At 31.5% G+C, this 115,343-nt stretch carries 92 protein-coding genes and 1 tRNA gene (2 of these 93 running past the window's edge); 51 read left to right on the plus strand and 42 right to left on the minus strand.

Annotated elements, in window-relative coordinates; all coding sequences use genetic code 11:
• Both ACY2IJ_RS03710 and ACY2IJ_RS03715 read left to right on the plus strand, forming a co-directional pair.
• Window positions 1–784, plus strand: the 3' portion of a protein-coding gene (locus tag ACY2IJ_RS03710; protein WP_476725818.1) for a DUF3095 family protein. The gene continues 371 nt to the left of window position 1, outside the view; only the last 784 of its 1,155 coding nucleotides appear in the window; its start codon lies beyond the left edge, outside the window; it ends in the stop codon at window positions 782–784.
• Window positions 785–878: 94 nt separating this feature from the next.
• A complete protein-coding gene (locus tag ACY2IJ_RS03715) occupies window positions 879–1,442 on the plus strand; it encodes a VIT1/CCC1 transporter family protein (protein WP_476725819.1) in 564 nt (187 codons plus the stop codon).
• Window positions 1,443–1,504: 62 nt separating this feature from the next.
• On the opposite strand, the gene ACY2IJ_RS03720 is transcribed toward ACY2IJ_RS03715, so the two are convergent.
• From ACY2IJ_RS03720 to lon, 4 genes are all read right to left on the minus strand, one after another.
• A complete protein-coding gene (locus ACY2IJ_RS03720; protein WP_476725820.1) occupies window positions 1,505–4,099 on the minus strand; it encodes a TonB-dependent receptor in 2,595 nt (864 codons plus the stop codon).
• A gap of 95 nt (window positions 4,100–4,194) precedes the next feature.
• On the minus strand, window positions 4,195–5,016 hold the full coding sequence (locus ACY2IJ_RS03725) for an AraC family transcriptional regulator (protein ID WP_476725821.1): 822 nt from the start codon (window positions 5,014–5,016) through the stop codon (window positions 4,195–4,197).
• Between the two features lie 116 nt (window positions 5,017–5,132).
• Window positions 5,133–6,224: a DUF748 domain-containing protein gene (locus ACY2IJ_RS03730; RefSeq protein WP_476725822.1), complete on the minus strand. Its 1,092-nt coding sequence runs from the start codon at window positions 6,222–6,224 to the stop codon at window positions 5,133–5,135.
• Window positions 6,225–6,365: 141 nt separating this feature from the next.
• Entirely contained in the window at window positions 6,366–8,825 is a 2,460-nt protein-coding gene (lon, locus tag ACY2IJ_RS03735; RefSeq protein ID WP_476725823.1) for an endopeptidase La, read from the minus strand.
• Between the two features lie 191 nt (window positions 8,826–9,016).
• Here lon and ACY2IJ_RS03740 point away from each other — a divergent pair, with 191 nt between their 5' ends.
• The 3 genes from ACY2IJ_RS03740 to ACY2IJ_RS03750 all read left to right on the plus strand — a co-directional run bounded on the left by ACY2IJ_RS03740 (window position 9,017) and on the right by ACY2IJ_RS03750 (window position 12,889).
• Window positions 9,017–10,150 (plus strand): cysteine desulfurase family protein, encoded by a 1,134-nt coding sequence (locus tag ACY2IJ_RS03740; RefSeq protein ID WP_476725824.1) that lies wholly within the window; start codon window positions 9,017–9,019, stop codon window positions 10,148–10,150.
• Window positions 10,151–10,397: 247 nt separating this feature from the next.
• Window positions 10,398–12,518, plus strand: coding sequence for an ATP-binding protein (locus ACY2IJ_RS03745; RefSeq protein WP_476725825.1), 2,121 nt, complete (start codon window positions 10,398–10,400; stop codon window positions 12,516–12,518).
• Window positions 12,515–12,889 carry a response regulator gene (locus ACY2IJ_RS03750; protein WP_476725826.1) on the plus strand — a complete coding sequence of 125 codons (375 nt, stop codon included), beginning with the start codon at window positions 12,515–12,517 and terminating at the stop codon, window positions 12,887–12,889. The genes ACY2IJ_RS03745 and ACY2IJ_RS03750 overlap by 4 nt, the downstream gene beginning before the upstream one ends.
• A 10-nt stretch (window positions 12,890–12,899) precedes the next feature.
• On the opposite strand, the gene ACY2IJ_RS03755 is transcribed toward ACY2IJ_RS03750, so the two are convergent.
• Window positions 12,900–15,803 (minus strand): FAD-binding and (Fe-S)-binding domain-containing protein, encoded by a 2,904-nt coding sequence (locus ACY2IJ_RS03755; protein ID WP_476726533.1) that lies wholly within the window; start codon window positions 15,801–15,803, stop codon window positions 12,900–12,902.
• A gap of 90 nt (window positions 15,804–15,893) precedes the next feature.
• On the opposite strand from ACY2IJ_RS03755, the gene ACY2IJ_RS03760 reads away from it, so the two are divergent.
• The gene (locus ACY2IJ_RS03760; protein ID WP_476725827.1) at window positions 15,894–17,291 is read left to right on the plus strand and encodes a sulfatase-like hydrolase/transferase; all 1,398 of its coding nucleotides are present in this window, start codon (window positions 15,894–15,896) and stop codon (window positions 17,289–17,291) included.
• A 4-nt stretch (window positions 17,292–17,295) separates the two neighbouring features.
• On the opposite strand, the gene ACY2IJ_RS03765 is transcribed toward ACY2IJ_RS03760, so the two are convergent.
• Entirely contained in the window at window positions 17,296–18,759 is a 1,464-nt protein-coding gene (locus ACY2IJ_RS03765) for a potassium/proton antiporter (protein WP_476725828.1), read from the minus strand.
• A 314-nt stretch (window positions 18,760–19,073) separates the two neighbouring features.
• Window positions 19,074–19,157 (minus strand) — tRNA-Ser (locus ACY2IJ_RS03770).
• Window positions 19,158–19,270: 113 nt separating this feature from the next.
• Here ACY2IJ_RS03770 and ACY2IJ_RS03775 point away from each other — a divergent pair.
• The 10 genes from ACY2IJ_RS03775 to ACY2IJ_RS03820 all read left to right on the plus strand — a co-directional run bounded on the left by ACY2IJ_RS03775 (window position 19,271) and on the right by ACY2IJ_RS03820 (window position 31,460).
• The gene (locus tag ACY2IJ_RS03775) at window positions 19,271–20,260 is read left to right on the plus strand and encodes a Gfo/Idh/MocA family protein (RefSeq protein WP_476725829.1); all 990 of its coding nucleotides are present in this window, start codon (window positions 19,271–19,273) and stop codon (window positions 20,258–20,260) included.
• Between the two features lie 33 nt (window positions 20,261–20,293).
• Window positions 20,294–20,998 (plus strand): hypothetical protein, encoded by a 705-nt coding sequence (locus ACY2IJ_RS03780; protein ID WP_476725830.1) that lies wholly within the window; start codon window positions 20,294–20,296, stop codon window positions 20,996–20,998.
• A 95-nt stretch (window positions 20,999–21,093) separates the two neighbouring features.
• Complete coding sequence (locus tag ACY2IJ_RS03785; protein ID WP_476725831.1) at window positions 21,094–22,224, plus strand: vWA domain-containing protein; 1,131 nt, start codon at window positions 21,094–21,096, stop codon at window positions 22,222–22,224.
• Window position 22,225: 1 nt separating this feature from the next.
• Complete coding sequence (locus tag ACY2IJ_RS03790; protein WP_476726534.1) at window positions 22,226–23,689, plus strand: magnesium chelatase; 1,464 nt, start codon at window positions 22,226–22,228, stop codon at window positions 23,687–23,689.
• A gap of 206 nt (window positions 23,690–23,895) precedes the next feature.
• A complete protein-coding gene (locus ACY2IJ_RS03795) occupies window positions 23,896–24,909 on the plus strand; it encodes an AraC family transcriptional regulator (RefSeq protein ID WP_476725832.1) in 1,014 nt (337 codons plus the stop codon).
• A gap of 151 nt (window positions 24,910–25,060) precedes the next feature.
• Complete coding sequence (locus ACY2IJ_RS03800) at window positions 25,061–26,224, plus strand: MFS transporter (RefSeq protein WP_476725833.1); 1,164 nt, start codon at window positions 25,061–25,063, stop codon at window positions 26,222–26,224.
• A gap of 8 nt (window positions 26,225–26,232) precedes the next feature.
• The gene (locus ACY2IJ_RS03805) at window positions 26,233–27,375 is read left to right on the plus strand and encodes a Gfo/Idh/MocA family protein (RefSeq protein ID WP_476725834.1); all 1,143 of its coding nucleotides are present in this window, start codon (window positions 26,233–26,235) and stop codon (window positions 27,373–27,375) included.
• Window positions 27,360–29,639 (plus strand): DUF7133 domain-containing protein, encoded by a 2,280-nt coding sequence (locus ACY2IJ_RS03810; protein WP_476725835.1) that lies wholly within the window; start codon window positions 27,360–27,362, stop codon window positions 29,637–29,639. Before ACY2IJ_RS03805 ends, ACY2IJ_RS03810 begins: the two co-directional genes overlap by 16 nt.
• A 25-nt stretch (window positions 29,640–29,664) precedes the next feature.
• Window positions 29,665–30,717: a sugar phosphate isomerase/epimerase family protein gene (locus ACY2IJ_RS03815; protein ID WP_476725836.1), complete on the plus strand. Its 1,053-nt coding sequence runs from the start codon at window positions 29,665–29,667 to the stop codon at window positions 30,715–30,717.
• A gap of 95 nt (window positions 30,718–30,812) precedes the next feature.
• A complete protein-coding gene (locus ACY2IJ_RS03820) occupies window positions 30,813–31,460 on the plus strand; it encodes a DsbA family protein (protein WP_476725837.1) in 648 nt (215 codons plus the stop codon).
• 31 nt (window positions 31,461–31,491) lie between these two features.
• On the opposite strand, the gene ACY2IJ_RS03825 is transcribed toward ACY2IJ_RS03820, so the two are convergent.
• Complete coding sequence (locus tag ACY2IJ_RS03825) at window positions 31,492–32,460, minus strand: succinylglutamate desuccinylase/aspartoacylase family protein (protein ID WP_476725838.1); 969 nt, start codon at window positions 32,458–32,460, stop codon at window positions 31,492–31,494.
• A gap of 242 nt (window positions 32,461–32,702) precedes the next feature.
• On the opposite strand from ACY2IJ_RS03825, the gene ACY2IJ_RS03830 reads away from it, so the two are divergent.
• Both ACY2IJ_RS03830 and ACY2IJ_RS03835 read left to right on the plus strand, forming a co-directional pair.
• Window positions 32,703–33,893, plus strand: a complete 1,191-nt coding sequence (locus ACY2IJ_RS03830) for a PAS domain-containing sensor histidine kinase (RefSeq protein ID WP_476725839.1) — start codon at window positions 32,703–32,705, stop codon at window positions 33,891–33,893.
• A 102-nt stretch (window positions 33,894–33,995) separates the two neighbouring features.
• Window positions 33,996–35,492 carry a sensor histidine kinase gene (locus ACY2IJ_RS03835; RefSeq protein ID WP_476725840.1) on the plus strand — a complete coding sequence of 499 codons (1,497 nt, stop codon included), beginning with the start codon at window positions 33,996–33,998 and terminating at the stop codon, window positions 35,490–35,492.
• Window positions 35,493–35,497: 5 nt separating this feature from the next.
• Here ACY2IJ_RS03835 and ACY2IJ_RS03840 read toward each other — a convergent pair whose 3' ends face one another.
• Window positions 35,498–36,814, minus strand: a complete 1,317-nt coding sequence (locus tag ACY2IJ_RS03840) for a D-arabinono-1,4-lactone oxidase (protein WP_476725841.1) — start codon at window positions 36,812–36,814, stop codon at window positions 35,498–35,500.
• Window positions 36,815–36,972: 158 nt separating this feature from the next.
• Here ACY2IJ_RS03840 and ACY2IJ_RS03845 point away from each other — a divergent pair, with 158 nt between their 5' ends.
• The 7 genes from ACY2IJ_RS03845 to ACY2IJ_RS03875 all read left to right on the plus strand — a co-directional run bounded on the left by ACY2IJ_RS03845 (window position 36,973) and on the right by ACY2IJ_RS03875 (window position 45,265).
• Window positions 36,973–38,370: a tetratricopeptide repeat protein gene (locus ACY2IJ_RS03845; protein WP_476725842.1), complete on the plus strand. Its 1,398-nt coding sequence runs from the start codon at window positions 36,973–36,975 to the stop codon at window positions 38,368–38,370.
• Window positions 38,371–38,389: 19 nt separating this feature from the next.
• A complete protein-coding gene (locus ACY2IJ_RS03850; protein ID WP_476725843.1) occupies window positions 38,390–38,965 on the plus strand; it encodes a Crp/Fnr family transcriptional regulator in 576 nt (191 codons plus the stop codon).
• A 299-nt stretch (window positions 38,966–39,264) separates the two neighbouring features.
• Window positions 39,265–39,747 carry a GlcG/HbpS family heme-binding protein gene (locus tag ACY2IJ_RS03855; protein ID WP_476725844.1) on the plus strand — a complete coding sequence of 161 codons (483 nt, stop codon included), beginning with the start codon at window positions 39,265–39,267 and terminating at the stop codon, window positions 39,745–39,747.
• Window positions 39,748–39,757: 10 nt separating this feature from the next.
• On the plus strand, window positions 39,758–41,281 hold the full coding sequence (locus ACY2IJ_RS03860) for a Dabb family protein (RefSeq protein ID WP_476725845.1): 1,524 nt from the start codon (window positions 39,758–39,760) through the stop codon (window positions 41,279–41,281).
• Between the two features lie 114 nt (window positions 41,282–41,395).
• Window positions 41,396–41,644 (plus strand): hypothetical protein, encoded by a 249-nt coding sequence (locus ACY2IJ_RS03865; RefSeq protein ID WP_476725846.1) that lies wholly within the window; start codon window positions 41,396–41,398, stop codon window positions 41,642–41,644.
• Between the two features lie 148 nt (window positions 41,645–41,792).
• Window positions 41,793–43,781, plus strand: coding sequence for an excinuclease ABC subunit UvrB (uvrB, locus tag ACY2IJ_RS03870; RefSeq protein WP_476725847.1), 1,989 nt, complete (start codon window positions 41,793–41,795; stop codon window positions 43,779–43,781).
• A 164-nt stretch (window positions 43,782–43,945) separates the two neighbouring features.
• Window positions 43,946–45,265, plus strand: coding sequence for a hypothetical protein (locus ACY2IJ_RS03875; RefSeq protein ID WP_476725848.1), 1,320 nt, complete (start codon window positions 43,946–43,948; stop codon window positions 45,263–45,265).
• A 19-nt stretch (window positions 45,266–45,284) separates the two neighbouring features.
• On the opposite strand, the gene ACY2IJ_RS03880 is transcribed toward ACY2IJ_RS03875, so the two are convergent.
• Window positions 45,285–46,229, minus strand: a complete 945-nt coding sequence (locus tag ACY2IJ_RS03880) for an alpha-E domain-containing protein (RefSeq protein WP_476725849.1) — start codon at window positions 46,227–46,229, stop codon at window positions 45,285–45,287.
• A gap of 6 nt (window positions 46,230–46,235) precedes the next feature.
• On the minus strand, window positions 46,236–47,702 hold the full coding sequence (locus tag ACY2IJ_RS03885) for a circularly permuted type 2 ATP-grasp protein (RefSeq protein ID WP_476725850.1): 1,467 nt from the start codon (window positions 47,700–47,702) through the stop codon (window positions 46,236–46,238).
• Between the two features lie 363 nt (window positions 47,703–48,065).
• On the opposite strand from ACY2IJ_RS03885, the gene ACY2IJ_RS03890 reads away from it, so the two are divergent.
• From ACY2IJ_RS03890 to murB, 10 genes are all read left to right on the plus strand, one after another.
• A complete protein-coding gene (locus ACY2IJ_RS03890; protein ID WP_476725851.1) occupies window positions 48,066–51,401 on the plus strand; it encodes a transglutaminase family protein in 3,336 nt (1,111 codons plus the stop codon).
• 10 nt (window positions 51,402–51,411) lie between these two features.
• On the plus strand, window positions 51,412–53,967 hold the full coding sequence (locus ACY2IJ_RS03895) for a circularly permuted type 2 ATP-grasp protein (RefSeq protein ID WP_476725852.1): 2,556 nt from the start codon (window positions 51,412–51,414) through the stop codon (window positions 53,965–53,967).
• Entirely contained in the window at window positions 53,967–54,935 is a 969-nt protein-coding gene (locus ACY2IJ_RS03900) for a transglutaminase family protein (protein WP_476725853.1), read from the plus strand. The genes ACY2IJ_RS03895 and ACY2IJ_RS03900 overlap by 1 nt, the downstream gene beginning before the upstream one ends.
• Before the next feature lie 80 nt (window positions 54,936–55,015).
• Window positions 55,016–55,585 carry a DUF4494 domain-containing protein gene (locus ACY2IJ_RS03905; protein WP_476725854.1) on the plus strand — a complete coding sequence of 190 codons (570 nt, stop codon included), beginning with the start codon at window positions 55,016–55,018 and terminating at the stop codon, window positions 55,583–55,585.
• Window positions 55,585–55,959 carry a DUF423 domain-containing protein gene (locus tag ACY2IJ_RS03910; RefSeq protein WP_476725855.1) on the plus strand — a complete coding sequence of 125 codons (375 nt, stop codon included), beginning with the start codon at window positions 55,585–55,587 and terminating at the stop codon, window positions 55,957–55,959. Before ACY2IJ_RS03905 ends, ACY2IJ_RS03910 begins: the two co-directional genes overlap by 1 nt.
• Before the next feature lie 4 nt (window positions 55,960–55,963).
• Window positions 55,964–56,317, plus strand: coding sequence for a hypothetical protein (locus tag ACY2IJ_RS03915; protein WP_476725856.1), 354 nt, complete (start codon window positions 55,964–55,966; stop codon window positions 56,315–56,317).
• A 79-nt stretch (window positions 56,318–56,396) separates the two neighbouring features.
• Window positions 56,397–56,843 (plus strand): hypothetical protein, encoded by a 447-nt coding sequence (locus ACY2IJ_RS03920; protein WP_476725857.1) that lies wholly within the window; start codon window positions 56,397–56,399, stop codon window positions 56,841–56,843.
• Window positions 56,844–56,923: 80 nt separating this feature from the next.
• Window positions 56,924–57,214, plus strand: coding sequence for a DUF3817 domain-containing protein (locus ACY2IJ_RS03925; RefSeq protein ID WP_476725858.1), 291 nt, complete (start codon window positions 56,924–56,926; stop codon window positions 57,212–57,214).
• 7 nt (window positions 57,215–57,221) lie between these two features.
• Window positions 57,222–57,998, plus strand: a complete 777-nt coding sequence (locus ACY2IJ_RS03930; protein WP_476725859.1) for a carbohydrate-binding family 9-like protein — start codon at window positions 57,222–57,224, stop codon at window positions 57,996–57,998.
• A 29-nt stretch (window positions 57,999–58,027) separates the two neighbouring features.
• On the plus strand, window positions 58,028–59,029 hold the full coding sequence (gene murB / locus ACY2IJ_RS03935) for a UDP-N-acetylmuramate dehydrogenase (RefSeq protein WP_476725860.1): 1,002 nt from the start codon (window positions 58,028–58,030) through the stop codon (window positions 59,027–59,029).
• An 8-nt stretch (window positions 59,030–59,037) separates the two neighbouring features.
• Here murB and proB read toward each other — a convergent pair whose 3' ends face one another.
• A complete protein-coding gene (gene proB / locus ACY2IJ_RS03940; protein ID WP_476725861.1) occupies window positions 59,038–59,817 on the minus strand; it encodes a glutamate 5-kinase in 780 nt (259 codons plus the stop codon).
• A gap of 302 nt (window positions 59,818–60,119) precedes the next feature.
• Here proB and ACY2IJ_RS03945 point away from each other — a divergent pair, with 302 nt between their 5' ends.
• The 4 genes from ACY2IJ_RS03945 (at window position 60,120) to lipA (ending at window position 63,087) form a co-directional block, all read left to right on the plus strand.
• Window positions 60,120–60,305, plus strand: coding sequence for a membrane or secreted protein (locus ACY2IJ_RS03945; protein ID WP_476725862.1), 186 nt, complete (start codon window positions 60,120–60,122; stop codon window positions 60,303–60,305).
• A 17-nt stretch (window positions 60,306–60,322) separates the two neighbouring features.
• Window positions 60,323–61,438, plus strand: a complete 1,116-nt coding sequence (locus ACY2IJ_RS03950; protein ID WP_476725863.1) for a glycosyltransferase — start codon at window positions 60,323–60,325, stop codon at window positions 61,436–61,438.
• Window positions 61,435–62,004: an RNA polymerase sigma factor gene (locus ACY2IJ_RS03955; RefSeq protein WP_476725864.1), complete on the plus strand. Its 570-nt coding sequence runs from the start codon at window positions 61,435–61,437 to the stop codon at window positions 62,002–62,004. Before ACY2IJ_RS03950 ends, ACY2IJ_RS03955 begins: the two co-directional genes overlap by 4 nt.
• A 171-nt stretch (window positions 62,005–62,175) precedes the next feature.
• Complete coding sequence (gene lipA / locus ACY2IJ_RS03960) at window positions 62,176–63,087, plus strand: lipoyl synthase (RefSeq protein WP_476725865.1); 912 nt, start codon at window positions 62,176–62,178, stop codon at window positions 63,085–63,087.
• Between the two features lie 254 nt (window positions 63,088–63,341).
• On the opposite strand, the gene ACY2IJ_RS03965 is transcribed toward lipA, so the two are convergent.
• Window positions 63,342–64,577, minus strand: coding sequence for an ABC transporter permease (locus ACY2IJ_RS03965; protein WP_476725866.1), 1,236 nt, complete (start codon window positions 64,575–64,577; stop codon window positions 63,342–63,344).
• On the opposite strand from ACY2IJ_RS03965, the gene ACY2IJ_RS03970 reads away from it, so the two are divergent.
• A complete protein-coding gene (locus ACY2IJ_RS03970; RefSeq protein WP_476725867.1) occupies window positions 64,577–65,773 on the plus strand; it encodes an exo-beta-N-acetylmuramidase NamZ family protein in 1,197 nt (398 codons plus the stop codon). The two genes, ACY2IJ_RS03965 and ACY2IJ_RS03970, sit on opposite strands and share 1 nt — an antisense overlap.
• On the opposite strand, the gene ACY2IJ_RS03975 is transcribed toward ACY2IJ_RS03970, so the two are convergent.
• Both ACY2IJ_RS03975 and ACY2IJ_RS03980 read right to left on the minus strand, forming a co-directional pair.
• A complete protein-coding gene (locus ACY2IJ_RS03975) occupies window positions 65,765–66,100 on the minus strand; it encodes a hypothetical protein (protein WP_476725868.1) in 336 nt (111 codons plus the stop codon). The genes ACY2IJ_RS03970 and ACY2IJ_RS03975 overlap by 9 nt on opposite strands.
• A 4-nt stretch (window positions 66,101–66,104) precedes the next feature.
• Window positions 66,105–66,638, minus strand: coding sequence for a YkgJ family cysteine cluster protein (locus tag ACY2IJ_RS03980; protein ID WP_476726535.1), 534 nt, complete (start codon window positions 66,636–66,638; stop codon window positions 66,105–66,107).
• Between the two features lie 251 nt (window positions 66,639–66,889).
• On the opposite strand from ACY2IJ_RS03980, the gene ACY2IJ_RS03985 reads away from it, so the two are divergent.
• The 3 genes from ACY2IJ_RS03985 to hemN all read left to right on the plus strand — a co-directional run bounded on the left by ACY2IJ_RS03985 (window position 66,890) and on the right by hemN (window position 70,948).
• On the plus strand, window positions 66,890–67,660 hold the full coding sequence (locus ACY2IJ_RS03985) for a hypothetical protein (RefSeq protein ID WP_476725869.1): 771 nt from the start codon (window positions 66,890–66,892) through the stop codon (window positions 67,658–67,660).
• Window positions 67,661–67,804: 144 nt separating this feature from the next.
• Complete coding sequence (locus ACY2IJ_RS03990; RefSeq protein WP_476725870.1) at window positions 67,805–69,580, plus strand: hypothetical protein; 1,776 nt, start codon at window positions 67,805–67,807, stop codon at window positions 69,578–69,580.
• 6 nt (window positions 69,581–69,586) lie between these two features.
• Window positions 69,587–70,948, plus strand: a complete 1,362-nt coding sequence (hemN, locus tag ACY2IJ_RS03995; protein WP_476725871.1) for an oxygen-independent coproporphyrinogen III oxidase — start codon at window positions 69,587–69,589, stop codon at window positions 70,946–70,948.
• A gap of 153 nt (window positions 70,949–71,101) precedes the next feature.
• Here the strand turns inward: hemN and ACY2IJ_RS04000 are convergent, their stop codons facing one another.
• The 6 genes from ACY2IJ_RS04000 to ccoS form a co-directional block, all read right to left on the minus strand.
• Window positions 71,102–71,803, minus strand: a complete 702-nt coding sequence (locus ACY2IJ_RS04000; RefSeq protein ID WP_476725872.1) for a sulfite exporter TauE/SafE family protein — start codon at window positions 71,801–71,803, stop codon at window positions 71,102–71,104.
• 117 nt (window positions 71,804–71,920) lie between these two features.
• Complete coding sequence (locus ACY2IJ_RS04005; RefSeq protein ID WP_476725873.1) at window positions 71,921–72,373, minus strand: FixH family protein; 453 nt, start codon at window positions 72,371–72,373, stop codon at window positions 71,921–71,923.
• A gap of 27 nt (window positions 72,374–72,400) precedes the next feature.
• Window positions 72,401–73,825 (minus strand): cytochrome c oxidase accessory protein CcoG, encoded by a 1,425-nt coding sequence (ccoG, locus tag ACY2IJ_RS04010; RefSeq protein WP_476725874.1) that lies wholly within the window; start codon window positions 73,823–73,825, stop codon window positions 72,401–72,403.
• Window positions 73,826–73,836: 11 nt separating this feature from the next.
• Window positions 73,837–74,697 (minus strand): cbb3-type cytochrome c oxidase N-terminal domain-containing protein, encoded by an 861-nt coding sequence (locus ACY2IJ_RS04015; protein WP_476725875.1) that lies wholly within the window; start codon window positions 74,695–74,697, stop codon window positions 73,837–73,839.
• Window positions 74,698–74,876: 179 nt separating this feature from the next.
• On the minus strand, window positions 74,877–77,048 hold the full coding sequence (ccoN, locus tag ACY2IJ_RS04020) for a cytochrome-c oxidase, cbb3-type subunit I (RefSeq protein ID WP_476725876.1): 2,172 nt from the start codon (window positions 77,046–77,048) through the stop codon (window positions 74,877–74,879).
• Window positions 77,049–77,082: 34 nt separating this feature from the next.
• Complete coding sequence (gene ccoS / locus ACY2IJ_RS04025; RefSeq protein WP_476725877.1) at window positions 77,083–77,241, minus strand: cbb3-type cytochrome oxidase assembly protein CcoS; 159 nt, start codon at window positions 77,239–77,241, stop codon at window positions 77,083–77,085.
• A gap of 337 nt (window positions 77,242–77,578) precedes the next feature.
• Between ccoS and ACY2IJ_RS04030 the strand changes: the two genes are divergently transcribed.
• The 4 genes from ACY2IJ_RS04030 to ACY2IJ_RS04045 all read left to right on the plus strand — a co-directional run bounded on the left by ACY2IJ_RS04030 (window position 77,579) and on the right by ACY2IJ_RS04045 (window position 80,075).
• The gene (locus ACY2IJ_RS04030; protein WP_476725878.1) at window positions 77,579–77,887 is read left to right on the plus strand and encodes a hypothetical protein; all 309 of its coding nucleotides are present in this window, start codon (window positions 77,579–77,581) and stop codon (window positions 77,885–77,887) included.
• A 49-nt stretch (window positions 77,888–77,936) separates the two neighbouring features.
• On the plus strand, window positions 77,937–78,245 hold the full coding sequence (locus ACY2IJ_RS04035; protein ID WP_476725879.1) for a hypothetical protein: 309 nt from the start codon (window positions 77,937–77,939) through the stop codon (window positions 78,243–78,245).
• 49 nt (window positions 78,246–78,294) lie between these two features.
• Complete coding sequence (locus ACY2IJ_RS04040; RefSeq protein ID WP_476725880.1) at window positions 78,295–78,603, plus strand: hypothetical protein; 309 nt, start codon at window positions 78,295–78,297, stop codon at window positions 78,601–78,603.
• A gap of 134 nt (window positions 78,604–78,737) precedes the next feature.
• Window positions 78,738–80,075 (plus strand): sigma-54-dependent transcriptional regulator, encoded by a 1,338-nt coding sequence (locus ACY2IJ_RS04045; protein WP_476725881.1) that lies wholly within the window; start codon window positions 78,738–78,740, stop codon window positions 80,073–80,075.
• Here ACY2IJ_RS04045 and ACY2IJ_RS04050 read toward each other — a convergent pair.
• Both ACY2IJ_RS04050 and ACY2IJ_RS04055 read right to left on the minus strand, forming a co-directional pair.
• Window positions 80,068–82,482, minus strand: coding sequence for an ATP-binding response regulator (locus tag ACY2IJ_RS04050; protein ID WP_476725882.1), 2,415 nt, complete (start codon window positions 82,480–82,482; stop codon window positions 80,068–80,070). The genes ACY2IJ_RS04045 and ACY2IJ_RS04050 overlap by 8 nt on opposite strands.
• 348 nt (window positions 82,483–82,830) lie before the next feature.
• Complete coding sequence (locus ACY2IJ_RS04055; protein ID WP_010136054.1) at window positions 82,831–83,034, minus strand: hypothetical protein; 204 nt, start codon at window positions 83,032–83,034, stop codon at window positions 82,831–82,833.
• Window positions 83,035–83,223: 189 nt separating this feature from the next.
• Here ACY2IJ_RS04055 and ACY2IJ_RS04060 point away from each other — a divergent pair, with 189 nt between their 5' ends.
• Genes ACY2IJ_RS04060 through ACY2IJ_RS04070 form a run of 3 tightly spaced genes read left to right on the plus strand, consistent with a single transcriptional unit; the run spans window position 83,224 to window position 84,378 of the window.
• The gene (locus tag ACY2IJ_RS04060; protein WP_476725304.1) at window positions 83,224–83,763 is read left to right on the plus strand and encodes a hypothetical protein; all 540 of its coding nucleotides are present in this window, start codon (window positions 83,224–83,226) and stop codon (window positions 83,761–83,763) included.
• Between the two features lie 4 nt (window positions 83,764–83,767).
• Window positions 83,768–84,163 carry a DUF5675 family protein gene (locus ACY2IJ_RS04065; RefSeq protein ID WP_476725883.1) on the plus strand — a complete coding sequence of 132 codons (396 nt, stop codon included), beginning with the start codon at window positions 83,768–83,770 and terminating at the stop codon, window positions 84,161–84,163.
• Between the two features lie 5 nt (window positions 84,164–84,168).
• Window positions 84,169–84,378 (plus strand): hypothetical protein, encoded by a 210-nt coding sequence (locus ACY2IJ_RS04070; RefSeq protein ID WP_476725884.1) that lies wholly within the window; start codon window positions 84,169–84,171, stop codon window positions 84,376–84,378.
• Between the two features lie 261 nt (window positions 84,379–84,639).
• Here the strand turns inward: ACY2IJ_RS04070 and ACY2IJ_RS04075 are convergent, their stop codons facing one another.
• Window positions 84,640–85,071, minus strand: coding sequence for a DUF6943 family protein (locus ACY2IJ_RS04075; RefSeq protein ID WP_476725885.1), 432 nt, complete (start codon window positions 85,069–85,071; stop codon window positions 84,640–84,642).
• A 47-nt stretch (window positions 85,072–85,118) separates the two neighbouring features.
• Between ACY2IJ_RS04075 and ACY2IJ_RS04080 the strand changes: the two genes are divergently transcribed.
• Window positions 85,119–85,370, plus strand: coding sequence for a hypothetical protein (locus ACY2IJ_RS04080; RefSeq protein WP_476725886.1), 252 nt, complete (start codon window positions 85,119–85,121; stop codon window positions 85,368–85,370).
• Between the two features lie 799 nt (window positions 85,371–86,169).
• Here ACY2IJ_RS04080 and ACY2IJ_RS04085 read toward each other — a convergent pair.
• The 18 genes from ACY2IJ_RS04085 to ACY2IJ_RS04170 form a co-directional block, all read right to left on the minus strand.
• A complete protein-coding gene (locus ACY2IJ_RS04085; RefSeq protein ID WP_476725887.1) occupies window positions 86,170–89,304 on the minus strand; it encodes a type I restriction endonuclease subunit R in 3,135 nt (1,044 codons plus the stop codon).
• Entirely contained in the window at window positions 89,301–89,576 is a 276-nt protein-coding gene (locus ACY2IJ_RS04090; RefSeq protein ID WP_476725888.1) for an HTH domain-containing protein, read from the minus strand. The genes ACY2IJ_RS04085 and ACY2IJ_RS04090 overlap by 4 nt, the downstream gene beginning before the upstream one ends.
• A 99-nt stretch (window positions 89,577–89,675) precedes the next feature.
• Entirely contained in the window at window positions 89,676–91,466 is a 1,791-nt protein-coding gene (locus ACY2IJ_RS04095) for a GmrSD restriction endonuclease domain-containing protein (RefSeq protein ID WP_476725889.1), read from the minus strand.
• A gap of 5 nt (window positions 91,467–91,471) precedes the next feature.
• Window positions 91,472–91,933 (minus strand): Panacea domain-containing protein, encoded by a 462-nt coding sequence (locus tag ACY2IJ_RS04100; protein ID WP_476725890.1) that lies wholly within the window; start codon window positions 91,931–91,933, stop codon window positions 91,472–91,474.
• A 2-nt stretch (window positions 91,934–91,935) separates the two neighbouring features.
• Window positions 91,936–92,835 (minus strand): hypothetical protein, encoded by a 900-nt coding sequence (locus ACY2IJ_RS04105; protein ID WP_476725891.1) that lies wholly within the window; start codon window positions 92,833–92,835, stop codon window positions 91,936–91,938.
• 14 nt (window positions 92,836–92,849) lie between these two features.
• A complete protein-coding gene (locus ACY2IJ_RS04110) occupies window positions 92,850–94,169 on the minus strand; it encodes a restriction endonuclease subunit S (protein ID WP_476725892.1) in 1,320 nt (439 codons plus the stop codon).
• On the minus strand, window positions 94,153–95,718 hold the full coding sequence (locus tag ACY2IJ_RS04115; RefSeq protein ID WP_476725893.1) for a type I restriction-modification system subunit M: 1,566 nt from the start codon (window positions 95,716–95,718) through the stop codon (window positions 94,153–94,155). The genes ACY2IJ_RS04110 and ACY2IJ_RS04115 overlap by 17 nt, the downstream gene beginning before the upstream one ends.
• Window positions 95,719–96,083: 365 nt before the next feature.
• Window positions 96,084–97,424 (minus strand): DUF2130 domain-containing protein, encoded by a 1,341-nt coding sequence (locus tag ACY2IJ_RS04120; protein WP_476725894.1) that lies wholly within the window; start codon window positions 97,422–97,424, stop codon window positions 96,084–96,086.
• Window positions 97,425–97,488: 64 nt separating this feature from the next.
• Window positions 97,489–103,389: a DEAD/DEAH box helicase gene (locus ACY2IJ_RS04125; protein WP_476725895.1), complete on the minus strand. Its 5,901-nt coding sequence runs from the start codon at window positions 103,387–103,389 to the stop codon at window positions 97,489–97,491.
• 1 nt (window position 103,390) lies between these two features.
• Window positions 103,391–106,399, minus strand: a complete 3,009-nt coding sequence (locus tag ACY2IJ_RS04130) for a hypothetical protein (protein WP_476725896.1) — start codon at window positions 106,397–106,399, stop codon at window positions 103,391–103,393.
• A 62-nt stretch (window positions 106,400–106,461) separates the two neighbouring features.
• Window positions 106,462–107,472 (minus strand): helix-turn-helix transcriptional regulator, encoded by a 1,011-nt coding sequence (locus tag ACY2IJ_RS04135; RefSeq protein ID WP_476725897.1) that lies wholly within the window; start codon window positions 107,470–107,472, stop codon window positions 106,462–106,464.
• Window positions 107,473–107,910: 438 nt separating this feature from the next.
• The gene (locus ACY2IJ_RS04140; protein ID WP_476725898.1) at window positions 107,911–108,837 is read right to left on the minus strand and encodes a HipA domain-containing protein; all 927 of its coding nucleotides are present in this window, start codon (window positions 108,835–108,837) and stop codon (window positions 107,911–107,913) included.
• Complete coding sequence (locus tag ACY2IJ_RS04145; protein ID WP_476725899.1) at window positions 108,830–109,165, minus strand: HipA N-terminal domain-containing protein; 336 nt, start codon at window positions 109,163–109,165, stop codon at window positions 108,830–108,832. Before ACY2IJ_RS04145 ends, ACY2IJ_RS04140 begins: the two co-directional genes overlap by 8 nt.
• Window positions 109,162–109,359 (minus strand): type II toxin-antitoxin system Y4mF family antitoxin, encoded by a 198-nt coding sequence (locus tag ACY2IJ_RS04150; protein WP_476725900.1) that lies wholly within the window; start codon window positions 109,357–109,359, stop codon window positions 109,162–109,164. The genes ACY2IJ_RS04145 and ACY2IJ_RS04150 overlap by 4 nt, the downstream gene beginning before the upstream one ends.
• A 137-nt stretch (window positions 109,360–109,496) precedes the next feature.
• Window positions 109,497–110,147, minus strand: coding sequence for a P-loop NTPase family protein (locus tag ACY2IJ_RS04155; protein WP_476725901.1), 651 nt, complete (start codon window positions 110,145–110,147; stop codon window positions 109,497–109,499).
• Window positions 110,102–110,506 carry a DUF6943 family protein gene (locus ACY2IJ_RS04160; RefSeq protein ID WP_476725902.1) on the minus strand — a complete coding sequence of 135 codons (405 nt, stop codon included), beginning with the start codon at window positions 110,504–110,506 and terminating at the stop codon, window positions 110,102–110,104. The genes ACY2IJ_RS04155 and ACY2IJ_RS04160 overlap by 46 nt, the downstream gene beginning before the upstream one ends.
• Window positions 110,507–111,413: 907 nt before the next feature.
• Entirely contained in the window at window positions 111,414–114,785 is a 3,372-nt protein-coding gene (locus tag ACY2IJ_RS04165; RefSeq protein ID WP_476725903.1) for a helicase-related protein, read from the minus strand.
• Between the two features lie 4 nt (window positions 114,786–114,789).
• Window positions 114,790–115,343, minus strand: partial view of a nucleotidyl transferase AbiEii/AbiGii toxin family protein gene (locus ACY2IJ_RS04170; protein ID WP_476725904.1) — the 3' portion only. 451 nt of this gene lie beyond the right edge of the window; the window shows 554 of its 1,005 coding nt (coding positions 452–1,005); its start codon lies off the right edge, out of view — the gene reads right to left on this strand; its stop codon occupies window positions 114,790–114,792.

Genomic DNA, 115,343 nt, shown 5'->3' on the forward strand with positions numbered 1-115,343 from the left:
AGGCTCTGTTCCTGTAAAACAACTGTATTTAGAAGGAAAACACATTCGCATAGCCAAACACAAATTAACAGCACAATTAACCATTCCTATTGTAATTGGAACAGGCTTGAATTATGCCGAAGACTTGGTAAAACAAACGTTTGCAGAACGCTTACACACTACTCAAACAACTCCTGTAGATTTGGACGGAATGGAATGTAGATGGCAAGAAGTATCGGCTCCTGATGAAGGTAAAAAAATTGTGTGTTTGCTTGCTCACTGCGCTATAGAAAACAAGCAACATGAAGTGTATGCAAATGTGTTACAAAAAATAAATGAGCTTTTTGGAGATTTTGAAAACAGAAAACCTATTACTTCTACCAATTTAAGATTGGACACAACCTTGCAAAAAATAAAAAAGGAGATGAAGATAAAACTAACTCGTTTTAACAAATTGTACCTTTTTATTAATTGGTTAGGTACTGTGTTTGTTAATTTTTATTTAGGCTTTTCTAAAAACGGACATAAATTTTACACAAAAATTAGCCAACTATCCCACACGTTAATGATAGATGGTACCATTAACACTGTATTTTCTGGCTCTGATGAAAACATAAGAAAACTCATCTTATTTTTAGATAGTTTAGAAAAAGAAAAGAAATTGATTTATGGAATTCATACAACTAAAGCCTCCATTTTATCTTGTTACGTAAAAGACAGAAGCGACAACCACAACCATTTTGTAGACGGTACAGAAGGTGGTTACACGGCTGCTGCAAAAATGTTTAAATCAAAACTTATCTAATCCTGTTTTAAACAATTCCTTAAGTCTATTTTAGTTAGTTTCTAAATGTTTATTCTCTTAATTTTAACATAATCAACAGTATAAACCAATAGAAATGACAACTGATAAATCTAAATTGTATCAAAAAACAGAAAAATATTTAGGCGAATTTGTGTACGGAGGTATTGATGGTTGCGTTACAACTTTTGCTGTAGTAGCTGGTTCTGTAGGAGCTAATTTAGATAGCTCCATTATTATTATTTTAGGATTTGCCAATTTATTAGCCGATGGTTTTGCAATGTCTATTGGTGCTTACTTATCCGCAAAATCTGAAAAAGACAATGCTTTAAAACATGCCAAAACAGAAAATAATCAAACTAAAATTAAAGAAAGCTACAATCCTATTGCCAAAGGTGTGGTTACTTATTTGTCTTTTTTAACCATAGGTATTTTTCCTTTATTGGCTTATGTAATTGATTATTTAGATTCTTTACATAGCAATGTTTTTATGTATTCTGCTATAGCTACTGGTTTTGGATTTGTTATTGTAGGATCTTTAAAATCTTACATCAATCACAAAGCTATTTGGAAAGGTGTTGCAGAAACTTTAGTATTAGGAATTCTTGCGGCTTTAGTATCTTATTATGTAGGAGATTGGATTGAAGGTTTTATCCATTAAAAAAGAGCACATGCTTTACAGCAATGTGCCCTTTCAATAAAAAAACTAACTAAACTATCTTTTTAAAATTCTTTTTTACCAAATTCACTTTCAATAAACTTAGATTTATTTTTAAACTTGTTGAATGTATAGGTTAAGTTTAACGATACAATATCTACTTCATACACATAATTGGTTGTAGTGTAAAACTCATTAGGTCTCCAAGTAGAAATACGTTGCTCGTTAGATTTTAACAAGCCCATATCTATATTTTGCCATTGTAAAGTTGCCGTTAAGCGGTCGTCCATAAACGTCTTTTTAAACGTTAGGTTGGGAGTGTAAAATCTTGAATCCTCACCCATGGCTGTATTTCTGTCTGAAATGTAATTTAAAGCAAACTGTAAAGAAGCATTTTTCCAGAAAGAATAGGTTGAATTTACGTTAAAAGAATAAATGGTAGACTCACTATTGATATCATAAATTCTTTCTCCTTTTCCGTTTCTGTGATTAAATTTTAAAGCCCCATCAATAGCATAATTATAAATGTTTGCTCCAATAAAGTTGGTCCAGTTTTTAGAAGCCTTAATAGTTGCTCCTAACTCAATACCCACAGCATTACTTTTTCCTACATTAGAATACACACGGTTTAAAATACTATCGTTTACAACAGGGTTTGGATTTGTTTGCGGATTCTTATCTCCATCTGTATTTCCATCTTCATATACCAAAGCATTCACACGATTAATTACGTTTTTGGTATGTCTATAATATGCTGTTGCGTATACAGAATGTCCTCCTTTGTATCTTTTGTTTACTCCTAATTCTACCAAATCAATAAACTCAGGTTTTAATTTGTTATCTCCTTGCTCATATACTTCTGAATGCTCACGTTCTGCAAAACTGTTCATTTTAAAAGTAGTTGTACGTTGTACTCTTTTACTATAAGCAGCCTTTATGTTTGTTTTGTCGTTTACTTTGTATTGTAAAGATGCAGATGGAAATAGCTTAACATAATCGTATTTATAAGTATTTTGTTCCGTAGCCGATGCTAATTTTTCTTTGTACTCTCTGTCCATAGATTCTAAACGCAAACCTGCATTGTAATCCCATTTGTTTTTACCCCCAGATACTTGTGCATATGCTGCGTGTATAATTCTTTTTAAAGCAATGTTACTAGAAAAGTCCGGCACTTGTGTAAATGCAGTTTCTCCTAAAAACACATTTTTACGTTGGTAATCAAAATCACCTGTATGATCTAAGTGTCTAAATTGATATCCTGTTTCAATAGTACCAATACTCATTGGTTTCCATTTATAATCTAAATTAAAACGTGTACCGTTTAAAGGGTTGTCGTTGGTGTTTTTTTCTTGTTGATACACAGTTGTGTAGTCAATATCACTTACGTTGTCATTCTCTGTAGGCCCTCCTAAGAAAGTATATTCGTATAAAACCGAAGCTGACAATTTAGATTTGTCTTCAAACTTATGAGCATAATCAAAACTAGCCAAAGCAAAATCTCCTTTACGAGTTCTTAAGTTGTGATTGTAGTACGCAAACTCATTTTCTCTGTTCGTACTTCCAATAGGGCTAATTGTATAGTTGTCATAATAAATGTCTGCCAATCTATCTTTTTGTTTTTTACCTCCGTAAACTCCTAAAGAAAATTCATTAGCATCATTTGGAGTATAATCTACGGTAAATCTTGCATTGTAACTTACATCATCAAAACTACGTTCTCCATCAGAAGGTAAAAATCTGTGAGTATCGTTAGCATCGTTAACAATATCTAAACCACCTTCTCTTCTACCCGAAATATCGTTGCGTTGGTAACTTGCTCCTACAGAAAAGTTCCAGTTATCTGTTCTTGTGTTATACGTAACATCTGCTCCATATCTGTGTGGATATTCTTTGGTGTTATAATCTTGAATTGGTGGAAAACCACCACGTACATTAACCTGTACATAATCTCCATTAATAGCTCCTTTTTTAGTGATGATATTTAAAATACCTCCTGCTCCTTCTGAATCATATTTTGCTGAAGGTGCTGTTATCAACTCTACTTTTTCTAAGGCATTGGCAGGCAACTGTGCTAAAATAGAAGCAGCATCTCCTTGCGTAGGTTTTCCGTTTAACAAAACTGCAAAGCTATTGCTACCTCTTACGTTAATATTCCCCTCTACTCCAACTGTTACCGAGGGTAAGTTTTTAATAACATCTACAGCATTCCCTCCTTGACTGTTTTGAAACTTATCAGCATCAAAAACTTGTCTGTCAATTTTATGAACCATGGTAGCTGCTTCTCCTTTTAAAACCACCGCATCTAATTCGTTACTATTAATGGCCAAGGCTACAGTTCCTAAATCTACAAATGCATTCTTTTTAGGAACCTCTATATTTGGAATGTTTTGAGTTTTATACCCCATAAAAGAAGCTTCTATTTTATAGGTTCCTGTTTTTATATTTTCTATTAAAAAAGCTCCGTTTTGGTCTGTAATAACTCCTGTTATTAATTTACCAGTTTCTGCATTGTAAATTGCAGCGGTAGCATACTCTAACGCATCTTTGCTATTTTTGTCAATGATTTTACCTGTAATTTGAGCAAAGGCAAAATTAGACGACATTGCAAATACAAAAAGCGTAAAAATACCTTTCATAAAATTCATTCTAGTCTGTTTCAATTTGTTTTCTTTTTAAGTGTTTCTAAAAAATTTACTACAATATTACAGTACAATAAGTTCTAAAACATGGTTTATTTGTAAAAGCTATGGTATAATTATATTGTAGATGTGTTTTTAAATTGTAATGGAGTTAAATTTGTATGTCTTTTAAAGTACTTTACAAAATGAGAAACGTCTTTAAATTGTAAATCATAAGCAATTTCACCTACAGATTTATCTGTATAAATTAACAATCGTTTAATTTCCTGAACCATATAATCTGCTATAATTTGCGAAGCGGTTTTCCCTTGCTTTTTTTTACATAGTTGATTTAAATTTTGAGAAGATACATTTAACAAATTAGCATAATAAGATACATTGTTCACCAACGTTTCGCTTAATAAATTAACAAACTGTGTAAACTTATCTTCTGTACCTAGCTCTTTTTTTTGTATAGATGTAGTATGTGTTAGAATTTTAGCAAATAAAGATTTTATCATTCCTTCAATTACCTCTATGGGTGTTGTAGGTTGTTTAATTTCTTTGGTTAATAGTTTAAAAAGATGATTGATTGTTTTGTCTTTTTGTAAAAGATCTATTTTTTGATGTTCTCCTAATTTGTACAACTGTGTATTAATGTGCTTGTCTAAAGTTTTTTCTAAAAACTCTTCTTTTATAATAATCACATAACCTTTAGGTTCTGTAGTAATTTCCCAATGATGCACTTCTTCTTTACTTACTAAAAAAACAACGGGTGGTTGAATGCTATAACTGTTTAAATCCATATGATGATACCCCGTTCCTTTGGTAAAATAAATCAACTCTAAGTATTTATTGTGTCTATGAGGCTTAGTGTATCTTTTACGAACATCAAAAGGTTCTATTTTAATATTCTCTATGGCTGTAATTTTGTTGTATGTAGTAATGGAAGAATTCAATAGCTGTTTGTTTTATGCAATATCTATTTATAAAATAAATAAAAGTTTTTTATAAAACTTTGAAAAATAAGACAGCACAAACGTATAAAGGTTTAATCTAACTATTCACTATATTCTTATCTAGTTTTACTACTTTCTTGAATCACTTCTTTATAATCAATCGTATTATCTACTTTATTTTTAAAAGCTTCTATCCAAGCATTGCGAATAATGTTTCCTACTGTTTGCCAAACTTGTGTGTTTACATTGCTTAAATCTCCCTCCAAAGGAATTTTAGAAGCCACTACTTTATTACTTTGATTTCTAAAAACAAATTGCACAAAGCCTACAAAACCTTCCCATATAGAATTTAAAAAGGAATCCTCTTCTCCAATCAATTTTGTTTGTTTGATTAAAGGTTTCATGTATCCTTTTAAATAACTATCTGCAATAACTATTTCGCTGTACAGGTTTAAATTTCCTTTTTCAAAATCAATATTTGCATAGTGTTGGGTAAAATCGTTAAAAGCTGTTAAATCTATATCGGTAAATTCCATAGCAATATCTACATCGGGAATTTCTTTAATCAAATCTAAACCTCCTTTTATTTTTAAGTTTCCGTTTCCGATAGAAGTTCCTGTAACTGTTAAGGTAGAAGGTAATTTACCGGTACCATTAACTACATTTCTTAGGTTGGTGGCTAACAACTCTATGTTATCTATATGCAAATCAATTGTAGGATTTGAAGTTAGTTCTGCAAAAGTAATGGTTCCTTTAGATATGTTTAATCGGTTAATGTCTATAGGAATAATACTTGTTAAAGCCTTGGTCCAATCCTCTTCATCAACTTCTGTTGCGGGTTGCTTTTCTTGATCTTCTTTTACAATGTTAATCTTAGGCTGATTTAAAATTACTTCGGCCACAATTTTACCATGCAGTAAAGCTTTCCAGTGAATAGAAATGTCGTTTTCTGGCAAATCTAAAAAAGGACGTTCCGAGTTTGATTTGGTACTTTTTAATACAAAACCATTTAATTGATAAGCTCCCCTGTATAGAGAAATTCCTACATTTTCTACAGAACCCGTATAACCAGGAATACTATTGGCTAAAACGTTATTGATATAATTTTTAGCTACATAAGGAAGTGCTATTCTTAAAGAAATTAACAACACTATAATTAAAATTGGAAAAACAATTCTTTTCTTTTTGTAAAAGGGTTGACTAGACATAAAGTATTTATTTAAAAGCTAAATTTACTCCTTAGCTCCTATTCTTTAAGCAAGCCTTATCAACTTCTGTTTTGATTTGCATCAACTCCACAAAAAAAGGTCAGCTACTTAGCTGACCTTTTTTATGAAAAATAATATTGTTTAAGCCTCTGCTTTTACAACTGTTTTTTTAACCTTTTGTTTGGTCAAAGCAATATCTATCACTTCTTTCATTTCTGTAACGTAATGAAACTTTAATCCTTTTAAATAAGATTCTTTTATTTCTTCAATATCTTTTCTATTAGCTTCACACAAAATAATTTCTTTAATATTGGCTCTTTTAGCAGCTAATATTTTTTCTTTAATTCCACCTACCGGCAATACTTTACCACGCAAGGTAATTTCCCCTGTCATGGCTATTTTAGCTTTTACTTTGCGTTGTGTAAATGTAGAAACTAAAGAAGTTAACATTGTAATACCTGCACTTGGTCCATCTTTAGGAGTTGCACCTTCGGGTACGTGAATGTGTACTTTGTGCTCATCTAACATTTTTTGTTTTACTCCAAAAACATCTGCATTGGCTTTAATATATTCCAAGGCAATGGTTGCAGATTCTTTCATTACATTTCCTAAATTCCCTGTAATAGACAATCCTTTTCCTTTAGACAAAATAGATTCTATAAACAAAATATCTCCACCAACACTTGTCCAAGCCAAACCTGTAACAACACCAGCTACATCATTATTTTCGTATTTGTCTCGCTCCATTCTGGCAGGACCTAGAATGGTTTTAATTTGATCGTTTGTTAACACAACTTCGTATTCCTCTTCCATGGCAATAGATTTTGCTGCAAAACGAACCAATTTGGCAATTACTTTTTCTAAATTACGAACTCCAGATTCTCTAGTATATCCTGTTACAATTAATTCTAATTGTGCCTTTCCTATTTTTAAGTGACTCGCTTTTAATCCGTGTTCTTTTAATTGCTTAGGTAACAAGTGTCTCTTGGCTATTTCCATTTTTTCTTCAATGGTGTAACCAGATACGTTAATCATTTCCATACGGTCTCTTAATGCCCACGGAATATCTCCCACATTATTTGCTGTAGCAATAAACATTACTTTAGACAAATCGTAACCAATTTCTAAAAAGTTATCGTAAAACTCAGAATTTTGCTCAGGATCCAAAACTTCTAACATAGCAGATGCAGGATCTCCTTGCATTCCTGCAGCCATTTTATCTATTTCATCTAACACAAAAACGGGATTGTTCGTTCCTGCTTTTTTAATATTCTGAATCAATCTACCTGGCATGGCACCAATGTATGTTTTACGGTGTCCTCTAATTTCAGACTCATCACGCAAACCACCCAAAGCCATTCTCACATATTTTCTATCCAATGCTTCTGCTATAGATTTTCCTAAAGAAGTTTTACCAACTCCTGGAGGTCCATACAAACAAATAATTGGAGATTTCATATCTCCTTTTAGCTTTAATACTGCCAAATGTTCTATGATTCTATCTTTTACTTTTTCCAACCCAAAATGATCTCGTTCTAAAACTTCTTGTGCTTGTTTTAAGTTGAATTTATCTTTGGTATAAGTATTCCATGGCAAATCTAATATCAACTCTAAATAGTTTCTTTGTATAGAGTATTCTGGCATTTGAGGATTCAGACGTTTCATTCTTGCCACTTCTTTCTCAAACGTTTCTTTTACCTCTTTAGACCACTTTTTCTTTTTAGATTTGTTAATCAATTCTTGAATTTCGGCTTCGTGTGAATTTCCTCCTAACTCTTCTTGAATGGTTTTTAACTGCTGATGCAAGTAATATTCACGTTGTTGCTGGTCTAAATCTATTCTAGTTTTATTTTGAATGTCGTTACGCAACTCTAAACGTTGCAACTCTACATTCAACTTTTTTAAGGTAGCAATAGCTCTATCTTTTAAACTATTAATTTCTAACAACTCTTGTTTTTCTTCAACAGACAAGTCTATGTTTGAAGAAATAAAATTGATTAAAAAAGAATTGCTCTGTATATTTTTTATTGCAAAAGTCCCCTCAGTAGGTATGTTAGGGTTTTCTTCTATTACGTTTAAAGCTGTGTCTTTAACTGTTTGTATTATTTCATTAAACTCCTCTGTATTTTCTACAAACAAATCATCTACTACCTCTATAGCTGTTGCCTTAATAAAGGGTTCTTCTTGAACAGCATTTTCTAATTTTATACGCTTTTTTCCTTGAATAATAACTGTGGTATTTCCATCGGGCATTTTTAAAACTCGTAATATTTGAGCAACAACTCCGGTATGGTACACCTCATCAAAACTAGGATTTTTATTTGATGGATCTTTTTGAGCTACAATTCCTAACGTTTTATCTCCTTTGTTTACTTCTTTTATCAAAGCAATAGCCCTGTCTCTTGTTGCGGTAATAGGAATAACTACTCCTGGAAATAAAACAGTATTTCTTAAAGGCAAAATTGGCAATGTTTCTGGCACCAATTCTTTGTTCATTTCCTCTTCGTCTTCTGGACTTAATAAAGGAATTAAATCAGAATCCTCATCAATCATACTATGCATAGACAATGTGTCTATTTTTATGTTTTTATATTTGCTCATAAGTTCTATATATTGTCAATATGACACTGTGTAAGTATTCTTTAAACTGCCATAAAATGCAAATGTAAAGAAAAACAAGTGTTTATAAATCACTAAGCATAAATAAGTCAAGTATAATGCCATAGCTACAAAACTGACAAATTGTAAATTGTAGTTAGTTATTTAAATTGATTAAGCTTATTTTTGCAACCATGAAACGAGTTTATTTAGACAACGCAGCCACTACCCCGTTACTTCCTGAAGTTGTAGATGCCATGGTTCATACCATGAATACTTCTTTTGGAAATCCGTCATCTACACATGCTTATGGTCGTAATGCCAAGGCAACTATAGAAAATGCTCGTAAACAAATTGCCAAACATTTACAATGTACTACTTCCGAAATTGTATTTACATCTGGAGGTACAGAAGCTGATAATTTGATTTTAAAAAACGCAGTAAATCATTTGGGTATAACCCATATTATTACTTCTAAAATAGAACATCATGCGGTATTGCATACTGTAGAATTTTTAGCTAAAAAAGGAATTGAAATTTCTTATGTTGCTACTTTAGCAAACGGAACTATTGATTACCAACATCTAGAAGAAATTTTAATTAAAAATTCTGACAATACATTAATTTCTTTAATGCATGTTAATAATGAAATTGGTACCATTCTAGATTTAGAAAAAGTGATTGCTTTGAAACAAAAATATAAAGTTTTATTTCATAGCGATACTGTACAATCTATTGGACATTTTAACATTGATTTGTCTTTGCTTGATATTGATTTTATAGCTGCTTCTGCTCATAAATTTCATGGTCCTAAAGGAATAGGATTTGCTTTTTTTAGAAAAGGAACTGCCATTCAACCCGAAATTTTAGGAGGAGAACAAGAGCGTGGTACTCGTGCCGGAACCGAAAACACTTCTGCTATAATTGGAATGCAAACTGCCTTAACCTTGTGTTTAAGAAATTTAGAAGATGATGTTGCTTATTTAAAAAACACCAAACAATACTTTATTCAACAATTAGAAACCAAAATTCCTAACGTTTGTTTTAATGGTGTGTCTAACCACCTAACGCTAAGTACACATACCGTTGTAAATGTTCGCTTTCACAAAGATTTTCCAATGCTTCTTTTCCAGCTAGATTTAAAAGGTGTGGCCGTTTCTGGTGGTTCTGCTTGCCAAAGTGGGGCACACAAAGGATCTCATGTATTGCAAAGTTTTTTAAACCAAACTGAACAACAAAACACCTCTGTTCGTTTTTCTTTTTCTAAGCTTACTACTCAAAAAGACATAGATTATGTCGTAACTATTTTATCGGAATTGATACAGTAATTTTTACTAAATACTTTGTATTTTATATTTTATTCTTAACCGTTGTTTAACAAAAAAAAGGGCTTTATTAAAACATTGTTTTTATTAATATTGTTTTTACCATTGTTATACCACTGTTTTTAGTAAATTTATTAGAAATTGTTTACCCCTAATGAAAGAGCTATTTCGTAAATTTTTTACGACTAAATTTATCAATAGATCCGTTTTTATTTTTTTTATCGTCAGCTTATTCTCTATAACTTTTTATTTGTTATATAATGATGTTAAAAAAAATACAATTCGTGAATTTAACAGAGAACAATTAATTTTAGCCAAAACAGCTTCAGAGGGTATTTCTTCATTTTGGAATAACTATCAATCCAACCTTTCTTACATTGCTACACAGAAAAATATCATCAACTTTTCTAATGAAGGTAAAACCTCTATGCGCTATTTTTATGAAACCCATAAAAACACCATAAAGGCAATTACAAGGGTAGATGCAACAGGAAACATTTTGTACACTCATCCTTATAACAAATCTGTAATAGGTCAAAATATTTCTAACCAAAAACACGTTAAAGAAGTTTTAACAACTAGCAAACCCACTATTAGTGATGTTTTTAAAAGTGTTCAAGGATATTATGCCATAGCCATGCACGTTCCTATTCTTGACAACAAAAAAACCGTAGGTAGCTTAGCCATTTTAATTCCTATAGATAAAATGGGAGATTTATTTTTAGACAATATTAAATCTAATAAAAAAGGACTTGCCTGGCTAATTACAGAAAACAATAAAGAAATATACTGCCCTATAGAAAGTCATCAAGGAAAATCTATTATAGAAACTACCAATAGTGATGAGAACACTCTAAAAATGCTTTCCGAAATAGAAAAATACAAAAGTGGAACAGGAAAAAGCACCCATCAAGGTTCTTTACATTTTAGCAACCAAAATGCAGAAGAAATGTATGTTGTATATTACCACGTTCCACAAGGAAATACATTTTGGACCATCTTAATTTCCTACCAAGAAAGCGAAGTTTATTCTGCTCTATCTGAATTTAGAAATAGATTGATTTTAATTCTTTTTCTGTTATTTGCTATTGTAGGTTACTACATTTATTCTTTAGTAAAGGTTAGAAATGTTTTAAAAGAAGAAAGTAAAAGAAAAAAAGCAGAAATATTACTAAAAGAAAGCAACGATAGGTTTCATAGTTTTATGGAAAACACTCCAATGTATGCTTATATTAAAGACCATTCTTTAAACTACTTATATCAAAATAGAAAAAATCAGGAGCTGCTATCTTCTACCAATATTTTTGATAAAAAAACAGCCACTATGATTAAGAATGCCGATAATGAAATATTATCGGGTAAAAAAGAATCTTTAGAATTGGTGTTTTCAACACATATTAATGGAGAAAAAAAATGGTTAAAAGACTTAAAGTTTAAAATAAACACTTCCTATAATAACAGCGCTATTGGAGGTGCTATGTTTGATATTACTGAAATAAAAAAATATGAAAAGCAACTAGAAAACAATAAATTAAACTTAGAAAACCTTGTAAACAAACGTACCGATGATTTAGAACTAGCAAACAACGAATTAAAAGAATTATACAAAGAGTTAAAACTTCAAAAAGAAGAAGTTGAGTCCACTTTATCAACCTTAAAAGAAACGCAATCTCGTTTGGTATCTTCAGAAAAAATGGCTTCTTTAGGTGTGTTAACCTCTGGGGTTTCTCACGAAATTAACAATCCTTTACAATACCTTACAGGAGTCCATTATGGACTTGAAAACTATTTTAACAAATATGGTAGTCAAGATGAAGAAACAACAACTTTATTCTTGCAAAGCACTAAAACTGCTATTAAAAGAATTTCTTTAATTGTAAAAGGATTGAATCAACTTAGTAGCGACAATGGTATTGTAGACCATCATTGTGATGTACACTCTATTCTAGACAATTGTTTAGCTATTCTAGCAAATCAAGCCAATTCCAATATTGTAGTAGAAAAAAAATATGATTCCCAAAAACTAATCATTCAAGGAAAATCTAACAAACTACACCAAGTATTTATAAATATTATTTCCAATGCAATACAAGCTATTTCTAAAAAAGGAAAAATTACTATTTTAACTAAAAAAAACAACCACTCTATTTCTATTGAGATTACAGATACTGGTTGTGGAATAAAAAAAGAAGATATCCCTAAAATTATTGAACCTTTCTTTACCACAAAAGACCCTGGAAAAGGTACAGGTCTAGGACTTTCTATTGCTTATACAATAATACAAAACCACAATGGTCACTTAAATTTTGAATCTAAATTAAATAAAGGAACCAAAACCACCATAATATTGCCCCTAAAAAATGAACTATGACTACAAAAAATAAAATTTTATATGTAGATGATGAAAAAATCAACTTATTACTTTTTGAAAAAAACTTTAGTGAACACTACCATGTATTAGTAGCTATAGATGGGTTTGAAGGACTAAAAGTTCTTGATGAAAACACAGATACCCTAGTTATAATTAGTGATATGAAAATGCCAGGAATGAATGGTATTGAATTTATAACCAAGGCCAAAGCTAAATACCCTAATAAAAAGTTTTTTATTCTTACTGGTTTTGAAATTACAGAAGAAATAAGAGAAGCTCTAAACTCTGGTTTGATTTTAGAATATTTTAGAAAACCTTTTGAAATAAAAAAAATACACGCAAAAATAGAAGAAGCTATTTGCTGTAAATAAAATGATTTTTCTACAGCAATGCATTTCTTAATACCGTTACAGCATGCAAACTGTCTTGTTGTGTTCCATCTTTAATTTGATGCCTGCAACTGGTTCCTGATGCTACAATTATGGTGTTTTGAGCTGCATTTCGTATTTTAGGAAACAATGTATCTTCTCCCATTTGCATACTTACCTTATAGTGTTCTTGCTCATAACCAAAAGAACCTGCCATACCACAACAACCGGTGTTTAAAATGGTAACGTTGTAATTGGGGATTACATTCAACATATCAAACGTATGTTTGCTGTTACTCAATGCCTTCTGATGACAATGAACATGTATTTTAACATCTCTTTTATTGGTATGAAACAGCTTTGAATCTATATTTTTTAAGGCTATTTCATTGGCAATAAACTCCTCTATGGTAAACGTGTTTTTTGCTAAGTTTTTAGCTTCTTGCTTATTGTTTGCTAATCGAATATACTCATCTCTAAAAGATAGAATAGCAGAAGGCTCTATACCCACCAACGGACTTTCTGCCGAAACTATAGGAGCAAATACCGTTATGTTTCTTTGAGCTACTTTTTTAGCTTCTTTTAAAAAACCTTTAGAAATGTAACTTCTTCCACTTTGTTCATGCTCTAAAAACACACATTGATACTGCAAACGAGTTAACAACTCTAAAGCATCAACCCCAATTTGCACATCGTAGAAATTGGTAAATTCATCTTTAAAAAAGTAGATTTTTTTAATAGGATTCTTCACCTGCAAAGCTGCTAGATTGTTTTCTATCCACTCCGCTAACGTTTCTCGTTGCAAACTAGGTAAACTACGTTCTAAACTCACTCCTAATAGTTTTTTAGCCAATACCGTATTGCTAAACATATTAACCAAACCTGCAAAAACAGCCAGTTTTTGGTTCACATCTATAATTTTAGCAAACAATTTATTTCGGAACGAATACTGATTTGCTTCTTGGTATTGGTATAAAAACTCAGCCTTTAACGTGGCCACATCTACACTACTAGGACATTCACTTGCACAAGCCTTACAACCAATACACAAATCAAAAACCTCTTTTAAGGTTTTACTATCAAATTTATTTTTAGCTGTATTGTTGGTCAACACTTCTCTTAATGCATTGGCTCTTGCTCTGGTAGTATCTTTTTCGTTTTTGGTAGCTCTGTAACTAGGACACATGGTTCCTCCTGCTGCTACAGATTTTCTACAATCTCCAGAACCGTTACATTGCTCAGCCAATTTTAAAACTCCTTCATTTTCAGAAAAATCAAATAAGGTTGAGATGTTGGGTTCAGTTCTGTCAACTTCATACCTTAAATTTTCATCCATTTTATAAGGATTGATGATTTTCCCTTGGTTAAAAATATAATTCGGATCAAAAAGTTCTTTAAATTCTTTTAACAACTGATAGTTTTTAGCTCCTATCATCATCGGAATAAATTCGGCACGTACAATTCCATCTCCATGCTCACCACTTAAAGACCCTTTGTATTTCTTAACCAACTTGGCCACACTGGTGGTAATTTCTCTAAACAAAACAACATCCGATTTTACTTTTAAATTTAAAATAGGACGTAAGTGAATTTCCCCTGCTCCTGCATGTGCATAATACACGGCTTCTTGCTTATAATCTTTCATCATTTTAGAAAAATCGGCAATAAAGTTGGGTAAATCTTCCAAACTTACCGCGGTGTCTTCTATACAAGCTACTGCTTTTTTATCGCCCACTAAATTTCCCAAAGCCCCCAAACCTGCTTTACGCAACTCATGAATTCCGTTAATTTTTGTTCCCGTTACTTTGGGGTGTGCATAACCAAATTGATGTGCTTCTAAATCTGCAATCAAAGCATTTGCTTGTTGCTGGGCATCTATCATAGAAGTTCCTGCTACTTCTAACATTAACACCGCAGCAGGATCGCCAACCAAAAAGCTTCTATTTTCTTGTTGGGAACGTATTGTTTTGGTACAATCTAAAATCAATTTATCCATCAACTCACAATTGTACAATTGATGTTGCATAGCCACCACTACCGATTCCATACAAGATTGAATGCTATCAAAATGAGAAGCAATCATAATATTATGTACAGGCGGAATTTTATCTAACTGTAAGGTAATTTCTGTGGTAAAAGCCAAAGTTCCTTCGCTTCCACACAATACTTTTGCTAGGTTAATGGTCTTTTCTGTTCCTCCAAACAATTCAAACTTTAACAACTCGTCTATAGCATAACCGGTATTTCTTCTGTGAATGTCTGGTTTAGGAAATTCTTTTACAATTTCTTGCTGAACAGCCTCTTTAGAAAAAGTTGTTAAAATTTGTTTGTATATTTTTCCTTCTAAAGTTGTTAGGGTTGATTTTTCTAAAAATTCATCAACAGTTACTGCTTTAAAAACCACTTCACTTCCATCACTTAACAAAGTTTGTAAACTGATAATTTTATCACGTGTAACCCCATAACGAATAGAGGTTGTTCCAGAACTATTGTTCCCAACCATTCCTCCTATCATACATCTATTGGCAGTAGATGTATTTGGACCAAAAAACAATCCATCGGCTTGTACATAACGGTTTAAATCATCACGAATTACACCAGGCTGTACTGTAATTTGAGCTTGTTCTTGGTTATAAGCAATTATCTGAGTAAAATGTTTAGAAACATCTACAATCAAACCCTCACCCACACATTGTCCTGCTAAAGAAGTTCCTGCGGTTCTTGGCACCAAACTTATTTTTTGCTGATTGGCAAAAGCAATCAACATTTTTAAATCTGCTGTAGATTTTGGAAAAGCAACCCCCAAAGGTATTTTTCTATATACAGAAGCATCTGTTGCATAAATTCCTTTGTGCAATGCATCTGTTTTTAAACTCCCTTCTAATTGATTGTCTAGTGTTTTTAATGCTTTTACCATAGCTATCAAAAATAGTGATTTGCAATTATTTTTATGTTTTTAAGTAGGGTAAAATAAATCTAAATTGTTTTAATAGAAACACCTTTTGCTATGATTATAAACTTGTACAAAAAGCATCTAAAAATTCTGATTCAATTAATAATTTCAACTCTTACTACTTGTTATTTAATTTTTATCACAACTGCTTGTAATAAAAACAAACATTTATTAACAAACGATACCTCTGATAGCAAAGAAGATTTTTTTGAGAATGCTACTGATGATCTCTTTTTCAATCAAAATGTAACAACTCCAAATGTTTTATTAATGATTGCTGATGATATGGGAATGGATGTAACTCCTTATGCGACACAATTAAACACTACCAAACCTAACATGCCTAACTTAAACAAATTGATGAGTTTGGGCGTTCGTTTTCAAAACACTTGGTCTTACCCAAGATGTACTCCTACAAGGGCAACCATTCTTACTGGTAAACATGCAAAAACTGTTAATTTATTATCTCCTGGAGATGATATCAAAAGCAACGAAACCATTTTACAATCTTACATTAACAACCAAGGAACAACTGCATATACAACTGCTTTGCTAGGAAAATGGCATTTGTCTACAAATTCTACAGATCCAGAAAACTTAGGTATTGATTACTACAAAGGAAACACCCGAGGAGGTTTAACAGATTATTATCATTGGGATTTACACGAAGATGGAACCACCACTACAATTAGCAACTACTACGGAACAACTGCTTATACAGATTATGCTATAAATTGGATTAATGAGCAAACACAACCTTGGTTTTGTTGGTTGGCCTATAACGCAGCACATGCTACATTCCACACCCCCAAAGACAGCTCTCTTTATACCCACACAGGAACTAATACATTAGACATGTATTTACAAATGTTAGAAGCTATGGATACCGAAATAGGACGACTGTTAAAAAACATTCCTAAGGCACAACTAGCAAATACCACTATTATTTTTGTGGGAGATAATGGTACTCCTGCTCAAGTAGCTCAAACTCCTTTTAGCAGAACTAAAGCCAAAGGATCTTTATACAACGGTGGCATAAATGTTCCTTTAATAGTGGCGGGTGCTAATGTAACTAGACAAAACCAAAGTGAGGAAGCTTTGATACAAACTACAGATTTATTTGCTACAATTGCCGATTTGTGTGGATTGAACAATGTAAACACTACAGAAAGTATTTCTTTTAAAAATTTACTAAGCCAAAAAACAATTCATACTAGAAATTATTTATTTGCAGAAGGATTAAACAATGGTCCTGCTTTTGGTGGCTATACCCTTAGAAATTCTACTTACAAATACGTTTATAACAAAGATGATGATGAACATTATTTATACAATGTTATTACTGATTATTCAGAAACTATAAACCTATATGATGGAGATTTAAGCACCGAAGAACAAACTGCTTTGCATAATTTACAAGCAGAATACCTAAGAATAAAAGAAATTAACTAAAAAATTATTTTCCTTTTAACTTTTCATTCACCTCATCAATAGCTACTTGTTTTTCTGCAAAAACAATCAATACATCTCCTCCTAAAATAACTGTAGCACCATTGGGAGTAATATAAGAATCGTCACGTTTAATCATAGCAATAATAGCGTGTTTTGGAAATCCTAAATCCACTATTTTTTTGTCAACTGCATAATGATCAAATTCTATTTCTATTTCTTGCATTACCGTTTTAGGATTGTCTTTTAACAACAAATCTGTAGGATGTGGTCTTTTTTCTCCACTAGGCAACACAACATCTAACCATTTAGCAACTACAGAAAGCGTAGTCCCTTGAATAATAACTGAAGTAACCGAAATAAAGAAGACAATATTAAACATCATGTCGGCCTTTTCTATACCAGCCAACAACGGATAAGTTGCAAATACAATAGGCACCCCTCCTCTTAATCCAACCCAAGAAATATACGCTCTTCTTTTGTTGTTCATTTTAAAAAAACTTAAACTAAGAAATACACTTAACGGACGAGCTACAATAATCAAGAATAAAGAAATCATCAATCCAATACCAAAAATAGGAATTACTCTTGTAGGAAACACCAACAAACCTAATGTAAGGAATAATACTATTTGCATTAACCACGCAAATCCATCGTATACTTTTAATATGGTTTTTTTATGAATTAAGTTTTGGTTCCCTAAATAAACAGAACAAATATAAATGGCTAAAAACCCATTTCCTCCCACAAAATCTGTTGCAGAAAAGGTAATAAACATTAATGCTATAACCAAAACAGGGTACAACCCTTCAAAATCTAATTTTATTTTGTTAATAATATATTTACTCAACTTTCCAAACCCAAACCCCAAAGCTGCTCCTAACAACATTTGTTGTAAAAACATGGGTATTATAGTTAAAACACTTTGATTTTGATTGACCACCAAACTTAAAAAAGCAATGGTAAGCACATAAGCCATAGGGTCATTACTACCACTTTCCAACTCAAGAGTAGGTCGTAAATTGGTTTTTAAAGCCAAGTTTTTAGATCGTAAAATAGAGAAAACAGCTGCAGCATCTGTAGAAGACACTATAGATCCCAAAAGCATGCTTTCATAAATTGTAAAATTGGTAATCCACCAAACAAACGTTCCCAAGCAAACAGCTGTTAACAACACTCCTAAGGTAGATAATACAATTCCTTCTTTTAAAATAGGTTTTACAGTATTCCAGTTGGTATCTAACCCTCCAGAAAACAAAATAAAATTTAAAGATACAATTCCTATAAACTGAGTTATTTTAGGATCATCAAATTGAATACCACCAACACCATCAGAACCGGCCAACATTCCTATGCTTAAAAACAATAACAAGGTAGGGACTCCAAACTTATACGATGTTTTCCCTACAACAATGCTAATAAACAACAATAAGGAACCTATTAAAAGAATATTCTCAATGGTTAAATTCATAAGTGATATTTATATTATGACAAACTATTTTATCTAAAACTTTACTCCTATTTTAATTTTAAAAATAGAGAAATAAATTAGGAATTTGACAAACATTCTTTTAACATTTTATTGAAATAATTTAAGCTAAAACTCCAATCAAAAATATACAATTCCTAAGGTTAGATTCTCAAATTACAAAAACAGTCATCTTGTTATTTAAAGTGTTTTATACCAACATTTAATCTATTAACTATAATTTGATCTTTGGTTTTTAAAAAAACGTGATTTAAAACAAAAAACACCTACTTAAAAAAGTAGGTGTTTAACAATTGCAGAGAGACAGGGATTCGAACCCTGGAGCCGATTTCTCGACCACAGCTTTCCAGGCTGCTCCATTACCACTCTGGCACCTCTCTATTGGGTTTGCAAATAAACAAAATGTATTTTAGTTATTCTATATAACTTCTTATTTTTCTTTACTAAAAATCCTTTTAAATCTGTATTTTTAGTCTGTAAATACCACCAAATTATGAAACAAGTAAACTGGGGAATTATTGGAGTAGGAAATGTTTGCGAAGTTAAAAGTGCTCCTGCAATGTATAAAATCCCAAACTCTACCGTAATTGCTGTAATGCGTAGAGATTTAGATAAAGCTAAAGACTATGCCAAAAGACATGGCATAGAAGAATGGTCAAACAATGCTGATGACATCATTAATCATCCAGACATTAATGCTATTTATATTGCCACTCCTCCAAAATACCACAAAGCCTATGCTTTAAAAGTAGCCCAAGCAGGTAAGGCTTGTTATATAGAAAAACCAATGGCAATTACCCATCAAGAGTGTGTTGAAATAGAAAAAGCATTCAAAGCAAAAAAACTGCCTTTGTACATTGCATACTACAGAACGTGTTTGCCTAACTTTTTAAAAGTAAAAGAACTAATTTGTAACGGAACTATAGGAACTTTATTAAACGTACAGTTAAACCTCACAAAACCTTTAGATGTTAAAGACGACAACTACGATACTCGTAACTGGAGAGTAGATCCTAAACTAGCGGGTGACGGTTATTTTTATGATTTGGGTTCTCATCAACTAAACATATTAGAATTTTTAATTGGAGATATTGAACATGTACAAGGACTAGCGATCAATCAATCTAAAATATACAAATCTAACGATGTGGTTGCTGCCAACATTTTATTTAAAAATCATGTGGTAGGAACTTGTTTTTGGGCTTTTAACAATGGTATATCTACCAGACGTGATGAGCTAATTATAAACGGAACCAAAGGAAATATTAAAATGACCTGTTTTAATGACAATCCAGTTGTTTTAACCCTTGCTGACGGAAGCCAACAAGAATTTGATATACCCTATCCAGAACACGTACAACAACCTTTAATAACTTCTATTGTTAAAGATTTAATCACCAAAACCAAACAAACCTACAGCACTGGTAAAACAGGAGCAAAAACCAATTATTGGTTAGAACAAATTAGCGGATTGGTATCATAATTGATACCTTTAACACTTAAAAAAATCAACAAAATGAAGATCAAATCTATTTTTACCTTTTTTATTGCCCTTATTTTAACCTGTAACACCTTTGCTCAAAGCGATGCAGAAGCTGTAAAAATTGCTCACAAAGTAATGGAAAGCATGGGAGGTGTAGAAAACTGGAACAATGTACATTATTTAAAATGGGATTTTGGAAAAAGAACTCTGCACTGGAATAAATGGACAGGTGATGTTCGTGTAGAATCTCCAAAAGACGAATTGGTTATTTTGGTAAACATTAACAACAATCAGGGAAAGGCTTTTAAAAACAAAGAATTGATTACAGATGAAAAAGAAGCCAAAAAACTTTTAAAACAAGCTAAAAAATGGTGGATTAATGATTCTTATTGGCTAACCATGCCTTGGAAGTTATTAGACCCAGGAGTCACTTTAAAGCATATAGAAAAAACAACCTTAGAAAACGGTCACAAAGCAGATGTTTTACAAATGACCTTCGAGAATGTTGGTGTAACCCCAAATAACAAATATTATGTGTATATAGATAATAAAGACAACCTTATTAAGCAATGGTCTTTCTTTTCTAAGTATTCAGACAATCAACCTAAATTTACCAAACCTTGGGACAATTATCAAAAATTAAACAACGTATTGTTATCTTTTAACAGAAGTGATTTTGGACCTAAAAATGTAATTGTTCTACAAGAATTTAATGATCGTATATTTACAGAATTGTAATATTTAAAATAAATATTAATAACCAGCATCCTTTTACGACTAAGCTTAAACTAATTCAAATACTGTAAATTAGTAGTAACCTTATACAATAGCTTATGAACAAAAGAGATTCATCATACACAGGTTTTGTTTTTAAAAAATATGAAGCTCCTGAACTTTCTATTTTTGACAAGCTGTTAGACATCTTTAAAGAATTAATTACACACACTTCTGGTGATGTAGATGAAGCTTTAAATTGGCTAGAAGAACTAGACAAAACTTACGAGCTAACCACTCCAGAATATACATTAGAAGATTTTAAACGCGATTTATTTGACAAGGGTTTTATACAAGAACGCATAAAACCCGATGGAAATTCGGGAACTGGAATTACAGCCAAAACAGAACGTGCCATTCGACAACGTGCCTTAAATCAGATTTTTGGAAAATTAAAAAAATCAGGATCCGGGAATCATAGTACCAAAAAAATAGGAACAGGTGATGATGTTACCGGAGAAACCAGGGCCTATCAATTTGGAGATGGTTTAGACAATGTATCTATGACCGAGAGTATTAAAAATGCTCAAGTAAACAATGGAATTCGCAATGGTTTTCAATTGACCGAAGATGATTTGGTGGTAAATGAAACCACTCACAAATCTCAAATGAGTACTGTGTTAATGATAGACATTAGTCATAGTATGATTTTGTATGGAGAAGATAGGATTACTCCTGCCAAAAAAGTAGCTATGGCTTTGGCAGAACTTATCACAACTCGCTACCCTAAAGACACTTTAGACATTATTGTTTTTGGAAACGATTCTTGGCGAATTTCCATTCAGGAACTCCCTTATTTGCAAGTTGGTCCTTACCACACAAATACAGTTGCTGGCCTAGAATTGGCTATGGATTTATTAAGACGAAAGAAAAACACCAACAAACAAATTTTTATGATTACCGATGGAAAACCAAGTTGTTTGCGTTTGCCAGACGGTCGTTATTACAAAAACAGTAATGGTTTAGACCAGCACATTGTAAACAAGTGTTACGACAAAGCTAGCCAAGCTCGTAAATTACATATTCCCATTACTACATTTATGATTGCTCAAGACCCTTATTTAATGCAGTTTGTAAGAGCCTTTACACAAGCCAATCAAGGAAAAGCTTTTTACACCGGTTTAAAAGGTTTGGGAGAAATGATTTTTGAAGATTATGAACAAAACAGAAAAAAAAGAATTAAAGGATAACATGGAACACACAAACATTAAAACTTTAGGAGCTTTAAAAGCATCAGGATATACACCTAAAAGTATTAAAGAAGAATTAAGAACCAATTTGATTCAACTAAAAAAGTCAAAAAAAAATACTTTTACAGGAGTTCATGGATACGAAAAAACAGTAATTCCTCAACTTGAAAGAGCTATTTTATCCAAACACAACATCAACTTATTAGGGTTAAGAGGACAAGCAAAAACACGTTTGGCTAGACAAATGGTTCATTTGTTAGATGAGTACATTCCAGTAATAGCAGGTTCCGAAATTAACGATGATCCTTTACAACCTATTTCTCGTTTTGCCAAAGAAATTATTGCCGAACAAGGTGATGACACTCCCATTACTTGGCTGCATCGTTCAGAACGTTTTGCAGAAAAATTAGCCACTCCAGATGTAACGGTTGCCGATATTATTGGAGATATAGATCCTATAAAAGCAGCAAATTTAAAACTATCTTATGCAGATGATAGAGTAATTCATTACGGAATGATTCCAAGAGCTAACAGATGCATATTTGTAATTAACGAATTGCCCGATTTACAAGCTAGAATACAAGTTGCTTTGTTTAATATTTTACAAGAAGGTGATATACAAATTCGTGGATTTAAATTGCGTTTTGACTTAGATATGCAATTTGTATTTACTGCCAATCCAGAAGATTATACCAACAGAGGAAGCATTATTACTCCTTTAAAAGATAGAATTGGTTCTCAAATTTTGACCCATTATCCAGAGAATATAGAAATTGCCAAAACTATTACACAACAAGAGGCCAAATTAGAGAAAAATCAAGCTAAAAACATTTACGTTCCAGAATTGGCAAAAAACATTTTAGAACAAATTGGTTTTGAAGCTAGAGATAGTGAGTTTGTAGATGTAAAAAGTGGAGTTAGTGCTCGTTTAAGCATATCTGCTTACGAAAATTTAATGAGTACTGCAGAGTTAAGAATGTTAAGTTCTGGAGATAAAAAAACAAGTGTTCGTTTAAGTGATTTTATGGGAATTATTCCTGCCATTAACGGAAAAATAGAATTGGTCTATGAGGGAGAACAAGAAGGTGCTGCTTCTGTAGCAGAAAATTTAATCAACAGTGCTATAAAAACCTTATTCCCTACTTATTTTCCTGCCATAGAAAAACTGGTTAGAAAAAACGCAACCACTCCGTATGATGAAATCATCAAATGGTTTATAGAAGGAACCAATTTTGAACTAGCCAACAATCTTACAAACAAAGAATACCAACAACAATTAAATTATATAGAACCTCTTTCTGATTTTATTCAAGAATATCAACCAAACACATCGCAAGAAGACAGTTACTTTTTTAAAGAATTTGTTTTATGGGCATTGGTAGAATTTAACAAATTAAGCAAGGTAGATTTAGAAGAAGGTTACAAGTTTAAAGACACTTTTGAAAACTTTATTGATGGAATTTAAAACTTTACAAGCTACTTTTTGAAAACAAATAATTGCTTTTTTTTTAATTTATTCTTAAAAAATAAACTATTGAGTTATATATTTGCTAACACTAACCACAAAATACAGAACAACGCTAAAAAATACGATTTTTCACAAAACGTATATTATTTGCCATTGAAAAATAATATACACCTTTAAACAACAACAGAAACCATTCAAATGTTATGAAAGAATCTATAAATATTGAACCTTTTCAAGCTGCTGAAGGAATTGTATACCATGCAGACACCTGTTTACCTTTAACAGATGCGCATGAAAGAAAAAAAGTAAAATTCAAAGCGTTAGCTCGTCATTCCTATCCTGGAGATCGTTTAAACGAAAACACCTTAGGTCTAAACAGTATTGGCTATTGGGATGCCAACACACCGCAAGATTGGGGATTAGACTGGCACAGAAATGAGGGAATAGAATTTCATTTTCTAGAATCTGGTTCCATGCCCTATGCTCAAGAAAACAAAGAAGTTATTTTAGAACCCAATACACTTACCATTACCAGACCTTGGGAAGCACATAAAGTAGGAAACCCTAATATAGGAATTGGGAAATTTTATTGGATTATTATTGATTTAGGAGTAAGAAGACCTCACCAGCCTTGGGTTTGGCCAAACTGGATTAACATTACTCCACAAGACCTAGAAAGATTAACCATTTTATTAAGACAAAATGAAAAATCTATTATAAAAACAAACAATGAATACAAAGATTGTTTTTACAAAATTGGAAAAGCTGTAGATGAAGACATCAACAACAACAATGCTTCAAAAATCAGAGTCTTAATCAATCAACTTCTTTTACTCTTGTTAGATAGTTTAAACGAAGAAAAAATTATTTTAAACGAATCTTTAACAGACAGCTCTAGAAGTGTCAAGTTTTTTTTAAAAGAGTTAGACAACAATATTTCCGAAAACTGGACCATACAATCTATGGCAGACTCTGCAGGAGTTGGGCTCACAAGGTTCACACATCATTGCAAACAAATAACCAATTTAACCCCTATGCAATACTTGGCTTACAAGCGCATAGAAAAATCTAAACTATTACTTCTAAGCAATCAACATCTTTCAATTTCAGAAATTGCTTACATGTGCGGATTTACTACTAGTCAGTATTTTGCTACCGTTTTTAAAAAACACGAAAACTGTACTCCTAACGAATTTCGCATCCAAGAACACCAATAAGTATATTTTTCTTCACTGAAAAATTATAAACAAACCCTAGCTTGTAATTATATATATTTATCAATCAATAACATTGTTTTGTAAATAATTCACAAAACCAACAACATTACACTAAAAAACTTACTGATTTATAAACTTATAATTACATTAAATGAAAAATTCAAATAAAAATAGATTGTTTATTGCTAGCTGTCTAGCTTTAATTACTACGGCTATGACTTTTGCAATTAGAGCAAGGTTAGAAACTGTGTTTGGACCTGAAGGAATAGGATTAACTTTAGAACAAATAGGATACGCTTTTACCCCTGCTTTTTTTGGATTTACCTTAGCCATGATATTTGGAGGACCTCTAGTAGATTTATTAGGAATCAAAAAAATAACTTGGATGGCTTTTGTAACGCATGCTATTGGTATTGTATGGACTATTATGGCAGATTCTATGACTTCTCTATTTTTAGCAACTTTATTTATTGGTATAGGTAACGGTATGGTAGAAGCAGCCTTAAATCCGTTGATTGCCTCTATGTATTCAGATCAAAAAACCAAAATGCTAAACAGATTTCACGTATGGTTTCCTGGTGGAATTGTAATTGGCTCTTTAATGGGCTGGTTTATCATGGATGTATTAGGAATGGATTGGCAATTAATGGTAGCCACTTTATTCATCCCTTTAGCACTATATGGAATACTATTTTTTGGACAAGAAATTCCCGTTACAGAACGTGTTAAATTAGGAATTAGCAACAAACAAATGATTGCAAGTGTAACCAAACCTTTATTTATCTTTATGGTATTGTGTATGTTTTTAACAGCTGCATCAGAATTAGGAACTACACAAAGAATAGAATCTTTATTAAAAACATCTGTATCATCACCTTTATTGGTTTTGGCATTTATTAACGGAATTATGGCTTTGGGTAGATTGTCTGCAGGACAAGTTGTTCACAAACTAAAACCAGCTGGAATGCTTTTATATTCAGCAATATTTACTTTAATTGGTCTTTGGTTATTAACCATTACAACAGGAGGTATGACTTTTGTTGCTGCAGCTGTATTTGCTGTAGGAGTTACTTTTTTTTGGCCAACCATGTTAGGTTTTGTTGCAGAATATTTACCACAAACAGGTGCTTTAGGATTGTCTATTATGGGAGGGGCTGGAATGTTTTCGGTTTCTTTAGTTTTGCCTATTATGGGTAAATTAATGGACAATGCCAATGCTGCCGAAGCCTTAAGAACCATGTCTATTTTACCTGCAATTTTAATTGTAGCATTTATAGGCTTAAATATATACATGAAAAAGACAAGCAAAGCATAAATACAAACATGAATAGAAAATTAAGAATGGGAATGATTGGTGGTGGAACCGGATCATTCATTGGAGATGTACACAGAAAAGCTTCCTCAATTGATGGAATGATTGAATTGGTATGTGGTGCCTTTAGCAGCACTGCCGAAAAATCAATCCAATCAGGAAAAGATTTGTTTTTACCAGAAAACAGATGTTATGGTAGTTATGAGGAAATGATTTTAAAAGAAAAAGAACTTCCAGAAGGAGAGCGTATGGATTTTGTTTCTATTGTTACTCCTAACCACATGCACTTCCCTCCTGCTAAAATGGCTTTAGAAAATGGATTTCACGTAGTATGCGACAAACCGATGACCTTAACAATGGACGAAGCCATAGAATTGGAAAAAATCATAAAAGCATCGGGTAAACTATTTGCTTTAACACACAACTACCCAGGAAGTCCAATGGTTAAACAAGCCAAAGCATTGGTAGACAATGGAGATATTGGAATCATTAGAAAAGTACAAGTTCAATACTTACAAGGTTGGTTGTCTACAGATGTAGAAACTACAGGTCAAAAACAAGCTGCATGGAGAGTAGATCCTAAGCGCTCTGGTATTGGTGGAGCTTTGGGTGATATTGGAACACATGCCGAAAACTTAGTAGAATACATTACCGGATTAAAAATAACAGAAATTGCTGCAGACTTAGGTAGATTTGGTAAAGGACGTATTTTGGATGATGATGGAAACTTGTTACTTCGTTTAGAAAATGGAGCCAAAGGAACCATGTCCTTTTCTCAAATAGCGTTGGGTGAAGAAAATAACTTAGCCATTAAAGTATATGGTACCAAAGGAAGCTTAGAATGGAACCAAGAAAATCCTAATCAATTAATTACTCATTGGTTAGAAGAGCCTATAAAAATATATACACCTAACGGAAATAACCTATATCCAAACGCTAAAATTTCAAGAATACCTGCAGGTCACCCAGAAGGATATTTAGAAGCTTTTGCCACTGTTTATAAAAATTTTGCAAACCACTTAATTGCTATTTCTAAAGGAGAAACCATTGCAAACCCAGATTACCCTACTGTAAAAGATGGTATTAGAGGTATGAAATTTATTTATGCAGCTGTAGAAAGTGATAAAAACAATGCTGCATGGACAACTTTATAAAAAACAAAATGTTAAAATTAAACACTAAAAACAACATCAACCTTGCTTTACTTACTACAGCCATTTTAGCTGTAAGTTGTGGTAAAAAAGAAAAGGAATATTTTGATACAAAGTACACCAAACCAGTAATAGTTAAAGAAGCATCTTCTGATTTTAAATCTCCAGAAGAAAGTTTAAACAGTTTTTATTTACCAGAAGGATATGAAATTCAGTTGGTCGCTAGCGAACCAATGGTAGATGAACCTGTTACCATTGCTTGGGACGGAAATGGTCGTATGTATGTAGCAGAAATGAATACCTACATGCAAGATGTAGATGGTACTGGTACCGATAGATCTATTAGTAAAATTAAACAATTAATAGATACCGATGGTGATGGAAAAATGGATAAAAGTACCGTATTTATAGACAGTTTATTGTTGCCTAGAATGATACTTCCTTTAGACAACGGAGAATTAATTGTAAACGAAACTTACTCTTATGATTTATGGAAATACACAGACACCAATAATGATGGTGTTGCCGATAAAAAAGAACGTGTGTTTTACATTCCTAAAAGAAGAGGTGGTAACTTAGAACATCAACAAAGTGGTTTGTTATGGAATTTAGACAACTGGGTGTACACTACTTACAACCCTATCCGTTTTAAATTTACAAAAGACAAAGTTGTAGCAGATACAGTTGCCAATATGCCTGCGGGACAATGGGGATTAACTCAAGATGATTTAGGGAATATTTTTTACGCTACTGCTGGTGGAGAAAATCCTGCTTACGGATTTCAGCATCCTCCTGTATATGGTGACTACAGCCCAAAAGAAAGATTAGAAGAAGGTTTTATGGAAACTTTTCCTGTTGTTGGAACACCAGATGTGCAAGGAGGTCCTAAAAGGTTAAAAGAAGATGGAACCTTAAATCACTTTACTGGTGTGGCAGGACAAACTATTTTTAGAGGACACAGAATGCCATCAAATATGTATGGAGATTTGTTTATTCCTGAACCTGTAGGTAGATTGATTAGAAGAGCTAAGGTCAAAAACATTGATGGATTAAAAGTTTTATCAAACCCTTATTACCAAACAGAGTTTTTGGCATCTACAGACTTAAACTTTAGACCTGTTTGGTCAGAAACTGGACCCGATGGTTCTTTGTATGTGGTAGACATGTACCGAGGAATTATTCAAGAAAGTAATTGGACTAGAAAAGGAAGTGCAATTAGACCCGTAATTAAACGCAAAAAACTTGATAAAAACATAGGTAGAGGAAGAATTTACAGAATTGTTCACAAAGATTTTACTCCAGACAAACAACCTAAATTGTTAAACAAAACAGCTAAAGAATTAGTTGCTTATTTAGGTCACAAAAATGGATGGTACAGAAACACCGCTCAAAAATTAATTATTTTAAGAAACGATCCTTCTGTAATTCCCATGTTAAAAGAAATAGCACTAGACAACCAAAGCATGTGGTCTAAACTATTTAATGATGATAAAGATTATGGACTAGAAAGAATACATGCTCTATGGACTTTAGAAGGTTTAGGAATTATAGACAAATCTATGTTAAAGGAAAAATTCAAAGATGAAGATCCTCGTGTTAGAATGACCGCTATTAGAATTAGTGAACATTTTATGAAACAAGGAGATTTGGACTTGTTCGAAAATTACGAGGAATTAGCTTTAGATCCTTCTAAAGAAGTAATCAATCAATTGGCATTGAGTCTTCGTTTTAGCAACTCTAAAAAAGCTACGTCTTTGTTAAAACAAATTCAAAGAAAACATACAGAACACACTGTAATTGCAAATTCTACCAAAGAAAGTCTAAAAAAGGATGATGAAAGACTTATTGCTTTAAAAGAAAGAATTAAAGACAGAAGCAACAACCATATAGGAAATATTCTTAAAGGGTATGACATCTATAATCAACTATGTACAACTTGTCATGGTCCAGATTTAAAAGGTGTTCAAAACGAAGATGGTTCTTTAGTAGCTCCACCATTATTAGGAAGTCCAAGAGTAAAAGGAGATCATAAGAAGTTAATTAAAATATTACTAAACGGACTAATTGGCGAGGTTGATGGAAAAGAATATGGAGTAATGATGTCTTTAAAAGACAACGATAATTTCTGGATTGCAAATGTACTAAGCTATGTACGAGCTATGAATGATAAAGAAGCAATACAAGCTTGGGCCGTAGGAAAAGTAAGACAACAAACTAAAAACCGTAAAGATTACTGGACCTTAAAGGAATTAGAAAAATCAAAATAATTTACAAATTACTAACCAAAATAAAATGAACATAATTAAAGGACCTGCTATATTTCTAGCACAATTTGCTGGCTCCGAAGCCCCATTTAATACCTTAGATGGAATGTGCGGATGGGTAGCATCATTAGGCTACAAAGGAATACAAATTCCCACTTGGGAAACAGGATTGATTGATTTAGATTTGGCTGCTAGTAGCCAAACATACTGTGATGAATTAAAAGGAAAAGTTGCCTCATACGGATTAGAAATCACTGAATTATCTACGCATTTACAAGGACAACTAGTCGCTGTAAACCCTGCTTACGATTCTATGTTTGATGCGTTTGCACCTGATGCCTATAAAAACAATCCTAAAGCTAGAACCGAATGGGCTGTAGATCAATTAAAGAAAGCTGCCAAAGCTAGTAAGAATTTAGGAATTACAGCACACGCAACTTTTTCTGGTTCACTCATGTGGCACACCATGTATCCATGGCCACAAGCTCCAAAAGGATTGGTAGATATGGGCTTTAAAGAACTTGCCAACAGATGGATGCCTATTTTAAACACTTTTGAAGACAATGGAGTCGATGTTTGTTATGAAATTCACCCTGGAGAAGATCTGCATGATGGTGTTACTTTTGAGCGTTTTTTAAAAGCAACCAACAATCACAAAAGAGTTAACATCTTATACGATCCTAGTCATTTTGTATTACAGCAATTAGACTATTTAAAGTATATAGATTACTACCACGAGTACATAAAAATGTTTCATGTAAAAGATGCCGAATTTAATCCTTCTGGAAAAGTAGGAGTTTATGGTGGCTATCAAGATTGGAAAGACCGTGCAGGTAGATTTAGATCTTTAGGTGATGGACAAGTAGATTTTAAAAGTATTTTCTCTAAACTAACCCAATACAACTGTAATGTATGGGCTGTTATGGAATGGGAATGTTGTTTAAAATCACCCGAACAAGGTGCCAAAGAAGGAGCTCCTTTTATTACCAAACACCTTATAGATGCTACCGAAAAAGGATTTGATGATTTTGCAGGAAGTGCTGACGACCAAGAAGCCTTGAAAAAAATATTAGGAATCTAAATTTCTAATTAAATAAACAATTCCAAAAGCCATTAGATAAATTCTGATGGCTTTTTTGTAACACTTCACTATGTGACACGACAAAGCAATAAAAAATGACAAACAACCCTATAAAAATCACCTATTATTTTGATGCCTTTTGTGGATGGTGCTACGGATTTTCCAATGAATTTTCTGCATTTAGAAAAGCACACACCCACGATATAGAATTCGAAATAGTAAGTGGTGGTTTATTTATAAACAATAGAATTGGAAACATTAACAACATAGCTCCTTATATAAAAGACGGTGCATACAAAACCGTAGAAAGTGTTACAGGTGTACAATTTGGACCTGACTTTGTAAGCAAACTAAATAGTTCAGAAAACATTTGGCTAGACTCTACCTTGCCTGCAATTGCTCTATGTGTTATTAAAGAAAATATTCCGAATAAAGCTATTGATTTTGCAACACATTTGTTACACACATTTTATTATGATGCTAAAGATGTAAGAGATATCAACTCTTTTAAAACAGCTGTTTTGTCCATAAATTATGATTTTGATCTTTTTAAAAATCAACTAAAAGAAGACAAATACAAAATTCTTGCTCAAAAAGATTTTGATCAGTTTTCTCAAAACAAAATTAATGGAATGCCTACTTTAGTTATTCAAAATAGCACTAAAAAAGCCTATTTAAGTAACGGATTTGCTACGTTTAAAGATTTAGAAACTCGCTTAGAAACTTTTAAAACTTCTGAGTAACATTACAAAATCTACACGTGTAAACATAACACTACATCAATTCCTTTTGTATTGTTATGTGCGCAATAGCATCTCCTTGATTTACAATTGGAGAGTGATTCAAACAAATGATATACCCAGACACAGGTGATTTGATTTTTTTCTCAAAAAAACCATAAGGGTCGGTTATCAAACCAATCACATCTCCTTTTTCTATTGCTTCACCGTTGTTCACAATAGACCTATACATTCCGGATGCATTAGCCCTTACCCATTTTGATTCATTAAAAACTACTTGTTCTTCTTCTATATAGGGGTAATAATCTTCTGGAAATTCTTTTACACCCAAAGCATTTAAAACATTCAAAACACCGGTAATTCCTACATGAGTTACCTGTGAGTTGATATCCATAGATTTTCCTCCTTCAAACAACAGAACTTTTTTACCTATTGCTACAGCCGATGCTCTGTAAGACTTTTCTCTTTCCGAAGAATATTTTACAAACTTAGCACCAAACACTTTTGCCAAAGTAAAAGTTTGTTCATCATCGTCTGAAATTCGTATTTGCGGATAATTAAATCGAGTATCTCCACCAGTATGAAAATCTATACAATAATCTACATACTCCACAATTTCACTCATAAAAAAATGAGCAAATTTACTAGCTAAAGAACCATTTTTAGCCCCAGGAAAACTTCTATTTAAATCTTTACCATCAGGAAACTCTCTTGTTTTAATTAAAAAACCAAACACATTAACAACTGGTACACAAATAATAATTCCAGCATCTGGCATATTATATTTATTAGCCACAATTTGCCTAACAATCTCTACTCCATTGACTTCATCTCCATGAATACCCGCACTTATCAAAACACAAGGTCCGTCTTTTTTTGCTCTACTTATAATTACAGGAACCTCTATTTTTGTTCTTGTGTGCAAACGAGCAATATCTGTTTTTATTTGATAAGTTTTACCAGGCAAAATCTTTTCACCAAGTAAGGTTATTTTTTTAGGCATTTTTAAATTCTAAGTACTATTGTGTTTTTATTGTCTGTGTTTTTTAAACCTTTTTTTAGTTAAAAAAACAAAGTAAATGTACAAACAAACTTTCAAAAAAAATGACTATATTATTATGTGATATTTACTTTATTTTTTAATGATTTATCGCACTAAAAAAACAACCTTAAATTTATAAAATGTAATTCTTAAAACTATATATTTAACAAATGTTAAAATAGGTAACTTTGATTCTAAATGCTATGAAAAAATCAAACACCATACTTAAAGAACTAAAAAACAAAATTTTAGAATTAGAACACCAAAACAGTGCTTTAAAAAAACAACTGTCTTTATTAGGTAAAGACACCAATGATTTTCATATAACTACTATACTAGACTGTATTGGAGTTCCTGTTTTTATAAAAGATAGTGAAAGTAGAATGATTGTTGTAAACTCTGCTTTTTGTCAAATTTTTGGACTTTCTAAAAATGACATTATAGGAAAAACCCTTGCCGAAGAAGTTCCACCTAACGAAAGAGAATCTTTTCTAAAAGTAGACAAACAAGTAATTTCTAATGGAATAGAAAATGTTCAGGAAGAAACTTTAACCGTTAGAAATAATAAAACAAGAATTATTTCTACTAGAAAAACACGTTTTATAAATCCTGACGGAGAAAAATTTATTATTGGTATTATTCACGATATTACCGAACAATACAATGCTAAAAAAGAATTAAAAGAGTCTGAAAATGAACTAAAATCCATTAACAATACCAAAAACAAATTATTTTCTATCATTGCTCATGATTTAAGAAGCCCTATGGGTAGTATTATTGGTTTTTCTGACCTTCTTATGGAAAAACCAGAGGTTTTAAAAACCGAATCTGACAAGTATTTATCCATTATCAATACAACTGCTAAAAACACTCTTTCTTTATTAGACAACTTATTAAATTGGGCCAAAACACAAACAAAACAAATTGCATTTTCTCCCATATCTATAAATCTTACCGAAATTATTCTACTAGTTATTAAACTATACATACCTTTTGCCAAAGCCAAAAACATTTCTCTAAATTACTTTTCATCAACCCACATAAACGTGCTTGCAGACAAAAATATGCTTACCTCTATATTGCAGAATTTAATTACAAACGCAATTAAATTTACACACAAAGGAGGAAAAATAAATGTTTATGCAATTTTAACAAATAACAATGTTAAAATAACTGTTGCAGATAATGGAGTGGGTATTTCTGAAGAAAAAACAAATCACATTTTTAATATAGGCCCCAACAAAACAACTGCTGGAACCAATCAAGAAATAGGGTCTGGGTTAGGCTTGGCACTTTGTAAAGAATTTATTGAAAAACACAAAGGAAAAATATGGGTAGAAAGTAAATTGAATAAAGGAAGTAAATTTAATTTTATCTTACCAAATGCTTCTTAATTTAGAATTATTCCTAGAATATCTTTATTTTTGAAAGCACAAAACACTACATTACAAACACTTAACCAATCTTTTTATTCTTAACCAGACAATCAGTAATTAATGCTAAAAAAAGACCTTTTATACAATAACAACAGCATTTTAACACAGTTAATCAAAAATTCTTTTGATATGATTGTTTTGCTAGACTCTAAAGGAATACAGCGTTATATTAGTGAATCTTGCGAAAAAATTCTAGGTTACAAACAAAATGAGCTACTGAACATTTCTTTAATTGAAAACATGATACATCCTGATGATAGAAAATCTGCCTACAAAGGTTTTTTAGACATTGTAAACGGAAAAAATCATGGAGGTCAACAATATAGACATCGTCATAAAAATGGTAGTTGGACGTATTTAGAAACCTTTGGAACCAATCAATTAGACAATCCTTCTATACAAGCTATCGTTTTAAATGTACGTGATATCACCGAACGAAAAAAAACAGAAATTAAACTAAAAGCAAATTTATCCTTACTTAAAATAGCAGGTAAAACAGCTCAGTTTGGTGGATGGAGTTATGACGTTGCAGAAAAAAAACTTATATGGAGTGATGAAATTGCTAGAATGCGTGAAGAACCCATTGGCTACTCTCCTGAAATTAAAAAAGGAATGTCTGCTTACACACCAGAATATAGAGATAAAATAGCTCAGGTTTTTAAAAATTGTTTAGAAAAAGGAATTCCTTATGATGAAGAAATGAAAATTTATACAGCCAAAGGAAAAGAAATATGGGTAAGAACTACGGGAGAAGCTGTAAGAGATGAGCATGGCAATATTGTTAAAATTCAAGGATCGTTTCAGAACATTAACATTCGAAAATTAAAAGAAGAAAAGCTAAAAGAAAGCGAAAAACAATTAAAAGAGCTTAACGCAACCAAAGACAAATTGTTTTCTATAATAGCACATGATTTAAGAAGTCCGTTTGCAACTATTATTGGTTATTCTGATTTGTTAACAAACAATATTGAAGATTACAACAAAAAAGAAATTTCTGATTTCAACAGTTATATCAACTCTACAGCTGTAAACACTCTTGCTTTGTTAGACAATTTATTAAACTGGGCAAAATCACAAACGGGACAAATTACCTATGACCCAGAAAACATTGTCTTAGATACAATGATCTATCATAAAATAGATTTTTTAGCTCAAACAGCTAAACTTAAAAACATAACTTTCAACTACAATTCAAATCCAGAAATTTGTGTGTATGCCGATTATTTTATGTTAAAAACAATTTTAAGAAACCTTTTAACAAACGCTATCAAATTCACAAATTCCAAAGGAATTATTACTATTGAAACTCAAATACAACATCCATTTATTATTGTTAAAATAACCGACAATGGTATAGGAATGAGTAAAAAAACACAACAAACCTTGTTTACCTCTTACAACAACAATACAACATTAGGAACTGCCAATGAAAAAGGAAGTGGTTTAGGTCTTATTCTTTGCAAAGAATTTATAGAACAACAAGGAGGTAGAATTTGGGTAGAAAGCGAACTAGAAAAAGGAAGTAGTTTTTATTTTAGCTTGCCCAAATGTAACTAAATGCTTTATAATATTTTTTTTAAAAAGCTATTTAAGAACATTCCATCAGGATCTAATTCTTTAACCATTTTTTTAAACTCGTTCCACTCTGGATACAAACCAGTCAACTCACTTTTAGAATAATACGTTACTTTGGCCCAGTGTGGTCTCCCTTTGTATTCAGAAAATATTTGATGTACATCTTTAAAATAATTACTATAATCTATATTTTTTCCATAAGGTTTGTAAGCTATAATTCCTATATAACAAGTATCTCTATTATAAGCCATGCTTAAACTTGCATTGTTTTTAGGAGCAAATCTTACCTCTATGGGCATGTGAACTTTGTAGTTTTTTTCTTGTAAAAGCAATTTAATTTTCATCAATACATCTTGTGTGTTTTCAATAGGCACACCATATTCCATTACACTTTGTTTTATGTGTATTGGCAAAGTAAAACCATCTAAAAAATTAGTTGTTTTTTCTGATTTTTTTCTCAACAAAGCTTTAAACATAATACGATTTAAAGCAGGTACTAAACCTGGGAAAAAAGAAGTAATCCAAAGCCCTAACTCATGCAACATATTTCCTTTAAAAACATCTTGAATCCAATTTTTAACAACAGATACTTTTGTTACTGGCTCATCGGTTGCATGTGCTTTCCAAAACTGCACACTATTAGTGTGTGGAGCCCACCAAAAACGCATAAACTCATTGGTTTTATAGGTGTTTACATGCAACAGCATTTCATCAAAATTTATACTTTCCGTTTCAATTTTTAAATGATACGCATCAATCAACTCAAGAGTAACCGTAGAAATAACTCCCAAAGCTCCAATTCCTACTACTGCTGTATAAAATTCTTTAGGATCAACTCGCTTGTCAAAAATCTTTTTTTCTCCATTTGATTTAATAACAGAAAAGGAAACAACACATTGATCTAAAGCTATTTTTTTATATCCAGAACCATGAGTACCTGTACTAATAGCTCCAGAAATACTTTGTTTCACAATTGTTCCTAAATTTGGAAATGCCAATCCATTTTCTAAAGCAACTTTGCTTATTTTTTCTAAAGATGCACCCCCCGAAACTGTAATCGTTTTTAAATCTTTATTTACATCAATAATTTGATTGTAATTTTCTAAACTTAACAAATATCCTTGAGTGGTAGCCCCAACCAAAGAACAAGAATGTCCTGCCCCAACTACTTTTACTTGTTGCTTATGCTGATTTGCTTTTTTAACAATAGCAACCAGTTCTTTTTCAGAATTAGGAAATTCTATAAAATCTGGTGTAGAAACAAACGAACCAGACCAATTTTTCCACGTTAATACTTTAGGCATTTTACTTGTTGTATTTTAAAAACGAAAATAGAACATATTTACAATAGCCCCCTACAAATAGAATAGGAATCGTCTTAATTATAGTAGATATAATTAAGAAAAATTACAAACATTTATTTTTAACTCTCTTTTTCTTTTATTTTTTTATTTTTAGAACCATGAAAAAGAAAACAAACTTAACTACTATATACGTCCTATTACTGACGATATGTATTCACGCACAAAACACAAAAAACAATACTACCACTACTTTGTATTACAGAAATGGAGAAGTTTCTTGTATAAGCTGGTATAACAAAAATCAACAATTAGACAGTTTAAAAACTTACTACAATACAGGACAATTAAACGAGTCTTTTTATTACGATAAAAAAGGAAATTTTCATGGAAGATGCTCCCAGCACAATAATGATGGTACTATTAAAACCAAATGGTTATTTGAGCACGGAGAAATGATTAAAAGAGTAGATGTAAATATTAAATACACCGATAAAAATAAAATTTACATTTTAGAAAAAATTGCAGACATCGAAAATACAAACATGGATCTTAAGTTGTCTGAAAACAAACAAAGCGGTCACTATAAAAGCTTGCTATACAAAAGAGCTAGGTTAAGAGCTTATCTTACCGAAAACACTTTAGCTTTACATGATTTAATGTTAATAAAAAAAGAATATGAACAAAAAAAAGAAAATAAATACGTTAACATAAGGCTATCTCAAATCTACGACATTTTAGGAGGGTTATATGCTGCTCTAGACATAGTAGACCTAGCTATTTATTACAAACTAGAAGCTATCAACAAAAATCCATCAGAAAACAGACTTAATTACAACTTAGGAGGATACTTTAATTACATAAATCAAATGGACTTAGCTTTGCATTATTTATACAAAACTACCAGCAAAGCTCCTAAACATCCTTTTGCCAACTGGGGATTAGGAATGGCACATATACAACTTGGTAATTATGAAAAAGCCATTGATTATTTAAACATTTGTTTTAGCAACGAAGAATCTTTACACAGATTAACCAAAAGAGCTAGCGATAGAGGAATTAGAGCTTTAAGAGGTACTGCTTATGCTAATTTAGGTATGGCTAACAAAGCTATAGATGATTTAGAAGATGCTATTGATTTAAAAAAAGACAACTCTTATGCAATGTTTCAACTTGGTTTGTTGTACTACAATATTGGCAATGCTAAAAAAGCAAAAAAATGGATGACCAAAGCTCAAAAGCTAGACTATGCAAAATCTCACCACGACAACTCTATAGACTACTATTTAAGTATTGATTGTATTAAAAAAAATGCTGTTAGTACACCTAAAAAAACACCACCTTCTTTGGCTATAAACCCCATACAACAAGAAACTTATTTATTAGATAGCGATTTAGAAAATTTTGATTTTCACGTTTACAACCATTTGAACAAACTTGTTTACTTTAATACATCAGTAGGACAAACCATCAACCTAAAAAAGTTAAAAAAAGGATTTTATACACTAAAAATCAATCCAAATAAAGAAGATATAACTTTTAAAATAATCAAAGAATAAAACCAAACGTTTATTTAAAATGAGTTATTATTTACTAAAGCAAAATTTTTCTAAAACCCTACAACTTTCTAATTCCGACTTGGAAAAAATTTGTAGTAAGTTTAGCAAACACCACATTTCTAAGGGAAATTTTTTATTGGAACAGGGAAACATTTGTAAGTTTGAAGGGTTTGTAATAGAAGGTTGTTTTAGAATTTTTTCTATTGATAAAAAAGGAAAAGAAAACTCACTCTACTTTGCTGTAAAAGACTGGTGGTTAATGGATATAGATAGTTTTATGAATCAAACTCCATCAGACTTAAACATACAAGCTTTAGAAAACAGTACCATTCTTTGGATAGATAAAACTGACAAAGAAAGTTTATACAATACGGTTCCTGCTGTAGAAAAACTATTTAGAATGATGTCTCAAAAAGCAGTTGCTGCTTGGCAACGTAGAGTCATAAGAAGTAAGTGTTTTACTGCCAAAGAACGTTACTTTTACTTTCTAGAAACCTATCCAGAAATAGCCCAAAAACTTACCGACAGACAAATAGCTAGCTACTTAGGAATTACACACGAATTTCTGTCTAAAATAAAAAAGAAAATCTTTTAGGTAATTTTAACTCTTGTTGAACAAGTTCAACTATATTTTTGTTTGAATTTCTAATTTTTGTGTTTTACAAAAGTAATTTTTACAATGAAAAACTTATCATTTGTTTTAACAAGTCACTCAGACTTTAGGAATACCTATTTAAATTCAAGGTATGGAACCAAAAAATTTATTTTCCACACTCCTATTAAACAAATCATCAAATACAAGTTGCTTTAAACGCTGTAAAAACAAAACCTACCAATCAATCCTTTACAACCAAACGATTGTAAGAACCTGTAAAATCAAAACAAAGTAGAACTATGAGAACAAAAATTAATTTATTTTTTGCAATGTTATTTGTGTGTATCAACCTATCACATGCACAAACCTCATCAGAATTAAAATTAAACGAAGCCGAAAATGCCATTGCAGCTGCCAAAGCAAAAGCATTAGAACTAAAAGCATTGGTTAACATTGCTGTGGTAGATTCTGGAGCTAATTTGGTTGCATTTGTTAGAATGGACAAATCATATTTAGGAAGTATTGACGTAGCGATTAAAAAAGCAAAAACAGCCAGATATTTTGATATTGATACTGGCAAACTAGGAGAACTAACTCAGCCTGGCGGAATTATTTACAACATAGAACACTCTAATGGTGGATTAATTACTTTTCCTGGTGGAGTTCCTGTTAAAGATAAAAATGGTAATATTATAGGAGCCATTGGAGTAAGTGGCGGAACCATTGAACAAGATAGAGCCATTGCTACAGCTGCAGCCAACACAATTCTTAACAACCGATAAACACATAAAAATGAAATTACTACAAAACTATTGCTTAATTTGTGCTTTGCTTATTTCTGCATTCACTTTTTCGCAAAGCTCAGACAACTTAACTCTTTACAGACAAGATTTTAAAAACGTTGCTGCCAAAAACACCGTAAGCATTACTAGTTATTCAAAAAACGGAAAACATTATATATATGCTGGAGGTGCAGGAGATTTAGATGTTTTTAACATTGACAAAAATGGACAATTAACCCTTGTAAGCACACATGAGCTACACAAGAAAAAAGGACCCGGTAGAGGTTTAGTAGCAGATCGTATTCAAGGAAACGATTTTTTATTTGTTGGAAACAAATACGGAAACGCTGTTGAAGTTTTTAAAATTTTAGACAACGGATCTTTAGAACGTGTATTTTTAGTAGAAGATACTCCAGAAACACACTTAGGAACCGTAATTACTATAGAAGTAGTACATATGAAAAAAGCCTCTTACTTGTTTGTGGGTGGTTTGGAAGACACTCCTGGATTAACTTGTTTTAAAATTCATGCCGACGGAAAGTTAACTCACGTACAATCCATGAAAGACACCGATAAAATTCATACAGATGGAATTATTGGAATGTTTACACACAAAATAAAAGGAAAAACCTATTTGTTTACAGGAGGGTTTCAAGACAACGGATTAAGTAGTTTTAGAGTTTATGAAAACGGGACTTTTAAAAACATTAGCAACATAAACGACAATACAACCGATCGTTATTTAACAGGAACATACCCAGTAACAGGTGTTAGTTTTGGTGATGAACACTATGTAATTGTAGGACACAGACATCATAAATATTATGCTAGAAAAGGATTTATTAAAAAGACAGATTTTGTATATCACGGAGATGCTGTTAGTATTTTTAAAGTTAACAAAAGAGGAAAATTAATCCCTCACTCTGTTTTTAAAGACAATGAAAACACACAATTATCAGGACAAACTAGAATTGAAGTGGTTTCTACCACAGACTCTGAAGCTGTAATTGCTGTTGGAACTAGAGATGATGAAAGCATTCAATTATTAAAACTAGATAAAGAAGGTATTTTACACCCCATCAATCATTTAAAAACAGGATTTTCTATTTACTACGGTTTAGAGGCTTTAACAATAGACAATCAAAAATTATTAGTTGCGGGTTCTCAATTATGGGGATTTCAAAAAATAGCAAGTTACAAAGTAGCACCCAAAAACCAATTAAACAAGGGTAAAACCATTAAACACATTGTTAATTTAAAGTTTAAAGAAGGAACTCCTCAAGACAAAATAGACCATGCCATTTCTGTTTTTGAAGGACTTGCTACTAAAATACCAACCATAACTCACATGGAAGGTGGTTTAAATGATAGTACCGAAGGACACAGCAAAGGCTTTCAATACAGCTACACCATTAGTTTTAAAAATGCACATGGAAGAGAAATCTATTTATTTCATCCAGAACATTTAAAATTGGTAAGCATTGTAGGTCCTTTACTTGCCGATGTATTGGTTATGGATTACTGGACTAAGTAAATTAAACATTTAAGAAATTACAAAAGGTTTATACCAAAAGGTATAGACCTTTTTCTTTGGATATATACTCAGATTTTAGTATTTTATATAAGTAAACCCATAAAAAATATAGATATGAAATACCTTAAAAATGTAATTATTAAATCAAATAACAGAAGTGTAATGATTCATAGAATGCTAAAAAACAAACGTTCTATTCTAACTCAAAAACTTTTCAAAATCAATAATTTATTAAACAAAAAAGACCAAACATTAATAGAAGACATGAACAACAAAGGAGTTTGTTTAGAAATTAATTACCCTTCTTGTAGTTGGAGTATTAAAAACGCAAACAAACAAATGTTAAACAGGATTTTTGGATAATAAAATCCTGTTTTTTTCAACTCACACATCATCCTTTCTTCAAACAACAACATCTTATAAAAACAGAGATGTTAAAAAATTGTGCTTTCTAAAAATAACTCCCCTATTACATCCTTAAATTCTTGTAAGTATTGTGTAATTTTACAATATGGATTTTAAAGTAGTTTCTAAGTACCAGCCCACAGGAGATCAACCAAACGCTATTAAAGAATTAGTACAAGGTGTACACAATGGCGACAAATACCAAACACTGTTAGGAGTAACAGGTTCTGGTAAAACCTTTACGGTTGCCAATGTTGTAGAACAAATTAACAGACCTACTTTGGTCTTAGCTCATAACAAAACACTTGCAGCACAATTGTATTCAGAGTTTAAAAACTTTTTCCCAAACAATGCCGTAGAATATTTTGTTTCTTACTATGATTATTACCAACCAGAAGCTTTTATACCTACTACAGGGGTTTATATAGAAAAAGATTTATCTATTAACGAAGAAATAGAAAGATTGCGTATTAGCACCTCATCTGCTTTACTTTCTGGAAGAAAAGACGTTTTAGTTGTTGCTTCTGTTTCTTGTTTATATGGTATCGGAAACCCTGTTGAGTTTAAAAAGAATGTCATCCATATTAAAGTAGACCAAACCCTAAGTAGAACTAAGTTTTTACACATGTTAGTACAAAGTTTGTACGCACGTACAGAGGTAGATATGAAAAGTGGAAATTTTAAAGTAAAAGGAGATACTGTAACCATTTTCCCTTCTTATGGAGAGTACGCTTACAGAATTCATTTTTTTGGCGATGAAATTGAAGAAATAGAATCTTATGACTTAGAAAACAAACAAGTAATAGAAAAATACGATCAGCTAGACATCTATCCTGCCAATCTATTTGTTACCTCACCAGACATTCTACAAACAGCAATCCATCAAATTCAAGATGATTTGATGAAACAGTACAATTATTTTAACGAAACTGGCAAAACATTAGAAGCAAAACGCTTAAAAGAACGTACAGAATTTGATTTAGAAATGATTCGTGAATTGGGTTATTGTAGTGGTATAGAAAACTATTCTAGATATTTAGACGGTAGAGAACCTGGAACCCGACCTTTCTGTTTGATTGATTATTTTCCTGAAGATTTTTTAATGATTATTGATGAAAGCCATGTAACTGTTCCGCAAACACACGCTATGTATGGCGGAGATCGTTCTAGAAAAGAAAACTTAGTTGAATACGGATTTAGATTGCCTGCTGCAATGGACAACCGTCCTTTAAAGTTTGAAGAGTTTGAAGCCATTCAAAATCAAGTAATCTACGTAACCGCCACTCCAGCAGATTACGAACTAGAAAAAACAGATGGTGTTGTTGTAGAACAGGTCATACGTCCTACTGGGCTGTTAGACCCTATTATAGAAGTACGTCCTAGTCAAAATCAAATAGATGATTTGATTGAAGAAATTCAGAAAAGAATTGAAGTGGACGAGCGTGTTTTAGTAACCACACTTACCAAGCGAATGGCTGAAGAATTAGCCAAATATCTAACTAGAATACAAGTTCGCTGTCGTTACATACATTCCGATGTTGATACTCTTGAACGTGTAGAAATTATGCAAGACCTCCGCAAAGGCTTGTTTGATGTGCTTATTGGTGTAAACCTTTTGCGTGAAGGGTTAGATTTACCCGAAGTTTCTCTTGTTGCCATTATTGATGCTGACAAAGAAGGGTTTTTACGCTCCCACAGATCGTTAACACAAACCGTAGGTAGAGCTGCAAGAAATGTAAATGGTATGGCAATTTTATATGCCGATAAAATAACCAAAAGTATGCAACTTACCATTGACGAGACTGCTAGAAGACGAGAAAAGCAAATTGCTTACAACCAAGCTAACGGCATTACTCCTACACAAATAAAAAAAGATTTAGGAAACAACTTAACAGACAACTCTGGAACCAATTATCAAGAAATTCAACAAAATTTAGCTGCCGAAGAAGACTTAGGCTATCTATCGAAACCAGAAATAGAGGAACGAATAAGAGAACAGCAAAAAGCAATGGAAAAGGCTGCTAAAGAATTGGATTTTATAACAGCTGCAAAATACAGAGATCAAATTAAAATTTTAAAATCTAAAATTTCATAACATTTGGACGTTCCCCTAAAATAATTTTAGGGTCGGGCTGTTCACTATATCTTTTGTGTGTAAATCCACACAAAAGGATGTCGCTTCCATCCCTAACGTAAAATTAACACATTCATTATCAAGACCTAAAAAGTTTTATTATTTTCGTAATAAAATTTTATCCTATGAAAATAAAACTACTTTTTATACTTCTTCTATTTTTAAGTACTGTTTCGCAAGCACAATTTTTAAAAAAATTAAAATCTAAAATTTCACAAAAAATAGAAAATGTAGTAGATCATAATATAGAGAAAGTTGTAACTCAACCTACTAATAACACAGCCCAAACTCCTACTCCTACTGCCAGTACCTATACTACTTCTGGAGTTTGCAACTTAAATCACTACAACGCTTTACAAAACACAAATATTCATAATTTTGAAAATGTTACTGCTTTGGCAAATCCAAAACAATTAAAAATAAACGGACACTGGAATTCTCATGGAGTAGACATTGCCGATGGAATTTTTATTACAATTATTGATGCTAATTTTACCAACAACTCATTGAATGTTTTTAACTCTAAAACATACAAGCTATATAGTTCTACAGACAACATAACTATGCAAGGAGCATTGGTTTCTATTGCTTATGATCCTGAATTGACAAACGCAACTCCATCCAAAAATTATCAAAATTATATGTTAACCAACGGGAGTATTCATATCAATTCTATTGATGAAAACCAATTATCCATTCATTTCAACGGAATTCCTAACTACACATACAATCATCAACAAAAAACAATTCGTAAAGTTTCTGGAGATTTAACTGTAACCAACCTTTATTATACTTCTAATTTTGATACAGACACATCAACAAATACACCTAAAAACAGTTCTGAAGACACCATTAATTTAGAAGATTATGGGCTTAAAACAAACAACACAATTTCTAACAACACGTATTCTTTTGATACTAAAATAACATACAGTAGTACTGATGGGAACCATGAGTATACTTACCACATATTACAAAATAATACTGCAGATTATTATGGAGTTGATATGAGTACACAAGAAGGAAAAATGATATTTATTAACGATCAAGACAGTAGTGTTAGTTTGATAGAAAGTAATGGTCAAAAATTGCAAATGCCTAATGTACAAGCAGAAGATTTTAACAACAATACGTTTGCTCAGTATCAAAATATAGCATCTAATTCCTTTGAAAAAACAGGAAATACTAAAAAAATAATGAGCTATACTGCTCACGAATATTCATACATAAACAGCAATGGTGCCCACATTAGCTTATGGACATCTACCGATGTAAAACACAAAAACTCATTTTTAAAAATGCCTGCTATAACAAAAGGGTTTATTTTAGAAATGGAGTATAAACAACAAGACAAAAAATTTAGCACCAAAGTAACCAACATACAAAAGAGCAATGCCGTTTATCGTATTTCTGAATACAAAAACATGCTAAATTTTAGCTATTAAACCGTTTGTAGTTAAAAAATTAATAGCTAAAAAACTCTTCCTCAATGCTACTGCTTATTGTTGTTATTTTAGCAATGGTATCTTCTATAAAACTAGCAAAACTATCTTCTATTTGATCTATAGACATATACTTATATTCACACTTGGTTTTACTAATTAAAAAAGAGGTAGATTCCCTATCGTTTTTTCTGTTTGACAAAATTTCTATGTTTTTTCCTGCATTGTTCAAACAGCTCATTACCGACCTAGGGCAAGAGTCGTTTAAAACTAAAAAGGCCAAAGTATCTGTACTAACAGGTGCTTTTTTATAAAAACGCTTCATCATATCAAAAGATTGAATACATTTTAACAATGTAGTCCATTCATAACTATTGTTAAAATCATCATACAATTCCGACTGTGAAGATTTGGCATCAATATATTTTGTGTTTATAATTCTTATTACCTGAGTAGCCCTTTCTAAATTAATTCCTAGAGTTATAATAGCAAAAGCTTCATCGTGAATTAATGTTTCATTTATTTTACCTCTTAAACTTGTTATTTCTTTTGTTACTGTAGAGGTAAAATCATCTAATCCTTTACTAACAAACAATTCTACATTGTAATTTTTAATGTAATAATACAATTGGTTTATGGATTGAAAAAGTTCTATTGATAACAAATCTCTTGCACTACTAGCATTTTCTCTAGCAAATTTGAAACAATTTAAAATAGAAAATTCGTTTTTTGGATTCAAAGCAACATCAAACAAAGTTTCTTTTTCGTCTAACTCTTTATCATCTTCTATAACTACATCATTTACCATATATAGTATAGATTTTAACACAAATTGTCTGGATTGAGACACTTCATTTGGAGCATCTAAAGAAGAAAAGTAATTCACATTCATAAAGCGTGCAATATGCTCTGCTCTTTCTAAATATCTTCCCATCCAAAATAAATTATTGGCTACTCTTGCTAACATAATCTATTATTTTTTTAATACCCAAGTGTCTTTAGAACCACCACCTTGAGATGAGTTTACAATTAAATTTCCTTTTTTAAGAGCTACTCTCGTCAACCCTCCTTTTAACACAAAGTCTTTATTGTTACCTAACAATGTAAATGTCCTTAAATCTATATGTCTAGGTTCAAAAGCTTCTTCTTTATCTATATAAGTGGCATGTGTAGATAAAGACATTATAGGCTGTGCTATATATTTTCTAGGGCATTTTTTTATGACTTGTTTAACTGCTTCTATTTCTTTTTTAGTTAGCTTACTCCCTATAGAAATTCCGTAACCACCAGACTCATCTACTGGTTTCACAACTAATTTATCAATATTATTAAGAACATAATCTAATTCTTTAGGATTGCTACAATGGTAGGTGTGAACGTTGTTTAAAATAGGATCTTCATCTAAATAATACTTTATAATTTGAGGCATATAAGTATAAATTGCCTTATCATCTGCAACCCCTGTACCTGGTGCGTTTACCAAACAAACATTTCCTTTTTTATAGGAATTAAACAATCCTGGAACTCCCAGTAAACTTTTTGGATTAAAAGCCAATGGATCTATAAACTCATCATCAATTCTTCTGTAAATAACATCTACTTTTTGTGGTCCGTAAATGGTTTTCATGTATACAAAATCATTTTCCACAAACAAATCTCTTCCTTCTACCAACTCAATCCCCATTGCTTTGGCCAAATAAGAATGTTCGTAATATGCTGAATTATATATACCTGGAGTAATTACTACACAGGTAGGCACATCTACTCCCAAAGGTTTAACAGATTGCATAATGGCTAATAAATTTTCGGCATAATTATCAACCGTATAAGTAGGATAATGATTAAACGCTCCAAATAAATTTCTTTTAAGCGCAGCTCTATTACTAACTACATAACTTACCCCAGAAGGACATCTAATATTATCTTCTAACACATAGTATTGCCCATCGGAATGCTTAATTAAATCGGTCCCAGAAATATGATTGTAAATCCCCCCTGGCACTTCTAAACCATTCATACTTTCTACATAATTTTCAGAAGACAATATCATATCTAAAGGCACTATACCGTCTTTTATAATTTGTTTTTTAGAGTACAAATCTTTTAAAAATAAGTTAAGAGCTTTTGTTCTTTGCAATGCACCTGTTTCTATATGCTCCCACTCTTTGGCAGAAATAATTCTTGGAAACAAATCAAAAGGAAATACTTTTTCTTGCATTTCTTTATCACCGTATACTTGAAAAGTTATTCCTTGATTTAAGAATGATGCTTTGGCTTTCTCATTCAATAAATTAAAATCATCTATTTTATATTCATTAAATAAATTGAACAAAGTCTTATAAATGGTTCTTACTTCCTTTTCTTTTGTAAATATTTCATCGTAAAATTTTGAGTCCAAATCATATGATGAAAAAATAGGCAACTTTTTATAATTACTCATTTGCATGTATTTATAACTAGCAAATTAAGGAATAGTACACTACATACCATCTCCTTAACCTTGTAAAATAACTGTTTTTTAACAGCAAAAAAACACTAAGAAAACATCTGCAAAAAACATCTCTTTTATTAGCAATACATACTTAAAAAAAAACACACAAAACATTGTATTTCAGAAAATTGACACATTACACTATTCTATATTTAACCCTGCATTAATTATGTATAACCTAAAAAAAACACACCAATATCATTAAATCATTAATTCTATTAGAAACCCAAAAACCAACAACCAATCACATGTTTATTTTAGTAATTTAGGCTATTAATTTCTCCTAATTTAGGTTAAGTAAACGAATACCACATGGCACTAAAAGTTGTAATTTCACACAAAACAAAATATAAATACGATCGTTCTGTTAATCTATCTCCTCATATTTTTAGATTAAGACCCGCTCCACACAGTAGAACTCCAATAGAATCTTATTCTTTAAAAATAAAACCCGAAAATCACTTCTTTAATTGGCAACAAGATCCTTTTGGAAACTACCAAGCAAGGGTTGTTTTTCCTGAAAAAACAACTGAGCTTTCTATAGATGTAGAAATTATTGCCGATTTAAAAACCATCAATCCTTTTGATTTTTTTATAGAAGAAAGTGCCGAAGAATATCCGTTTGAATATACATCTATTATTAAAAAGGAATTACATCCTTATTTAGAAATTAACGACAAAGGACCGTTGCTGCACGAGTTTCTAAAAACGGTAGACCTAACCCCTCGTAAAACCATTTACTTTTTAATTGATTTGAATAAAAAAGTATATGAGCTTTTAAATTACAACATAAGAATGGAACCTGGTGTACAAACTTGTGAAGAAAGTTTAGAACGAAAAACAGGTTCTTGTAGAGATTATGCTTGGCTACTAGTACAAGCAGCAAGACACTTAGGGTTTGGAGCAAGATTTGTTTCTGGTTACATTGTGCAACTAAAAGCCGATGAAGAATCTTTAGACGGTCCGTCTGGACCTGCACAAGATTTTACAGATCTACATGCTTGGACAGAAATTTACATACCTGGTGCTGGTTGGATTGGTTTTGATGCTACTTCTGGACTTTTAGCAGGAGAAGGTCATATTCCTCTAGCCTGTACACCTCATTATGAAAGTGCTGCTGCTGTTACAGGATTGTCTGATAAATGTGAAACTGAATTTGAATTTGAAAATTCAGTAACTCGAATTTTAGAATCTCCTAGAGTTACCAAACCCTATACTGAAGAACAATGGAAAGCCATAGAAAGATTGGGTTACAAAGTAGAAAAAGACTTACAAAAAGGTGATGTAAGGCTTACCATGGGAGGAGAACCTACATTTGTATCTATTGATGATATGGAAGCTCCCGAATGGAACACAGAAGCTGATGGACCTCATAAAAGAAAACTAGCCAACGATTTAACCAAAAGGTTGATGGATAAAATTGGTGTAGGTGGAATGCTGCATCATGCACAAGGAAAGTGGTATCCAGGAGAACCCCTACCTAGATGGGAAATACAACTGTATTGGAGAAAAGATGGAAAAAATATTTGGCACAACCCCAAACTTTTATCTTGCTTTGCTCCTAACCCAATAGTTCCCAAAGATGCCGATATCCGTTTTTTAAAAACACTAACCAAATACTTAAACGTATCTCACAATCATATTTTACCTACTTATGAAGATGCTTTTTACATGTTATGGGAAGAAGGGAATATTCCTGTGGATATAGATATTAGTAAAGATGATAGCGAGGATTTAATTAGAAAAAAACTTGCCGAAATTTTAGCACAAGGCACCCATACACCTGTGGGATATGTATTGCCCTTAAATAAACACAAAGACAAATGGTTTACAAGTGAGTGGGTTTTTAGAAGAAAAAACCTACACTTAACCCCTGGAACTTCTCCTGTAGGTTTAAGATTGCCTTTAAACTCTTTAATTGCAAAACCTGAATATGAAGTATTTCCTGTATATGAACCCGATTTGTTTAAAGAACGTAAACCCTTACCTAGCTTTAAAAGGCAAGTAAATATTAGGTATAAAGAATTTTGCACCCAAGGATTAGACACTAACAAACCTAAATATTTTGTAAGAACTGCTATTTGTTCCGAAATAAGAGATGGTAAACTCTATTTATTTCTTCCTCCATTAGAATCTGCCGATGCATTTTTAGATTTAATTGCATCTATAGAAGCAACCGCCAAAGAACTAAACACCCCTGTTATTTTAGAAGGATACAATCCTCCACACGACAATAGAATAGAGTCTATGAAAATAACACCAGACCCTGGTGTTATTGAGGTAAACGTACAACCTATGAAAAATTGGGAAGAATTGGTTCACAACACAATGACTCTGTACAGCGAAGCCAAACAAGCACGTTTAGGTACAGAAAAATTTATGTTAGATGGAAAACACACAGGTACCGGTGGTGGAAACCACGTTACTTTAGGAGGAATTACTCCTGCAGATAGTCCATTGTTAAGAAAACCTAGTTTGTTGCGTAGTTTGCTTACTTTTTGGCAACACCATCCTGGATTGTCTTATCTTTTTTCAGGAGCTTTTGTTGGTGCTACCAGTCAAGCACCAAGAATAGATGAAGCCAGAATGGAAAATTTATATGAACTAGAAATTGCTTTTAGTCAAATTCCAAAAGATGGTGAAGTCCCTTTTTGGTTAACCGATAGATTGTTTAGACACTTATTAACAGATTTAACAGGAAACACTCACAGAGCAGAATTTTGTATTGACAAACTCTATTCTCCTGACTCTTCTTCTGGTAGATTGGGAATTTTAGAACTTAGAGGTTTTGACATGCCCCCACATCCGCAAATGAGTTTGGTGCAAATGTTACTAGTTAGAACCCTTGTTGCTTGGTTCTGGAAAAAACCATACGAACACAATTTAGTAAGATGGGGAACCGAATTACACGACAAGTTTTTAATAGAACATTTTGTAAAAGAAGATATTAAAGACATTGTAAAGCAATTAAATAAAGCAGGTTACAAATTTCAGGTAGATTGGTTTGATCCTTTCTTTGAATTTAGGTTTCCACTACATGGTACCGTAAATATTAACAACATTCATTTAGAACTTAGAGCAGGTATAGAACCTTGGAATGTTTTAGGAGAAGAAATGACCGGTGGAGGTACCGCTAGGTATGTAGACTCCTCTTTAGAACGCTTACAAGTTAAAGTTACCAATTTTGTTACGGAACGTTATGTATTAACTTGTAACGGAGTTAAAGTACAACTACAACCCACAGCAGTAAAAGGAGAATATGTAGCTGGTATAAGATACAAAGCTTGGGATCCGTATTCTGCCCTACACCCTACTATTGGTGTAGATACTCCATTGGCTTTTGACATTGTAGATACTTGGAACAGAAAATCTATTGGTGGATGTAAATATTTTGTTGCACATCCCGGAGGTAGATCATATGAAACATTTCCTGTTAACAGTTTTGAAGCAGAATCTAGAAGAATTAATAGATTTTGGGATATTGGTGAAACACAAACAGATGTAGACTTTATTGAAGAAATTACCGAAAATGAAATTGCTGCTCCTAAAAGAACCGTAGAAGAATCTGGCAGCAAAAGAAAGTTTAGATTTAAAACCCTACCAATTGATCCAGAATTTCCAAATACATTAGATTTGCGTAAAAAATAGAACTTAATCAATGAGTATTGAATCCAATAAACTTTTAAAAGATTATGTTGATGATTTAAAGGGCTATGATGAAATCGTAGAGCCCAATCAAAAACTAAACCCCAATTGGACACAATTATTAAGTAACGTTAATACAATAGGTACGGATGAGTTTCGTGAATTGCAAAGCGAAATTAATTGGCTTATGGTAGAAAATGGAGTTACCTATAATGTATACAACGATCCTAACGGTTTGCACAGACCTTGGGAACTAAACGCTATTCCTTTTATTATTCATGAAAATGAGTGGAATACAATAGAAAAAGGAATTCAACAAAGGGCACACCTTTTAGATTTGGTTTTAAAAGATATTTATGGAGAACGTAAACTTATAAAAAACAAAATTATTCCTCCAGAAGTTTTTTACGAGCATCGTGGCTTTTTAAGACAATGTGATCAAATTGAATACACAACTCCTAAAAACCTAATGATTTACTCTGCCGAAATTTCAAGAGGGCCAGATGGTAGAATGTGGGTTGTGAATGATAGAACACAAGCACCATCGGGAATGGGATATGCCTTAGAAAATAGATTTACAACCAATAGAGTGGCTCCAGAATTATACAAAGACATTCACGTAAAACAGCCTTCAACATTTTTTAACAACTTTGGTCAAATGTTAATAGATGCAGCTCCTAAAAATGTAGACAATCCTAATATTGTTATTCTAACACCTGGACCCCATAACGAAACTTATTTTGAACATGCTTATTTAGCTACTTTGTTAGGATATCCTTTATTAAAAGGAAATGATTTAATTGTTAGAAACGGTTTTGTTTGGATGAAATCTTTAAAAGGATTAAAAAAAGTTGATGTTATTTTAAGACGAGTAGATGATATTTTTGTGGATCCTTTAGAACTTAAAGAAGATTCATATCTTGGAGTTGCTGGTTTGTTAGAAGTTGTTAGAAACCAAAACATTACTATTATTAACCCTATAGGAAGTGGTGTTATAGAAAACTCAGGACTTATTCCTTTTATGAATGCCATTTGCAATTATTTTCTGGATGAAGATTTGTTGTTACCACAAATAGCATCGTGGTGGTGTGGTCAAGAAAAGGAAAGAGAATTTGTACTTAAAAACATTCATAAATTTGTTATTAAAAGAATAGACAAATCTAACAGAGAAAGTCTGTATTTTGGAGAATTCTTATCGGCAGAAGAAATTGAAACGCTTAAAAAAGAAATTCTTAAAAACCCATATAGATTTGTAGCTCAAGAAAAAATTTCGTTTTCATCAGCACCTAGCTACATTAAAGGAAAACTAGAACCCAGAAAAGTAGTATGTAGAACATTTAGTATTGCTAAAGACAATGGTTATGCTGTGATGCCCGGAGGCTTGGTAAGAGTAGCTTCAGAAAGAAAAGAACTTAGAGTTTCTAATCAGCGAGGAGGAATTAGTAAAGATTTTTGGATTGTCAGCAATCAAAAACAAAAAAACATAGAGCAATACACCTGGAATCAATCTAAAAAAACAGGAATTACAGACATGAATGATTTGCCTAGTAATACGGCAGAAAATTTATTTTGGTCGGGTAGATATTTAGGTAGAGCTTTAATTACTTCTAGATATTTACGTACGGTTTTAAACAACATGAACAATGAACATTACAATACCGATCAATCAAAATCGGAAGCATTAATTTATTTGTTTAAAGCTACCACCAACATTACCTCTACTTTTCCTGGCTTTGTAGGAAAAGGGAGTGAAAAAACACTAGAAAATCCTTTAAAAGAATTGCAAAGTTTAATTTTAGATCCTCAAAAAATTGGTGGATTGGCACAAACATTAAATAGCTTTAACAACTCTTACTATTCGCTTAGAAATTTATGGTCTAAAGACATGTGGAGGGTTTTTGATAGCATTAAAAAACTATGGAAAGACCACGATAAAGATAAAAGCTACACAATTAACAGCCTTGTAAAACTTTTAGACAGAACCATTACAAGACTGGTAGCGTTTATGGGATTAATAGAAGAAAGCATTATGGTAAACCAAGGTTTGCTTCTTTATTTTATTGGATTGCAAATGGAACAAGCGACAATGAACATTTCTAAATATCGTTCTATGCTTGTGTTTAATTATCCCGATTCTATCAATTATAAAATGTTAGAATCATTGTTAAATAGTCATGAAAGTTTAAATATTTACAGATACAGTTATCAATCTTATTTAGGAATTGAAAACGTAATCAATTTAATTATTTTAGACAAATCCTATGCAAAATCTCTCCATTACCAATTAAAAAGAATCCAAAAAGATGTGGCTAAACTTCCTGTTCCAGAAAGTGAAATTGGCTTTAATGAATGTCAAAAAAACATTCAACAAGCATGCACCATTATAGAAAACATGGAACTTGCTACCCTATTGCAAATTAATCAGAATGATGGTATTAGAGAAAATTTAGAGCAAATGTTATCAGAATTAAGTGACTTGTTACACAAAACCTCACTTGCTATTGCTAACACCTACTTTGATCACACATATCAACAAACACAAATGGTGAAACAAAAAATAGAAATGTAATGCTATACAAGGTAATACACAACACAACATACGATTATGATGAAGGGGTTACCTTTTGCCATAATATTGCCATTTTAAAACCCAAACATATACTAGGACAACAACTGGTAGACTATAAGTTAGAAATAAGCCCTAAACCTGTTGAATTTTCTGAAAAAGAAGATTTTTTTGGCAATACTATTACTCGGTTTTCAATACAAGAACATCATAAAAAATTAAAAGTAATTGCAAGCAGTATTGTAAATAGAGACACTAGTGTTTGTGCCAATATTTTAGATTCAAAATCAGCTAGAGATATAACTTTATCAGAAACCTTAGAACTTTTAAAAGGTGTAAGTGATGATATTTTAAATGCAAGACAATATCAATTAGAATCTGTACTAATCAACAATATAAATGATGATATTTTAAACTATGCTAAAGAATCTTTTAAACCCAATAGATCTGTTTTTGAAGCTAGTTTAGAATTAATGCAACGTATTTTTAAAGATTTTGAATTTAACACAACCTTTTCTAATGTTGCCACTCCTATTAGTGAAGTAATGAAAGAAAAAAAAGGTGTGTGCCAAGACTTTGCGCAAATTGCCATTGCTTGTTTACGCTCTGTGAACCTACCTGCCAGATACATTAGCGGATATATTGAAACACTTCCGCCTCCTGGAAAAGAAAAATTAATTGGAACCGATGCATCGCACGCATGGTTTTCGGTTTACATTCCCACCTTTGGTTGGGTAGACTTTGACCCTACAAACAATCAAATCCCTAAAAACCAACACATTGTTGTTGCCTGGGGTAGAGATTATTACGATGTAGCCCCACTAAAAGGTGTTTTATATAGCAGCGGAATGAGTACGCTAAAAGTTTCTGTAGACATTAGACCTGTAAATGGTTACAATACAAACACAGCAGAACAACAACAACAACAACAACAACAACAACAACAACAACAACAACAACAACAACAGTAATAATGTTAATTACTTCTTAAAAATAATAGGCATTACTTTCAATTGTTTGTTTATTTTTGAACTTCAAAAATTTATAAATTATGTGGTACGAAGTAAAAGTTAAATACAGTAAAATAGACGACAACGAAAAGATAAAAACCTTTAATCAGCCTTATCTTTTTGATGCCCTAACTTTTACCGAAGCTGAAGCACGTGCTACAGAAGAAATGGGCAAATACCTTTCTGAAGGATTTAAAATAACCAATATAAAAGTTGCAAATTTTTCAGAAATTTTTCCAAGTGAGCATGGAGACAGATGGTTTAAATGTAAAGTTTCTTTAGTAACCTTAGACGAAGACAAAGGCTTAGAACGTAGAACCAACACCTATGTTTTGGTGCAAGCAAATGATGTGAAAGATGCTTATGAATATTTGTTAGAACAATTTGCAGACTCTGTATCTGATTTTTCTATTCCAAGTATTACAGAATCTCCAATTATTGATATTTTTCCGTTTTTTGATGGAGACGAAGAACCTTTGCCAGAAACCGTTACACCTGAAAACATTTATACAGAAACTTCTGTTGCTAATGAAGAAGAAGACATTACAGACATTGATACTTTAGAAGAAGATTTTACTGAAGAATCTGAAGAAATTCAAGAAGAAGAATAATGCAATCTTTAGCTTTTATCTTTGGAGGAATTTTTGGTATAAGTGCTATTGTTTTAGGTGCGTTTGGTAGCCATTTACTAAAAAACAAATGGTCTAAAGATGTTTTAGATAGTTATGAAATTGGTATAAAATACCAAATGTATCATGCTTTATTTTTAATACTACTAGAGTTATCGTTACCCTTTAACAACACTTGTAGCAAACTAGCTGTTTTATTTACTATTATAGGTGTATGCTTATTCTCTGGTAGTATATACGGAATTTGTATTTTAAAAAGTCGTAAACTTCCTGTTAAATTTATAGGACCATTAACTCCATTAGGAGGATTATGTTTAATTTTAGCTTGGTTATTTTTTATAATAGCATTGCTATAAAACCATGAACGAAAAGAAGACATCTGAATCTTATAGAGTTTTTAAACTTTTTATCCATAAAAATCGTGTAAGGGTTACCGATGCTTTGGATATATTTTTTAACGGAGTAAAAACAGGTGCAAGTGATACTAAAAAGACAAGACTCATCATTCAGACCTATGTTACTACAGGTAACATTACAAAAGAAGAGGAAAAATTCATCAAGCACTATGTATTTGATATGCTTAAAATAGCTGGAATAGGAATTCCTTTTGTACTACTTCCAGGAGCTAGTATTATTATCCCTTTTGTAATTAAAGCAGCAGAAAAAAGAAACATAGATTTAATGCCATCTAACTTTAAGAGCAAATCTAAATAAGGATCTGTTTGTCTATTCTTTTGAAAACCCATTAGTTTTCAGTATCTTAAAGGAAATCAACATAAAAACCTTTTAGATTATGAACACAAGAAAAATTATCTTTCAAAATGCTGCTAAAATTTATGCAGCCATTATCGGTTTTTATTTCCTAATTAAATTAATAGGACTTACACACGTTATAGAATTACGTTTTTTAAATATCCTATTTGTTTTATGGGGAATAAACACAGCCATTAAAACAAGTATTAAACAACAAGACCACAACAATTATTTAAGCAACCTCTTTTTAGGGTTTTCTACCGGATTGTTAGCTGTTATAGCTACCATTGTTTCTATGATTATGTATGTTCATTTTATAGACAACTCTCTATTAACAATGTTACAAAACTCATCCTTTTGGGGAAACCATTTAACACTCCCTAAAATTGTATTCTCTATGACAGTAGAAGCTATGGCATCTTGTGCAATAAGTGCCTTTGGTCTAATGCAATATTGGAAAAAACAAAAAATAAATACATATGCCTAAATCATTCCTAAAAAACTCAATCAATCTGATTGAGTTTTTTAGTTTTAATAGTACATTTAAAGCATCAAATAATACGCTTTATGATTACTTTAAAAAATTTTAAAATTATTGCCTTACTAGAAGGAATATCCTATTTATTACTATTAGGAATAGGAACTCCTTTAAAACATTTAACAGGAAACGATATTTTGGTTAGAACGCTAGGAATGCCTCATGGTTTATTATTTGTTGCTTACGTATTATTTGCTTTTTTATTAAAAGATGATCAGAAATGGAGCACCAAAGAATTTGCTATTATTTTAGTTTGTTCTATTTTACCATTTGGAACCTTTTATGCAGATAAAAAATACTTACAAGTTAAAAAGTCCTAATTTTACTATGCCTAAAATTTTATTATTTATCATTGCGTTGGTTGTTACAACTAGTTGCACAAGTCTACAAAAAAAAACATCTAACCTATCTTTAAAAAACAGACCTATTTACAAAGTACATAAAGCAACATCAAACATAAAAATTGATGGAAAACTAAACGACAAAGCTTGGAAAAATGCCGAAAAAAGTACTTTTGATTATTTTTATTTAACGCACAAAGAAAAAGAAAAGCAAAAGACTAGTTTTAGAATGTTATGGGACGAGCAATTTATTTATGTACATTATGATTTAAATGATGAATACATAAATGCTAAAGAAACCCAAAGAGATGGTGCTCCTTATTTAGACGACTGTGTAGAACTATTTTTAATTCCTGCACCTAACGGAGAAAAAATTCACTACTGTTTTGAAATAAATGCCAATAAGGCTATGAATGATTTGGTTTTTGTAAACAACTTTCATAATGGAGAAAACATTCCTGTTAGAGCATACAATCCCGATTACAAACTAGAAGTAGTAATTAACGGGACCCTAAACAACAATAATGATATTGACAAAGGTTGGTCTTTAGAACTAGCCATTCCTCACAGTGCTTTTAACGGATCTACAAAATTATACCCTATTGCCCCCAACAACCAATGGGCTTTTTTAGCCTTAAGACAAATGAGAGATGATGACAATATTGGTAGAAGAATGATGTCTACTATTTTTCCAGTAGATAATGTTAAAGAAAAAGACGTACATCAGCCAACAATGTTTGGGCTATTAGAGTTTGTAGACTAAATTTACAATTTCATTTACAGTAACTATTCATGCAATATCAATACAATTTCTCTCTTAAAAACTACAATACTTTTGGTATTGATGTTAAAGCCAAAAAATTTATTTCCGTAAATACAATTACCGATTTAATTAAAGTTTTAAAAGAAAATAAAGACTATTTTTTATTAGGTGGTGGTAGCAATATGCTGTTAACTCAAAACATAGAACAAACGGTTATACATTTAAACATTAAAGGAGTAATTGTAAACAACCAAATAAGCTCGCACGTAGATGTTACTGCAATGGCTGGAGAAAATTGGCATGAATTTGTGCTTTGGTGTATTGATCAGAATTATGGTGGTCTTGAAAATCTTTCTCTAATTCCGGGGAATGTAGGAACCTGTCCTATACAAAATATTGGTGCTTATGGTTTTGAGGTAAAAGACACCATTCTTTTTGTAGAAGCTTTCAACACCAAAACTTTAAAAATAGAAAAATTAACCAACCAACAATGTGAATTTGGTTACAGAAATTCAATTTTTAAAAATAGTGCAAAAGGCAAATATATTATTACGAGTGTTACTTTTAAATTAACTACCAAAAAGCATCAAACCAATACTTCATACGGTGCTATTCAAGAGGAATTAAAAAACATTGCCCACCCTACAATTAAAGATATTAGCAATGCTATTATAAACATTAGAAATAGTAAACTTCCAAACCCAAAAGAAATAGGAAATAGTGGTAGTTTTTTTAAAAACCCTGTAATCCCTATAGAACTCTATAAAACGCTAAACAAACAATATCCAGATATGCCTTTTTATCCTATATCGGACAGTGTAGTTAAGATCCCTGCCGGATGGTTGATTGAAAAAGCTGGTTTTAAAGGAAAATCTTTTGGCAATGCTGGGGTACACAACAAACAAGCCTTGGTATTGGTAAATTATGGAAATGCAACAGGAACTGAAATTCATGAGGTTGCAAAAAAAATCCAAAGAAAAATTAAAGAAGTCTTTAATATTTCTTTGGAAATAGAAGTAAATATTTATTAAAACTAAAATTATTCGTTTTCGTTAGAAATTCTAGTTCCTACATATTCATCTTCAATAATATCTATAATTATATTTTCTGTTTTACCATTGGCAATATAAGTAGGAATGTTATTTTTTGCAGATTTTTGAGCTACGTTAATTTTAGATTTCATACCTCCTCTACCTTCTCCTTCTCCTTTGGTGTTTTCTTGAATGTATTTGTCTATATTTTCTGTAGACGAAACCTCTTCTATCAATTCAGACTTTTCGTCTTCAGGGTTTCCTGTATACACTCCATCAATATCTGTTAAAATAATTAACTTATCTGCTTCTACCAACTCAGCAATTAAACTTGCCATTTCGTCATTATCTGTAAACATAGACGACGTTAAAGACACCGTATCATCTTCGTTTGCAACAGGAATTACACCTTCGCTAAGCAATCCTTTGTAACAATTAATCATATTATCTCTGTGCACACCAGGCTGAAAATCTCTTTTTGTAGGTAATACCTGTGCACAATTAATACCATAATCATGAAAAATATTATAATACAAACGCATCATTCTAGGCTGTCCTATAGAAGAATATACTTGTCTTCTTATAGATTTATCTTTAATTTTAGAAGGCCCTAAAACTTCTTTTCCTGCAATAGCAGAACCTGAAGAAACTAAAATTGTCATGATATTACGCTCATATAAACTAGCTATTTGCGAAACCAAATTCTGAAGCACAGGTCTAACAATTCTATTGTTTTTATTCTTCATTACATTGGTTCCTACTTTTACAACTATTAATTGATCGTACATAAAATTTTTATTTTTGTTAAATTTTACACAAAAATACAAAAACCTAGCACCACACCCTTCGTATTCACAAAAAACTTAACAAAAGTTGATTAAAAACAATTTTTAATCCCTACATCTATCTGCAATAAAATCAACAAATACACGTTGTTCCTGCTTTTATTTTTCTATTTCTTTTTGATTTTTTTTAGTAATGTATAAATGATTTTTACGACTTAAAAAAAGGAGTTTATAAAGATATAGTTAGAGCGTTAATATTTTACTTGTCTTTTTAAAAAATGTATCTTTACCAAAAATATTTTTATATGAAACTATTTCTTATTTCATTAGGTTTATTAGCGTTAGCATTTGCTGGAATTGCCATTAAAATATGGGGTAAAAAAAATGGAGAATTTTCTGGAACTTGTGCTAGTCAAAACAGTAATTTTAACCAGTCTGGTGAACCTTGTGGTTTTTGTGGTAAAATGCCCGAAGACTGCGAAAACAAATAATACCTCTTTACATTTATATGACTTTATTTCTTTTGGTGTTATGTGTTACTATTGTTATAATTCATTTTATTTTTTACGTAGTAATTTTTAATTTTTTTAATTTTTCTAAAAGTAAGGTTACACAAAAAAACACAATACCGGTTTCTGTAATTGTATGTGCTAAAAACGAGGCTGAAAATCTAAAAACACTTTTACCCAAACTTGTTGAACAACAATATTCTAATTTTGAAATTGTTTTAATTAACGACAGATCATATGATGAAACCGAAGATGTTTACCATGAATTTGCCGAAAAATACAAGTTTATAAAAATTGTAAATGTTCAAGAATCTGATCATTTTTATGGAAATAAAAAATACGCACTTACACTAGGAATAAAAGCAGCAACTAACAATTGTTTATTATTTACAGATGCAGATTGTATTCCTAAAAGCAATTATTGGATTCAAGAAATGGCTAATTTATACAGCCAAACAACTCCAATTGTATTAGGTTACGGCCCATACAAAACCATTCACAATAGTTTTTTAAACCTAATTATAAGATACGAAACCTTATTAACAGCATTGCAATACTTTTCTTTGGCTAAAATTGGTATTCCTTATATGGGAGTGGGTAGAAATTTAATGTATAGTAAAGAACTTTTCTTAAAAAACAAAGGATACAATCAATATGTAAAAATAATGTCTGGAGATGATGATTTGTTCATCAACCAAATTGCCAATTCTAAAAACACTGAAATTTGTTTTGAAGAACAAAGCCATATGGTTTCTACTCCTAAAACCACCTTAAAAGAATTAATTACACAAAAAAGAAGACACATCAGTACCGCCAATTATTACAAAAAACACCATCAATATATTTTAGGTACCTATGCCTTAAATAGAATGTTATTTTGGTTAATACTACCCTTTTCTTTCTTTTATGTAAGTTCTCAACAACATCAAATTTTTATTGGCTCTTTAATTGCTTTTAAATTCTTAAGTGAATATATTGTTGTTGGAATTGCTTCGTTTAAATTAAAAGAAAAAAAAATACTTCCTATAGTTCCTTTTTTAGATTTAATTTTATTGTTATTTCAAATTTATATTTTTAGTTGTAATTCATTTTCCAAACCCAAAAAGTGGTCATGACCTCTAAAGACATTCTTTGTAAACATATTAAAGCTGCTCAAAAAGGAGATCAAACAGCCTACAACTACTTGTTAAATTTATATTGGAACGATGTATATACTTTTATACAATCTAAAGTAAACAACGACACTATTGATGCCGAAGATATTACCATTATTACCTTTTCTAAAGCGTTTGATAAAATAACAACATATAACGATGCTTACGGATTTAAAACTTGGTTGTTTACCATTGCAAAAAATTTACTAATTGATGAGTTGCGTAAAAAAAAGAATGTTACCATTTCTATAGGATCTGACAACAAAGAAATTCATCAATTGTTTGACAGTGACCCTTCTCCAGAAGACAAAATTATTATAGAACAAAATTTAGCAGAACTAAAAAGAAATATCAAGCTTTTAAAACCTAAATATCAGCAAGTTATTAATTACAGGTATTTTCAAGAATTATCTTACATCGAAATTGCTGCAAAATTAAAAGAACCCATTAACAACGTAAAAGTAAAACTGTTAAGAGCTAAAAAATTATTAGCAGAAATTATTACCAATAGCAATCGTAAAAATTAAGCTTTTACTTTCTAAAACACCATTCCTACAATATTAAGATTGAATGTTTCGTCCTATTTTAAACAGTTTTTAAAATTTGGTATGCATCTATACTTTCTTATAGAATAATTAAAGAGCCTTTTAAACAATCCACTTGTGTTTTGTATCTTTGCTAGTCTAAATAAAAAGCACATGAGTACGGAAACATCAACATTTAAATCTGTATTACCTAGCAAAACAAACCCAGGAACCATACCTGTAGGCAAAAAAAAGCCTGATTGGTTACGTGTAAAATTACCTGTGGGTAAAAAATATACAGAATTAAGAGGTTTGGTAGACAAATACAAGTTAAATACTATATGTACTAGTGGTAGTTGTCCTAACATGGGTGAGTGTTGGGGAGATGGTACAGCCACTTTTATGATTTTAGGAAACATATGTACACGTTCTTGTGGATTTTGTGGTGTTAAAACCGGAAAACCAGAAACGGTAGAATGGGACGAACCTGAAAAAGTTGCACGTTCTATTAAAATTATGAAAATTGAACATGCGGTACTAACATCGGTAGATAGAGATGACTTAAAAGATGGAGGTTCTATTATTTGGGCAGAAACCATTGCTGCTGTAAGAAGAGCAAACCCAAACACAACTATGGAAACGTTGATTCCAGATTTTCAAGGAAACACAACTAATATAGATCGTTTGATTAAAGCAGCTCCAGAAGTAATTTCTCACAACTTAGAAACCGTAAGACGTTTAACCAGAGAAGTACGTATACAAGCACAATATGATAGAAGCTTAGAAGTTTTAAGATACATTAAAGCACAAGGACAACGAAGAACCAAATCGGGAATTATGCTTGGACTAGGTGAAACCAAAGAAGAAGTATTTGAAAGCCTTAGAGATCTTGCAAATGCAAATGTAGATGTAGTTACCCTAGGACAATATTTACAACCTAGTAAAAAGCACTTACCTGTTAAAGAATTTATTACACCAGAATTGTTTAAAGAATACGAATTGTATGCAAAATCTTTAGGATTTAAACATGTAGAAAGTTCTGCTTTGGTAAGATCTTCTTACCACGCAAAAAAACACGTAAACTAATAACTTTGGCACAGTAATTGGATTAACTATAATAAGTAAAAAATAGTTTTTCAAATTAGTATAGTTTAAGTTTAGTTAGTTTAAAAAAACCTTCGGTCCCAACTGGAGGTTTTTTTTATGAAATTAAAAATCAAAAAACATTATTTGGCACAGTAATTGAATATATAGAAATAGTTAGAAAATAAAATTTTCGATTTAGTATAGTTTAAGTTTAGTTAGTTTAAAAAACCTTCAGTCCCAACTGGAGGTTTTTTTTATGAAAATTTTACAGACTTTGCTGGACTTATTTTTGAAATAATTACAGAAGGAATCAACATCATTAATAAACAAAGTAATAAAGTTCCTACATTTAAAAGTACAACTTGATATAGGGTTATATAAACAGGTGCAACATGTACGTAATAGTTTTTAGGATCAAGTGTTATAAATTGAAATTGGTATTGTAAAAAAAGCAACAGCAAACCTATTACATTCCCTATTAACAAACCTCTACCTATAATATATGAAGCATTGTATAAAAATATTTTTCTAACAGACCAACTGTTGGCTCCTAGTGTTTTTAAAACTCCAATTAACTGAGTTCTTTCTAAAATTAAAACCAATAAAGCAGTAATCATATTAATTCCTGCAACCACAATCATAATAATAATGATGATGGCTATATTCCCATCAAACAATTGTAGCCATTCAAAAATTTGAGGATATTGTTCAAACAAACTTCTACTATCCAAAGTTGCATCTATGTGCTGATAAATTTCTTTAGAAACTCTATCTATTTGATTAAAATCGTTGACAAAAACTTCAAAACCACCTACTTGGTCTGCCTCCCAATTATTTAAACGTTGTACTTGTTTTAAATCACCAATAATCAAAGTTTTATCAAACTCTTCAAACCCACTATCATAAATTCCTTTTACTGTAAAAACTCTTCTACTAGGCAAAGAGTTTGAATTTTCTTTTACAAAAAAAGTATCAAACTTATCTCCTACTTTTAACTGCATTCTATCTGAAATAAGCTGAGATATTAAAACATTTCCAGATGTTTTATTGGTAAAAACAGGAAGCTGGCCAGTAACCAAATACTCTTTAAAAAAAGACCAATCGTAATCTTTATCTACTCCTTTTAATACGATTCCTTCAAAATCGGTTTCGGTTCTAATAATTCCAGGTCTGGTAGCAAAAACCTGAATGTGTTTTATTCCATCTACATTGGCAAATTGTGGGTAAAAATTCTGATTTTTTAAAATTGGTTGTTGGGTTGTTTTAGATTGGTTATTGTCAAAATTACTAATCACCACATGTCCATTAAAACCCGCTACCTTTTCTCTAATTTTTCTTTGCAAACCAACTCCTGTAGCAATAGAAACTAACATCATAATTACTCCCAAAGCAATGGCTGAAATGGCAATTTTTATGATTGGAGATGATATACTATTTTTATATTCCTTAGATTTGGTTAATCTTGTTGCTATAAATAATTCAAAATTCAATGTTAGTATCCTTTAGATTGGTTTTCAAAAATACATTTTTAATTCTTGTATTTTTCTCATTTGCATTTTTATCATCTTGCAAAGCACAAAAAAAAACAGTAACTCCTGGTGCTAACCAAACAGAAATATATTTGCCTTTTTTAAAAAACAAAAAAATTGGAATTGTAGCCAACCAAACTTCTGTTATTTTTCATCAAAAAGGATATACTCATTTAGTAGATTCTTTGCTAACACACAACATTAAAATTGTAAATGTATTTTCTCCGGAACATGGTTTTAGAGGCAGTGCCGATGCAGCAGAACACGTAGCAAATGGTATTGATAAAAAAACAAACTTACCCATTGTTTCTTTGTATGGAAAACACAAAAAACCAACACCTAATGATTTAAAAAATATTGATGTTATGATTTTTGACATTCAGGATGTGGGAGTTCGTTTTTACACCTATATATCTACCTTACATTACGTTTTAGAAGCTTGTGCAGAACACAACATTCCTGTTTTGGTTTTAGACAGACCTAATCCTAATGCGCATTATGTAGACGGACCTATGTTAAACCCTGCTTTTAGTTCCTTTGTTGGAAAACATCCGGTTCCTTTGGTCTATGGAATGACCATTGGAGAATATGCAAAAATGATTAATGGAGAAAAATGGTTGAAAGATGGTATTCAGTGCGATGTAACAATAATTCCGTTAAAAAATTACACCCATCAAAGTAATTATCACTTACCTATTAGGCCTTCACCAAACTTGCCTAACGACACAGCTATTAACCTTTATCCTAGTTTAGGTTTTTTTGAAGGAACCCCTATCAATGCCGGAAGAGGTACAGAATTTCAATTTCAAAGATATGGAAGCGCTTTGTTTCCTAAAACCGATTTTAGTTACACTCCTATATCAAATTTTGGAAGCAAATATCCAAAAGACCAAAATAAAACTTGCTACGGTGTAGATTTACGTACACACCCTAAATTACACAAGGTATCTATAAAATGGTTGGTAGATGCATTTGCTAAATATCCAAACAAAGCTAAGTTCTTTGGAAATACGTTTACCATTCATGCAGGAGACACTATTTTAGAACATCAGCTAAAAAAGGGACTTTCTGCCAAAGACATTGAAAAAAGCTGGAAAAAAAATGTTGATGCGTTTAAAAAAATAAGGGCTAACTACTTATTATACCCATTAAATTAACTGCATTAAAAAACCTTTGTGCGTTAATTTTAAATGCTTAATTGGTTTTGTAACACCTTCTAAAGTAAGTGTCATCTTTTTTATGTCAGGAAGCTCTGTTAACATTTTTATTAATTGGTTTTTAAGATATACATCTTCAATCTCAAAAAAAGTAAATTCATTGTTTTTAGAGCGAATTAACTTCTCATCCAATCCTTTCATTAGTTCAAAAGAAAAATTGGCCAATTCTCCTTTTACATGTACTCTAAATTTTTTAGCAAAAAATTCTTTTTCAGCAATTTCATCTGCATAGCAAATCCCAAAAAATTTAGAGACTCTTAAATTCATTTTGTTAGTACTTTCTAAATTTTTCGCTAGTAGAGTTACTACTCATAGGAACTGCTGCTTTTAATGCCTCTACAATGTTATAAGCTGCTGGGCATATTTCTGAGTTTTTTAATGTTAAATCTGTTAACTGAAGAAACTTTTTTCTGTTTGTATGCGGATATTCTGCACAAGCTTTAGGTCTTGCATCATAAATCATGCACATATTATCATTTTCATCTAAAAAAGTACATGGAGCAGATTTTAAAACATAGCAATCATCCTCATCTCTTTCCAAATAAGTTTGAATAAACTTTTGCTCTTTAACCCTTAAAAACTTAGCGGCTCTTTCTATATCTTTAGGAAAAAACATAGGACTTGTTGTTTTACAACAATTAGCACATGTTAAACAATCTGTTTTTTCAAATTCTTTATCATGTAAGTCTTGTACAATATAATCAATGTTTTTAGGAGCTCTTTTTTTTAATCTTTTAAAATAAGAAATGTTTTCTTTTCTGTCTTTAAAAAGTTTAGCTGGTAACTCGTTTATTATGGCTTGCATCTTATCACTCATGTTGCAAAAATACGTTTTTGAAAAAGACAAATTATAGTTATTCCTAAATAATCTTTTTATTGTAATAATTTGTTCATTTGTTTTACAACACTTACTAACCAAACAACACATAGAATTTGTTTTCTATCGCTATCATTCTTTTATAACGATTTGTTCCCTTAGTTTCTTTATTTATCACCCTTAAAGGTAGAGAAACTAGCTAGTTTTGTAGCACTACTAATTATTTAAAAACTTTAATTATGATTAAAAAATTACTTTTAGGAGGATTTCTTACATTATCAACCTTAACTTACGGACAGTATACTCAAGATTTTGAGAGCACAACACTAACCCCAATTGTTAGAGGAGGAGGTACTCCACAAGCTACTGCTGAAAATGCTACAAACCCAAATACTTCGGGTATTAACACTAGTGCTACTTCTTTTAAAATTACATTAACAGATACTGCTGCATCTTGGAGATGGTTAGCTGTTAGTAATCCTGGTGGAACCTATGGTGCTACAAATGGTACCTTTTATAAATTTAAATTTTTAACAGTAAACGAAACTGATGTTACTATACAATTAGAACCTTGGTTTTCTGGAGCTTTACACGAAACAACTGCTCAAACATTTACAGGATTGTCTTTAAACACTTGGTATGAAGTTGAATTTAACTTTGCCGATGCTGTATTAAAATCTGATGGAACAACTGTAGCAGGAGCTGAACCAGGATATTTAAGTAGAATAGATTTTAAAATTAATGCGACCGGAACTTATGATGGAGATGTTTATTATATAGATGATATTCAACAAAATACTGGAGCTACTTTAAGTATTAGTACTTCTGGGTCTATTCAAGAAGCTTCTGTAAATGCAAGTAACGGTTCTATTACTGTAAATGGAGCAAATTTAGATGCTGTATATTCTATTACAGGACAACAAGTAGGTACAGAAGGATTGGCTAATGGAGTTTACCTTGTTAAAATATCTAAAGGAAACTTACAAGACACTGTAAAAGTAATTATGTAATACACCAACTCTTACAAATTTAAAAAGCTGTTAAATTCATTTTTAACAGCTTTTTTTATTGTCCTATTCTTCAAGTGACAATTATCATTTTTCCATAGAAGCATTGCTTCTACATTTGTCTTATAACATCTTACAAAAAAACAAATGGGAAAACACACATTTCACATTCCAGTTATGGGAATAGGTTACACCGCAGACTCTCCTATAAAAGTTGCAGCATACGGAATAGACTCTGTTATTTCTTTAGTAGATGATATTTTATTAGAAAAACTTAGAAAATACCATTCAGAAAAAAATAATATAAAATATGTAGAAATAAGCAACAGAACTATTGATTATAGAGCTTTGCGAATTACTGCGTATTTAAACTTGGTAAACGATATTGTTGAAAAAAAAATAGCCCACTTAAAAAACGCTATTACATTAGGTTCTAAAGCTTTACAAAATTACATAGAACTGTTACCTCCAAATTCTAAACTAAAACAACGATTAGAAAACAGCACCAACGATTTTGAAATAAAAACATTGGTACAAAACAATTTGGTAAAAGGAGCTATTGATGTAAATATTATGACCAAAGTAGACAAAACAAACTACTACAATCACAATGTTTTACCTACAGAATTTAACGATGCTCATGCAGCCCTTAGAGGTTTTGCAAAATCTAATCTTACATCATCCGTAATATTTTCTGCCGGAATGAATCCTAGATTGTATAATTACTTAGAAACTTTTGATGATTTTTATCCTAATAAAAAAGGTGTTATCTCTAAAAAAATTGTATTAAAAGTAAGCGATTATCGTTCTGCCATTATTCAAGGAAAATATTTAGCCAAAAAAGGATTGTGGGTTTCTGAGTACAGAATAGAATCTGGTTTAAACTGCGGAGGACATGCCTTTGCAACTAACGGTCTTTTAATAGGTCCTGTGTTAGAAGAGTTTCACAAAAACAAAGAAGAACTTTACAATACTACCTATGAATTATTTTCTAGTGCATTAAAAAGCAAAAAGAAACCAATTCCGTTTAAAAAACCTCTGCTTAAAATTTCTGCTCAAGGCGGTGTTGGAACTTCTGAAGAGCATGAATTTTTATTAAAAAACTACCATTTAAATTCAGTGGGTTGGGGATCTCCTTTTTTACTTGTACCACAAGCCACAACTGTAGATAACAATACGTTAGAACAATTGGCAAATGCCAATGAAAAAGACTTGTACTTAAGCAACATTTCTCCCTTAGGAGTTCGTTTTAACAATTTAAAAGGCAACACTAAAGATTTAAAAAAACTAGAAAACATTCAAAAAAACAGACCTGGTAGCGCTTGTCCTAAAAGACATGTAGCATTAAACACAGAGTTTAAAAAAGAAGGATTGTGCATTGCTTCAAGAGAATATCAATTTTTAAAAATCAATCAACTTAAAGAAAATTCACAATTAAACAATACTCAACTTACAAAAGAAATAAATAAGGTAACAGAAAAATCTTGCATTTGTGTAGGGTTAGGAACCTCTGCGCTATTAAAATACAACATAAACACCAAAACAGAAGGTAACGGAGTTTCTGTTTGCCCAGGTCCAAACATGGCTTATTTTGATAAAAAATTAAGTTTAACTCAAATGCTTGAACATATTTATGGCAAAAAAAACGTTTTAAGAAACAAGCCTAGACCGCACATGTTTATAAAAGAATTAACCATGTACATAGATTATTTAGCTGCAGAAATTAAAGAACAATTAAGCCCACAACAGCACAAAACGTTCATTAATTTTTCTAACAATTTACTAGAAGGAATTACCTATTACCAAAGTCTTTTTGCTAAAAAATGGAAGAATTTTATTATTAAAAACCCTTCTATTACTAAAGATTTAAGTCTTAAATACGAACAAGTATTGTTATTAAAATTACAATTACAACAAAAATAAAACACTATGGATCTTAATTTAATTAACAAATACAATATACCTGGTCCTAGATATACTAGCTACCCAACGGTACCTCATTGGAATGTGACAGATTTTAGACTAACTACTTGGAAAGATAAATTAATAGAAACTTACAACAATACAAACAAAACCGAAGGAATTAGTATTTACATACATCTTCCGTTTTGTGAAAGCATGTGTACTTTTTGTGGATGTAACAAAAGAATTACTAAAAAACACGAAGTAGAATCTCCATACATAAAAGCAGTTCTAAAAGAATGGTCACTATATTTAAACTTGTTTGATGAAAAACCAATCATCAAACAAATTCATATAGGAGGAGGAACTCCTACCTTTTTTAGTCCCGAAAATTTAAATTATCTATTAACTTGTATCATCAACACTTCTCACCTAGCTAATGATTATGAGTTTAGTTTTGAAGGACATCCAAACAACACAACCAAAGAACATTTACAAACTTTATTTGATTTAGGTTTTAGAAGAGTTTCTTTTGGGGTACAAGACTACAATCCAACTGTTCAAAAAGCAATTCATAGAATACAACCGTTTAACAAGGTAAAAGAGGCTACGGAATTGGCCAGAAAAATTGGTTACACCTCTGTAGGTCATGATATTATTTACGGATTGCCTTTTCAAACAATAGCACATGTAGAACACACCATTCAAAAAACCATAGAATTGGCTCCTGACAGAATTGCTTTCTACAGTTATGCACACGTTCCATGGTTAAAAGGAAATGGACAAAGAGGTTACTCTGAAGAAAATTTACCCGATGGAAAAGAAAAATTATTAATGTATGAAGAAGGTAAATCTAGCTTGTTAAAATTTGGATATCAAAATATAGGAATGGATCATTTTTCTTTAAAAACCGATTCCTTATACCAAGCTTTAGAAAACAAAACCTTGCATCGTAACTTTATGGGCTATACTCACGCTAAAACCGATGTGATGATTGGCTTAGGAGCATCTTCTATAGGAGACAGTTGGAATGGGTTTTATCAGAATGTAAAAAACATAGAAGAATATCAATTTTTAGTAAACAACTATGTATTTCCTATTTACAAAGGCCATATTTTAACCAATGAAGATTTAATTATTAGACAACATATTTTAAACCTAATGTGCCATTACGAAACTAAATGGGATGATGAAACATTGCACTGCAAAGCCTTAGAAAAAACACCTCTAAAAATGTTTCCTTTGGTAAAAGATGGATTGGTTACAGTTGCAAATTCTAAAATTAAAGTTACCCAAAAAGGAAAACCCTTTATTAGAAATATTTGTATGGCCATAGATCAGTACTTAAACGCAAACACACAACCAATGCAATTTTCTAAAACCGTGTAAAACACACCAGTTTATCGCATTAAAAAAAAGCAGTCGCCAAGTTAAAACAAACTAGACGACTTCTTTTTATCTATTTCACAAAAACGATCACACTTATAAGTTCTTATAAAGATTATGATAAAAACAAAAAATAACGATGCTCTAAAAATACGTTTAGTGACATTCTATAGGAACCAAATGGATGTGTAAACTTAAATCTGATGGAGATACAAATGCAATTCCCAATCCCATCCCTCTCAATACAAACAGACCTCCTACAATAAATAACATGACAGGAACTGCTTTTCTAAAAACAGTTTTAAACCTGGTGGTACTTACTATTTTTGCTCCCATTAAAATCATCATTAACGGAACAGTTCCCAGTCCAAACACAAGCATATACAAACTTCCCGCCCCAATGTTTTGAGTAGCAACAGCTCCAATTAAAGCAATATATACCGTTCCACATGGCAACAAACCATTTAAAGCTCCTAAACTAAAAAAGTTAACCACACTACTAGATTTTGCTATTTTTTGATACCCTTCACGTATCAATCCAACAACTTTAGATGAAGTTTTTTGTTCCAAAAAATTTAAAATCCTTTTCTGAAACAATGCTATTACTATTAACACAATCCCTGCTATAATAGATAATAATTGCTGTAAACCTGCCAACACAAATGCTCTACCAAACAAACCAAAAACAGCTCCTATAATAGCATAGGTTGTTAATCTACCTATGTGATAAGCTATTATTTTTTGCCACTTTTGAGTTGCACTTCCTTTATGCACTGGCAAAGCAAAAGCAATTGGTCCGCACATACCTACGCAGTGCAAACTACTTAACAAACCAAATACAAAAGCAGATATAAACATATTTAAGTTCTTAACTTTTATTTACTATTTTTTATCAATACAAAAATTCATTGCTAAAATCAATTAAGATTAAAACCTTTTGTGTAATGCTAGGTAGCATTAGCCAATAAAAATTGATTAATAATAAATAGATTCTTTTTGATAAAACTCTTCTAAAGGATTTGTTGCATAAGACCAAGTAACCATTACATTCCATCTTCCTTTGACCAGTTCTTTAGATGTAAAAACAATATGATTTTCTTTAGAGTTAATTGTTTTACTAAAATCTAACTTTTCGTTAGATGGTCTGTAAAACTGAATGGTTGCATTAATTACCTCCCTATGTTTATTAGGAATGGTAATTATAAATTCTTCTTGTAGCTTGGTAAACTGTACATTTTCTTTTAACCCTGCTGTGTTTTTAGAATTGTCTATTGTTTTTTGAAAATCTAATTCTTCCTGATAATAAGCTTCTGAAACCAAGTCATATTCATATGCTGGTTGCGTAAATGTTTTTACAACAAAAAACAAAATAAAGCTTATAAAAGCCACAAAGGCTAACACCACACTTGTTCCCCAATTAATTTTCATTCTTTATTTTTTTTAAGTTTAACTTACTTACCAACCTTTTTTTGGGCTTAAAAATTGAGTTTTTACCGTTGTAATTTCCTCATTATTTTTATACACCCCTATTTCAATTACTTCATTACTATCTTCTAAATCAGTTTGTGGAATTTCTACAAAAACAGTTCCTTCAAAAATAGCTTGCGCATTTAAAAGCAAATGATCTGTTCCTACCAACTTAACCGTTCCTTGGCTATGAGACAATAATTTAAACGATAATGAGTCTACATTTTCATTTAGTTTATTTACCAATTTATAAGTATATACATTGCTAATAGTTCCTTTATCTTTTACCTGATACAATTCTCCAGGAACCCTAAAAAAGTTTGCTTGTACAGAACTTCTAACAGTTAAAAGACTTATTAATACAATAATTAAAACACTTAATATTGCTGTATAAGCTTTTATTCTAATGGTAAACTCAAAAGGTTTGTTTTTGGCTATATTTTCTTCTGATGCGTAACGAATTAAACCTTTAGGCTGATTGGTTTTCAACATCATAAAATCACAAGCATCCATACATGCTGTACAGTTTACACACTCCAATTGTGTTCCATTCCTAATATCTATTCCCGTAGGACAAACCTCTACACATTGGTCGCAATCTATACAATCTCCTTTACCAACTTCTGTTCTATTCTCGTTTTTTCTAAATTTAGCTCTTCCTTTTTTTCCTTCTCCTCTAATATAATCATAAGCCACAATAATAGATTTATTATCTAGCAATACTCCTTGTAACCTTCCGTATGGACAAGCAATTATACAAACTTGTTCCCTAAACCAAGAAAATATAAAATAGAATACTCCTGTAAAAATCCAAATACTCACAAAACCACCTACGTGATTAGATATGGGTTCTTTTATTATTTTTAACAAAGCATCGCTACCAATAACGTATGCTAAAAACACATTAGATATTACAAAAGAAATAAGCAAATACAAACTATGTTTGGCTGCTCTCTTTTTTATTTTTTCTGTATTCCAAGCTTGTTTGGCCAATCTTTTCTGAGCTCCTTTATCACCTTCAATCCAATAATCTATTTTACGGAATACCATTTCTAAAAAAATAGTTTGCGGACAAATCCATCCACAAAACACCCTACCATAGATTACAGTAAATAAAATAATAAAAACAACTCCTACTAACATAGAAATTACCAAAAGATAAAAATCTTGTGGCCAAAAAGGAAACCCAAAAATGTGAAACTTTCTTTCTATAACATTAAAAAGAAACAGTTGATTTCCTTTAATTTTTATAAAGGGAGCCGATAACAAAATAGCCAATAGAAATACACTAAGCCAAGTTCTATAATTATAGAACTTCCCCTTTGGCTTTTTCGGATAAATCCATGAACGTTTTCCTTGCTCATCTATTGTAGAAATGGAATCTCTAAAAACCTCTTTGTTATCTACTCCCATACTTAAAACAACTATTCTTTATATACATCTCCTTGTGGAGCCTTTGGTTCTTTTGGTGTCGTTCCTTGTAAGCTAACCACATAAGCTGCTAACTGCTGTAATTTTTGTGGACTAAAACTATTCTTCCAAGCAATCATTCCTTTTCCTGGTCTTCCTCCTTCTGCTATGGTATTGTATACGTTTTCTATTCCCCCTCCTAAAATCCAATATGCATCGGTTAAATTGGGGCCTATTTTACCACCACCATCTACAGCGTGGCACACTGCACAGTTCTTTTTAAACAGTTTTTTTCCTTCTTCATTTCCTGCTCCACTAGTCACCAAGGCCGATAAATCTACTTTTTCTTGTGTTGTCTCATAAGCGGCTATTTGTTTTTTAGCCAAAGCTACTTCTGCCAAATATTCATCTTTTTGAGTAGCCCCATCTAATACATGATAATACACCAAGTATCCGAAAGCAAATACAATAGTTATGTAAAAACCATACAACCACCATGGTGGTAAATTATTGTCTAATTCTCTAATACCATCAAAGTCATGATCTAAAATAATATCACTTTCTTCTTCTATAGATTTGGCATCTGATAGGTTTTTAAGAATTCCTTTCCAACTTGTCCAGTTTTTCTTTTTGGTTTCTTTTTGTTCAAAAAACGTTTTTTTCTCTTGTTCTGATGACAATGATAAATACAAATTATTCATTCTCTCAACCACATACTTTACACTAAACAACACTCCTACAAAAAGCAGATACAAGGTTATTTTTAAGGCTAACAAAGAAGAATATCCATGTCCTGATGGAAACATTATTTCTATGCCTAGTAATACGATTAAGCTTAAAATTACAAAGCCTATTATTTGTTTATTTTTATTCATAGTTCTGTCTTTATGATTCAAATGGTAGGTTGCTAACTTTTTTTAAATATTCTTTTTGAGCCTTAAACACCCATAAAAACAAAAGGGAAAAGAATACAAAAAATATAGACAATGAAATGATTGGATATACCTCTATCCCATCGATAGTTACCATATGGTTTTTGATAAATTTTAACATCTTATTTGGTTTTTATATCGGTTCCTAATCTTTGTAAATACGCAATTAAAGCAACAATTTCTCTTTCTTGAATAGGTACAAACTCTTTTCCTGTTTTTTTAGCATCTTCTTTGGCCATGTTATAGCTTTCTACAAAAGATGGATCTTGTGTTAAGTTTTTAGCAATCAAATCAGCTTGAGCATCCATACTTTTTTGAGCACTAGCTATTTCATACTCTGTATATGGAACTCCCAAAGTAACCATAGCTTTCATTTTCTTTTCTGTACTACTTTTATCTAAAGTATTTTTTAACAACCAAGGGTAAGGTGGCATAATAGAACCTGGTGATGTACTTTGTGGATCTAACATATGATTGAAGTGCCAGCTATCAGAATATTTCATTCCTACCCTATGTAAATCTGGACCTGTTCTTTTAGATCCCCATAAAAACGGATGATCGTAAACAAACTCTCCTGCTTTAGAATACTCTCCGTAACGTTCAACTTCAGATCTAAAAGGTCTTACCATTTGTGAATGACATCCTACACAACCTTCTCTTATGTATAAATCTCTACCTTCTAATTCTAAAGGAGTATAAGGTTTTACACTGCTAATGGTTGGTATGTTAGACTCTACCATTAGTGTAGGAACTATTTGTACAACTCCACCAATTAAAATAGCAATGGTAGCAAAAATGGTTAATTGTACTGGTTTTCTTTCTAATTTTTGATGCCAAGTTTCTCCTAACAATCTTCCTTTTTTTACTCTTTGTAAAGGAGCTGCTTCTGTATAATCATCTTCTACCTCAGAACCTTTTTTAATTGTAGCAACCATGTTAAATAACATTACAATAGCTCCAACAATATACATAGACCCTCCTATTGCTCTCATCCAATACATTGGAATAATTTGTGTTACGGTTTCTAAAAAATTCCCATAAACAAGTGTCCCGTCTGGGTTGAACTGTTTCCACATAGAAGCTTGTACAAAACCTGCTATATACATTGGAAAAGCATAAATTATAATTCCTAATGTTCCTAACCAAAAATGGATATTAGCCATTTTATAAGAATATAATTTTGTTTTAAACAATACAGGAACCAACCAATAAATCATTCCGAATGTTAAAAAACCATTCCAAGCCAAAGCCCCCACATGCACGTGTGCTATAATCCAGTCTGAAAAGTGTGCTATGGCATTAATGCTTTTTAAAGATAACATTGGACCTTCAAACGTTGCCATACCGTAACCTGTAATAGCTACTACCATAAACTTTAAAACAGGTTCTGTTCTAACTTTATCCCAGGCACCTCTTAAGGTTAACAAACCATTAATCATACCTCCCCAAGAGGGTGCTATTAACATTACCGAGAAAGCTACTCCTAAATTTTGAGCCCAATCTGGTAAAGAAGTATACAATAAGTGGTGAGGTCCTGCCCAAATGTAAATAAAGATCAAAGACCAAAAGTGAACAATAGACAACCTATAAGAATATACAGGTCTGTTAGCTGCTTTAGGCACAAAGTAATACATTAACCCTAAAAAAGGTGTGGTTAAGAAAAAAGCCACAGCATTGTGTCCATACCACCATTGTACCAATGCATCTTGTACACCTGCATAAACAGAGTAACTTTTAGTTAATGAAATTGGCAATTCCAAACTATTAAAAATGTGTAAAACAGCTACTGTTACAAAAGTTCCTAAATAAAACCAAATAGCTACATATAAATGACGTTCTCTTCTTTTAAGAATGGTACCAATCATGTTTATACCAAAAACAACCCAAATTAATGCAATAGCAATATCTATAGGCCACTCTAGTTCTGCATATTCTTTACTTGTGGTAAGTCCTAATGGTAATGTAATTGCTGCTGCAACAATAATAGCTTGCCACCCCCAAAAGTTAATTTTACTTAACAAATCGCTATACATTCTAGCTTTTAACAATCTTTGCAAAGAATAATACACCCCGGCAAACATGGCATTTCCTACAAATGCAAAAATTACAGCATTGGTGTGTAAGGGTCTTAACCTACCAAAACTCAACCAAGAGACCCCTTTTGTAAGTTCTGGAAAAATAAATAAGAAAGCCAGTAGAAGTCCTACAGTCATTCCTATTAACCCCCAGAACATAGTTGCATACATAAATTTCTTTACAACTTTGTTGTCATAATAAAATTGTTCTTTTTCCATAAAATAGTTATTCAATTATTGTTTCTTTAGAATCTTACTTTTTTTTATGGGCAACAACATCATTAAACAACATTCTTATTGCAGGTGTTTCATTGTCTTCAAACTGACCATTTTTTACAGCTAAGAAAAAAACTGCTAAAAAAATAATCGCTACAAAAAGACTAACCACAATTAAAATGTATATGACTCCCATAATACTCAAGTTTAAAGCAAAAGTATTGGGATGATGAATCCTAAAAAATGATTATTGTCATAGTTTGGGTTTTATACCTATTAAGCAATACATACTCAATTTTATTATAAAGTTACAATGGGTTCATTTATAGGTGTATCCGTGTAATTTTTACACACTTGTTCCTGAACACTCTCTCTTTTTACACGTTTTTATTTTCCCCAAAAAACTGCTCAAAAAGAATAAACAACTGATAAACAAAGACTTTAATCACAAAGTAGATGTATACACACCGCCATGGCACATTTCTTTCTTTATACTAATCGTAAATAATTAATAACACTTTAAAATATAATTTATGAAAAAGTTCATCTTATCAATCGCAATTTTAGCAAGTGGAATGTCAACATTTGCAATGACTAACAACATTACTCCACAAACATCCATCAACATTATTATGAACAATGGATTTACAGAAGTTTCTGTAGAAGAATTACCTGCTCCTGTGACTGCTGCTGTTCAAAAAGATTTTGCACAAGCTACAATTAGCAAAGCTTATGTAAACGCTAACGGACAGTACAAGTTAGAGCTTACTGCCAACGGTAGCACAAACACGGTATACGTAGACAAAGACGGAAACTGGCTAGAAGAAAGCGCTGTAAAATAAGCACTTTTAACAACAACAATTATTTAATCATTATAAAATCATTTACATCATGAAAAAGTTCATCTTATCAATCGCAATTTTAGCAAGTGGAATGTCAACATTTGCAATGACTAACAACGTTACTCCACAAACATCTATCAACATTATTATGAACGATGGATTTACAGAAGTTTCTGTAGAAGAATTACCTGCTCCTGTGACTGCTGCTGTTCAAAAAGATTTTGCACAAGCTACAATTAGCAAAGCTTATGTAAACGCTAACGGACAGTACAAGTTAGAGCTTACTGCCAACGGTAGCACAAACACGGTATACGTAGACAAAGACGGAAACTGGCTAGAAGAAAGCGCTGTAAAATAAGCACTTTTAACAACAACAATTATTTAATCATTATAAAATCATTTACATCATGAAAAAGTTCATCTTATCAATCGCAATTTTAGCAAGTGGAATGTCAACATTTGCAATGACTAACAACGTTACTCCACAAACATCTATCAACATTATTATGAACGATGGATTTACAGAAGTTTCTGTAGAAGAATTACCCGCTCCTGTGACTGCTGCTGTTCAAAAAGATTTTACACAAGCTACAATTAGCAAAGCTTATGTAAACGCTAACGGACAGTACAAGTTAGAGCTTACTGCCAACGGTAGCACAAACACGGTATACGTAGACAAAGACGGAAACTGGCTAGAAGAAAGCGCTGTAAAATAAGCACATCATTATTTTATAAAGCAACCTCTTTGCTTTATGTTAAAAAGGACGTTTTTATAAAAACGTCCTTTTTATGTTTTTTAAATGTATAAGTCCTTATATCTTAATATTTTTGTAATTACAAGCACTATTTTATGAAACAGATACTATTAATAGAAGATGATGTTACTTTTTCTAACATGTTAAAGAAATTTATGGAACGTCATCAGTATATAGTAGAAGTAAGTTACACTCTTCTAAACGCTACACAACTTTTAAAAAAGAAAACATACGATTTGGTTTTTACAGATTTACGTTTACCTGATGGAGATGGTATTGCTTTGTTAAAACAATTAAAAGAAAGCAATAGTCCAACTCCTGTAGTTTTAATGACCAGCTATGCCGAGGTGTCTTCTGCTGTACAAGCCATGAAACAAGGAGCTTTTGATTATATTTCTAAACCTTTTAACCCTAATGAAGTTTTAGAAGTAATTAGTAATGCCTTAGAAATTAAAAACCCAGATGTAGCCACACCTACTAAAACAACAACAACTAAACCTCATACAAATTCCGACTTTGTAACCGGAATAAGTGCTGCTTCTAAAACGCTAACAGAATACATTCATTTGGTAGCACCTACTAATATATCTGTTTTAATTACCGGAGAAAGTGGAACTGGTAAAGAAGTGGTTGCTAAAAACATTCATTTAAATAGTTCCAGAAAAGAACAACCATTTGTGGCTGTAGATTGTGGTGCCATTCCTAAAGAAATTGCATCTAGCGAATTTTTTGGTCATAAAAAAGGATCTTTTACAGGGGCTATTAACGACAAAATAGGTCATTTTGAATCGGCAAATGGAGGAACTCTGTTTTTAGACGAAGTAGGGAATTTGTCTTATGAAAACCAAATTCAATTGTTAAGAGCTTTGCAAGAACGAAAAGTGAAACCTATAGGAAGTAGTGCAGAAATACAAGTAGATATTAGACTTATAACTGCTACCAACGAAAACTTGTTAGAAGCCGTTGAAAAAGGAAATTTTAGAGAGGATTTATACCATCGTTTGAATGAGTTTTCTATTAAAGTACCAAACTTAAAAGACAGAAATGATGATTTAATTCTATATGCAGATTTCTTTTTAAACAAAGCTAATCAACAACTTAACAAATCTGTTATAGGATTTTCTAAAGAAGTATTGACTATTTTTCAGAATTACAATTGGCCAGGAAACTTACGTGAATTGTCTAACGTAATTAAAAGAGCTACCTTATTAAGCCCTACAGATGTAATAGAAAAAAATGCGTTGCCAAGTGAATTGTTTCAAGCTCCAAAACCTAAAACAGCTCCCACTAATTTTTCTACCAAAGACAACGAGAAAGATTTAATTGTAAGTGCATTGCACGAAGCTGACAACAACAAAACACAAGCTGCTAAACTTTTAAACATTACCAGAAAAACATTGTACAACAAAATGAAACTCTATGATCTTAACTAAGATAGTCTTCTAACAATTGAATAAAACTATCTAACTCTTTTTCAAAAGCATTAAACAAAGGAACATCTATAATTTCTGTGTTTTCAAACATTTCTAAAAAAGGGAGTATACTTTGTACGTTCAATTGCTTAAACATACTCATCATTTTATGACTTGTATAATTTACAGCAGCTACGTCTTTTTCTTGTTTAGCTTTAAGTAATAACAATTTATTTTGCTTAGTGTCTTCTAAAAAAACAGTTAAATTGTTTTTAACTGCAATAACATCGTTATTTAAAAAAACACTTAAAGTACTAATATTAAAACCTTTGGGAGTTTTCAATTCTTCTTTTAGAACATGTTCTTTTTGATCTATAAGCTTTGCCTTAAAATATTTTTGCAACACCTTTTCTAACTTATCAGTTCCAAAAGGTTTCATCAACACTTGAGAAAAACCACTTTCTAAATAATCTTTTACAGATAAATTAGATCTACCCGTCATAGCTACAATAGGTTGATGCTTATAAACACTTTGTTTTTTAAGAATCTCCATAAAATGGATTCCGTTCATTTTAGGCAACTGAATATCGGTTAAAACCAAATCAAAGTTAAGATTTTCTATAGCTTCTAATGCTTTTTGAGCATTTTCAAAAATATGTGATTTTATTCCGTATTGCTGCAACAAATCTTTTAGTAATTGTCTCATCGAAACATCATCTTCTACCACCAAAACTGTAATATCAAAACTCTTTTTAGGTTTTATTTCTTTGGATTTGTTTAGAATTTCATCAGACAAAGTAATAGGTACCGATAGCGTAAACGTACTCCCTTGACCTACTTTACTTTCTAAAGTTAAATCTCCTCCCAACAATTCAGATAATTTTTTAGAAATAGTTAATCCTAAACCAAATCCGTTTTGTTTGTTGGTTTTAGAATTTTCTCCTTGCCTAAACGCTTTAAAAATATTTTGTTGCTGTTGCTCATCTATTCCTATTCCTGTATCTGAAACAGAAATATGCAGTATTTTGTTTTCTATAGAACTGGAAATACTAATGGTTCCTTCATCAGTAAACTTATAAGCGTTTACAACCAAGTTGTATAAAATTTGTTTGATTCTAAAAGGATCAGAAATGACTGCTTTCTTTAATTTTTTACTAGAATGAACTTCAAATTTTATAGGTTTATCTATCACCAAACTTTCGGCATGTTTTACAATTTCATTCAATAAATTTTCTAAGTCAAAAGGCACAGATGTAATAGAAATATTGTTGTTTTCTAAATTAGAAAACTCTAACAAATCGTTAACCAATTGCTCCATATAAGTAGATGCGCTTTGAATATGTTCTATATAATTAGAACCTTTTACACTGTTTATTGATTTTTGTAACAACTCACTATATCCTGTAATGGTATTTAAAGGAGTTCGTAAATCGTGACTAACCATAGAAATTATTTGCTCTCTACTTCTTAAAAGAGAGGAGCTTATTTCATTGGCTTCTTCAAGCTTTTTTCGATAGCGTTGCCCTTTCCAAAAATCGTATAAAAAAATAATAGAGAAAATAATAATAATTACAAAACTGGTTGCTGCTGCATATAGAATTATTTTTTTACTTCTTTCTAGCGATTTTTCTCTTTGAATGTTAATGGTTTGTGTGTGTTGAATAATGTCTCTTTCTAAAATATTTAACAACTCACGTAGTTTTCTAGAAATCAACACATCATTTTCTACCAACTCACGTTCTTTTCTTTCTAAAGTTTTTCGTTGGTATTCTATTTCTTTTTGTGCTTCTTTTAATTTGGTTTTAGAAATGGTTAACAAAGAATCTATTTGATTCTGAGTCATATTACTATCGGCATTTTTAGGATTTAATCCATTTAGCACCTTTACATATTCTTCTATTTCAGAAGGTGTTTTTTTACTTAACGGCTTGGTTTCTTTAGAAAAATCGGCAATAAACATTTTTCCTAAAAGGGAATCTATAGAGCTTAGCTTTTTTAATGCTGTGTGTATAGATGCATCTGAATTGTCATTTTGCTTTAATCTATTTAAACCAACTATGTTTTTTAACTTATGATCTATAATTAGCTTAATACTATCTAAAATTGTTTTCTGAAAATCATTATCAACAATAATATTTAAAGAATCTATTCTTAACAGTAATTGCTCGTTTTCTTTGGCATATTGTTTTAGTTTTTTGGTAGAGTTAAACTGAAGAGCTGCCCTAGATAAACTCTCGTTTTCATAAATACTTGCAATTAAACTCCCTACTTTAACAATTTTAGTTCTATCGGAAATATCTTGTTTTTGTATTGCTGTAAAAGTTTTAATTTCAGATATTACTAAAGCACCTGCAATGGTTGCTAAAATTCCAAGAATAATATAACCTGTTACTACTTTAAATGTAATTCTATGTTTGGGAGATTGCATATAGAAATTATAGACTTATAAACGATAAATATAAGCACTTATTTTATGCAAATAAAACTGTTTATTACAATTTTAAATTCACAAACTTTGTTATTCTACAAACTCTAAAAAGTATTATTTTATTCAATAAAAAAACCTCTCTAATATATTAGAGAGGCTTTTCGGTCTGGACGGGACTCGAACCATTTTCGCTATGCCTTATAAACAGTGCTATTAACACTTATAAATTATTTTTGTGAACCGATTTGTGAACCTAAAGTTTAAATAATTTTAGTATTATTTAACTATCGTTCTTTCTACAAATTTACAAATTAACTATCTTTAAATCAATACAAAACACATCAAATTTTATGATACTTGCTTCAAATAATTATTAATGATTTCGATACTTATTCCACTGTATTCAGCGAATTCTTCAGAGGTAATAAATTGGTGTGGTTGCTTATCAAAATGTTCTCTAATCTCTTTTAATAGCCTCCTACCATAACGTTCACTTCTTCCAGTTATACACTGAACATCTTTTGGATAAATACATGCTCTGGTAATTTTCATGATTTAATACTTTAACTATACTTTATCCTAGGGGTAAATATACACTATTTCGGAAAGAAAGGCTTTTAACGGCCTATATAACACCCTTATTTTGATTTCTATATAAGATACTAATTCTTTTGTTATAAACTTTAAAATCATAGTATTATAGCAAAACAAACAGGTATTATTAAATTAAAAGGAACTCTTTTGCAAAATGCTAAAGACAAACGTGTTTCTAGTAGATTAACAACCACTGTTTTAAAAGTGGTTAAAACAGATACTACGCATGCTCGTGGGGAAAGAACCATTCAAGATGGAACTTTTGGATTGTTAACTAACTTTGAGTTCAACATCAATGGAAAATTAGGAGCTACTATGTTTGCAGCTTTTACCAATGCTTTGGATAGAGCTACAGGAGAAGCAACCGTTAACATTCCTGCTTTTAAACCAACAACTCACATTGCAGGTCCTTCTGGAACGACTCACTTTAAAATTGTGACTGGTGTGGCAGAATTGGATTTTGAGAATGAAACTTTTGTTTTTGACAATGATGAAACAGCTATTTTACCATACGATGGTAATGATACTGCCATTATTGACTTGACTGCTTCAGCTCCTGCAAACTCTGTACTTCCTATTGTTCAGGTGTTGGGTGTTGAATTCTATCAAGAAGTGAATGGTGAAATGTATTCATTAAAAAATGGTTCTTACAATGCTTTGGCTATTAAGATAGCTGATAAAGTGTAAGGATATGGATATCCATTTGTATAGAACTTACTTTAAAGAGGGTACCAACGGTGCTCTCTTTATTCACGATTCTTTTTTTGGCTTCTGTATCGAGTTGCCCTGGTTAGAAAATCGTAGAAATGTTTCTTGCATTCCAGAAGGAACTTACATTTTGAAAGCTCGGTATTCTCAAAAACTCGGACATCATTTGATTTTGGAAAATGTTAAAAACAGGACACTTATTTTAATTCATCCTGCCAATGATGCTTTGAAAGAATTAAGAGGCTGTATCGCTCCTGTAACTTGTTTATCAGGCATTGGAAAAGGTACCTCTTCCAGAAGTTTATTAAACAAATTGGTTTCCAAATGTTATCAAGCTTTTGATAGAAAGGAAACTGTACAATTAATTATAAAATCTTAGAACTTATGAAAATTCAAGAACGATTAAAACATCCAACACCATCCTTTTTTAAAAAACTTAGAAACATTGGTTTGGCTCTTGCAGCTGCAAGTGGGGCCATCTTGGCCTCTCCAATTGCGTTACCTGCTGCCGTGATTAGTATTGCCGGATATGTAGCAGTAGCCGGAACGGTGGCCACTGCGGTCAGTCAAGTTGTGGTTTCAGACAAAAAGTAAAAAGCTATGGGAAATCTTCAATTAAAATCAACGGTGTTTGGAGGTACATTGTTTACTACCCTAGCGAATATCAAACTACATGATGTTTACTTTACTATTATCATGGCTATTATTGGTGCGGTGGTCAGTTTCTTTGTATCGCTCCTGTTACGTAAGATTTTTTTGAAGTGATTTTCAGTAGTTGGTAAAAGGTAGAAAGTAAAAAGACTTGATACTTTGCTTCATTTTATAAACTCCTGGTCTTTTGATCAGGAGTTTTTTTTATGCACTGATTTTGTTTTTACTTTCTTTAAAACAGGCTTGTATAAAAGCCTTTTTTAATAATTTAATTTTTTCCAATGCTTGAGATAATCTTTCTTGCTCCTGGTTAATTGCTTGAATGATTTTGATGTGTTTGTAAACCTCAACATTTAAAATCATTCCTTCTTTTAATGTTTTAGAGCAATCATTTATGCTAATGAATGGAATAACACTACCTTTTAAATAATAGGCATAAAAACCTCCTATTTGAAGCATCATTGATAAATGAAATAATGTGTTTTTGTCTTCTTCTGATCTGGTGGTTACCACAAAGCAGTTCGGACAAGGATTGTCCAGTGGCTTGCCACTGGACAATCCTTTGTTTAAAATGAAAAAGTGAGGTTTGTCGTAGGTCATCCCTACACGGTGGGTCTTGATTTCAAAACAGTACATAGCTATCCAATTAAAGTTGCTTCACTGCGTTCCGCCACAATATTTTTTTGGAGAAAAAAGATGCTCTAAGGATTGTTGCTGTGGCAGATGCTGTCAAGCTTTTTGGAAAAAAGTTTGGAGAAAGAATGCATAGTTTTTTGAAATACTTATCAAAGTTTTTATCAAAACCCGGAGGGCTTGAACTTGATAGCATTGAGTGTTGGATGAAAGGAAGCAACGAAATTTGCAACCTTTTTTATTTAAATAATATCTTTCTTTTCAAAGGCTTAAAGCAAGTGGTTTGTAATGTAGTGGAATGAAAAACCTCTTGCTGTGCGGTGCTGAGGTGGGTAGAACTTAATACCTCAACAATCATCAAAACTTTATACCGACCTAAAGCACATGGGGAATTGGAATTGTAAACTTTCTTATGACGACAAACTTGAAGATTCTTTCCAATGGTATGTATCGATGGACTGAAATATGGTAAAACAGCCTTGAGCCAAACGGTGGGCTGAGTGTGCAAATAGTGGAACGGTTTGCGGACACAGGCCAAGCGCTAGCGAGCCGCCTTGCGAGTGGAGCAACGGGTGGTGCAAAAAGTGCATGAGGTAACGAATGTGGTTTGCAGCTATGTGTGGAGTTGAACGGCAGGTTTTTGTAATTTTTTCAAACAAAAACCTAGAGAGAAACGGAACAATACACAAGGGTGCCGATTTAATTGCTAGAGCCTGTGTGTTGGATGATGTGGTTGGCAAAAAGGCGGAGGCAACACAATCAAAAACCCGCAGCCCGTAGCGACCTGCAAGGCGAGCTAAAATTATGGCAATGGTTGGCTGTGTTGTGGCTGAACGAAATGAACCGAAGCCATGAGTGTGAATGAAGTGAAGTGACAAAAACAGACAAAGGAATTGCAGTGAGGACTGATTGAGGAACGCAACAACCGTGACAAAGTGCCCTTCGACAGGCTCAGGACAGGCCGGGCACATGAAATGTAAAATAGCTCTTTTTTTAAACTTTATGATGAATAGAAAAGCTTAAAAAAAGTGCTATTTACTTTGGCGGGGTTGTTTGCTGACGATTGAAGGAGGAACACCGCTTTACCTGTATTTATTAAATTTAATTATATTTTTTAAAGTTTTCTGCTTGTTCTAATATTTCTTTAAAGACCTCATCTTTGGTAATTGGAGGATATCCGTTTTTTGCTAATAACTTTATCAAATCCATTTTTAATTCGGCTTTGATATCTTCACGTTGGTTCCAGTCTGTGTATTTGGCTTTGTCATCTACAACTAACTTCACTTCTTTGGCTAACATGATTAATTTATCTTCTGGATAGTCGAAGTCAAATTTATGAGCAATCATTTTCAAAATGTCATAAAAGGCTTTTTCTTCAAAATCAATTCCCATAGCACCTGAAGATTCTTTTTCTTTTTTTAATTCATGATATAAGTCTATAATTTCATCTGTAAAATCTTCTAAAACTTGACTTTGAAGTACATCTGCTTTACGTTCATTGTAATTTTCAACTAAGGTTCTCATTTTTTTAGAAAAATCTACCCCTTTAGCTTTGTTCACTTTTTTAAATTCATCAATTGCTTTGGCTAACAATTGTTGTAGTAACTTAATTTTTGTATTCGGTAATTTGATACGCTGAATTTTTGCTAAATAATCCTCATCAAAAATATCTATTTGTGTTTCTTTATCATCCCCTAACTTATAAATCTCCTCTACCCCTTCGCTCTGAATGGCTTCTTTGATCATTTCTTTGACCCTTGCATTCATTTGAGCTGTATCTGGAGCTTCTCCCTTTGTTAATTTGAATACTATTGAACGAATGGCTAAATAGAAATGAATGGTATCACGTTCCTCTGCAGTTATTTCTTCTGTACCACAACAAATATCATAAGCTGCTTTTAGTCGTTTTACTAAATTCATAAAACGATTTTCCAAATCTTTGGTTAATTGTACAAATTCAGCACCATTACTTAAACAATCTAATTGTTCTACAGGATTCCCGCTAAAGTATTTTGATTTATCGAATCTATGGAAAATTCTATTTAGTAAGTCTAATTGATCTTTTACTGTAGTTATTGACTTTTTAATATCTTCAAAATTGGTTTCATCCCCCTTAGAATATTTTGCTAAAGCCTTATTCATTTGGCTTTTGATACCAATATAATCTACTACTAATCCTTTGTCTTTCCCTGGAAAATTTCTATTTACTCTTGAAATGGTTTGAATTAAATTGTGTTGTTGTATTGGTTTGTCTATGTAAATTGTATCTAAAAAAGGAACATCAAAACCTGTTAACCACATGTCTACAACTATGGCTATTTTAAAATTGGATTTTTCATTTTTAAATTGAATATCTAATTTTTTTCTATCTTCTTTGGTTCCTAATAAATTGTACATTTCTAGCTCATCATCTTTTCCCCTGGTCATTACCAATTTTATACGTTCTATAGGTAAGATTTCTTTCTGTTCTTTTTCCGTTAATTCGGATCCTTCATCACAAGCTTTTATATCTGCCCAGTCTGGACGTAAGGCTATTATTTCTTTGTATAATTCAAAAGCAATGGGACGAGCACTACAAACAAACATTGCTTTTCCTTTTACGGTAGCTCCTTCATTTACTCGTTGCTCATAATGATTTATAAAATCCAAAGCCACTGCTTTGATACGATCTGGATCTCCGATGATTGCATTCATTTGAGTCACTGCTTTTTTACTTTCCTCAATTTGATGCTCATTAGAACCTTCTTCTGCACATTGAGCATAGTAAGCTTCAATCTCTTTTAGTTTATCGTTATCTAACAATACTTTGGCCGCTCTCCCTTCGTATACAATTTTTTTAGTGATTTTATCTTTCACAGACTCTGCCATTGTATAAGAATCTGTGATTTCACCAAACACATCTAAAGTAGCATCTACTGGTGTACCTGTAAAACCGACAAAAGTTGCATTGGGTAAAGAGTCATGTAAATATTTAGCGAAACCAAACGTTTTTTTAACTCCTTTGTCGGTGATTACAACTTTTTGGTCTAAGTTGATTTGACTACGATGTGCTTCATCAGAAATACAAATTACATTGGTTCTTTGGGTTAATAATTGAATATCCTCATTAAACTTATGAATGGTGGTTAGAAATACTCCTCCAGAATTTCTACCTTGTAACAACTCTCTTAAATGATTTCTACTTTCTACACTTACTACTGTGTTATCCCCAATAAACTCTTTGGCATTGGTAAAAGTTTTAGATAATTGTTCGTCTAAATCAGTACGGTCTGTAATTACTACGATTGTAGGACTCGAAAAATCTACACTTTTCATTAGCAAACGAGCTAAAAATAACATGGTGTAACTTTTACCACAACCTGTTGCCCCAAAATAAGTACCTCCTTTACCATCTCCGTTTGGACGTTGGTGTAATTTTATATTGGTTACTAATTTTTTAGCTGCATAATATTGAGGATATCTACATAGAATTTTATCATTACGTTTAGAGGTATCTGGAATGTATATAAAATTACGAAGGATATCACGTAAACGAGTATGGTTAAACATTCCTTGAATTAATGAATACATGGAATTGATTCCCTCCACAGATGTTTCTTTTCCTGTTATTTTTCTCCAAGCATAAAAGAAATCATATGAAGAAAAGAATGAACCAGCTTTGTTGTTTACACCATCACTAATCACACAAAATGCATTGTAAATAAACAAATTAGGAATGTCTCTTTGGTAACGATTTGTTAGTTGTAAATAGGCTTCGTGTATTGTTGCATTTTCACGAATGGCAGATTTGAATTCGAATACCACCAATGGCAAACCATTTATATACAATATCCCATCTGGAATTCGTAAATGGTATATCTCTATTTCTAATTGGTTTACTATTTTATAATTGTTGTTGTTCTTTTTGCTATAATCAATTAAGTAAATCCAAAGATCCTTTTCATTAGGGTCTTCACGTTTAAAATCAAAACCATTACTCAGTAACTTCATAAAAGCCTTGTTACTATCGTACAAATCTGAAGCAGGAAAACTTTCTAATTTACGAATGATTTGTTCGATTTCAGAGGCTGTAATATTTGCCGATTTGTATTGAGAACGCAAGTAGGCACGTATATCTTCTAGTAACAATACTTGATTTGTTTTGCGTTGTATACTTTTACCCGATACATGAGGAATGTCTTGCTCTTGTAACAGCTGAATAAATGCTTGTTCTAATTTTTCTTCCGTAAATTTCATTTGATATTCTGTCTTTTAATTTCCCAATAGCCTTCTTTTCTCCCTCCTACTCTTCCAATCAAGTTTTTGTCTTTTAATTTTTTAAGATAAGTTTGTATAGTTCTTTCAGAAACATCTAATATTGTTCCCATTTCATCAGCTTTTATCTCTGGTGCTACAAAAATCAACATTAAGGCTCGTATAGTTTTCGGTTGTTCTTTTTCCGAAGCTTTCCCGAAGCTTTCCTGAAGCTTTTCTGAAGTTATATGGAATTTTTCATTAAATATTTTCAATATCTCTATCGCTTTCTCATTTAAGTAATTGACATATTGATTAGGTTCAACTTTTTCTTTATTGAATAGTAATCTGAATTCATTAATTGAATTTTTCTGTTATAAGGTTTTGTAATATTCTTTTAACTTTTTAGCCATTAACTTACGTCTTTGCACTAAAAAATTATCGTAATCTAAATGAGAGGCTCCTTCTATTAATACAGGAATATCATTTGAACTAATATTAGTACTAAGCCCAGATACCGAATCTAAAGTACTTATTTCGTTTGTTCCTTTTGAAATTTGATCTTTAATTTTATCTAAATATACTGCAGGAGGTAATTTCCCAACTTTAATGTTGGTGGCTTGCTCTGTATATACAAAATTAGCTACTTGATTGTATGCCTTTTGTTGATAGCCGTTTTCCATCAAATATTTTTTCGGGAAAATATGATGAATGTCTCCACGCTGTTCTATCAAACTACTAATTTTCATACTTTTTGATAAAAATGCATCTGTATTGGCATTTATTTGAGCAGCTAAATACAAGTTGTATGCATTGTTGTTTACACTTGAAGATTCTAAATCATTAAGGATTCCAAAATCCCAAAAACCTTGATCTAAATGAGCTTGTTCCATATGCGATAAATAAACCTCTATCCCCTTTTCGTTTATTTGTTTTATGTCTTCATCAATTCTTGATTCTGCAGAACCAGAGTAACGACTAATGAACATAGACATGATTAACCATCTTTTTACATAACCTTGTGCTTCTGGTTCCACCATGTTTTCATCACGTAACTTAAGGTACAATGCATAGGCAAAATTTAAGCTATTTTTAGAAGAAATTAGTTTGGCACTAATTAAACCGGTAGACTTTACCAACATTAGAAAACGTTGGTAATTTGTTTGATTTACAAATGCTTCTAATCCCTCTGATAGTTTTTGATAACTAGCTTCTGCAATTTCATGTTCATAGCTTCTTGTTTCAAAGTTACGACCCGAAAGTAAGGCCACTAAATCGCTAAATTTACCACGGCTAAACTTAAACGTAAATGCCACACGTAACATGTCAATATAGTCGGGTACATACAAAGTATCTGTTCCTGTAGCCATCCATTTGATTCCTTGGTAATAATTACTTTCTACAAAAGCTGTATCGTTGTCTACAATATGTTTATGAAAGCTTTTATCTACCAATAAACGACAGAAATAATCTACCATTTTACGCATCTTATTCCCTCCGTGTATTTCATCGGCAGCAATTTTAGACATCACAAAATCTGCATTGCTTAAGACGACTCCTTTTTGGTTGATGCGAATAAAAATTTCTGTCACCGTATCAATATCTAAGCTAGCATCTAGCTCGATAATCCCCACCTGCTTGCTTTTGATTTTCTTTAACTTTTCAATTCTTTCTTCGATTAAATCTTCATTAGCTTGGGGATTGTCTTTTAAGTATTGACGAATTGCCTTTAGTATTGAAATTTCATCATTTACTATGGGGTTGATATTGTTTATCCATTCCGAACTTTTTTCATATGCCTTGTTTAATACATCAAATTTTTCAGTTAAAGGATTGAAAGCTATACGAATGTTAATTTCTTTGTAGTTTTTGTTTAAGACTCTTTGGCCTACTATAGCGGCTGTTAAGGCCGTGATACGTTGTTGCCCATCTATTAATACTTTTTTACCTGCAGACAAGTCTCCGTTCTTTAATTTTACATCTGGGTTTCTCCAGGTAATGATATATCCTACAGGATAGCCATGGTATAATGAATCAATTAAATCTCTTACTTTTGCCGCTTTCCAAACAAAAGGACGTTGAATTTCTGGAATGGCGATGTCTCCGGATTTTATCCAGCTTAATAATGTTTCTACGGGTTGTTGATGTACTGAATATTTTGCCATTTTATTTATTTTTGTTTGTATTTACTTGCTAGACCTACTATATCAATAACTTGACCTTGAGGTGTATTTAAAACTCCGTATGTTGAACTAACTAAAGTATTAAGTTCTTTCCAGCTATAATTTTTACAATGATTTATTACAAAATCTACAACTTCCTTTGTTTCATCTTTTAAATTTAAATTTTCTTTTTTATTTAAAAATGTAATAACTATTTGTTCTTTTTTATTATCATCTAATTTGATTAAAACTTCGAAATTGGAAGATTCATTAAATATCACTCTTAGAGAATTATAAAAAGGGCCGTATTCGGTTTGCATCCATTCTATATCTGTTAACTTTTCAAACTTTGTAATAGCATAACGCCATTCCATTAAATATAACAACTTCATTACCCGAGAAATTGATAACTGGTTTGAATTTGGATATTGTAAATACAAATAATCTAAAATATTTATTATTCTTTCCATAATTAAAAACCTTTTTCGGTTGCTTTATTAATATTTGGGAAATCCCAATCAATTTTTTCTACAAACGTCACCAATTTCCTCTCCTCTTCATTCGTTAAAATTTGTTCAATTTCATTCGATTGTAAACCATTGTCATTTTCACTTTCTATTACAATTATTGATGTGTTTTCAACATTACTAGAATCTTTTAAAGATTTTAAATAAAAGCTTCTACTTTTCATATTCATGTTCCAAACTGTTTCCTCATTAATAGCTGCAATTTCATTCAAAGTTTTATAATAACCTCTACGGAATTTTGAGCGAGTACTCGTATTTGGATTTGGAATACCAGAATTTTTAAAGTAATACCCTAACTGCCAAGCTTTAAAAATCAGACCTTCTTTATTATAACTATTTCGACCTCTTTTTCTAAGCTCTGGATTATTAGAAAATCGACCTAATACATAAAATTTATCATCAATAAATTTATATAAACTAATTCTTTCACTATTATTTAAATTCATTTTTTCAAAAAGGTAAGCTAAATGAATTTCTACAATGTCAATTGAATTGTTATTGATTTTTGAAATCTGACTTTCTAAATTTTGAATTTTTATATCTAATTCACTTTTCTCTTCTTTTAACGAATTAATCTCACTTGTTTTTTCTTTTTCAAATTTCTCAAGTGATTTACTCTCTTTATTTTGATTTACTATCTGTATAATTGTAAGAATAATAACAATTGCAAATAAAAACCAACCTATTGTTTTTGTGTTAATATTATATTCTGTTACATTTTTGTTTAACTCAAAAAGAATTCCAATTAATGCAAAAATTAATGTATTTAAACCATTTAAATAAATTAGATAGTTCTCGTAAATATGATTTAAAAATTTTCCTAATTTAGTTTTTTCTACTCCCATTAATTAATTTATTTTTATACCTCTAAACTCTTTTTAACCTCAACTTCTACCTTTGTCATTTTTGAGAGGAGTAAATTCTTAAAATCAATATTTAAAAGAATCTCTTTAACCAGTAATTCTTGCTTTTGGTTAAGTTTAGCAGTTTTTTCACAAAAATTAGATATAGAATTAGCATCAGAAGGAAATGGAAACCGGTATTCAAGAATTTTTGATGGAGAGGTATGTTTAACTGTTGTTCCTGTTGCACTACTTACAACTTCTTGTCTATAAGAAAACTCTCTCATTAACCAATAAAAATATAGCTTATTAGAACTATTATTATTGAAAATAACTTTTCCCAATCGCTGATTATGTAACAACTTTTTATTCTTATAATTTGGTATTAAGGCAGGATAGCCTAAAGTATCACAAGCTTTACTCAAATCTGTCATTGTAACCATCATATCTCCATCCTTGAAAATATAATCATTTGGAATACTGCCACTATAATACTTGAAATTATTAGCTTTAAATCCACCTCCTATTTCAAAATTCCCTGGAGTCAGTAAAATATTTTCATTTTCATTTTGAGTAATGAATTCACCTTTAAATGCATAACCATGCTTAATACTTAAAAACTCACTAAGGCTATTCACCACCCACCCAACAGGAATCTCCTTATCCAATTCCTCATTGTAGACCATAGCACCACCACTACTTTTGTATGGTTTTCCTTCTAATTCAGGAGACCCTGAAACGAGTTCAGGGTAACTTTCCTTTGTTATCGGAAAGTTGAAATCTACAAACCAATGTTTGTATAAAGCTTGGGCAGTTTCTTCTAGTTTTTGGTTTAGGGTTTCGTTTAGTTTTATGCGGCTTACAACGGTATTGTATTCTTTTACAATTTTGCATTGTTTTTCTATACTTGGGATTGGGAGTTCCATCTCTAAAAAATCATCCCACTCTAAACTACCACGAACACCACCAACAGCTAAAAAGCATGCGTGTCTATCAAATTCACTTCTTGACATCCACATCATTAAGTATTCAGGAAGTAAAAGGCTTTCATCTTTTATTCTAAAAACAGGATAGGCTTGTGAAATAATTGCTTCTTCGTATTCTAATTGTAAGGCAACTGGGATTTTCTTATCTCTACGCACTTGCATCAAACTACAAGCGAATTGCCCTTTTTTTATGATTTTATAATTCTTCATGTTTGTACCAATCGTATTGGCAACTGAAGCGATAAAAACTTTTGTAACGCTTAATCCTAAAAGAGTTTTAATCTTTAAATCCTTATTACGTTCATCTACAAGTTCAATGAACTTACCAATAGGTTTATAATTCGATTTCATAACCCAACTCTTTAAATACGTTTAATAAATCAGTTTTAGAATCAACTTCTGCTTTTAACAAATCAGCAAACTCCGTTTGTAACGCAGCCATCTTGGTATCAAAATCTATGTTTTCATCACGGTTAACAAACTCAATGTACTTGCTAGGCACCAAAGAATAATCTTTAGCAATTACTTCTTCTAGTTTTGCCCCATAGCAATATTCGGGTATATTTTTAAACTCTTTGTTTTGTTGCCAATTGTGATAGGTATTCGCTATCTCTTTTACATGAGTTTGGTTGAACTGAATGTATTTTTTTTCAAAAGGTTCTCCAACCTCTCTTAAATCCATAAACAATATTTCTTTTTCACGGTTGCGGTAGTGTCTTACTTCCTCAGGTAATTGAACGGTACGTTCCGTTTTGTTGTTGTTTAAAATCCACAACGTTACACTAATATTAGTGGTATAAAACATGTTTTGTGGTAAAATTACAATGGCTTCTACCAAACCATTTTCAATTAGCTTTTTACGAATTTTGTATTCTTCACCACCACCAGAAAGTGCCCCATTAGCTAAGATAAATCCTGCCACTCCGTTTGTAGATAATTTGCTTACCATGTTAAGAATCCACCCATAATTGGCATTGCTTTTAGGAGGCACTTCGTAACCTTGCCAACGAGGATCGTCTGTTAGTTCCTCTGCTGCTCTCCAATCCTTTTGGTTAAAAGGAGGGTTTGCCATGATGTAATCTGCTTTTAAATCGGGATGTTGGTCTTTGGCAAAGGTATCGGCAGGTACCGCTCCAAAATTGGCTGCAATTCCACGAATGGCCAAGTTCATTTTGGCAAGTTTGTACGTAGTTGCTGTGTATTCTTGTCCGTAAATAGAAACCTCTTTGGTGTTACCATGGTGGCTATTGATAAACTTTATAGATTGTACAAACATACCTCCAGAACCACAAGCAGGATCGTAAATAACGCCTTTGTATGGCTCAATCATTTCTGCTATTAAGTTTACAATGCTTTTAGGGGTGTAAAATTCTCCTTTCCCTTTTCCTTCTGCAATGGCAAATTTGCTTAAAAAGTACTCGTACACTCTTCCTACAATATCTTGTTCCTGGTCTTTTAGGGTATCTATATTGTTAATGGTATCTAACAAAGCGGCTAACTTGCTCACGTCCATGTTTAAACGTGAGAAATAGTTATCTGGTAAAGCTCCTTTTAAACTCTGGTTGTGCTTTTCTACGGTATGTAGTGCTGTGTCAATTTTTAGAGAAATATCGTCTTGCTTTGCATTGGCCATGATGTAGCTCCAACGGCTTTCTTCTGGTAAATAGAAAATATTTTTACTAGCATAAAACTCTGGCATTTCTAAAAAGGCTTCTTCTTCATTAGCCCTCATTTCCTCTCTACGTGCTACAAACTTATCACTTACAAATTTTAAGAAAATTAAACTTAGTACTACGTGTTTGTATTCTGAACTTTCTACAGTTCCTCTTAATTTATTTGCTGAGTCCCAAAGGGTTTCTTCTATGCTTTTTTCTTTTTTTGCTACTGCTTTTTTTGCCATTTCTATATTGTATTGCTTTTATAAAGTAATTATAACCATTGTTAAAGTCTAAATATACAAAGTCATCCCTATAATTTAGTCGGTTTTATTGATAATTGATATAGATTTTATGATTTGTGTGGGTGGAGTGCATTTTTGGTAATTGGTAGTTAGTAGTTAGTAGTTAGTAGTTAGTGAAACTATATATTTCAATACTAAATGCTGTACTATGTTTCCTATTTTACTCGTAAATGATCTTGTCAAGTTGTTTACCTTTATACTCCTTAGTTAGTCATGTAATTAATTCTCATAATTTGTGTCATGACCTGATTTACAAAAACAATTATTGGCACAAAAACTACACTACCATATCATCATAAATAAATTTATTTGATTTCATTAAACTTCTCTTTCATGGTAGGATTTCCGTGAGTTAATTTTTTAATGGTTAAATCTTCTGCTTTATTATTTGCCAAACGTAGGTTATTTACCGATGACAATAAAGCATCTTTTGTTTTTTGAAGATGGGTTATGGTTTTGTCAATTTCATCTATTGCTGTTTTAAACTGCCTGCTTGCTAAATCGTAATTTCTTGCAAATCCAGATTTGAAAGCCTCAATTTTATCTTCAAAATTGGTAATGTCAATATTTTGATTTTTAATTACAGCCAACTCTTGTTTGTATTGTAATGAATTTAATGCTGCATTACGCAAAAGTGTAATTAACTGAATGAAAAACTGAGGACGTATGACGTACATTTTTGGATGTTTGTAGGATACATCTACTATACCCGTATTGTATAAATCACTATCTGATTCTAATAAAGACACTAAAATAGCATACTCACAGCCTTTAGTCTTACGATCTTTGTCTAACTTATCAAAAAAATGTTCGTTTTTCTTTTTGGTAGCTGTCGTATCATTTTCGTTTTTCATTTCGAACATGATGGAAATAATTTCATTTCCCTGCTCATCTAGTTCTCTATAAATATAATCCCCTTTATTACCCCCACTAGCATCGTTGTCTTTTTCGAAATATGCTTTGGGAAAAGCAGTTGCACGTAACTTATTGAACTCAATTTCACAATGTTGCTCTAAAGACTCACCCACCATTTTAGTAGATTGCTTTTGCTTAAAATCTTTCAATCGTTCAATTTCTTCGTCTCTTAACTTAATAGCCTCTTCCTTAGCTCCTAATTGTAACTGAAATTGCTCCTTTATATTTGCTTCAGAAAGCTTCTGTTCCGTTTCTTTGGCCGTTAATTGATTCTGTAATTTATCTCTTTGCTTTTCTACTATAGAAACTGCTTCTGTTATAGATAACTTTTTTTGCGTTTCGGCATTGTTAATTTGATTCTTTAACTCTATTATGGCTGTCTCTTTTTCAGCTAACTTTTGTGTTAAAAAAGTTTGATTCGTAGCTTTCAGTTCAGAAATTTCTCTTTCTTTTTTTGCTAACTCTTCTACTAATTTTTGATTAGAGGCTGCTTTTAAACTTTGTAACTCTTGTTCTTTCTTTGCCAACTCTTCTTGTAAAGCGTTTTTAACATTGGCTTCCGCTAATTGCACAGCACTTATTTTATCTTTTTCGGCTAAGCTTAATCTACTTTGTATTTCCTCATTAAACTGCTGATCTCTTACTTGTTTGATAATGTCTGCATAACCGCTTTCATCTACTTTAAATGCTGTTTTACAGTTTGGACAGGTTACATTGGTGTTGTTAGTCATAACTCAAATTTTTTATTATTACACCACAAAGATGAATTGTAGGTGTGAAATGTAGTTGCGTAGGTTAGATTTTTATTTTTAAATTATAAATTAAATCGTGTAATACTTCTTTTTTTATTTCAAACTCATCATTATAATTAGAAAGTTCGTTCGCAAATATTCTATCCGTGTTTTTTAAACCATGTGCTATTCCCCCATCAATTCGAAGTTCAAACTGATGGTGCTCCCCTTTGAATTCAAAAAATCTATAATGTGGAAGTTTTTCCTCTACTATTACGTTAATTGGTAAGTCTTTTGCAAGAGCAATTTCTTCTACTTTATCACAGTAATCTTCAGGACATGAATAGTTATATGTAATAAACCTTGGTGGATTAAAATTCTTAAAAGACGAAGAAGCTAAAAATATATTAAAGGCTTCTAAATTAATAGAATATTGATTCGCAAAGGCTTCTACAAACTGAACCAACAACCTCAACGAAAATTCTGATAAATTGTAATTGTCTTTATAATTGATGGTAAACTTTTGACCCTTCAATTTTTGAAGATATGATTCTAAACCTACCAATGAAGAGAATATTTCTTTGCATAAATCACTACTTTTTGCTCCAATATTTAATGAAGAAATTTTAGTTTCAAAAAGTTCTTGAGATATGGATGGCAATGTTAACAAATTAAATTCTAGCTCATTCACATCCATTAATTTATAAACATTGCTTTCTAAACTCTTAAACCAATTATTATCTAAATCAAGATGTCCATCTTTGGCTATATATGTAATTATTACCCCTGATGTTAACCTTAAAACCAAATGGATTTGATGTTCTTTTATTGTAGTTCTATTTGTTTGTTTTAAATTAAACCTACCTTTAAGCGTATATAATGTAAATAAATCATCATTGGAAATATGATTTAAACCTCCATTTACAATTAAGTTTACTGTGCAATTTTCTGTTTGGTAAAAAGACAATTCTTTTAAACCGTTCACATCCCATTCTCCAACTCTATTATTTATAAACACATTTACCTCTTGAATTCCAAAGTGATATTTTATTCTATTAATTTCTTCTAATAAAGAACCTGTAATACTCTTAATAGTATAGTTGATATGCTCTAGACTCTTAGGTAGTTTTATACTACTAATATTCATTAAATAATCTAGCGCTTCTTCCCTATTCAAATTTTCTATATTCCATTGGGTTTTTCTATCAATTAAACAGTTGGTACAAGCGTTTACACAATCACATTCTAAAGAAGATTTGGCTATTTCTATTATTTCATCAAAATAGAAACTTAATTGTGTTGCATATCCTGCTCCCCCTTTAGCTGTATCGTAAATAAATATGGTTTTATATCCTTTATAAGTCTTAATTCCAAAACCTAACTCCATTTCCTCTATTCCTAAAAAACTAGCTAATGCTTTTGATATTACTACCCCAAGTGTATAAGCCAAACTATTACTATCCAGCAAATTGTCTTGAGCATCTTTAAATCTAACTTCCGTAAAATCTGTCTTAAATTTATTTCCAAGAATAATATTTTCTTTGATATTTTTAGCTACACATTTGCTTTCACCATTCGATTCTTTTCCTCCTCTTAATCTATAATGTCCTTCTAAATCTTCGAAAGAACTCCCTACCTTCCCACAATCTAAACAAACGGTATACCCATTAGCAAAACCTGTATTATAAAACAAGATTTCAGCCTCTTTTTGACTATTACTCGCTCTAAAATCTACCCAATTACTTTGATTTAAAGACCATGGTTTTAATCCTAACAACAATGGTTCTAGATATTGTGGTTTAGAAGCTTCTTTAATAACTCTAGTTTTATTACTCAATAAACTTGTGGCAAAGCCTACGGGTTCTAAAATTTCTGTAAAGGCTCCTTTATGTTCCCCTAGATCTACCCCTTTAAAAGAAGGTGTGTTACACTCTGGACATTCATCATTCACATGATCATTCACTTTTAAAACTCTTTGAAAACCACAATTGGTACATCCTTGAATTACTGTTTTTTCTCCTTGTGTATTAAAGTCATTTTTCAGTAAAATTCCTTCTGATTTGTAAGAAAAACCATCAATTAAAATAGAGTTTCCTGGAGCAAATTCTGTTAAAGCTCTTTCGATAGGATAAGATGGATTGTCTTTGAATGTTTTAGATTTTTTTACATCATCAATCGTTGATTTGTCAAATTCAATAATCCCAGTAGGTAACCCCGCATTTGGAAAAAAGCTTATTTCTGACAAGTAATTTAAAATATTTTTATGCAAAAATTGTTTCTTTCGATATTCAATTGCCTTGTAAGCAGGACTATTGTCTCCAAACTCAATGGCAATTGCTTTTAATTTGTTTGTATAACTATTTTCCTCGTGTTTTACTTTGGCGACAACTTTAGAAAAATTGTTATAAACCGTTTTTATTAATTGAGATGGCTCTACATCTTTAAAATCTATAATTCCGTGAATAATTCTATTGATAGGAAGCTTACAATCTTGTAAACGTTCTTCTTTTGTTAACCAGTTTAAGAATTTTTGTCCTATTGCATTTTCTTTAAGAAAAAACTCCTCTATGTTTTCTTTGATGTTAAGCCCCTGCACTAAATTGTCTTTGTGCCTAATAAACATTCCAAAAAGTAAAGAGTTTAGATGTCTTATAACAATACTTTTACTATCAAAGGATAAAATTGGTGGAGCAATTTTATGTTCTAAAGCCCACTTTGGATCGCTCATAACTTTTAATCCTATTGGGTTTGGAGGACAAAAAGTTAAGGCTAACGATTTGTTTTCAGCTCTTCTTCCTGCACGACCAGCTCTTTGTAAATAATTAGCTGGCATAGGTGGTACATTACTCATAACCACTGCTGAAATCCCTCCAATATCTACCCCCATTTCCATCGTAGTAGAACAACTTAAAATGTTTATTTCTCCCTTTTCAAACTGTTCTTCTAATTCTTTTAGTCTTTTTTTGTCCTGTTGTGCAGAATGTTCTCCAGCTAAATAAAGTCCGTTATTATTGTAAATTCTTTCATGTAAATCATTCCAAACACCTTGTTCTTTAATGCTTTTACTATTAAGCGTTAACCAGTCACTCACCACTTCTTTTTCTATAGGTTCATTTTTATCTGATAAATGATTTGCATAAGGGAATACTGGTAAGTTGATATTATCATTTACAATAATAAAATTAGTTATGTTTTTTGAATTTAAATTTCCTTTGATCCAAGGCGAATATCCTTTAAAACTTTTATTGATTAACCTTTTGGTAACAGGACATAAGAATTGCTTTTGACCTACTATAAATTCTGATTTTTCGTCTAGACTTAACTTATATCCTTTGTCATCAGCCGTAAGAATGTATTGCTGTAACTGCTTCCATAATTTATTTAAAAGTTCATTTATGATATCTTGTTGATGAGGAGTTATTTGCTCTTTTTCGTGCCAACCTAAACCTGCACATAATAATAGCACCAATCTACTTTGCCTAATAGATTTAGGATTGTATTGTGGCCATGTAGCCACATTAGACACCTCAGCATTGAAAGGAAAAATGGGTTTAGAAAAATACATTTTTGTCGTGTATTTTTTATAAGCATCGTTTATAAAAAAACGTTGATTGTACCTCAGTTCATAGTCAATAGCAATTGTTAACAAACTCCTCCACTCTTCTATATTAATATCATGACTTTCAGCTAATTTTGGTAATTGAACTTTCTCTAACCCCGGATAGTACAAGTTTACCAAACCTAAATTTTCTAAAGAACGTTCTCTAGGAATTCTTCTTGCAAATTGGTCATATAAAAGTGCATAAGCATAGGTTTTATTGTTCTCTACAATATTACCATTGATGATTTTTTTAAACAAAGTTTTAAAACCAGCTTGTTCTACAATTCTACCTACAAAATTCTCCCATGAAAGTCCATGTTTTGTGTAATCGACAGCACCATTATTGGCTAATTGTTTCTTTACACTTTCAATATCAGATTTGATTTTATCAATCAAAAATGAAGGAGGGTTTGAATCTAGTTGGTTTTGATAATAAATAAGAGATTCTTTTAATTCATCTAAATTTACATCAGTTGTTCCTTCATTATTAAATAGACTAATAATTTGATGATACAATTGGTAACGAATGTAATCTCCTTCTTTGTCGTTGTTTATCAAGGCAGCAATTTTAGCTGTTCCTTGTCTACTATCTGTAAAAGAAATATATTTTTTACCACCGTTTAATGTACGGTCAGAACTATTTTTAAGACTCATTCCTTGAGTTTGTTCTAAAATAATGTCTGAAAGAATTCTATTTGTAAAAGCAGAAGATAATCTAAAATGCATAGGATGTAGCATGTTGTTTCCACAATGTGGGCAACTATGTTCATCAGTCATCCAAAAATCCTCACCATTATCAATAATATAACCTGTTTGTGAGATTGAGCAGGATTCAAAATTATTATTTGTTCTCCTTTGTTCTTTTTTAATAAATCTAACCACTCCATAAGCTAACGTTTTTTCATTACTTTCAGCATCCTCAAGTTCAGTATCCTCGTTATCGATGTGGAAAGCCTCATAACCTACACTTGTTTTTTGAGTTATTTTCCTTTCACCTTTTTGATCTTTTGTTACTTGTCCTTCTAAAACATTTTTACCACAACTATTACAAGCTACCATTTCTAATAATGGAGCTCCACATTTACAATTTTTGTTTGCTATGGTATAAGAAGTACCCAATGAGTTTTTATGCTGCTGTTCTTTATGCTCGGTACAGTTTGTATTGGTACAAACGTACACTCCCCCAATTCCTCTTGTAAAATAGTGCCCTCTAATGGGCAATACATTAGCATTATTTAATTTTTGTTCGGCTAAAAAATTAATATTCTCTAAGACTGTTTGTTTATTCTTAGTCTTTAAAACATTACCTATCTCATCTATAGAAACTGCCGCATTTTTTATAAAATGGTTTCTTAGTTTGATGACATTTTGCTGGGTCAATAATTTATTATAATTAGGAATGTCATTATCCTGAATTTGATTCATCACTCTTTTCCCTTTTACGACAACAATTTGATCTTGTTGAATTCCACAGAGACTAGACATAAACTTTATGATGTCCTCAGAATTATCACCACCTACAGTAGCAGAAGTTATGGCAAATCTTAAATCACTACTATGTACCCCAAAAGCATTGATCACCCTACGAATTAACAAAGCCGTTTCTGCTGCTTTAGATCCTGTTAATGTATGTGCTTCATCTAATAATATCCATCTTAATTTACCTTTAGATTTTTCTAAAATTGGAGTGTCTTTATTCCTAACCAACATATATTCTAACATGGTTGGGTTTGTGAATAAAATATTTGGTGGTGTATTTCTAATCTCTTCTCTAGTGACTAGTTTAGCATTAGATATTTTTGTTTTTTTTGAACTACGCTCTTCCGTATCCCCCGTAAGTAAGGCATACTTAATTCCACCTAATGCCTCACACCAAGCTTCCATTCTTTTTTCTTGACTATTGATTAAAGCATTTAATGGATATAAAAAAATGGCATTTACTCCTATTTGGTTTCTACAATTATCATAGATATCTGATAAAACTGGTAACATAAAACACTCTGTTTTTCCGGAACCAGTACCCGTTGTTACAGCTATTGATTTCTTTTTATTTAATAGATAGTTCCAACTTTCTATTTGGTGCTTATAAGGATATCTATTTTCAGGGAAACTAAAATCATCCTCTTTTATATTGGCTAATGCTTTTATAAAACTTTCTTTAAAAATTTTATTTGTTTCCCCAAACACAATATTCCCTGGTTCCCATGGAAAAGTATTTTGAAATACTGGAGCAGCCAGTAATGATTCTTTTTCTAATAAGTATCTTAAATAGGATTGTAAACTCTTATCCCCTGTTGCCCATAAAGACAATACTGCATCCGTTAGTCTATTCTCTACTTTATTATAAAACTCTTGAAAATTCATTTTAGCTATTTTTTAAAACCTGAAAAATTACTTTTTTGTAAAAACTGTTATCTAACTGTTTACAGTATTGTATGTTACGTCTAATAATATCTTTGATAGGTTCTGACCCCCAAAGTGAGTATTGTTCTTTTTGAATGTTATTTATAGATTCAGCGACTGCAATTGGAGCATGAAATAATAATTCAATATTATTAAACTCATTCTTAGGCAAATTGTATAATTTACTTACTCTTGGTTTTCTTGGAGGAAGTTCATTTAAAACTTTCTCCCCTAACTTTTGTCTCAAATCTCTAATATCTGTTCTGAAAATATTTTCTGTTTTAGGAAGATTACCTCCTGAAATGTATAGAAATAATTCTTCTAAATTATGATGATTAAAATATGAATTAAGACCATCAATTATACTTTTGTAAATTGAATCAGCATAAATTTCATAAATTTTTAACAAGGTCGTAATCTCAATGTTCCAATCATCTTTACCGATCCAATGAAAACAAAAACCTAAATCCGATTCAATTTTTAGAATGATTTCTAAAAATTCATTTTTATCTGGATATTTTAGACCTAAAAACAAAAAGGCTTTAGCTGCTACAACAGAACTATTGGCTAGTGCTTTTATTTGATCAAAACATGAAAAAGGTAAATTATTTTCAATACAACATTTTAAATAAGCAGCAAATACAGACCAGGATTTTTGAGAAAAATCTTGCTCCTTTAATTCAGTAGCATAATAAAAAAGTCTATCTTCTTTAGATAAGGTACTAAAATCCTCTAAAGATATATATCTAGGCATCACACGATAACCTTTATTAAAGTTAGAAGTGACCACAAACTCCTTACATTCTTTGACATCAGGAATAAGGTAATAATGATTATTTTTATCTAACTCATAAGATTTGATATACTCTACATCGCAATTTAAAGGAATGGCTATTAACTCCACCTTAGGCATCTCTTCGTTTAATTCTATTAAATTTCTATATTCTGTATCTGGATACTTAATTTCATAATCATATGAACTCATTTTAAACACCTTTTTACTTGTCCCTTCTTTAATTTCTAACTGTAATGTATTTTTAAAATACATTACATCTACAAGATTGAATAGTTTTTCAAAATCATCTTTAAAATTGATTAAAGGAAGAACTTCTGTGTTAATCTGTTTTATCAATTTAACACCTGGTTTTTCTAAGTTCCACATCCTTATACTCGTTTCTCCTCCTGGCGTATTTAGAACTCTATAACCGTATAAGTTTTGAAAACACAATTTGTTTTCTTCTGAACATATTTCACCTTCATGATTTACTACCGCCAAACCTTTAAAAGGTGTTGATAACTTAAATTTTAATTGTTTTTGAGTACCTATTTTTAAACTACCTGTTATAGAATTAGGTACTATTGACAAACTACTGTCTATTGATACTGAATAGTTTTTATTATTTTCTTTAATTTTTATAAATTCATCATGATACAAAGAAATTTGAAAAGTACTATAATCTTTAAATGTTAAAACTGTTTCAAACAAAGACTTGTTCATTTCATTTAGATCCAAATCGCCTATATTATAAACTTGATCAAACATGATCATTTCATTGTATACAATTTTTACATCAATACAACCAAGCGGTAGCAATCTTTGTGATTTAAGATTTGTCCATGAATCGTAGCAATTATGTTTTTTTATGTATACCTCAAAAAACCTATTTTCAACTCTAACATTTTTTGTATCGTATGCGTTAATTTTTAAATTTCCTTGTATAATTGGCAACGATGTATAACTAATCCAATTAGGATAAGAGGTCGCTATATCCCAATTAATAGAATGTACACCTGTAAGGTATTTAATCTGAATATTATCATGATTTAAGTTATAGTATTCAGAAAACTGATGAAGATTGAAGTTTTGTTTTACAAAAGAACTCTCATTACGATATTGAATAGGTTCAAGTATTATAGCACTGCTTTTATTTGTTGTTGACCCTTTTATTAATCTATATTTATTATCTCCTAAAAATTCCCACATTGTAGGTTTATCTTTACTAGGTAATACATCAATAAAACCACTTACTTTTTTACTAACATCTTCATGAATCACTTCTACTTTAGGTAAGTATTCGTCCCCCTCCCAAATTATAGGATTATAAGTATTCCAATCTGTTTTATAAGCCCCATTATTTAACTTTCTAAATACACAAATTAACTGATCGTTGATGTATAATTGATATTTATTAGAGTCACATTCAAGTCCTAATATATTAGATAATGATTCTTGAGATAGATTCTTAGAAAAATTTATAGATAATTGAATTTTAAATTTTTCTGAATCTAAAACCCAGTAATTATTGGGTCTTGAGTTTCTTGTTTTGGGTTTTAAACTCTTTTTTTTGATTATTAAAGAATCTGTGATTTGTTTTAATCCTTCATCTTCATCAAATAATTCTTTAAATTCTTCTGAATCATTTAAAATTGCATTTATGATTTCAAAAGAACATTCATAAACTGCTTCATTTTGACTTGAATCTGGTAGGACACCTATAATATCATCTCTATACATAAAGTCTTCAATACTATCTGGTTGCTCCTCCAACAACTTCATTAGAAAATCTTTATACTTACTTTGATTTTTTTTAATTAGCTCTAATGGAACACCACCTTGAAGAATAAGCGTTCTAAAATACAAAGTGTTTTTTTTCTTTAACCAATTAACCCCAAGCTGTTCAGCCCCTTTTTTTGCTAATTCATAAAAGTCTTTAACAGTAAATCTATTTTTAAATGATTGATTTAATGGATCTATTATTTTTTTTCTACTTGGCTTACCTCCTTCATATACATATTTCCACCACCCAGCATAATACAATGTTATATCTCTTGGATCTATTGTAAGGTAGCTAGAATTATTCAACTCATTTATTAACATTAAAAACTGTTCTTTATTTCGAAGCAACTTCCATAATGATATATTAAAATTAACTGTTTGTTCTTTTTGGAGAAGTCTATTTATATAACTCATACTTTACTTTAAGTTTATCACAAAGTTGCATTATAGCTATGCAATGTAATTACACACCAATACTATTTACTTGCTAAAAATTCCTTTTTTATAAAGTCAGGCTCAATAACCTCTACATCTTTCCCAAAAGAAAGTAGCGTTTGATATAGTTCCCGGTTAGGAATTACGTTGATCATGATGGTTCTGTTTTCAGGATCTGATTTATCTGGTCTTTGAGAAGCTCCGTGAATGGGTTTGGTAAGAATATATTGAATTCGTGTTTTAGCAAAACGAAGTTTGATGTCTATAGGTTCCATATCATTAGGTTTAGACACCCCTATGATTTCATCAAAATAATCTCCCCAATCAATTGTATTAGGCAAATTATTCTTTGTAGTTTCTGTAATTGTTACAATACGATCTAAAGCTAAGTTGGTGATTCCTGTGTAATTCTCTCCTTCTTCATAACCAAATAGAAACCAACGGCTATTGTACTGCTTTAAATGATAAGGATGTACTTTTCTAATATAGCTAGTTTCACTAGCAAAAGTCTTATATTCTATATTTAATACTTTCCCTTTAACTAGTTGATTGTACAATTTACCTACCCAAGATTGCCCTGTGTAATCTCTATTGTTTTCATAACTAATCAATCCGCTGTAATCTTCGTGAACTAATTCAAAAGCCGATTGGATTCTAGGAAATAATTCATCTAACCAATTAAATTCTACTCTATTTCTATAACGAGACAAAATAGCTAAAGTCTCTTCTAACTGCTCCTGATCAGATTTAGATAATAGTTGATTTCCTAATGCATAATCTGCATTTCTATAACGAAATACCTTCTTTTTCCCATCAAATAAACCTTCTTGAAAAACAGGGCTTTCGTCTAAATCTACATCTTTAGCAATGTTTTTTTCGATCATTTCAAGAATAGAGTTGATGTCGTTTTGAAGTGTTCTTTTGGATACTTTTACTTCTAGCTTTTCTAAAATTACTTGTTCTAGCTTCTCCAGTGTATACAATCCTGCTCTACTCGCAAAACATTCATCTAGTATGGTAATTCTCTTTTGGTAATTTTTATTCTTTGGCATATTTCTCTACATCATAAGTACTACAGAGTACAACTGACTACAATTTTTAGTTAAATATACAAAGTCATTACAATAGATTGATTGGTTTTATTGATAATTGATAAGGATTTTTATGATTTGTGTGGGTGGAGTGCATTTTTGGTAGTTAGTAGTTGGTAAAAGGACGGTGGGTAGAAAGTAGAAGGATGAATAGTTGGTAATTGGTAGATGGTAAAAGGACCGTGAGTAGAAAGTAGAAGGACGAATAGTGAGTAATGAGTAATGAGTAATGAGTAATGAGTAATGAGTAATGAGTAATGAGTAATGAGTAATGAGTAATGAGTAAAATTAGAAATTCTTGAATAAAACGCTATTTCTCGATATAAAATACTACACTACATTTCGTATTTCACTCGAAACGAAAAAAGTACTAGGTAAAAGGTAGTCAGTAAAAGGATTTTATTTACTCAACATTAAAAACCTTGCTTGTAACAAGTCGATATACTTCTCTTTCATTTCTTTACTTAAAAATGATTGATTGATCCAATTGATGGCTACAGATTTCTTTTTAGAAAAACGTTTGAATACTCCTGAAACTTGTTTTGGTGTTAGCAATAGGTTTGCTCCTATTTTTTCGAAATCAGATTTGTTTAGATTGCTTTTTTTACCACAGATAGTTAAAGCAGATTCTTCTTTGTCTGTTGGATTAACAATGGCTACGTTCAATAAATCATAGGCAGGAGCTAATTTCCAATTTCCTTGTTGCTCTATCATGGAAAAGTTTTTTAAATGCATATCGTTGTTTCCTGTTAGATAAGAAAACACCACCATTTCTAAAAAGAACAATTTGTCTAATTGAGTATTGGTTGCATGTGCATGTAAAGCTTTTCCGATACGTTCTATAGAACTTCTATATTTATCAAACGCTTCTGTGATTTGGAAAAAATCTAACATATGGATTTTGTCTCCGTCCTCGGTTCTATCTATACGTCTAGTGATGTAAGACAATTCTCCAGACTTTAAACGAATCAAATTAGAAGGCACTACCTGAATTCCAAAAGCTTCCGCTATCCGCATGGTGACATGTTCGTTTTCGGGCATTTCTTGATAATCTTTGTTGGGTGGTTTGAAAATGTAATTTCCACCCAAAGCTCCTACTACCGTTAAACGAGAAGTTGTGCTATTAAAATCCATAGATAATTTGGGTTGTACCCCAGGAACGGAAATGCTTCGTTGAATAGATTCTTTTGCCAACATTTCCATCTCCTCAAAAGAATACTCTACTTTTGGGGGAGTTTTAGTTCCGAAAAACTCAAGGCTACAAGTGTTATGAAAATCTTTTTGATCTTCTTCTAATTCTTGGTAACAATACAAACACTTATTCATCTGTTTTGCTGTTTAAAGGATGAATGCTTACTGCTCCAATACAATTGGAACAACAAGTTAATAATAAGCCCATTCTATCATTGGGGTTTATTTTCCAATTCTTGGTAGCTATTTCTAATAACCAACCTTCGGGAATTAAACCTTCAAAAAAAGGAAACAATCGTTTCTCTTTGTAAATAGTTTCTTTTACCGGAAAAGAAAAAGAAATGAATTGTTCAGAATAGTTCTTGATGTAGTCCTTGTGGTACTCAAACCAATATTCTCCTTCGTCTGTTTCTGTTAACACACCTGCATGTATTTCTTTGTATAAAATATTTGCTTGTCTCATGAGTTTGTTATTTTGATTGGAGCTAGTTGATGTCCAAACATGGCTAATACAAGGTTTACCTTGTCTAGGTTTAAATTTGTTTTCCCTTGTTCTATTTTGCGAATCACCGTTAAAGCCACACCTACTCTATCGGCAAACTCCTCTTGAGTTAAACCGACTTCTTTACGTTTCTCTTTGACAAATTCAGCAAGCATGATTATATGTTTTTAGATATACTTATGATACAAATATAGTAATTATATGTAAATAAATATAATTAAGATAAATTCTGTTTGTTTTATATGGAAAAGGATATAGTTTTGGGGTAGTAAATTAGACAAACAACTATAGATTACCTCTTGTCTTTACAATTCTTATCAAAAGCTACTAGATTAAATAGTTGTCGCATTCTAGAACGAACTCTAGAACCGTAACGTTCATCAATTTCTTCTGCGTTGAGGTTTGTAGTAGCAAATGTTAGTTTTTTGTTTTGGAGGAATAAATCGTACCTGGAGAGTAATATTTCTCCCATAACATTACAATCTTGTCCAAAGTGTTTTCCATCTGGTTCTACACCTAAATCATCAAAACAAAATGAAAAGCTAGAACCGTATTTCTCTATTACTTCAAAACCTTTGCTATTGAATTGGAACGTTAAAAATCTGCTAGGAATAACTTCGTAATTGATAACGTTTGGAGAAATATGTTTTAATAATTTCATCCAACTTGTTTTGCCACAACCTACGGGTCCAGAAAGTAAAATTCCTTTGTTGGAATCTAGTCCATATTTTTCACATTTTTTATAATCTCTGATAAAATACAAGCAAAGCTTGTAGAGTAAAAACATATCATCTTCGTAGAGTTTAAAATTTTTTCCAAAGGTTAATCTGCCTTTGTAGTTGAGGTATGCTACGATTTTATCAAAATCGTAGTGGATGATATTATTTTCAATAGTTCCTAATTCGAATAGGGTTTCTTTTTCGTGGATGATGTGTGGGTGCATAAGATTAGTGTTTCTTCTTGTTTTGTAAACAGTTTTATTTTATCAATACAATTCTTTAATTCTGTAGGTTCTGTATTAGTATTCAAACTGTATTTAAGAGTATTAGAGCAGTCTTTTATTGTTATAAACGGAACAACACTCCCTTTCAAAAAAGGCTTGTAAAAACCTTCTAATTGTAACATCATAGAGAAATGAAATAAGGTGTTTTTATCTGCTTCTGATTGTGTTGTAATTATATAACAGTTTGCACAGGGTTCTGTTAGCGGTTTTCCGCTGTTTAGTCCTTTGTTTAAGATAAAAAAGTGTGGTTTTTTGTAGGTTATCCCTACTCGGTGAGTTTTGATTTCAAAATTAAGCATAGCTATCCAATTTAAATTGCTACGCTACGCTTCGCGCAATATTTTTTTTGGAAAAAAGATGCCTTTAGTTTTGTTGCTGTGACAAATGCTGTCAAGGTTTTTGGTAAAAGTTTGGTATAAGATGTTTACTGTTAATTTAAACTCATCAAAGTTTTATCAAAACCCGTAGGGCTTGACCTTTACTGCATAGAGCGTTGGATGGAGGAAAGCAACTACATTTGCTATCTTTTATCCAAAACAGGATTTTAATCTCTATTATTATAGGGCAAAAAGTAAAGTGTTGGGAATGGAGAGTAACGGAATGGACAACGTTTTACCAAGCGGTGGTTTTAGTGGGTATTATTTTAAACTAACTTTTAATTACATGCTTCTTACCTACTAAAAACACATGGCAATTTGGAATTAAATCTATCTTTTAATTTTACTTAATGAAATGAGACAAACAAATAAGTTTGATAAGGAAAACTTGGACTTAGTAAAGTTTTTGTGCCGATGAATGAGGCTAAGAGAAATTTAAAACTTATCAGCTTCTTACTCCTCCTAATCTACTTTCTTTTTACTATAATCTAAAGCATAGGCATGCTGGCTATTTAACATAATTGAGTTATAACTATAGCTTTGGTGATGTGGCTGCCTTCATGGGCTTTATTATAACTACCCATTATGTTACTTAGCTTTGGAAAAGTTTTGTGTTTTTTTGATGAAATTAAGAACTCTTTTGCTTGTGGTAATTAGGGTTGATTTTATGAAACGCTAAGTACCATATACAAAACCTACTAGACTAAAAAAAGACAAAACTTATGCGGTTGTATGCGGAAACAACACAGAACACAGAGGCTTTTGAGGCACGAAAAAACTGGGTTTTGGGTTGTGGATGGAATAACTATACTACCAAAATCATAAAATATTATTTATAATTACCTACTGCTATGATTACATTATTTTCTATTTTACTATTATTGTTTAAAACTACATTTAAGTAATCATCACCTAACTTCCTTCTTAAAGTCTCTATATTCGCTACCAAATTATTATAGTCTTTTTTTCCTTTTTTAAATTGTAAATCTCTTAGTGTGTATTTAGATAAGGTTTTGTATTTTTTTATGTCTTTTAATAAAGTGTCAATAAATGAAGTAATACCTTGGTCTAGGTCATTTCTTTTTACACGCAATAGTTCTTTTAAAGTTGCAATTGCTTTGTTTTCTAAAGCCATTTGTGCTTTACTGCTATTCCCTAAATTAGGTTTAAAGTCTTTAATTTCTTGATAAGATTTCCAAAACTTAGTATTTAAAACCTGTCTTTCTGTTTCGGGAGTACACTTTACATATTGTAATAATTCTTCAAATGTTTTTTCTTGAGGTTTGTTTTTAGGTGATTCCTTTTCGTACTGATGTACAATAGAGAAAAGAGCCAATCCTTTTTTTCTTAACACAACTACATTGTTTTCTGTGTAGAGTTTTGCTGTTTTGGTTCTATTGGGTAACAATTTAATTCTTTCTAAAACATCTGAGTGACTTTCTAATAATTGATTGTATTCATTTCTAACCAATGTATTGATATTTAATTCTTCCGTATCTTCTGGGTTGGTACTCATTTTATTAAATAAACCACTTGGTGTTGGCTCTTCATCGGCATTGAATATTTTAGCATCTTCACCTAAAGCACTATGAATTAAAAACATTTTTTGCTCTGCAATTTCTCTACTTTTTACAATATCAGAACCTTGTTCTGTTGGAAAAAAGTTATAGATAAATAACTCATCAAAAACTTTAGCACTCATTCTATTGATACGACCTACACGTTGAATTACTCTTGTAGGATTCCATGGTATATCGTAGTTTATAATAAGCCCTGCTCTGTTTAAATTAAATCCCTCTGACAGTTTATCACTCGTGATTAAAACATCAAAATCATTTGCTTGTTCGTTTGCCTTGGCATTAAAATTATTATTTAATTCTTTAGCAAAATTGGCAGTAATATTACCATCGCAAAATAGAACACGTCCCGATAATTGTTTTTCAAAATAGTTTTTTAAATGACGTACCGTATCTGTATATTCTGTAAACAGGATAATTTTACGTTTTGGGTCGTTTTGTAATACTTCTTTAACAACTTTTAATACATAAGCTCTTTTTGGGTCATTTTGAACAATTTTTAGATTTTTAATTTCTAAAAGAATAGTCTCAAACAACTGAATGTCACTTTTTATGTGCTCTATAAAATCATCTTTTAAATAAAATTTATCTATTTCGTATATTTTGGTGTGCTTTGGTGTGGTTTTGTGTATTGCATTTTTCTCAAACTCTTCCAAAGCCTTCTCTATAGCTTCTAAAGTAAAATCAGCAGTTTCTTCGTTATCATCATAAATGTTTTCTATTACCTTACGATCTAGCACGTATTTACCTGACTGCTCTATAAAAGACAAGACCATTTTATTGGTTCTTAAAAAACGTTCAATACTTTTTTTAAAAGCTCCAAATGAACTCTCAAAACGTTTTACCAATAAACGTCTCATAAAGTCATACAAGTTCTGTTGTTGTTGTTTGGCTCTGTTTTCTTCTTCGTTTAGTTTGTTATCATCTTTTGGGGGGACTTCGTATGCAAAAGGTTTGTAAATAGCACCTTTAAAAACACCAACTTCATCAAAATAAGTTGAAATAATCCTATCATAAAAGTCAGATTGTGTTTTAGACAATTCAAAAAATTGCTCTTCTGGGTCTTTTACTATGGATAAGTTGTTGATTTCTTTTTTGTATTGAAAATCTGTTTTTAAATCCAAACGGTTTCTACGAATTACTACAGGGGTAATGATATTTTTGATATCATTCGCCATTTGATTTACGTTGTTTTTTACCCTTTCAATATCTATTGGTGGCTTTTCACCAAACATTTTTTCGTAGTCTCTTTCTGCTCTTTGACGTTTAGAGGTGTCTTTTGAGTTGTAATTTTTAATAATGTTAGACAACCTACTAAAACGATAATTATAAGAACTAAAACGGCCTTCTAAATCCTCTTCAATAGTAATACCAGACTGCCCTGGTATGATAAACAACTTTAATAAAGAAAAAATATCTGCTGGAGAATTGTTAAATGGAGTTGCAGATAGTAGTATAACTTGTTTACCTCTACAAACATCTAATAATGCTTCGTAAGCTGCAGTATCTTGGTTTCTAAATTTATGAGCTTCATCTACAATAACAACTTCGTATTCTAGATTATTTGTACGGATACTTTCTGCCACCGCTTCTATATTACCAGAACTTTCTACATCCCAATCGTATAGTTTAAAACGATTCCAATACTCCCACCAACCTGTGTTTTCTTTTTTGCTACCCATTAAACCTGGGGGACACAAAATAAGCCCTCTTTTGCCTAATTGATTGGCTATTAAAGAAGCAATTACCGATTTACCCAAACCTACTACATCTGCAATAATTACTCCGTTGTAGGTTTCTAAAATATTTAATGCTTGGTTTACTGCATCTATTTGGTATTGGTATTTTTCAAAACCATTTTCTGCCAACAATCTATCTAATTGATGGTTTACTTTTTTGGTTTCTTGTAAATCTATAAATGTTTTTAAGATAAGTGCATAAGCCTCAAAAGGAGAAATTAACGAAGCTTGACTTTTATTTTTAAGAAAGTCTACAATAATATGAATTCCATTTTCTGCTTCTGTTATAGGTACTGCTACCTCCCACAAATCATCAAAATAAGTTTCTGCATTAGTAAAACCATAGTCTTTTATTTCTACATTAAACTCTTCTTGTCCACGTAATCCTGCTTTGGTTAAATTGCTACTCCCTGTTATAAACTCTCCTTTAACATTAAACAAATCTTGGTACTGATTGTTTAACTGAAATAAATAAACTTTGGCATGATTAGGATTTAAAGTTTTACGAATAATTAATCGTTCTTGCTCAAGTAATTCTACAAAAAAGGCAATTTGATTGTAAAAATCTTCATTATCCATTTCGGCATTGTTAATAGCAAAACCCATAGATTTCATAAACTGAGTAAAATGTTCTTCGTTACTCAATTGGTCATCTTTTATACCTACTTCTACAATAGAACTCAAGTATTTATCTACCTGCAAACCTACTAGAATTTTTAAGGTAACATTGGAATTGTTTTGAAGATTTTTATAAATTTCTTGCCATCCCGAAAAATAAAAAAAGCCTACTAAAAACTTTAATTCTTGACTTGCTCCAATTAGCTTTTCTAAACGTGTTTTTAGATTGCCACTGTCTTGACTATTGGTGATAAAATTTGTACTCATACGTTTAAAATTCAAGTTGATTGTATGCTAACATGGCTTGTTTTACTGTTTCTAATAATTCTGAAAAGCTAGGACTCTCTTCAGGAATCATATTGGTTTGCATGGTTTTGTAATCGGTTTCCCAAGCTTTTAAATATTCCTTAGGTGGAATGGAGTTTAAGTATGGAGGATACAATGAGGCATAATCTACTCCACGCATTCCGTTAAAACGTTCTCTATGTTTAATAATAGTGTTGATGAGTTCTTTGTCTAAAGCTTTTACTTTGTGTGGTGTTTGGTGTATTTTAAAAACATCGTACAAATGCCTACTTAAACGCTCTACTCTTATTTTTTCTACAGGTTTTTGAAACTCTTCATGTAACAAAAATAATTTTTCTAAATAGGTACGCTCTGGGTTTACACAAGGTATGGTTATGGGAGTATCTGTAAATGGAAGATTTGGAAACTGTTCTGCAACCATTGAACTGAAACTACACTGAGTATAAGGGTCTTTTAAGGAACGGCTACCTAATTCTACTTTTACTCTTGGCAATACATAAGCAGAATGCTCTATTACCG

Source organism: Wenyingzhuangia gracilariae (assembly GCF_056387575.1).

What these genes read in the sequence shown, in the direction of transcription:
- ACY2IJ_RS03830 (WP_476725839.1), top strand. Translation starts at nt 32,703, where the DNA reads ATGAAAAAATCAAACACCATACTTAAAGAACTAAAAAACAAAATTTTA.
- ACY2IJ_RS03855 (WP_476725844.1), top strand. Translation starts at nt 39,265, where the DNA reads ATGAGAACAAAAATTAATTTATTTTTTGCAATGTTATTTGTGTGTATC.
- murB (WP_476725860.1), top strand. Translation starts at nt 58,028, where the DNA reads ATGCAATATCAATACAATTTCTCTCTTAAAAACTACAATACTTTTGGT.
- ACY2IJ_RS03835 (WP_476725840.1), top strand. Translation starts at nt 33,996, where the DNA reads ATGCTAAAAAAAGACCTTTTATACAATAACAACAGCATTTTAACACAG.
- ACY2IJ_RS04075 (WP_476725885.1), bottom strand. Translation starts at nt 85,071, where the DNA reads ATGTACTGTTTTGAAATCAAGACCCACCGTGTAGGGATGACCTACGAC.
- ACY2IJ_RS03900 (WP_476725853.1), top strand. Translation starts at nt 53,967, where the DNA reads ATGCTATACAAGGTAATACACAACACAACATACGATTATGATGAAGGG.
- lon (WP_476725823.1), bottom strand. Translation starts at nt 8,825, where the DNA reads ATGAGCAAATATAAAAACATAAAAATAGACACATTGTCTATGCATAGT.
- ACY2IJ_RS03865 (WP_476725846.1), top strand. Translation starts at nt 41,396, where the DNA reads ATGAAATACCTTAAAAATGTAATTATTAAATCAAATAACAGAAGTGTA.
- ACY2IJ_RS03845 (WP_476725842.1), top strand. Translation starts at nt 36,973, where the DNA reads ATGAAAAAGAAAACAAACTTAACTACTATATACGTCCTATTACTGACG.
- ACY2IJ_RS04130 (WP_476725896.1), bottom strand. Translation starts at nt 106,399, where the DNA reads ATGAGTTATATAAATAGACTTCTCCAAAAAGAACAAACAGTTAATTTT.
- ACY2IJ_RS04120 (WP_476725894.1), bottom strand. Translation starts at nt 97,424, where the DNA reads ATGACTAACAACACCAATGTAACCTGTCCAAACTGTAAAACAGCATTT.
- ACY2IJ_RS04160 (WP_476725902.1), bottom strand. Translation starts at nt 110,506, where the DNA reads ATGCTTAATTTTGAAATCAAAACTCACCGAGTAGGGATAACCTACAAA.
- ACY2IJ_RS03950 (WP_476725863.1), top strand. Translation starts at nt 60,323, where the DNA reads ATGACTTTATTTCTTTTGGTGTTATGTGTTACTATTGTTATAATTCAT.
- ACY2IJ_RS04015 (WP_476725875.1), bottom strand. Translation starts at nt 74,697, where the DNA reads ATGAATAAAAATAAACAAATAATAGGCTTTGTAATTTTAAGCTTAATC.
- ACY2IJ_RS03765 (WP_476725828.1), bottom strand. Translation starts at nt 18,759, where the DNA reads ATGAATTTAACCATTGAGAATATTCTTTTAATAGGTTCCTTATTGTTG.
- ACY2IJ_RS04155 (WP_476725901.1), bottom strand. Translation starts at nt 110,147, where the DNA reads ATGCACCCACACATCATCCACGAAAAAGAAACCCTATTCGAATTAGGA.
- ACY2IJ_RS04105 (WP_476725891.1), bottom strand. Translation starts at nt 92,835, where the DNA reads ATGGGAGTAGAAAAAACTAAATTAGGAAAATTTTTAAATCATATTTAC.
- ACY2IJ_RS03795 (WP_476725832.1), top strand. Translation starts at nt 23,896, where the DNA reads ATGAAAGAATCTATAAATATTGAACCTTTTCAAGCTGCTGAAGGAATT.
- ccoG (WP_476725874.1), bottom strand. Translation starts at nt 73,825, where the DNA reads ATGGGAGTAGATAACAAAGAGGTTTTTAGAGATTCCATTTCTACAATA.
- ACY2IJ_RS03970 (WP_476725867.1), top strand. Translation starts at nt 64,577, where the DNA reads ATGTTAGTATCCTTTAGATTGGTTTTCAAAAATACATTTTTAATTCTT.
- ACY2IJ_RS04000 (WP_476725872.1), bottom strand. Translation starts at nt 71,803, where the DNA reads ATGTTTATATCTGCTTTTGTATTTGGTTTGTTAAGTAGTTTGCACTGC.
- ACY2IJ_RS04095 (WP_476725889.1), bottom strand. Translation starts at nt 91,466, where the DNA reads ATGGCAAAATATTCAGTACATCAACAACCCGTAGAAACATTATTAAGC.
- ACY2IJ_RS04005 (WP_476725873.1), bottom strand. Translation starts at nt 72,373, where the DNA reads ATGAAAATTAATTGGGGAACAAGTGTGGTGTTAGCCTTTGTGGCTTTT.
- ACY2IJ_RS03905 (WP_476725854.1), top strand. Translation starts at nt 55,016, where the DNA reads ATGTGGTACGAAGTAAAAGTTAAATACAGTAAAATAGACGACAACGAA.
- ACY2IJ_RS04110 (WP_476725892.1), bottom strand. Translation starts at nt 94,169, where the DNA reads ATGAAATCGAATTATAAACCTATTGGTAAGTTCATTGAACTTGTAGAT.
- ACY2IJ_RS03985 (WP_476725869.1), top strand. Translation starts at nt 66,890, where the DNA reads ATGATTAAAAAATTACTTTTAGGAGGATTTCTTACATTATCAACCTTA.
- ACY2IJ_RS03815 (WP_476725836.1), top strand. Translation starts at nt 29,665, where the DNA reads ATGAACATAATTAAAGGACCTGCTATATTTCTAGCACAATTTGCTGGC.
- ACY2IJ_RS04030 (WP_476725878.1), top strand. Translation starts at nt 77,579, where the DNA reads ATGAAAAAGTTCATCTTATCAATCGCAATTTTAGCAAGTGGAATGTCA.
- ACY2IJ_RS04140 (WP_476725898.1), bottom strand. Translation starts at nt 108,837, where the DNA reads ATGAATAAGTGTTTGTATTGTTACCAAGAATTAGAAGAAGATCAAAAA.
- ACY2IJ_RS04115 (WP_476725893.1), bottom strand. Translation starts at nt 95,718, where the DNA reads ATGGCAAAAAAAGCAGTAGCAAAAAAAGAAAAAAGCATAGAAGAAACC.
- proB (WP_476725861.1), bottom strand. Translation starts at nt 59,817, where the DNA reads ATGTACGATCAATTAATAGTTGTAAAAGTAGGAACCAATGTAATGAAG.
- ACY2IJ_RS03915 (WP_476725856.1), top strand. Translation starts at nt 55,964, where the DNA reads ATGAACGAAAAGAAGACATCTGAATCTTATAGAGTTTTTAAACTTTTT.
- ACY2IJ_RS03805 (WP_476725834.1), top strand. Translation starts at nt 26,233, where the DNA reads ATGAATAGAAAATTAAGAATGGGAATGATTGGTGGTGGAACCGGATCA.
- hemN (WP_476725871.1), top strand. Translation starts at nt 69,587, where the DNA reads ATGGATCTTAATTTAATTAACAAATACAATATACCTGGTCCTAGATAT.
- ACY2IJ_RS03925 (WP_476725858.1), top strand. Translation starts at nt 56,924, where the DNA reads ATGATTACTTTAAAAAATTTTAAAATTATTGCCTTACTAGAAGGAATA.
- ACY2IJ_RS03860 (WP_476725845.1), top strand. Translation starts at nt 39,758, where the DNA reads ATGAAATTACTACAAAACTATTGCTTAATTTGTGCTTTGCTTATTTCT.
- ACY2IJ_RS03755 (WP_476726533.1), bottom strand. Translation starts at nt 15,803, where the DNA reads ATGGTAAAAGCATTAAAAACACTAGACAATCAATTAGAAGGGAGTTTA.
- ACY2IJ_RS03825 (WP_476725838.1), bottom strand. Translation starts at nt 32,460, where the DNA reads ATGCCTAAAAAAATAACCTTACTTGGTGAAAAGATTTTGCCTGGTAAA.
- ACY2IJ_RS04055 (WP_010136054.1), bottom strand. Translation starts at nt 83,034, where the DNA reads ATGAAAATTACCAGAGCATGTATTTATCCAAAAGATGTTCAGTGTATA.
- ACY2IJ_RS03760 (WP_476725827.1), top strand. Translation starts at nt 15,894, where the DNA reads ATGATTATAAACTTGTACAAAAAGCATCTAAAAATTCTGATTCAATTA.
- ACY2IJ_RS04035 (WP_476725879.1), top strand. Translation starts at nt 77,937, where the DNA reads ATGAAAAAGTTCATCTTATCAATCGCAATTTTAGCAAGTGGAATGTCA.
- ACY2IJ_RS03885 (WP_476725850.1), bottom strand. Translation starts at nt 47,702, where the DNA reads ATGAGTAATTATAAAAAGTTGCCTATTTTTTCATCATATGATTTGGAC.
- ACY2IJ_RS03930 (WP_476725859.1), top strand. Translation starts at nt 57,222, where the DNA reads ATGCCTAAAATTTTATTATTTATCATTGCGTTGGTTGTTACAACTAGT.
- ACY2IJ_RS03750 (WP_476725826.1), top strand. Translation starts at nt 12,515, where the DNA reads ATGACTACAAAAAATAAAATTTTATATGTAGATGATGAAAAAATCAAC.
- ACY2IJ_RS04065 (WP_476725883.1), top strand. Translation starts at nt 83,768, where the DNA reads ATGGATATCCATTTGTATAGAACTTACTTTAAAGAGGGTACCAACGGT.
- ACY2IJ_RS03920 (WP_476725857.1), top strand. Translation starts at nt 56,397, where the DNA reads ATGAACACAAGAAAAATTATCTTTCAAAATGCTGCTAAAATTTATGCA.
- ACY2IJ_RS03880 (WP_476725849.1), bottom strand. Translation starts at nt 46,229, where the DNA reads ATGTTAGCAAGAGTAGCCAATAATTTATTTTGGATGGGAAGATATTTA.
- ccoN (WP_476725876.1), bottom strand. Translation starts at nt 77,048, where the DNA reads ATGGAAAAAGAACAATTTTATTATGACAACAAAGTTGTAAAGAAATTT.
- ACY2IJ_RS03820 (WP_476725837.1), top strand. Translation starts at nt 30,813, where the DNA reads ATGACAAACAACCCTATAAAAATCACCTATTATTTTGATGCCTTTTGT.
- ACY2IJ_RS03895 (WP_476725852.1), top strand. Translation starts at nt 51,412, where the DNA reads ATGAGTATTGAATCCAATAAACTTTTAAAAGATTATGTTGATGATTTA.
- ACY2IJ_RS04050 (WP_476725882.1), bottom strand. Translation starts at nt 82,482, where the DNA reads ATGCAATCTCCCAAACATAGAATTACATTTAAAGTAGTAACAGGTTAT.
- ACY2IJ_RS03980 (WP_476726535.1), bottom strand. Translation starts at nt 66,638, where the DNA reads ATGCAAGCCATAATAAACGAGTTACCAGCTAAACTTTTTAAAGACAGA.
- ACY2IJ_RS03740 (WP_476725824.1), top strand. Translation starts at nt 9,017, where the DNA reads ATGAAACGAGTTTATTTAGACAACGCAGCCACTACCCCGTTACTTCCT.
- ACY2IJ_RS04165 (WP_476725903.1), bottom strand. Translation starts at nt 114,785, where the DNA reads ATGAGTACAAATTTTATCACCAATAGTCAAGACAGTGGCAATCTAAAA.
- ACY2IJ_RS03800 (WP_476725833.1), top strand. Translation starts at nt 25,061, where the DNA reads ATGAAAAATTCAAATAAAAATAGATTGTTTATTGCTAGCTGTCTAGCT.
- ACY2IJ_RS03850 (WP_476725843.1), top strand. Translation starts at nt 38,390, where the DNA reads ATGAGTTATTATTTACTAAAGCAAAATTTTTCTAAAACCCTACAACTT.
- ACY2IJ_RS03975 (WP_476725868.1), bottom strand. Translation starts at nt 66,100, where the DNA reads ATGAATTTAAGAGTCTCTAAATTTTTTGGGATTTGCTATGCAGATGAA.
- ACY2IJ_RS04135 (WP_476725897.1), bottom strand. Translation starts at nt 107,472, where the DNA reads ATGCCAAAGAATAAAAATTACCAAAAGAGAATTACCATACTAGATGAA.
- ACY2IJ_RS04125 (WP_476725895.1), bottom strand. Translation starts at nt 103,389, where the DNA reads ATGAATTTTCAAGAGTTTTATAATAAAGTAGAGAATAGACTAACGGAT.
- ACY2IJ_RS03840 (WP_476725841.1), bottom strand. Translation starts at nt 36,814, where the DNA reads ATGCCTAAAGTATTAACGTGGAAAAATTGGTCTGGTTCGTTTGTTTCT.
- lipA (WP_476725865.1), top strand. Translation starts at nt 62,176, where the DNA reads ATGAGTACGGAAACATCAACATTTAAATCTGTATTACCTAGCAAAACA.
- ACY2IJ_RS03780 (WP_476725830.1), top strand. Translation starts at nt 20,294, where the DNA reads ATGAAGATCAAATCTATTTTTACCTTTTTTATTGCCCTTATTTTAACC.
- ACY2IJ_RS04145 (WP_476725899.1), bottom strand. Translation starts at nt 109,165, where the DNA reads ATGAGACAAGCAAATATTTTATACAAAGAAATACATGCAGGTGTGTTA.
- ACY2IJ_RS03715 (WP_476725819.1), top strand. Translation starts at nt 879, where the DNA reads ATGACAACTGATAAATCTAAATTGTATCAAAAAACAGAAAAATATTTA.
- ACY2IJ_RS03775 (WP_476725829.1), top strand. Translation starts at nt 19,271, where the DNA reads ATGAAACAAGTAAACTGGGGAATTATTGGAGTAGGAAATGTTTGCGAA.
- ccoS (WP_476725877.1), bottom strand. Translation starts at nt 77,241, where the DNA reads ATGGGAGTCATATACATTTTAATTGTGGTTAGTCTTTTTGTAGCGATT.
- ACY2IJ_RS04040 (WP_476725880.1), top strand. Translation starts at nt 78,295, where the DNA reads ATGAAAAAGTTCATCTTATCAATCGCAATTTTAGCAAGTGGAATGTCA.
- ACY2IJ_RS03810 (WP_476725835.1), top strand. Translation starts at nt 27,360, where the DNA reads ATGGACAACTTTATAAAAAACAAAATGTTAAAATTAAACACTAAAAAC.
- ACY2IJ_RS03910 (WP_476725855.1), top strand. Translation starts at nt 55,585, where the DNA reads ATGCAATCTTTAGCTTTTATCTTTGGAGGAATTTTTGGTATAAGTGCT.
- ACY2IJ_RS03875 (WP_476725848.1), top strand. Translation starts at nt 43,946, where the DNA reads ATGAAAATAAAACTACTTTTTATACTTCTTCTATTTTTAAGTACTGTT.
- ACY2IJ_RS04070 (WP_476725884.1), top strand. Translation starts at nt 84,169, where the DNA reads ATGAAAATTCAAGAACGATTAAAACATCCAACACCATCCTTTTTTAAA.
- ACY2IJ_RS03785 (WP_476725831.1), top strand. Translation starts at nt 21,094, where the DNA reads ATGAACAAAAGAGATTCATCATACACAGGTTTTGTTTTTAAAAAATAT.
- ACY2IJ_RS03955 (WP_476725864.1), top strand. Translation starts at nt 61,435, where the DNA reads ATGACCTCTAAAGACATTCTTTGTAAACATATTAAAGCTGCTCAAAAA.
- ACY2IJ_RS04045 (WP_476725881.1), top strand. Translation starts at nt 78,738, where the DNA reads ATGAAACAGATACTATTAATAGAAGATGATGTTACTTTTTCTAACATG.
- ACY2IJ_RS03730 (WP_476725822.1), bottom strand. Translation starts at nt 6,224, where the DNA reads ATGTCTAGTCAACCCTTTTACAAAAAGAAAAGAATTGTTTTTCCAATT.
- ACY2IJ_RS03890 (WP_476725851.1), top strand. Translation starts at nt 48,066, where the DNA reads ATGGCACTAAAAGTTGTAATTTCACACAAAACAAAATATAAATACGAT.
- ACY2IJ_RS03990 (WP_476725870.1), top strand. Translation starts at nt 67,805, where the DNA reads ATGGGAAAACACACATTTCACATTCCAGTTATGGGAATAGGTTACACC.
- ACY2IJ_RS03790 (WP_476726534.1), top strand. Translation starts at nt 22,226, where the DNA reads ATGGAACACACAAACATTAAAACTTTAGGAGCTTTAAAAGCATCAGGA.
- ACY2IJ_RS04100 (WP_476725890.1), bottom strand. Translation starts at nt 91,933, where the DNA reads ATGGAAAGAATAATAAATATTTTAGATTATTTGTATTTACAATATCCA.
- ACY2IJ_RS04085 (WP_476725887.1), bottom strand. Translation starts at nt 89,304, where the DNA reads ATGAAATTTACGGAAGAAAAATTAGAACAAGCATTTATTCAGCTGTTA.
- uvrB (WP_476725847.1), top strand. Translation starts at nt 41,793, where the DNA reads ATGGATTTTAAAGTAGTTTCTAAGTACCAGCCCACAGGAGATCAACCA.
- ACY2IJ_RS04150 (WP_476725900.1), bottom strand. Translation starts at nt 109,359, where the DNA reads ATGCTTGCTGAATTTGTCAAAGAGAAACGTAAAGAAGTCGGTTTAACT.
- ACY2IJ_RS03945 (WP_476725862.1), top strand. Translation starts at nt 60,120, where the DNA reads ATGAAACTATTTCTTATTTCATTAGGTTTATTAGCGTTAGCATTTGCT.